We start from the raw sequence: 115343 nt of genomic DNA on the forward strand, positions 1-115343 counted from the left end.
CGGTGGGTCCCAGTGGTTCTGGATTCTCCGGAGCCGCGGGGCCCAGCTTTTTTCGTGGTTCCGCCCCTGCCGTTCGCCGATCACTTGAGACGATGGCGGAGAGGTGCCGTCCGTCGGCCGGCGGACGATGACGACGACCTGGAGGCGCCGCGATGGCAGTGCGGGGGCGGAGGCGGAGCCAGGGGCGGGGCGCGTTGCTCGCCGATCTGTACTTCGGGCGGGAGGACGCCGAACGGGACGTCGCCGACGGGCTGCTGCTGCGCGGCGGGTTCCTCCCCACCCACGCCACCCGGGCGGCCCTCTCCGGGCGCAAGATGCTCATCATCGGCCGCAAGGGGTCCGGCAAGAGCGCCATCTGCATGCATCTGATGGCCGACGGGGTGCACGCCGGCGGGAAGGCCCTGATCACGCCGGACGACGCCGCCGGGGACCGGATCCGGCGCTTCGAACTGCAAGGCCAGTCCGGTGACTCCGCCAAGTCACTCATCTGGCGCTACGTCTTCGCCGTGCACGCCGCCCGCCATGTGGTCGGCCACGCCAAGGACGCGCACCGCCGCAAGCCCGACTCGCTCAAGAACCTGCACCGCTTCCTGAAACAGAACGACGAACTCTCCGACGCCCGGCTCGCCCAGGGCATCGGCCGGTTCCAGACGGCGCTGTCGCTGGAGGCGTTCGGCATCAAGGCGGGCGTCGAACTCGCCCACGAGCCGTCGGAGGGCGCCCGCGCCGCACGGCAACTGGAGGTCGTGGAGAAGGGCGTGGCCCAGGCCCTCACCGACCTGGGGTGCGCCACGGCGCACGAGCCGCTGCTGCTGCTCGTGGATCAGCTGGAGCAGGTGTGGTCCGCCGACTCCGAGAGCAATTCGATGATCATCGGCCTGCTGCTGGCCGCCAAGCACGCCGCCGGGCGGTACGGGAGCGCGGTCCGTACGCTGCTGTTTCTGCGCTCCGACATCTACGACTCGCTGTCCTTCGGCGAGGGCGACAAGTTCCACGGCGATGAGCTGCGTCTCGTGTGGACGGATGACGCCCTGCGCGAGCTGGCCCTCACCCGCGCCCGGGCGTCGGCCGGTCCCGGGCTGACGGCGGAGGGGCTGTGGCAGGGGATGTTCCCCGAGACGGTGGACGGGGTGGACACCCCCCGGTTAGCCGCGTTGCAGCGGACCGCCGCGCAGCTCGGCCTCCGGTCGGGGATTCCGCCGCTCCCCGCGCAGCCGCCCCGTACCGAATGACCGTTCTCAGCGCCCGGTCGGGGCCAGGTGGGGTGGCAACTCCGCCGGGGTGAAGGCGTGTTCGACGACCATGGCCGCCGCGCCGTAGACGCCGGCGCGTTCGCCGGCCGCCGATTGGACGATGCGCAGGTCCTGGGTGGCCAGCGGCAGCGAGCGCTGGTAGACGACCTCCCGGATGCCCGCGACCAGGTGTTCGCCGGCCTGGGAGAGGGCGCCGCCGATGACGATGCCGGAGGGGTTGAAGAGGCTGACGGCCGTGGCCAGCACCTCGCCGATGTGGCGGCCGGCCTGGCGGATCAGTTTGAGGGTGGTCACCGAGCCGTTCCTGGCCTGGGCGACCACGTCCGCGCTGCTGTGGGCCGGCATGCCCAGCTCGGTCAGCCGCGCCGCCAGCGCGGCGCCGCTGGCCAGGGCCTCCAGGCAGCCGGTGTTGCCGCACCGGCACGGCACGTCCTGGTCCGGCAGCTGTACGTGGCCCATGTCGCCGGCCACGCCCTTGGCGCCCCGGTGCAGCCGCCCGTCGGCGATCAGGCCGCTGCCGATGCCGGTGGCGATCTTGACGTAGATCATGTGCTGCCACTCGGGCCACTGGGTGCGGTGTTCGCCGAGCGCCATCAGGTTGACGTCGTTGTCGACGAGCACGCTGGTGCCCAGCAGTTCGCGTACGTAGCCGGGGACGTCGAAGCCGTCCCAGCCGGGCATGATCGGCGGGTTGGTCGGCTTGCCGGAGGCGTGTTCGACCGGGCCCGGCAGGCCGATGCCGATGCCGAGCAGGTCGGTGCGGTCCCGGCCGGCCGCGCCCAGCAGCGCCTCGCCGTGTTCGCTGACCTGCTTGAGTACGGTCTCGGGCCCGGTCGCGATCTCCAGGGCCAGGTCTTCCTCGGCCAGCACCGTCCCGGACAGGTCGGTGACCGCCGTCTTGGCGTGGGTGGCCCCGACGTCGGCGGCCAGCACCACCCGGGAGGCCGCGTTGAAGACGAAGGTGGACGGTGGCCGGCCGCCCGTCGAGCGGGCGTTGTCGGTCTGGGTGAGCAGTCCGGAGGCGAGCAGGGTGTCGACCCGTTCGGCGACGGCGGAGCGGCCCATGCCGGTTTCGGCGACGAGTTCGGCCCGGGTACGGGGCCGGCCGTCCCGCATCAGCCGCAGCAGCGTGGCCGCGCCCGCCGCCTGCCCGGCCGATGGCTGGCCGTCCTCCGCCTCCGCCATGGTGTGCCCTGCCCTTCTGTCGAATGCGGACCGTAAGCGCATGCTGAACGATACAACGCAGGGGGCTTACGTCTTGTACCACCCGATCTTCCCGCACAAACTGCTGCACTTTCTATTGACTCCCGGCAAAAGCCTCCCTACGTTGACGGCCATGACAGGCCCACCGAAGGCGTCCGGCCCGTCCCCGGCACCGGACGCTGCCGAACCGCTGTTGACGATGCACGGCATCGTCAAGCACTTCCCCGGCGTACGCGCCCTCGACGGCATCGACCTCGACGTCCTGCCGGGCGAGGTGCACTGCCTCCTCGGCCAGAACGGCGCGGGCAAGTCCACGCTGATCAAGGTGCTGGCCGGGGCGCACCAGCCCGACGCCGGCCGGATTCTGTGGGAGGGCGGGGAAGTCCGCTTCCCCCGCCCCCAGGCGGCCCTGGACCGCGGCATCGCGACCATCTACCAGGAACTCGACCTGGTGGCCGGTCTGACCGTCGCCGAGAACATCTACCTCGGGCACGAGCGGGCGCAGTGGGGCTTCACCGCCCGCCGGCGGATCAACGCCGCCACCGCCGACCTGCTCAAGCGGCTCGGCCACCCCGAGATGTCGCCGACCACCGAGGTCGGCACGCTCTCCGCCGCCGGCCAGCAGATCGTCTCGATGGCGCGGGCCCTGTCCCACGACGCCCGGCTGATCATCATGGACGAGCCGTCCGCCGTCCTCGACCAGGAGGAGGTCGGCCGGCTGTTCAACGTCATCGCCGACCTCGCCGCCGAGGGCATCGCGATCATCTACATCTCGCACCGGCTTGAGGAGATCCGCCGGATCGGCGACCGCATCACCGTCCTCAAGGACGGCCGCACCGTCGCCACGGGCCTGCCGGCCGCCGACACCCCGACCGCCGAGATCATCCGGCTGATGACGGGGCGGTCCATCGAGTACGTCTTCCCCGAGCGGGCGGAGCTTCCGGCACCGGACGTGGCCGGCCCGGCCCCCGTGCTTGAGGTGCAAGGGCTCTCCCGCAAGGGGGAGTTCAGCGACATCTCCTTCAGCGTCCGACCCGGCGAGATCATCGGCCTGGCCGGGCTGGTCGGCTCCGGCCGCTCCGAGATCCTGGAGACGGTGTACGGCGCCCGCAAGTCCACCGCCGGTACGGTGCGCGTGGCCGGCGAGCGGCTGCGCCCGGGGCGGGTCGGCGCCGCGATGGCCGCCGGGATCGGGTTCTGCCCGGAGGAACGCAAGAGCCAGGCGCTCATCCTGGGCGACGCCATCTACCGCAACATCACCCTCGCCTCCCTCGCCCGGTTCCAGCGGGCCGGCTTCCTGGACAACGACGGCGAACGTACGGCGGCGGCCGAGCACACCGAGGCGCTGGACCTCCGTCCGGCCGGGGTCACCCGTCCGGTCGGCACCCTGTCCGGTGGCAACCAGCAGAAGATCGTGCTCGCCCGCTGGCTGCTGCGCGGCTGCCGTGTGCTGCTTCTCGACGAGCCGTCCCGGGGCGTGGACGTCGGCGCGCGCGCCGAGATCTACGCCCTCATCCGTGAACTCTCCGGCCAGGGCATCGCGGTGGTCCTCGTCTCCAGCGAGATCGAAGAGGTCATCGGCCTCTCCGACCGGGTGCTGGTGATCGCCGACGGGCGGATCGTCGCCGAGTCGGCGGCGGCCGAAATCGACGAGCACCACGTGCTCGACCTCGTAATGGAAGGTGATGCGGCGTGACCGCGCAGACACACGCCGAGGCCCAGGGCGGCGGCTCGGAGACCGGGGAGCAGCGGCCCGGCACCGCACCCGGCGGGAAGAGTACGGGCGGCGGCCCCGGCGGCCGGTTCGGCGCCCTGTTCGGCGGCTCCGCCGGGCAGATCCTGGGCCTGGTGATAGCCCTGCTGCTGCTCATCGTGATCGGCACGGTGACGGCCGGGGCCGACCGGTTCGCCACCTTCGACAACATGATGACGATTCTGCGGCTGGCCTCCGTCATCGGTGTGATCAGCATCGGGATGACGTTCGTCATCACCGGCGGCGGCATCGACCTGTCGGTCGGCGCGTTGGTGGCACTGGCCTCCGTGTGGGCCTCCACCCTGGCCACCCAGCAGATGGCGGCCGACTTCCACTGGATCGTGATCGTCTTCACCGCGCTGCTGGTCGGCGGGGGCGCCGGGCTGATCAACGGACTGCTGATCTCGTACGGGCGGATGGCCCCGTTCATCGCCACCCTGGCCATGATGGCGGCGGCGCGCGGCCTGGCCGAACTCATCTCGGACAAGAAGACCCAACTGGTCACCGAGCGCGGCCTGATCGACTTCTTCGGCGGCAAGGTGCTGGGCGTCCCGGTGCTGGTGATCATCTTCGCGCTGGTGGCGGCGGGCGGCTGGGTGCTGCTCAACCGCACCACCTTCGGCCGCCGCACCCTCGCCATCGGCGGCAACCCGGAGGCCGCCCGGCTGGCCGGCATCAATGTACGGCGCCACACCACCATCCTCTATGTACTGGTCGGCCTGGCCTGCGGACTTGCCGCCGTGATGCTGCTGGCCCGCACGACGTCCGGCACCGCGACCCACGGCGGGCTGTACGAACTGGACGCCATCGCCGCCGTGGTGATCGGCGGCACGCTGCTCAGCGGCGGGCGGGGCACGATCGTCGGCACCGTGTTCGGGGTGCTGATCTTCCAGACACTCACCAATGTGTTCACGCTCAACAACCTCAACAACTCCACCCAGGCAGTGGCCAAGGGTCTGATCATCGTCGCGGCCGTGCTGCTCCAGCAGCGGGTGGCCGCCCGGGGCAGTACGCCGTAACAGCCGTACGCCGTAACAGCCGTACCTCGTTCGTTCGCGCGCTCGCACTTCCTTCCGCTTCCCCCCTTACGCACCGGAGACTGTCATGCCCAGAAAGATCGCCCTGGCCGTTGCCGCCGTCGCCACTGTCGGCCTGCTCGCCTCCTGCACCAGCAACTCCACCGGCAGCAGCGGCAACGGTGACAGCAACGCCACGCCCGGCGCCGTCAGTTCCAACGACGACCCCGGCGAGAAGGTCGTCATCGGCTTCTCCGGACCCGCCGCCGGCCACGGCTGGATGGGCGCCATCAACACCTTCGCCCGGGAGACGGGCGCCCAGTACTCCGACGTCGAACTGCGGGTCGCCGAGGGCACCGACGACCCCAGCACCCAGATCAGCCACATCGAGACCTTCATCAACGACGGCGTGGACGCCATCGTGCTGCTGCCCACCGACGGCGCGGCGCTGACCCAGATCGCCATCGAGGCCATGGAAGCCGGCATCCCGGTGATCAACGTGGACCGCGAGTTCTCCGACGACGCCGCAGCCCGTACCACCCTGCTGGGTGACAACTACGGCATGGGCGTGTCCGCCGGCGCGTACGCCTGCGGTCTGGTCGCCGAGCACAACCTGGGCTCGGACGCCGTCATCGCCGAGATCGCCGGCATGGACTCGCTGCCGCTCACCCAGGAGCGCTCCCAGGGCTTCGCCGACGCGCTGGCGGCCTGCGGCCAGAACGTGGACAACCGGGTCGCCGCCGAGTTCAGCGTCGAATCCGGGGAGAGCGCCGCCTCCAACCTCCTCCAGGCGCAGAGCCACATCGACATCATCTGGAACCACGACGACGACCAGGGGGTCGGCGTCAAGGCGGCCTTCGACAACGCGGATCGCGACGAGTTCTTCTTCATCGGCGGGGCCGGCTCCGCCAACGCCATGCGCTGGATCGAGGCCGGCGAGATGGAGGCCACCGTCATCTACCCGGCCACCCAGGCCGCCGACGGCATCAAGCTGGCCCGCCTCATCGCCCAGGGCCGCGGCATGTCCGACCTGGTCCAGATCGAGGTCCCGCGCCGCATCGTGCTGGACGCCCCCGTGGTGACGGCCGACAACCTGGAGCAGTACCTCCCGATGGGCTTCGAGTCCTGACGCCCGCCGCTCACACGCGGCGTTCGACAGCGCCCAACCCGCCCCGAAGGAAGGCTCCATGAGCTCACTGAACAGCTCGCCCGGCAGCACGCCACCAGCCCGGCGCACCGTTGAAACGGTCGGCATCGGCATGATCGGCTACGGCTTCATGGGCGCGGCCCACTCCCAGGGCTGGCGCAATGCCCGAAGCTTCTTCGATCCGCCGCTGCGCCCGCGCCTCGCCGCCCTGGGCGGGCGGAACGCGCGGGCCGCCGGCGAGCTGGCCGATCGCTTCGACTGGCCCGTCGTGGAGACCGACTGGCGTGCGCTCATCGCCCGCGACGACGTCGGCATCGTCGACATCTGCACCCCGGGCGACACCCACGCGGAGATCGCGATCGCCGCCCTGGAAGCGGGCAAGCATGTGCTGTGCGAGAAGCCGCTCGCCAACACCGTCGCCGAGGCCGAGGCCATGGCGGCGGCGGCCGACGCGGCGCGGGAACGCGGTGTCCGGGCGATGCTGGGCTTCACCTACCGCCGGGTCCCGGCCCTCACCCTGGCCCGCCGGCTCGTCGCGGAGGGCCGGCTCGGGCAGCTGCGGCACGTACGGGCGCGCTACCTCCAGGACTGGCTGACGGACCCCGCCGCCCCGTACACCTGGCGGATGTCGCGCGAGCGGGCCGGGTCCGGCGCGCTGGGCGACATCGGGGCGCACGCGGTGGACCTCACCCAGTACGTCACCGGTGAGGCGATCACCGGGGTGAGCGCGCTCACCGACACCTTCGTGCCCGAGCGCCCGCTGGCCGACGGCAGCGGCGGTACGGGGCGGGTGACCGTCGATGACGCGGCCGTGTTCACCGGGCGGCTCGGCGGCGGGGCGCTGGCGTCGTTCGAGGCGACCCGGTACGCCACCGGCCGCAAGAACGCGCTGCGACTGGAGCTCAACGGCACCCTCGGGTCCCTGGCGTTCGACCTCGAAGACCTGAACGTCCTGCACTTCCACGACGCGACCGCCGGCTCCCTCACCCAGGGCTTCACCCGGATTCTCGTCACCGAGCCCGAACACCCCTATCTCGACGCCTGGTGGCCGCCCGGCCACGGCCTGGGCTACGAGCACGCGTTCGCCCACCAGTCCGTCGACCTGCTGACCGCCATCGCCGAGGGCACCGACCCGCTGCCGTCCTTCGCGGACGGGCTGCGGGTGCAGCGGCTGCTCGCTGCGGTGGAGGAGAGCGCGGAGCGGGGCGGCGTGTGGACCGCCGTCCCGGTTCCCGCCACCTGACCCCCGCGGACCACACCCCCCAACCCACAGGAGCCGTCATGTGTTACGGATTCGACGGAGACAGAACGCTCACCCAGTCACTGGCCGCGCGCGGCATGGGCCGCCGCTCGATGCTGCGCGGCGCGGCCGTGGCGCTCGGCGCCGGGGCGCTGGCCGCCGGCGGGGCGGCCACCGCGCTCGCGGCGACCCCGGCCGCCGCCGCCCAGGGCAACTCCGGTCCCGGGCTCGGCCACGGCCACGGCAACGGCCGCAAGCCGCTGGTGCCGCCGGGCCAGATCAGCATCCAGCTGTACACGATGCGCGACGCGCTCGGCGGCCAGCCCGGGTACGACGAGACGCTGCGGCAGATATCCCGCATCGGCTACACCAAGGTGGAGCAGGCGCTCGGCTACTACGGCCGTACCGCCCGCGAACTGCGCCGCTTCTACGACCGGCTCGGCATCCGGGCCACCTCCAGCCACGAAGGCATCAGCGACAGCGACGCGGCGCTGCGTACCAAGATCGACAACGCCCGCACCCTGGGCCAGAAGTACATGAACGTGCCCTACCTGGCCTCCGCCAACGCGGACGACTGGCGCCGCTGGGCCGAGCGGATGAACGTCGAGGCACGGGCCGCCTGCCGGGCCGGCCTGCGCTACGGCTATCACAACCACGCCCACGAGTGGACCACCGACCTGGGCCGGGGCCGTACCCCCTGGGACATCCTCACCGCGGAACTCGACCCGCGTTACGTCCACCTGGAGATCGACCTCTACTGGACGGCGACCGCCGCGTACGAGACCGGCGAGCGCGATCTGGAGGCTTTCTCCCTCGATGTGATCCGCGCGGCTCCGCAGTCCGTGCTCCAGTACCACGTCAAGGACCGCAGCGCGGTGGACGGGGACACCTCCGACCTGGGCACCGGGATCATCGACTTCCCGAGGATCTTCAAGGCGCACCAGGTCAAGGAGTACATCGTGGAGAACGACCGCCCCGATGTGACGCCGATCGAGACCGCGCGGGTGGGTTACGGCTACCTGCGCGGCGGCAAGTAGGCACCACCCCTTTTTGCTCCCGGCGGCGGCCGGACGACCGCCGCCGGGTGAGCCCTGCCGTCGTTCGCCGGCACGCGAACGACGGCGCGGGCTCGACCGCCGGCCAAACCGCAGAATGCACCAATTGGGGATGCAATGCGAAGAAAAAAGACCCTGACCGCCTGGGTGGCCGCCATGACGGCCGCGCTTTTGAGCCTACCCGCCGCGGCGACCGCCCACGACGGGCACCCGCACCCTGACCCGACTCCCCCCACCCCCGCCTCCGAATTCCAGAAGGTCACCCTCAACGACAGCCCCGGTGAGCCGATCGCGCTGGCCGTCCTGCCGGACGGCCGCGTGCTGCACACCACCCGGGGCGGCGAGGTCTGGCTCAACAACCCGCGCAACGGCCTCAATACGCTGGCCGGCACCCTCGACGTGTACACGCACGACGAGGAGGGCCTTCAGGCGGTGGCCATCGACCCCGGATTCAACGGGGTCACCAACCGCTGGGTTTATCTCTATTACGCGCCCCCGCTGGACACCCCGACCGATGACCCGGCGACCCCGGACATCAACGAGGGCGATGCCCCGATCACCGGTTCCCCCGAGGACTTCGAGCCGTTCGAGGGCGTCAGCCGGCTCTCCCGCTTCCAGTTGCGCGGCGACAAGCTCGATCTGAGCACCGAGCAGCAGATCATCGAGGTGGCGGCCGACCGGGGCATCTGCTGCCACGTCGGCGGCGACATCGTCTTCGACCGGGCCGGCAATCTGCTGCTGTCGACCGGCGACGACTCCAACCCGTTCGACTCGGCCGGCTACACCCCGATCGACGAGCGCCCGGAGCGCAATCCGGCGTACGACGCGCAGCGCACCTCCGCCAACACCAATGATCTGCGCGGCAAGGTGCTGCGCATCAAGGTCAATCGGGACGGCTCGTACTCCATCCCGCGCGGCAACCTCTTCAAGCCGGGGACGGCCAACGCCCGGCCGGAGATCTATCTGATGGGGCTGCGCAACCCGTTCCGGATCGAGATCGACCCGCGCGACGACACCTTGTACGTGGCGGACTACTCGCCGGACGCCCGGGTGGACGACCCGAAGCGCGGCCCGGCCGGCACCGGTAAGTGGTTCGCCGCGCGGCAGGCCGGCAACCACGGCTGGCCGTACTGTGTCTCGCCCGACATGCCGTACGTCGAGTACGACTTCGCCACCGGTGTCTCAGGCGAGCCCTTCGACTGTGCCGCCCCGGTGAACGACTCGCCGCGCAACACCGGGCTGCGCGAGCTGCCGCCGGTGGAGCCGTCGCAGCTGCTGTACGGGTACGGCGAGTCGTCGGAGTTCCCGGAGCTGGGCACCGGCGGCATCGGCCCGATGGCCGGCCCGGTGTACGAGTACGACTGGCTCACCGCCAAGCTGCCCGGCTCGCGGGCCTGGCCGAAGGAGTACGCGGGCAAGCCGCTGTTCTTCGAGTTCACCCGGGACAGGATCTGGGGCCTGACGCTGAACCGGCAGGGCGACATCAGCCATGTCGAGGACGTGTTGCCGGGGATGCCGTTCTCGTCCCTGATGGACATGGAGTTCGGCCCGGACGGCGCGCTGTACGTCCTGGAGTACGGCAAGGGCTTCTTCAGCGAGAACCCGGAGGCCCAGCTGGCCCGGATCGACTACATCGGGAAGAACGGCAACCACACCCCGGTGCCGGTGGCGTCCGCCGATGTGACCACCGGGCACGCGCCGCTGACGGTCAACTTCTCCAGCGAGGGCACGTACGACCCGGACGGTGACCGGCTGCTGTACGCCTGGGACTTCAACTCGGACGGCAAGATCGATTCGCGCAAGGCGAACCCGACCTTCACCTACAAGAAGAACGGGGTCTACACCGCCTCGCTGCGGGTGACGGACATCGGCGGGCGCGACCGGGGCCGGTCGGCGAACGCCGAGGTGAAGATCGTCATCGGGAACGACACGCCGCAGGTCAGCTTCATCAAGCCGGTCACCGGTGAGGAGTTCTGGTTCGGCGATGTCATCGAGTTCGAGGTGACGGTGACGGACGATCAGCCGGTGGACTGCGCACGGGTGACGGTCACCTACATCCTGGGCCATGACACCCACGGCCACCCGATGACCACGGCGCGCGGCTGCAAGGGCAGCATCCGCACCGGCACCGATGATTCGCACGATCCCGATCACGACGACCTCAAGGGTGTGTTCGTGGCGAGTTACACCGACCCGGGGGTGGACGGGCTGCCGCCGCTGACCGGGACCGCAGAGGTCACGCTCAATCCGGTACGTCGCTGATTGAGCTGGGAATGATCGTGACTGATCAGGACCGACCGGGATCGACCGGTGATTAGCCGGAGATTGACCGGGGATTGACCGGGTGGCCCCGGCCCACAGGACGACGGGCCGGGGCCACCCGAGCGGAACCACTGACCAGGAGGTCTGCACATGTCACCGTCACCGCTCACCCCACGCATCGGGGCGTGGTTCATCGGCGCCAGGGGATCGGTGGCGACCACCGCCACGGTCGGCACCCTCGCGCTGCGCGCCGGGCTCGGCACCCCGGACGGCTGCGTGAGCGAACTGCCCGAGGTGGCCGCGGCCAAGCTGCCCGCGCTCACCGGCATCATCACCGGCGGCCACGAGGTCGGCGAGGGCTCCCTCCCCAAACGCGCCGAGGAACTCGCCGCCGGCGGCGTCTTCCCCGACGCCCTGGCCCGCGCCCTGACCACCGAACTCGCGGCGGCGGACGCCCGGATACGCCCCGGGGCCGGACCCGGCGGCGAAACCCAGCGGGCGGCGGCCCGCCGCATCCAGGACGACATCGCCGCCTTCCGGGAGCAGCACGGCCTCGCCGAGGTGGTCGTGGTCGACGTCTCCAGCACCGAACCGCCGGTGGCCGCCGCCGACACCCCCGAACTGTCCACCCTGGAGCTGCTGGAGGCCGCCCTGGACCGGGGCGAATCCCCGCTGCCCACCAGCTCGCTGTACGTGTACGCCGCGTTCCGGGCCGGCTGCCCGGTCGTCGCCTTCACCCCCAGCCCCGGCCCGCGCCTTCCCGCGCTCGCCGAGCTCGCGCTGGCGCAGGGCCTGCCGTGGGCCGGCTCCGACGGCAAGACCGGCGAGACGCTGCTGAAATCGGCGCTCGCCCCGATGTTCGCCCACCGGGCGCTCACCGTACGGTCCTGGGCCTCCGTCAACCTGCTGGGCGGCGGCGACGGCCGCACCCTGGCCGACCCGGCGGCGGCCGAGAGCAAGCTGCGCACCAAGGGCCAGGGCCTGGAGGCGATCCTCGGCCACCGGGTCGACGGCCCGATGCACATCGACTACGTCGCCGACCTCGGAGACTGGAAGACCGCCTGGGACCACGTCTCCTTCGAGGGCTTCCTCGGCACCCGCATGTCGCTGCAATTCACCTGGAGCGGCTGCGACTCGGCGCTGGCCGCGCCGCTGGTGCTGGACCTGGTGCGGCTCACGGCGCGGGCGAAGCAGGCCGGGCAGGCAGGTCCGCTCGCGGCGCTCGGCTTCTTCTTCAAGGACCCGGCGGGCACCGGCGAACACGACCTCGGCACGCAGTGGGCGGCCCTGACCGGCTGGTGCGCGGCGCTCGGCGCCGAGGAGGACGGCGCGTGAGGCCGCGCGACGCCGCCGAACTGCTGCGGCTGCCCGCCGCGCTGACCGTCCCCGGCGACAGCCTGGCGGGCGCGGCGGCGGCCGGCCGGCCCTACGGCGGCCGGACCTGGGCGGCGCCCGCCGCCTCGGTGTGCCTGTATCTGGCGGGCATGGCGCTCAACGACTTCGCGGACGCCGACCTGGACGCGCGGGAGCGCCCCGAGCGGCCGATCCCGTCCGGGCGGGTGGACGCCTTCGAGGCGCTGGGACTGGCCACCGCGCTGACCGGCGCCGGACTGACCCTGGCCGGGGTGGCGGGCGGCCGGAAGGCGCTGCGGGTCGCGGTGCCGCTGGCCGCGACGGTCTGGACGTACGACCTGTGGGCACAGCGCACGGTGGCCGGCCCGGCCGTGATGGCGCTGGCCCGCGGCCTTGATGTGCTCCTGGGCGCGGGCGGCGACCTGCGCCGGGCGGGCCTGCCGGCCCTGGCGATCGCCACCCACACGGCGGGCGTGACGATGCTGAGCCGCGGCGAGGTCCACGGCACAACCCGCAGCACGGCGGGCGCGGCCCTGACGGCGACGGCGCTGGCGGCAACACTGGCCGCCACCCCCCGCCCGGACCGTACGGCCCGCCCGGACCGTACGGACCGTACGGACCGTACGGCACCGGGCGGCGCCGAGCCGCCCGGTGTGGCGCGTGCCGCGGCCTCCACCGCTGCGACCGCCGGGCACGGCCCGGCGGTCCGGCCGGCCGGCGGCCCGGTGGTCACCGCCCCGGGCGCGGGGCGCCGGGCCGTGGACCGCTGGGCGGTCGCCGGGGGGTTGGCCGGTTATGTCGGCACCGTGGGGCGCGCACAGCTCGGCGCGGTGCGTACGCCGGGGCATGCCGGCACCGTACGGGCCGCTACCGGGACCGGCGTACGCGGCGTCACGGCCCTGCAATCCGCGCTGCTCGCCGGGGCCGGCGCCCCCGTGCTGGCCGGGGCGCTGACCGCGTTGGGCGGGCTGGCCCGCCTCGCCTCCCGAAAGGTGTCCCCCACATGACCGACCCCGACAAGCCGCGCTTCGGCTACGGCACCAACGGCTTCGCCAACCACCGCCTCGAAGACGCCCTCGACGTGATCGCCGGCCTCGGGTACGACGGGGTGGCGCTGACCCTCGACCACCACCATCTGGACCCGTTCGCACCGGACCTCGCCGCCCGTACGGCGGCCGTGGCGCGCCGCCTGGAGCGGCTCGGCCTGGCGGTGGTGATCGAGACCGGCGCCCGATTCCTCATGGACCCGTGGCACAAGCACGAGCCCACCCTCGTTTCGCGCGAGGGCCGCGACCGCCGCGTCGCGTATCTGAACCTGGCGGTACGGGTCGCCGCCGATCTCGGCGCGCAGGCCGTCTCCTTCTGGTCCGGCATCCTGCCGCCGGACACGACGCCCGAGGAGGGCTGGGAGCGGATGACGGCGGGCGTGGCCGAGGTGCTGCGCACGGCCGAGGCGCACCAGGTGGTCTGCGCGGTGGAACCCGAACCCGGCATGTTCATCGACACGCTGGCCGGCGTCACACAGCTGCGCCGCCGGCTCGGCGAGCCGCCCGCGCTGCGCTACACGATCGACATCGGCCACACCGTGTGCAACGAGCCGGCGGCCACCGCGGACTGCGTGCGGACGGCCGGCCCGCTGCTGGCCAACGTCCAGGCGGACGACATGCTGCCCGGCGTCCACGACCATCTGGAGTTCGGCGAGGGCGACATCGACCTGGTCGCCACGCTGGGCGCCCTGCGCGAGGTCGGCTACGGCGGCCTGGTGGCCGTGGAACTCCCGCGCCACGCCCACGCCGCCCCGGTGGTGGCGGCCCGCGCCCTGGAGGCGCTGCGCGCCGCGGAGGCGAAGCTGTGACCGACTTGATCACCAGGTTCCCGGCGGTGGCCCGCGAGGTCGGCAAGGAGCGGGCGGACGCCGCCCGGGTGACCCTGCTGACGGCGGCGGCCCGGGCCGGCACGCTCACCGGCACCTTGCTGGCCGAGTTGTACGACTTCGGCGACTCGGACGAGAAGCGGGCGGTGCTGCTGGCGCTGAACGAACCGGAGCTGGCCGGGCTGGGCGCGGAACCGCTGCTGGCGGACGCCCTGCGCACGAACGACCCCCGGCTGGTGGCGGCGGCGCTCGGCCCGTACGCCGCCCGCCGGCTGACGCCCGACGCGTGGCGGCACGGCGTCCTGAAGTGCCTGTTCATGGAGATCCCGCTCGACTCGATCACCGGCTGGACCGAACGCGCCGACCCCGACCCCGAACTGGCGCGGATGACGCGCGCCTATGTGACGGAACGCCGGGCGGCGGGCCGCGACATCCCGGCAGACGCCCTTCGCCTCATCGAACGGAACGACCGCTGATGCGCATCTTCGACCCCCACATCCACATGACCTCCCGCACCACCGACGACTACCAGGCGATGTACGAGGCCGGGGTGCGCGCCGTCACCGAGCCGGCGTTCTGGCTGGGCCAGCCCCGTACGTCGGTGGGCTCCTTCCGCGACTACTTCGACACCCTGGTGGGCTGGGAACGGTTCCGCGCCGCCCAGTTCGGCATCCGGCACCACTGCACGATCGCGCTGAACCCGAAGGAGGCCAACGACCCCCGGCTGGCCGGGGTGCTGGACCTGCTGCCCCGCTATCTGGCGAAGGACGGCGTGGTCGCGGTCGGCGAGACCGGGTTCGACGCGATGACGGACGCGGAGGAGAAGATCTTCACCCGCCATCTGGATCTGGCGGTGGAGCACGGCCTGCCGGTCCTGGTGCACACCCCCCACCGCGACAAGGCGGCCGGCACCCGCCGCACCCTGGACCTGGTGGCGGCCCGCGGGCTGCCCGCCGAGCGGGTGCTGGTGGACCACCTGAACGAGGTGACGGTGGGCCTGGTGGCGAACACCGGCTGCTGGATGGGCTTCTCGATCTACCCCGACACCAAGATGGACGAGGAGCGGATGGTCCGGATCCTGACCGAGTACGGCACGGACCGGATGATCGTCAACTCGGCGGCGGACTGGGGCCGCAGTGACCCGCTCAAGACGGCGAAGACGGGCGCGGCCATGCTGGCGGCCGGCTTCTCGCCGGACGAGGTCGACCAGGTGCTGTGGCGCAACCCGGTGGAGTTCTACGCGCAGAGCGGCCGGCTGCTGCTGGACGAGCCGGCCGACGCCCCCGCCTCGACGTGGGAAGGCAACTCGATCCTGCGCGGCGAACGCAAGGACGTGGCATGAGGTTCGTACACCGGGACGGCACGACGATCCATCTCGCCTACTGCACCAACGTCCACCCGGCCGAGGACCTCGCGGGCGTGCACCGCCAGCTGGAGGTGTACGGGGCGGGCGTCCGCGCCCGCCTCGGGGCCGCCCGCCTGGGCCTCGGGCTGTGGCTCCCGGCGGAACTGGCGGCACGGCTGGCGGCGGACGAGGCCGCGGTGCGGGACCTCCGCCGCCGGCTGTCGGCCCAGGGCCTGGAGGTGGTGACGCTGAACGCCTTCCCCTACCGGGGGTTTCACGCCCCGGTGGTGAAGAGGGCGGTCTACCACCCGGACTGGACCGAGGAGGACCGGCTGACCTACACGCTCAACTGCGCGCGGGTGCTGGCGGCGCTGCTCCCGGATGACGCCACGCGCGGCAGTATTTCCACAGTCCCGCTCGCCTGGCGCGATCCGTGGGACGGGGTGCGGGCGGACCTGGCCCGTAAAAAACTGGCTCGCCTGGCCGACGGCTTGGCGAGGATCGAGGCGGAGACGGGGCGTACGATCCGGGTCGCGTTCGAGCCGGAGCCCGGCTGTGTCGTGGAGACGACGGCCGACGCGGTGCGCGAGCTGTCGGGAATCGACACCGACCGCCTCGGTGTGTGCCTGGATCTGTGTCATCTGGCGGTGGGCTGGGAGCACCCGGGGGAGGCGGTGGGCCGGCTGGCCGGGGCGGGGCTGCCGGTGGTGAAGGCGCAGGTATCGGCGGCGCTGGAGGCGGCGTCGCCGGCCGATGCCGCGACCCGGGCGGCGCTGGCCCGGTATACGGAGGAACGTTTCCTCCATCAGGTGCGCAACGCCTCGGGCGGCGCGAGCGACGATCTTCCCGAGGCGCTGAGCGGTCTGCCGGGCGGCGATGAGGGCAGTGGCTGGCGGGTGCACTTCCACGCCCCGCTGCACGAGCGGCCGGAACCGCCGCTTACCTCGACGACACCTCATCTGCGCTCCGCTCTCCACGCGTTGCTGGCCGGCCCACGGGCCCTGACCGACCACCTGGAGGTGGAGACGTACACCTGGTCCGTCCTGCCCGAACACCGCCGCCCGACGACGGCCGCGGAGTTGGCGGACGGTCTGGCGGCCGAACTGGAGTGGACCAGGAAAGCCCTGCTCGCCGTGGGTTTGCAGGAGATCTGAAGGAGCTCTGAGACAACAACCATGTCCCCCAAGCGCATCCTGCTGCTCAATGTGGTGGGTCTGACCCCGCGGCTGCTGGCCCACGCCCCGAACCTGCGCGCCGTGGCCGCGGCCGGCTGGCAGGCCGAGCTGGCCCCGGTGCTGCCGGCGGTCACCTGCTCCGTACAGTCCTCGATGCTCACCGGCCTGCCGCCGTCCGGGCACGGCATCGTCGGCAATGGCTGGTACTTCCGAGACCAGGGCGAAATCCATCTGTGGCGGCAGCACAACCGCCTGGTGGAGGGCGAGAAGGTCTGGGACGCGGCCCGCAAGGTGTACCCGGACTACAAGGTGGCGAACATCTGCTGGTGGTACGCGATGGGCGCGGACACCGACTGGACGGTGACCCCCCGCCCCGTCTACCACGCGGACGGCCGCAAGTCCCCCGACTGCTACACCCGGCCGCCCGGGCTGCACGACGAACTGGTCGCCGAACTCGGCCCGTTCCCGATGTTCCACTACTGGGGCCCGACCGCCTCGCTGCGCTCCAGCGAATGGATCGTGGCGGCCACCCGCCGGCTGCTGCCACGCGCCGACCTCACCTTGAGCTACATCCCGCATCTGGACTACGACCTGCAACGCTACGGTCCGGACAGCCCGCAGGCGATCCGCGCGGCGCGGGACGTGGACCGCGTCCTGGCCCCGCTGCTGGCGGACGCGAAGGCGTCCGGCACCACGGTCGTCGTGGTGAGCGAGTACGGCATCACGAAGGCGAGCCAACCGGTGGACGTCAACCGGGCCCTGCGCCGGGCCGGCCTGCTGGAGGTCTACACCCAGGACGGCATGGAGTACCTGGACCCCTGGGTGTCGCGGGCTTTCGCGGTGTCCGACCACCAAGTGGCCCACGTGTATGTGCCGGACGCGGACGACCTGGCGAAGGTGGCGGAGCTGTGCGCCCAACTGCCGGGCGTGGCGGAGGTGTTGACCAAGGAGGCGCAGGCGGAGTACGGCCTGGCCCACGAACGCTCCGGCGAACTGGTGCTGGTGGCCGAGCCGGAGGCGTGGTTCACGTACTACTACTGGCTGGACGACGCCCACGCCCCGGACTTCGCCCGGGGCGTGGAGATCCACCGCAAGCCCGGCTACGACCCGGCCGAGCTGTTCTTCGACCCGGCCAACCCGAGGGCCCGGTTGCAGGCGGCCACCGGCCTGGCGCGCAAGAAGCTGGGCCTGCGCTATGCGATGAACGTGGTGCCGCTCGACCCGAGCTGGGTGACCGGCACCCACGGCCGCCTTCCCGACTCCCCCGAGGACGGCCCGGTGCTGCTGTGTTCCACGGCCGACTCCGCCCGACCCCGCCTGGAGGCCGCGGAGGTCAAGTCCCTCCTGCTGACCCTGGCGGGCATCGGCGCGGAGCGGTGACTACCGCTTCTTCTTCGTCTTCCGCTTCTGCCGCGCCGACCACTCGCCGCGGTGGAGCTGGCAGCGGGAGTAGCCGATCATCGCCGGGTTCCGGCAGGGCTTTCCCGTTGTGGTGTTCGTGGATCCGCACCTGACCTGTTTGCCCATGGGTTTCCCCAGTCGTGAGGCGGCATGCCAGACATATCGTCCCAGGCGGGTTCTCCGTACGCCAGACGGCGACAGGGCCGCACCGTTCGCGGTGCGGCCCTGTCCCACGGTGCCGTTACCTGGTCGGGTCAGCCGAGGGACACCGACCGCTGGATGAGCCCGCCGCCGACACCGTTACCGCCCGGGAGGGTGGCGGAGTAGTCGCCGACCGCCCAGAACGTGCCGGTGTCGCCGACCGGTGCCAGGTCGTAGAAGGAGTAGCTGGGCCACTGGGCCTCCGGGCCGGTGGCCCAGGCGCCGAACTCCTTGGTCCAGTCGGTGCCGTCGTAGTGCCAGAACACCGGCGGGGCGTAGGCGGGCTCGCCCCGGTCCATGCCGCTGACCCACAGGCCGCCGTTGCCGTCGGTGGTGATCGCTTGCAGATACAGCTCGGTGAGCGACCCGGTGACGTCCCGCCACCGGGTCCCGTCCCAGTGGGTGACGGCCGGCACGGCCGGCGTGGCGTCGACGCCCTCGGCGTATCCCGCCACATACACATCGCCGGGTCCGGCGACGGTGATCCGGTCGATCTCGGTGCGGGCCGGGACGGGCGGCGTCGGCAGCTCGGTCCAGTCGGTGCCGTCCCAGTGGTAGGCGACCGGATGGCCGGTCTTCGCCGGGTACTTCATGCCGGTCGCGTAGGCGTCGTCGGCGCTGAGGGCGTCGAGGTCGCGGATGGTGACCAGTTCGGGCAGGGCGAGGGCCGTCCACTCGCCGTCGGCGTACGTGTGCAGGGCCTCCCCGCCCACGAAGAGCCGTCCGGGCACGGCCTTGACCGGCGCGTCCGGCCAGGAGTCCCCGATGTGCGGCGGCGCGGGTACGGTGCTCCACCGCTCGCCGTCGTAGTGGGCGAGCACCGGGTCCCGTACGAGGGTGCCGAAGGCCCACACGTCGTCCTCGGCGACGGCGCTGACCGCGGACCACTGCCCCACCCGGGGCAGCCCCGGGGCGGTGTCCTGGCGCCAGCTCGTGCCGTCCCAGCGCATGACGACGCCGCGCCCGTCCTTGCTGCCGACCGCCCAGGCGGCGTCCTCGCCGGGGGCGGAGACCGAGAACACCGATGTGATGGGGGAGTTCCCGGACAGGGATATCTCCCAGTTGGCGGTCTGCGCCGCGTCATGGTCCGCGTCGACGGCCATGGCACCACCGGCACCGAACAGTCCGGCCACCAGGGCCATCGAGACTGCGGCGGTACGCAGCAGGTTCCGTCCGTGCATGGGTCGGTGTCCCCTTCTTTCCAAGGTCAACTCTGCATCGGACAGCGTGACATGGGCGGACGGGACCGGGCCACCCCCTTATTGGGCGGGTGTTACGCGGGGCCGGTCATGTGGACCGGGAGGGTGCGGAAGGTACGGACCACGGGGGTCTGGTGGTAGCGCAACTCCGTGGCGGGGACGGCGAGGGCGGCCTGGGGGAAGCGGGTGAAGAGGGTGCGGGCGGCGACTTCGGTGATGGCTTTGGCGAGGTGGGCGCCGGAGCAGTAGTGGATGCCGGCTCCGAAACTCAGGTGGGTGGGTTTGGGGCGGGTGAGATCCAGGGTGCGGGGGCAGCCGGTGAAGCCGGGCAGGCGTTCCGCGTCGTGGTTGGCGGACATGACGCTGATGATGACGATCTCGCCCTCGGGGATGGTGACGCCGCCGATGTCGACGGGTTCGGTGGTGACCCGTTGCAGGGCGTTGTTGATGGGGCTGACGTAACGGATCAGTTCGTCGACCTCCTTGCCCCAGCGATCGGGTCCTGCCAGCAGTGCGGTGCGCTCTGCCGGATGGGTGAGGAGGGCGCCGAGGACTCCGCCGACGAGGCTGGCGGTGGTGTCGTTGCCGCCGGTCATCAGGGCGAATCCGGTGGAGAGGATCTCGGTGGGGGTGAGCCGGACCTCGGGGTCGGCATGGATCAGGTCGGACAGAAGGTCGTCGCCGGGCTCGCGCTCCTTGCGGGAGATGAGCTGGGACATGAAGGCGGAGAGTTCGGCGACGCTGTGGTGCAGTTCGCTGGAGCCGGCGCTGGGAGAGTGCGTGCGCAGGGCGTGTGACCAGCGCAGGAAGTCGGGCCAGGCGTCGGTGGGGACGCCCATGAGTTCGGCGATGGCGATGACGGGCAGCGGGTCGGCGTACCCCTCGATGAGGTCGGCGGGACCGGCGGGCGGCAGCCGGTCCAGGAGTTCGACGGCGATGTCCTCGATGCGGGGGCGCAGGGAGTCCGCGCGGCGCGGGGTGAAGGCGTAGCTGATGGCCCGGCGCAGCGGGGTGTGCCGAGGTGGTTCGAGGTTGGCGAGGTGGTTGGTCTCCTCGGGCGGCGGGGTGAGCGCCCGGCCGGCGCGCCGCGACATCAGCTGGTAGTGGAGGTGGATGTCGCGGCTCAGCCGGGGGTCGGCGAGGGCCGCCCTGGCGTCGTCGTAGCGGGTGATGACCCAGGCCCGGCCGCCGTCCGGCAGGGCGATCTCGCAGACCGGCCGCTCGGCGCGCACCTGGCTCAGCACCGGGTAGGGGTCTTGGACGAACTCGTCGGTGAAGATCCAGTACCGGGAGCGGCTGGGTGCGGCCGTCATAGGGGGTGCCCTCCGTCATCTGGCCTGCTGGGGTGGCTCGTTCCCGGAGATTAGCCGCGGCTGGGGGGCTGGGCGGGGGCCGTTTCCAAGACTTCGAATCGGGCGGGACGGCAGGGGCGGGATATCTGCCGATCGGCAGAGGCGGCACCCTGGCATCGCTCCTAGGCTCCGGGTCGACGGCGGGCGCATTCCGAAGGTGCCCGGAGTGGAACCGGTCGTGACGACGGGCCGATGTATGGGGAGAGTGAACGTGTGACCGCGACAAAGTCAGCCGCACCGGAGTTGCTGGGGACGGACACCGCCGTCCGTGCCGTGGGCCTGGAGAAGATCTACGGCACCGGGGCCGCCGAGGTCCGGGCGCTGGACGGGGTGAATCTGGAGCTGCCCCGGGGCGAGTTTACCGCCGTGATGGGTCCCTCTGGGTCGGGCAAGTCCACGTTGATGCACTGTCTGGCCGGTCTGGACACGGCGACCGCCGGGGACATCTTCATCACCGATCTCCAGGTGAACGGGATGTCGGAGAAGGAGCTGACCGGGCTGCGGCGGGAACTGCTGGGTTTTATCTTCCAGCAGTTCCATCTGCTGCCGATGCTCACGGCTGAGGAGAACATTCTGCTGCCGCTGACGATCGCCAAGCGGAAACCGTCCCCGGAGTGGTTCCGGGAGGTCATCGAGGCGGTGGGGATCGCCGACCGGCTGGCGCATCTGCCGTCGGAGATGTCGGGCGGGCAGCAGCAGCGGGTGGCGTGCGCGCGGGCGATGATGGGCCGGCCCGAGGTGATCTTCGCCGATGAGCCGACCGGCAACCTGGATTCGAGGGCCGGCACCGAGGTGCTGACGTTCCTGCGCAAGTCGGTGGACACGCTGGGGCAGACGATTCTGATGGTGACCCACGATCCGGATGCCGCGACCTACGCGGACCGGGTCGTGTTCCTGATGGACGGTCATATCGTCAATGAGTTGCGGAAGCCGACCGCCGACCAGGTGTTGGCCGCCATGAAGGCCCTGAGCAACCTGAAGCAGGGCGCGTGATGTTCACGACGACGCTGAAAAGCCTGCTGTCCCGCAAACTGAGACTGTTTCTGTCCGGCTTCGCCGTCATGCTCGGCGTGACCTTCGTGACGGGCGCGCTCGTCATGCAGGACACTCTGGGCCGGTCCTTCGACGCCCAGTTCGCCGGGGCGCACGACGATATCGATCTGCGGGTGTCGCGGGAGCCGGTTGTGGAGTCGTCGGACGGGCGGGCCGCGACGCTGCCGCCGGTGGACGACGCGGTGGTGGCGCGGGTGGCCGCCTTGCCGGAGGTTGCCGGGGCGCGCGGCATCGTCCAGGTCGAGGGGGCCCGTGCGCTGGCGGCGGACGGCACGGTGGTGGGTGACACCGGCGGTCCCCGGTACGGCCGGAGCTGGACCGGTGAGAACGAGCTGCTGAGTCTGCGTTCGGGCCGGGAGCCGCAGGCCGAGAACGAGATCGCGGTGAACGCCGGGCTGGCTGAGAAGGCCGGCTTCGAACTCGGTGACCGGGTCGGGGTGCTGACCGGCGAGCCGCGCCGGGAGTTCATCCTGGTCGGGATCTTCGGCTACTCCGGCGATCGGGATTCCATCGGCGGCGAGCAGACGGTGGCGTTCACCGAGCCGGTCGCCCAGCAGCTGATGATGGGCGCGCCGGGCACGTACTCCGGGGTGGATGTGACGGTCGCTCCGGACGCGGCGGTGGCCGGGGTGCGGCAGGCTCTGCTCGCCGAGCTGGGCGAGGAGTACGCGGTGCGGACGGCGGCGCAGGTGTCGCGGGACGAGTCGGGGCAGGCCCGGGAGATCGTCGACATGCTGGCGATGCTGCTGCTGGGCTTCGCGGGCGTATCGGTGTTCGTGTCGGTGTTCCTGATCATCAACACCTTCTCGATCCTGATCGCTCAGCGCACCAAGGAACTGGCGCTGTTGCGCGCGCTGGGGGCCAGCCGGCGCCAGCTGCGCGGATCGGTGCTGACGGAGTCCGTGGTGATCGGCGTGGTCGCGTCCGCGATCGGGCTGCTGCTGGGGATCGGCATCGGCGCCCTGGGCGCGGGTGCGGTGGCCTCGGGTTCGGAGGGGATGCGGCAAGCGTCGCTGGGGGTGCCGCCCGGTGCGGTGATCGCCGCGTTCCTGATCGGGATCGGGGCGACGATGCTGGCCTCGCTGGCTCCGGCCCGGCGGGCGGCGAAGGTGGCGCCGATCGCCGCGTTCGTGGACACCGGGGCGCCGCGCGGGCGGGGCCGTAAGCAGACCATCACCGGGGTGGTGCTGCTGGTGCCCGGCGCGCTGATGCTGGTGGCGGGGCTGCTGGACGGGTCCTCGGACGGGGCGGGGCTGATTCTGGGCGGGGCGGCGCTGGCCTTCGTGGCGGTCATGCTGCTGACGCCGCTGGTCAGCCGGCGCTCGGTGTGGGCGCTGGGGGCGGTGTTCGCCCGGTCGCTGCCCGGCCAGCTGGGCCGGCGCAACTCGGCACGCGATCCGCGGCGCACGGCGGTGACCGCCTCGGCCATGATGATCGGGGTGGCGCTGGTGACCGCGATCAGTACGGTGGCGGCGTCGGCGGAGAACAGTGTGGTCAGCCAGATCGACCGGGAGTTGCGGGCGGAGCTGGCCGCGATGGGCCAGGCGGGGTCGGCGGCCTCGGCCACGATCGATCCGGCCGCGATCGAGGAGGTGGCGGCGCTGCCGGGGGTGGCGCGGGTCGCGGCGGTGGCGGTGGGCTCCGGCAAGGTCGGGGACGATACGGCCGCGGTGATGTCGTGGCCGGACTGGAGCACGGCCCGGGAGATGCTGAGTCTGACTGCGCGGGAGGGTTCGATCGACGCGCTGCCCGAGGGCAGTCTGCTGATGAACCGGGGAACGGCGGACTCGCTGGGCCTGGCGGTGGCGGATTCGGTGACGCTGCGGCTGGAGCGAGGTGAGCCGGGGACGTTCACGGTGGCGGGTGTCTTCGAGAACTCGGCGCTGGTGGGCGGGGTCGTGGTGCCCTGGTCGCAGGCGATGGACGGGTTCCGGCATCAGCAGATGACGCAGGCGTTCTTCCAACTGGCGGACGGAACCTCGGCCGACGCGGTGCGGCCGGCAATCGAGCGGGCGCTGGCGGGCAGCCCGGAGGTCTCGGTGCTGACCAGGGACGAGGTGGCGGGTCTGTTCAGTGACGGGTTCGCCATGCTGCTGGTGATGGTGCAGGCGCTGCTGGCGGTGACGATGATCATCGCGGTGCTCGGCATCGTCAACACCCTGGCGCTGTCGGTGCTGGAGCGGACCAGGGAGATCGGCGCGCTGCGGGCGCTGGGCCTGAGCCGGGGGCAGACGGTGCGGATGGTGATGAGTGAATCGGTGGTGATCTCGCTGTTCGGCGCCGTCTTGGGCGTGGTGGTCGGTGCGCTGCTGGGTCTGGCGATCGCCCAGTCGATGAAGGGGCAGGGTGTCAGCCAGCTGTCGCTGCCGTGGTCGCAGATGGTGGTGTATCTGATCGGGTCGGTGGTGGTCGGTGCGCTGGCCGCGCTGGGTCCTGCCCGCCGTGGCAGCAGGGTCAGGGTGTTGAGCGCGGTCGGACAGGGGTAAGTAGCGCGCACCGCCGGAATTGGCGCCCTGGGAATGTGACCCAGGGCGCCATTCGGGCTGCCATGTGGCTTGCCAGGTAGCTGTTTTTGCAGGTTCCTGCATCGGCGGTTGCTCTTCCGTATCAGGTGAGTTGATATGGAGTCAGCAGCGGGGACGTTGCACCGTACGAGGTACGGTGCCGGGCGCATGGCACAGCGCGCGGCGGTAGCGCAGTGAGCCGTTGGACGACCGCAGGGGGAAGAATGCACGAACGTGAATTCCGCGCCTTTGTCTCCATTGCAGATATTGGCCGGATGGACCAAGCGGCAAAGGAGCTCGGATACTCCCAGCCCGCCATCAGCTATCAAATAAAGTGCTTGGAAAAGGTGTTGGGCGCCACGTTGTTCGTCAGAGATTCCACGGGGACGCAGTTGACCAGAGAGGGGCGCATGATCCTGCCGTCGGCGAGAGCCGTACTGGCGTTGATCGACGGAATGAAGTCATTCGGTCAGGTGTGATGACGGGGTCCGGGCGCGGCCGGCCCGGCGGGTCCGGCGCCCGGGTCAGGCCCGCCAGCCGCTGGAATGCTGGTGCTCCCACTGCCAGGCGGCGATGCCCATGCGGTTGCGGACCGCCAGTTTCCGCTGGAGATTGGCCACATGGGTCTTGACCGTGCCCGCGGAAATGAACAGGTCACGGGCGATCTCCGCATTGGTCAGTCCTTCCGCCACCAGCCGGGCGATCTCCTTCTCCCGGCTGGTGAGCGGTTCCACCGGCTCGGCCGGCCGCTCCTGGGCGGGGTCCCGCATGTGTTGCAGCAGCCGCACCGTCACCGAGGGGCTGATCAGCGCGTCCCCGGCCATCGCGGCGCGTACCGCCTCCACGAGCAGCGCGGGCCCGGACCGCTTGAGGAGAAAACCGCAGGCCCCGTGCCGCAATGCTGTATGAACATATTCATCAAGGTCGAATGTGGTGACCACGATGACCCGCACCGACGGGGATTCCTGCTCCTGGACCAGCCTCCGGGTCACCTCAAGGCCGTCCACGCGCGGCATGCGAATATCCGCCAGCAGGACATCGGGTTTTAACGAACCGGTGAGTTCGAGTGCTTCCCGGCCATCACGGGCCTCCCCCACCACCTCCATGTCGGGTTGCGACTCGAGGATGAGGCGGAAGCCGATACGCACCGCTTCCTGGTCATCGGCAAGCAGAATGCGGATCGTCACATTACCAAGATAGCCCAAGTCCCTTGGGCCTGCCACCTGTTGGCATATCGAAAGATTCTCTGCGGACTTGGCCGCCGGACCGCGGATGGGCACCATCGAAAAAACGGCAGGGCTTGGGGCCAACCGAGGAGTGATTCATGGGTAAGGCCGACAGCAGAACCCGCAGACAGACGGTCGTCGCCGCGACCGTGCTGACCCTGTGTACCCTCTCCACCCCCGCCGGCGCCTGGCCGGGGGAGCGCCCGGCGGACGCCGGCGGCAGTCCGCTGAGCGTGGCCCTGCCGGACGCGCCGTCCGGCCGGGCGGCCGAATCCGTCTGGGCGGACGGCGATTCCGGCGACTCCGGTGATCCCGGGGCCGCCCTCCGTCAGGCGGCGGGCGCCTTCACGGCGGCCGGCGACAGTACGGCCGACACCCTCGGGCCGCTGTCCGTCACGCTCGCCACCGGCGGGGTCAGCACCTCGGTCTTCACCCCGCAGACCTTCACCGGCGCCGGGCCGCTGGGCGCCACCTTCACCTATGACACCGCCGCGCTGACCGACGCCGATCCGGCCGGCGCGGTCCTGCCGCCCGGCTGGCAGGTCACCCCGGGGGCAGCGGACGCCACGGCGGACGGCACCCCCAGTCCGTTCGGCGCGCCGGCCGCCCCGCTCGCCGCCCAGGACCCGGACCCGGACCCGGATCCGGCCGAACAGTCCCAGGAAGAACTGATCGAGGCCGCCACCGAAGCCGGCCTTACCTTCCACTACAGCGGCGACGAGCGGTGCGCCGATCCCGCCACACCCGCCGGCCTGCTGTGCGCCGTCACCGTCCCGGACGCCGGCGACACCCAGCTGATCTACCGCAACGGCAAACTCGTGCGGATCGTCAACCCCGGCGAGCAGACCACCGACCTCGGTTACTCCGCCGATCACCGGCTGACCAGCGTCCGCACCCCCCTGATCATGGACTGGATCGCGGTCTCCCCCCAGCGTCGGGACACCCCCCTGGCCACGTACGCGCTCGGCTACCACCGCGACGGCCGGATCAAGGACATCACAGGACCCGCCCCCGACGGCACCCGCGCCACCGAGAACCTGCGCTCCCGGCACGACTACAGCTACCGGGGCACCACCACCGAGGTGAACGTCGCCGGCCTGACCACCACCCACGGCTATGCCCGGCGCGTCACCCACGACACGTACGGCCAGCCGCTGTCCCACACGGACGGCACCGGCCGTACCACCACCTACACCTGGGCGGCGCCCGGCGTGCCCGCCTCGGTGACCGACCCGGCCGGCCGGCTCACCACCACGGTCTACGACGAGTACGGGCTGCCCTCGGTGTACGGCCCGGGCCCGGCCCGCTGCTTCGGCCCCGATCTGCGGCCCCTCGACCCGGCACCGGCCGGCTGCGAGCGGATCCCCGCCGAGACCACCACCCTCGGCGCCGCCGGGCTGACCACCGTGCGAAAGGACTCCGACGGCGTCCCGGACCTGGTGACCGAGACCCAGCTCGACCCGTACGGCATCCCCGCCGCCACCGTGACCGACCCGGACGGGCTCGCCCTGCGCACCGGGTACGAGTTCGACGAATTCTTCCGCCCGGTACGGCAGACCTGGCCGGCCGGCACCGCGCACACCTACGCCTACTACGGCCAGGACGAGACCGTGGTCAACCCCTGCGCCCCGGACGGCGATCCGCTGCCGCAGCGCGGCATGCTCAAGTCGATCACCGGGCCCGACCCGGCCACCGGATCGCCCCGGGTGGAACGTTTCGTCTTCGGCGCCCAGGGCCAGCCGGTCGCGGTGACCTTCGGCGGCACCGACTGGACCTGCGTGAGCTACGACGAGCGGGGCCGGATGACCCGTACCCACATCCCCGGCAACGCCTCGCTGCCCGAGCGCACCGTGACCTTCGATCACGCCTACGGCGGCGACCCGCTGACCCTGCGCGCGGCGCAGGCCGACCACGCCGTGCAGGTCACCACCGACCTGCTGGGCCGCACCACGCGCTACACCGACGGACTCGGCACCCGTACCGAGACCCGCTACGACCGGGCCGACCGCGCCGTCGAGGAGCGGGTGACCCCGCCGGGGCGCGGCGAGCGCGCCCAGACCGGGCGCACCGGCTACGACGCGGCCGGCCGGGTGGTGACCGTCTCGCTGGACGGCCGGCAACTGGCCGCGGCCCGATACGACCGGGCCGGCGCCCTGGAGTCGGTGCGGTACGGCAATGGCACCGCGCTCACCATTGGCCGCGACGCGGCCGGCCGGGTGCTGGAGCGGAAGGTGAACACCACCCGGGGCGGCGCGCTGAACGCGAGCGTGCAGCGGTCCCGGTCCGGCACCATCACCGATGAGACGGTGGCCGGCGTCGACGCCCGCCCGGGCCGCCCGAACTTCTCCTACGACGCGGCCGGCCGGCTGGTCCGCGCCTGGGTGCCGGGCCACGAGTACGGCTACGACTTCACCTCCGCCGCCCCGGCCGAGTGCCCCGCCGGCACCCTCGTGGACGCCGGCGCCAACGGCAACCGGGTCGCCCGCACCGATCGCACGGCGGCCGGGGAGACCCGTACCGGCTACTGCTACGACGCCGCCGACCGGCTGCTGGCCACCACCGGCGACGACGCGCTGACCGGCTTTCAGTACGGCGGCAACGGGCATCTCACTGGATACCGGGCGGCGGACGGCAGCGAGACCACCCAGCGGCAGGACGCCGCCGAACGCTACCTCGGCGGCACGGTCACCGGCCCCGGCGCGGCCGAGGTCGGCTACACCTCCGACATCCTCGACCATCTGACCTCGCGCACCGCGACGACCGGCGGCCGGACCGAAACGGTGCGCTACGGCCACACCTCGGCCGACGACCCGGACATCGATCTGGTGCTGGACGCGGACGGCCGGACCCTGACCCGGATCGTGGCGCTGCCCGGCGGGGTGCTGCACATGGCCGCCACCCGCGCCAACCCGGCTGCCTCCAGCTGGAGCTATCCCACCGTGCGCGGCGACATCTTCGCCACGGCCGACGACCGGGGCACCAAGACCAGCGGGCCGCACTTCTACGGGCCGTTCGGCGAGCCGCTGCGCGCCGACGGCACCGTCGACCCGGCCGCGCTCCCCGACAATCTGCCCGGCGACTTCGACTACGGCTGGGCGGGCGCCTTCCAGCGCGGCACCGAGCACGCAGGCAGCCAGTACAACACCGTGCTGGACACCCGGGTGCTGAACACCGCCTTCGGCCGGTTCTCCGCCCCGATCGCCGGCGGCCCCTTCCTCAACGCCTACGAGTACGCGGCGGGCGACCCCATCAACCACGTGAGCGCCAACGGCTACGCCCTGACCGGAGACCTGGACACCACCCCCTAGGTCCTGTCTGACAAACCCGCCTGGCCCGCGTCGCCTGGCACCGGGGGCACCTCCCGGGCCCTCAAGGGCCTGGGGGAGCCTCGCCGCACTCCGCTTCGCTGCGTCTCTGCTCTGTTGAGCGACCTGGGAAGCAGAGCTGTCGAGACGCCCAAGTAGCCCCTCCCCAAGCTCTTCGAGCAGGGGATACCCCATGGCCGGGAGGTGCCCCCCGCACCAGACAACGCGGGCCCAACCGGCGCCATGTGTCAGACAGGACCTAGCCGGGCCGGCGACATCCCTTCGAGAAAGGCACTGAGAGAGGTTCCGATGGACACCGCGATCACCGACGCACAGACCGAACTGACGGAGCACAACGGCACCCGGCTGCTGCGGGTCACCCCCCACCCCGGGGCCGGCCACCGCGCCTGGTTCGAGGCCGCCGCCGAGTCCCTGCGGGCCGCCATGTACGAGCACGGCGCCGTCATGGTCAAGGGCAGCGGGCTGACCGAGCAGGCCGAGCTGGCCGGCATCGCCGAGCTGATCGGCGGCAAGACCCTGGACTACAACGAGCGCTCCACCCCGCGCAGCCGGGTCACCGGCAAGGTGTACACCTCCACCGAGTACCCGGCCGACCAGATCATCGCCCAGCACAACGAGAGCTGCTACTCCACCAGCTGGCCGCACAACGTGTTCTTCTTCTGCGCCAAGGCGGCCCGCACCGGCGGCGAGACCCCGGTGGCTGACAGCAACGCCGTGCTGCGCCGGCTGCCCGCCGACCTGGTGGCCCGGTTCGAGAAGCTCGGGGTGCTCTACACGCGCACCTACCGCACCGGGATGGGCCTGTCCTGGCAGGAGGGCTTCCAGACCGAGGACCGCGACCAGGTCGAGTCGTACTGCGCCGGGCACGGCATCGAGACCGCCTGGGACGGGGACGTGCTGCGCACCCGGCAGCACCGCCCGGCCGTCATCGCCCACCCGGTGACCGGGCGGAACGTGTGGTTCAACCAGGCGCATCTGTTCCATGTCAACGCGCTGCCCAAGGACGTCCGTGAGGGACTGCTGGAGATCTGCGGCGAGGACGGCCTGCCCCGTAACGCGTACTACGGCGACGGCAGCGCGATCGGCCAGGAGGAACTCGACGTCATCGCCGACGCGTACCACCAGACGATCCTGGCCGAGCCCTGGAACACCGGGGACCTGCTCATGATCGACAACCTGCTCACCTCGCACGGCCGCCGCTCCTTCACCGGCGAGCGCTCCGTACTGGTCTCCATGACCCAGCGGGCGGAGACTGCGGCGTGAGAGTCGCCACCCGCCCGCTCACCGGCATCGACCTCACCGCGCCCGAGACCTTCCTGGTGGACGGACTGCCCGACATGTGGCGGCGGTTCCGCGCGGAGAGCCCGGTGCACTGGCACCCCGTCGAGGGCCGCGCCGTGCCCGGCTTCTGGGTGCTGTCCCGGTACCACGACGTCATGGCCCTGTACCGGGACAACCGGCGGTTCACCTCCGAGTCCGGCAATGTGCTGGCCACCCTGCTGGCCGGCGGCGACTCGGCGGCCGGGCAGATGCTGGCGGTCACCGACGGCCCCCGGCACCGGGAGCTGCGCGCCGTGCTGCTGAGGGCTTTCGGGCCGCGGCTGCTGGACCGGGTGGTGGAAGGCGTACGGCGGCGCACTGACCGGCTGCTGGCCGAGGCCGTCGAGCGGGGCACCGGCGACTTCGCGCGGGACGTGGTGGAGCACATCCCGATGGCGACCATCGCCGATCTGCTGGGGGTGCCGGCCTCCGACCGCGACTATCTGCTGTCGCTGACGAAGCAGGCGCTCAGCGCGGACGAGGCCGGACAGAGCGCGCAGGAGGCGCTGATCGCCCGCAACGAACTGCTGCTGTACTTCTCCGAGCTCGCCGAACAGCGGGTGAGCGCCCCCACCGACGATGTGATCAGCGTGCTCGCCACCGCCACCGTGGACGGCGAGCCGCTCACCGAGCAGGAGATCGTCTTCAACTGCTACAGCCTGATCCTGGGCGGTGACGAGACGAGCCGGCTGTCGATGATCTGCGGCACCAAGAAGCTCATGGAGGAGCCGGAGCAGTGGCGCCGGCTGCTGGCGGGTGAGGTGAGCGTCGACAGCGCGGTCGAGGAGGTGCTGCGCTGGGTGACCCCCGCCATGCACTTCGGGCGGCGCGCCCTGGTGGACACCGAGATCGGCGGCCGGACGATCCGAGCCGGCGATGTGGTCACCTTGTGGAACAGCTCGGCCAATTACGACGAGGAGGTATTCGACGATCCCACCGCCTTCGATCTGGGGCGCACCCCGAACAAGCACATTTCGTTCGGGCACGGCCCGCACTTCTGTCTCGGCGCCTATCTCGGGCGGGCGGAGATAGCGGCGTTGCTCACCGCGCTGCGCGCCCAGGTCGCGCGGCTGGAGCCGGCCGGTGCGGCCCGGCCCGTGCATTCCAATTTCCTGCGCGGCTACAGCCGGCTGCCGATGACGCTGATCCCCGCCCGCTGACCCCGGAGGAACCCGGTATCACGGGCGCCCCGGCCCGGCCTTGTCGGCCGGCCGGGGCGCCTTCCCACGCCCTCCCCCGCCGTGTCGCAACGGCCCGCCCCCGGCCTCCGGTTAGAGGTTTTCGATATTCGCCCGCCGGCGCTTTGAATTCTTCGAAGAGCCGCCGGTGAGCGCCGATATCGCTCCTACTGTGGAGGCTGGCCAGGGCCGTACTTCCTGGCTCCCCCGAGCAGGCACATTCGACGCGGGTACACGAGTCAAGGGGAATGGCTTTGTCCGAGCAGAACGGAAACGAACTGTCGCTGACCGCCGCACAGTCCGGTATGTGGCTGGCTCAGCAGATGCATCCCGACAACCCGATGTACAGCATCGCCGAATGCATCGAGATCGCCGGACCGGTCGACGCCGCGCTCTTCGAGGCGGCCCTGCGCCGGGTGGTGGCGGAGGCCGAGGCACTGCGCACCCGCCTGCTGCCCGGCACCGGCACCGGCACGCCGTCCCAGCTCGTCGGGGAGCTGGGAGAGGTACGGCTGTGGCACGCCGATGTCAGCGAAGCGCCCGATCCCTCGGCCGCCGCCGACGCCTTGATGGCAGCCCGCTGCACCGAGCCGGTGGATCTGGTACGCGGCCCCGCCTGCACCTTCGGCCTCATCCGGTCCGCCGCCGACCGGTACACCTGGTTCAGCCGGGTCCATCACACGGTGGTGGACGGCTACAGCTGGTCGCTGATCGTGGAGCGGGTCGCCGCCCTGTACAGCGCGCTGGCCGCAGGCACCGAGCCGGACCCCAGCCCGTTCGGCCCGGTGCGGCTGCTCGTGGAGGGCGACGCCGCCTACCGGGCCTCCGAACAGTTCGCCGCCGACCGGGCGTTCTGGGCGGACCGGCTGACCGGCCTGCCCGAGCCGGTGTCGCTGGCCGCGCCGCCCACCGGGATCCCCGCCGACCACATCCGTCGCACCGGTCTGGTGCCGGCCGCCACCGCCGATGCGCTGCGCGAACTGGCCGCCACCGTACGGGTGTCCTGGCCGGCCGCCGTGTTCGCCGGCATCGCTGGCTATCTGCACCGGCTCACCGGTGCCGAAGACCTGGTCATCGGTCTCGCCGTGGCCGCCCGCACCGGCACCGCCCGCCAGGTGCCCGGCATGGTCTCCAACGCCCTGCCGGTACGGCTCGCGGTGCCCGCCGACCACACCGTACGGCAACTGCTGCGCACCACCAGCGACGAACTGCACCAGGTGCTGCGCCACCAGCGGTACCGGCAGGAGGACATCCACCGGGACCTGGGCCTGGTGGGCCGCCGCAAGCGGCTGTGGGGCCCGGAGGTCAACCTCATCACCTACGGCAGGCCACTGTCCTTCGCCGGGCACCCGGCCACCGTGCGCGGCTTCTCTGTCGGGCCCGAGGAGGACCTGTCGGTCGTCGTCGACAACCGCACCCCAGGGGCCGGCTTCCGGGTCGATCTGCACGCCAGCGCCGACCTGTACCCGGCCGGCGCGGTGGCCGGCCTTGGCACCGAACTCGCCGGTTTTCTGCACCGGCTGGCGCACGCCGCCCCCGACGACCCGCTGCGCGAGCTGGCGGCCGGGCGGCCGGCCGGACTGCGGCCCACCGCCCCCCGCGCCCCCTCCGCCGACGCCGGCCCGGCCACCGCCGGACCCGCCCCGTACCGCGCCCCGGCCACCGACCGTGAACGCCGGCTGTGCGAGCTGTTCGCCGACGTGCTCGGCACCGAGGCGCCGCTCGGCATGGACGACGACTTCTTCGCCCACGGCGGCTTCTCTCTCACCGCCATCCGGCTGCTCAGCCGCATCCGGGAGACCTTCGGCGCCGAACTGCCGCTGCGCACCGTCTTCGAGGCCCCCACCGCCGCCCGACTGCTGGCCCGCATCGAGGACTCGGCGCCGCGCCGCTCCGCGCTGCGCGCCATGCCGCGCCCCGCCGAACTGCCGCTCTCCCTCACCCAGCAGCGGCTGTGGCTGGTCAACCGGCTCCAGGATGCCCCCGGCGCCTACAACATGGGCCTGGCGCTGCGGCTGTCCGGACCGCTGGACCGCGAAGCGCTCGCCGCCGCCGTGCACGACGTCCTGGCCCGGCACGAGAGCCTGCGCACCGTCTTCCCGCAGAACGAGGACGGCCGCCCCCGGCAGCGGATCCTGACCCCGGCGGCGGCCCGCCGGCTGGTGTCCCTCCAGGAACAGGCCGTCACCGCCGGCGCACTGGACCGCACCGTCACCGAGGTGGTCGCCGAGGGCTTCGACCTCACCCGCCGCCCGGCGGTGCGGCCCCGGCTGCTGACGCTGGGCCGCACCGAACACGTCCTGTTGGTGGTGCTGCACCACATCGTCGGCGACGGCCTGTCGCTGGCGCCGCTGGCCGCCGACCTCGGCCGCGCCTACCGGGGCCGGGCGGTCGGCCTCGCCCCGGAGTTCCCGGAACTACCCGTGCAGTACGCCGACTACACCCTGTGGCAACAGTCCGTGTTGGGCGAGGAGAGCGACCCGGACAGCCCCCTCGCCCGGCAGCTCGGCTACTGGCGGGACCGCCTCGCCGGACTCCCCGCCGAGCTGGAACTGCCCCGCGACCGGCCCCGCCCCCGGCAGCCCAGCGGCGGCGGCGACATCGTGCGCTTCGACGTGGACGCCGAACTGCACGGCCGGCTCGCCGCGCTGGCCCGCGAGCACCGGGCCAGCCTGTTCATGGTGCTCCAGGGCGCGGTCGCGGCACTGCTCGGCCGGTACGGGGCCGGTACGGACATCGCGCTCGGCAGTGCGGTGGAGGGCCGCACCGACGCCGCGCTGGAAGAGCTGGTGGGCTGCTTCGTCAACACCGTCGTGCTGCGCACCGATCTGTCCGGCGACCCGACCTTCGGTCAACTGCTCGACCGGGTACGGGAGTCCACTTTGGCCGCGCAGGACCACCAGGATGTGCCGTTCGACCGGCTGGTGGAGATGCTCAACCCGGAGCGCTCGCTGGCCCGCAACCCGCTGTTCCAGGTGATGATCGATGTGCAGACCCCGGCCGCCGGCACCCTGGAGCTGCCGGGGCTGACCACCACCCCGCAGCAGGTCGACCCGGGCGTCACCAAGATGGACCTGCTCTTCGGCCTCGACGAGCGGCGGACGGCGGACGGCGGCCCGGCCGGCATCGGCGGACGCCTCGAATACAGCACCGACCTCTTCGACCGGGCGACCGTCGAGCGGCTCAGCGGCCATCTGCTGCGGCTGCTGCGCGAGATCACCGCCGCCCCGGACCGGCCCATCGGCGATCTCGATCTGCTGTCCGAGGCCGAACGGGCCACCGCGCTCGGCGGGTTCACCCCGGGACCGGACGGTGGCAGTGGGCTGCCGCCCGCGCTGCCGGCCCTGTTCGAGGCCCAGGTCCGCCGGACCCCCGAAGCCCCGGCACTGACGGACGGCGACCGCACGCTCAGCTACCGGGAGCTCAACTCCCGCGCCAACCGGCTCGCGCACCATCTGATCGCCGCCGGAGCCGGCCCCGAGCGGCTCATCGCCGTGCTGCTGCCGCGCTCCGCCGAACTCGTCACCGCGCTGCTCGCCGTCCTCAAGTCCGGCGCCGCCTATCTGCCGGTCGACCCCGGCTATCCGGCCGCCCGGGTCACCTTCATGCTGGATGACGCCGCGCCGGCACTGGTGCTGACCGACCGGGACGGCGCCGCCGCGCTGCCGGCCGGCACCCCCGTACAGGAACTCACCCCCGGTCTGCTGGAGTCCGGCGCCGACCCCGGCGATCCGGCCGTGCCGCTGGATCCCAGGCACCCCGCGTACGTCATCTACACCTCCGGCTCCACCGGCCGGCCCAAGGGCGTGGTCGTGCCGCACGGCCCGGTCGCCACCTACGTCCGCTACGCCCGCGAGCACTACCCGACCGTCGCCCAAAGCGCCCTGCTGCACTCCCCGGTGGCCTTCGACCTGACCGTCACCGCCCTGTACGCGCCCCTCATCAGCGGCGGTACGGTGACGGTGGCCGAGCTGGCCGGGCCCGGCAGCGGGGCCACTCCGCCCGGCTTCCTCAAGGTGACCCCCTCCCATCTGGCGCTGCTCGGTGTGCTGCCCGCCGAGTTCTCCCCCACCGGGGAGCTGGTCATCGGCGGCGAGGCGCTGCTCGCCGACGTGTTGGAGGAGTGGCGCCGGGAGCACCCCGGCGTCACGGTCATCAACGAGTACGGCCCGACCGAGGCAACCGTGGGCTGTGTGGCATACCGGCTCGCGCCCGGCGATCCGGTGGCCGCCGGGCCGGTGCCGATCGGCACCCCGATGTGGAACTCCGGCGCCTGCGTACTCGATGACCGGCTGCGGCCGGTGCCGCCCGGGGTGCCCGGCGAGCTGTACATCAGCGGCGGGCAGCTGGCCCGCGGCTATCTGGGGCGGCCCGCGCTGACGGCTGAACGGTTCGTCGCCGACCCGTGGGGCCCGGCCGGCCGCCGGATGTACCGCACCGGCGACCTCGCCCGGCGCCGGCCGGATGGCCGGCTCGACTATCTGGGGCGGGTGGACGATCAGCTGAAGCTGAACGGGTTCCGCATCGAGCCCGGCGAGATCGAGGCGGCCCTGGCGACCGCCCCCGAGGTGGCTCGGGCCGCCGTGACCCTCCACACCGACCCGCTGGGACATCGCCGGCTGATCGGCTACGTGGTGCCGGCGAAGGACGCCGCCCCCGACCCCGGCGCGCTGCTGGCCGCGCTGGGCGCCCGGCTGCCGGCCCATCTGGTGCCGGCCGCCGTCGTCACCGTGCCCGCGCTGCCGCTCACCCCCAACGGCAAACTCGACCGGGCCGCCCTGCCCGCCCCCGAAACGCCCGCCACCACAGGCGGGTCCGCCGGGTCCGGCGCCGCCGCGCGCTCCCCTCAGGAGGCCACGCTCGCCGAGCTGTTCGCCGAAGTCCTCGGCGTGGCCGAGGTCGGCCCGCACGACAGCTTCTTCGAACTGGGCGGCGACAGCATCATCTCCATCCAGCTGGTGGCCAGGGCCCGCCGCCGCGGCCTGGAGCTGAGCCCCAAGGACGTCTTCGAACGCAAGACGGTGGCCGCCATCGCCGCCACCCTCGCCGGCCCTGCCGACGCGGCCCCGCTGCCCCGGCCCGCCCCGGCCGGCACCGGCCCGGTGCCCGCCTGGCCGCTGGCCCGCTGGCTGGAGCGGCGCGGCGGAACCGCCGCCGGTTTCCATCAGTCGGCGCTGCTCACAGTCGGGCCCGGGCTCGGCGAGGAGCGGCTGACCGCCGCGCTGCGCACCCTGCTCGACCATCACGACGCGCTGCGGATGCGGCTCGACCCGGACGGGCCGGGCGGCCGGTGGGCGTTCGAGATCACCGGGCGCAGCACGGTGGAGGCCGCCGCGCTGGTGCGCCGGGTGGACATCGCCGCGCTCAGCGAGCCGGAACTGGGGCAGGTCATCGCCTCGGCGGCGGCCACCGCCCGCGACCAACTGGACCCGGCGGCCGGTCACATGGTGGCGCTGGTCTGGTTCGACGCCGGTCCCGGCCGGCCCGGGCGGCTGCTGTTCACCGCCCACCATCTGGTGACCGACGGGGTGTCCTGGCAGCTGCTGCTGCCCGGGCTGCGCGCCGCCTGGGAGGCGCACTCCGCCGGGAAGGAGCCACAGCTTCCCCCGGTGGGCACCCCGTTCCGGCAGTGGGCGCAGCGGCTGACGCAGCGGGCGGCAAGCGTCGGCGCGCAGGCCGAACTGCCGCGGTGGACCGAGACGCTGCGGCTGCCCGCCCCCCAACTGACCACCGAGCCGCTCGACCCGGCCCGGGACACGGCGGAGCACGCCGCCCGGCTGACCTGTGAGCTGCCCGCCGAGGACACCGTGCGGCTGCTGAGCCGCACGCCCACGGTGCTGCACGCGAGCGTGCACGAACTGCTGGTGACCGCCTTCACGCTGGCCGTCGCCGACTGGCGGCACCGCCGGGGCCTTCCGGAGGTCGGCGCCCTGCTCGACGTGGAGCGGCACGGCCGGCAGGAGACCGCCGAGGGCGTCGATCTGTCGGCCACCGTCGGCTGGTTCACCACGCTGCACCCGGCCCGGCTGGATCCCGGGGTACGGGACTGGGCCGAGCTGTGGGCGGCGGGCCCGGCGGCGGGCGCCGCCGTACGTGCCGTCAAGGAGCAGCTGCGGGCGCTCCCCGACGACGGCCAGGGCTACGGTCCGCTGCGCGAACTGTCCCCGGCCACCGGCGAAACGCTGGCCCGGCTGGCCGTACCGCAGCTGCTGTTCAACTATCTGGGCCGGCGGCCCGCCCCGCCACGCCCCGCACTGGCCGCCGTCCCGGACGCGCCGTGGGATCCGGCCCCCGAGAGTGAGCGGCTGACCGCGCTGCCGGCCCCCGGGTTGCCGCTGTCCCATCTGCTGGAGGTCGACGCGGTGACGCTCGACCGCCCCGGCGGGCCCCGGCTGACCACGGTGTTCAGCTGGCCGGCCCGGCTGCTGCCGCAGGCCGCCGTACGCGAACTCGCGGACGGCTGGCTGCGGGCGCTCGGCGTACTGGCCGACCACGCCGACCGGCCGGACGCCGGCGGCCACACCCCCTCGGACCTGTCGCTGGTGCGGCTGTCCCAGGACGAGATCGACGGGCTTGAGGCCGACTGGAGGAACCTTTGAACCCTCCCCCGGCCGCAGCGGAGGGATTCCCGGCTCAGGCGGCCGGCCCGCTCTGCGAACGCACCTGTCTTACGCCCTCACCACCGGCCGGGCCGGAACCCGCCCGGTGTGGCACCGCAAGCAGTGGAGTTGCTGTGCCGGCCCGGTTCTCGCTCAGCACGGTGTGCGCGCTCGGCTCTCGCAGCGCACGCCGCGGATGTCACCCGACCGTCCGAGCGGTCATCCGCCCCGAAGGCGGGGCCGCGTTTCCCGCCCCGCCGCGCAGCATCCCGATTCCTCCCCGGCGCGATGGCCGGGGCATCCTTGGAGGTTCCCGGTGAAAACGACGTCAGGCCCCGAGGACATTCTGCCGCTGTCCCCGCTCCAGGAGGGGCTGCTCTTTCACGCGCTGTACGACGAGGGCGGCGCCGATGTGTACACCGTGCAGGTGGTGCTCGAACTGCGCGGTCCGCTGGACGCCGGGACGCTGCGGGCCGCCGCCGGGGTGCTGCTGCGGCGGCACGCCAATCTGCGGGTCGGGGTGCTGCACCCGAAGGACAGCGCGCCGGTCCAGGTGGTGGCCCGGGCGGTCGAACTGCCGTGGCAGGAGGCCGATCTGCGGGAGCTGCCGGAGCCGGAGCGGGCGGCGGAGGCCGACCGGCTACAGGCGGTGGAGCGGGGGCGGCGCTTCGATCTGGCGCGTCCGCCGCTGATGCGGATGCTGCTCGTCAGGACGAGCGACGACGGCTGGCGGCTGCTGTGGAGCTTCCACCACATCCTGCTGGACGGCTGGTCCACCTCGGTGCTGCTGGGCGAGCTGTTCGAGCTGTACGGGGCAGGCGCGGAGCCGGCCGGGCTGCCGGCGGTCACCCCGTTCCGGGAGCATCTGGCGCTGCTGGCCAGCCTGGACCGGCCGGCCGCCGAGGGCGCCTGGCGTGCGGCGCTGGACGGGATCGATGGCGCGACCCGGCTGGCGTCGCCCGCCAGGGACCGGGAGATCATCCCGCCCCGGCAGTTGGCCCTTGAGCTGTCGGAGTCGGCGACCGAGGCGCTGGCGAAGACCTTGCGCGGCCACGATGTCACGTTCAGCAACGCGGTGCACGGCTGCTGGGGACTGCTGCTGTCGGCGCTGACCGGCCGGGACGATGTCACGTTCGGCACCGTGGTCTCGGGCCGGCATCCGCGGCTGCCCGGGGTGGAGCGGATGGTCGGGATGCTGATCAACACCGTGCCGGTACGGGTACGGTGCCGACCGGGGGATTCCCTGATCGAGGTGGTCGGCCGGGTCCAGTCCGAGCAGCTGGCCATGACGGACCACCAGTTCACCGGGATGCGGGAGCTGCACCGGCTGGCCGGTCACGACGAACTGTTCGACACCTATGTGGCGTTCGAGAACTTCCCGTTCGATCTGGAGAGCCTGCGGAAGCTGGCCGGCGATCTGACGATCGAGCACTTCGATGTGCTGGACGCCAACCACTACCCGATGTGCCTGGTCTCCCACGTACTGGAGGGCCGGCTGCGGCTGGTGCTCAACTACCGTCCCGATCTGTTCGACGAGGACGCGGTGGCGGCGCTCGGCGGGCGGCTGACCCGGCTGCTGGAGGCGCTGGCCGAGGACCCGGGGCGGTCACTGGCCGCCGTCGATCTGCGGTCGGACGGCGAGCGGCACCACCGGGAGCCGGGGCAGCCGGGGGAGTGGGGGGAGCCCGGGGACATCGCCCCGTGCCCGTTCCCGGCGCTGTTCGCCGCCCAGGTGGCCCGTACCCCCGACGCGCCGGCCGTGGAGTCGGCCGGGGAGACCCTGAGCTACGCGGAACTCGCCGACCGCTCCGGTCGGCTGGCCGCCGAGCTGGCCGCGCTGGGGGTAGGGCCCGAGCGGACCGTGGCGCTGCTGCTGCCCCGCTCGGTGGAGTCGGTGGTCGCCCGGCTGGCGGTCATGCGCACCGGCGCCGCCTTCCTCCCCGTTGACCCGGAGTATCCGGCGGAGCGGATCGCGTTCATGCTGGCCGACGCCGCCCCGGCGGCCGTCGTCGTGGCCGGAGCAGCGGACGGCATACCGCTGCCGGCCGGCTGCCCGGTGCTGCGGTACGGGGCGGCGCCGCTGCCCGAAGCCGCCCCGCCCGCCCTGGACATCCCGGTGGACGCCCCCGCCTATCTGATCTACACCTCGGGCTCCACCGGCATCCCCAAGGGCGTGCTGGTCACCCACCGCGGCCTGGCCGCCCTCGCCGCCACCGAACGCGAACGCTTCGCGGTCCGCGCCGGCGACCGGGTGCTCCAGTTCTCCAGCCCCAGCTTCGACGCCTCCGTGCTGGAGCTGACCATGACGCTGACCGCCGGCGCCGCCCTGGTGGTGCCGGAGCCGGGCCCGCTGGCCGGCGAACCGCTGGCCGATGTCATCCGCGAGCGCCGGGTGACGCACGCCCTCATCCCGCCGGCCGCGCTGGCCGGAGTGCCCGCCCAGGGGCTGCCGGACTTCGGGTGCCTGATCGTCGGCGGCGACGCCTGCCCGCCGGAGCTGGTGACCCAGTGGGCCGCCGGCCGGCGGATGGTCAACGCGTACGGCCCGACCGAGGCCACCGTGGCGGTGACCATCTCCGGGCCGCTCACCCCGGACCCGGAGGGCGGCCCGCCGCCGATCGGCCGGCCGGTCGCCGGGACCCGCTGTGACGTGCTGGACCCGCTGCTGCGCCCGGTGCCACCGGGAGCGGTCGGCGAACTGTACGTGGCGGGCCCTGGCCTGGCCCGCGGCTATCTGGGCCGGCCGGCGCTGACCGCCGAGCGGTTCACCGCCGACCCGAACGGGGCGCCGGGGGACCGGATGTACCGCACCGGCGATCTGGTGCGCCGCCGCCCGGACGGCCACCTGGAGTTCGTCGGCCGCGCCGATGACCAGCTCAAGATCCGTGGCTTCCGGGTCGAACCCGGCGAGATCGAGAGCGCGCTGACCCGGCATCCGGACGTGGCCCGGGCCGCCGTACTCCCGCACCGGCCGCGCGGCGGCGGCGCCCAGCTTGTCGGCTACATCGTGCCGCCGCCCGGCCGCACCGCGCCGGACGCCGCCGAACTGACCGCGCACGCCGCCCGGCTGCTGCCTGAGCACATGGTGCCCTCGGTGTTCATGGCGCTGCCCGAGCTGCCGCTCATGGTCAGCGGCAAGCTCGACCGGGCCGCGCTGCCCAAGCCGGTCACGGCCGTCACCGGCCGCGCACCCGCCACCGACCGGGAGAAGCTGCTGGCCCGGCTGTTCGCCGAGGTGCTGGGCCTGGCGGCGGTCGGCGCCGAGCAGAGCTTCTTCGAACTGGGCGGCGACAGCATCGGCTCCATCCAGCTGATCAGCCGGGCCCGCAAGGCCGGGCTGCGGCTCACCCCCCGCGATGTGTTCACCCACCGCACCGTGGCGGCGCTGGCCGAGGCCGCCCGCGACACCGGTACGACGGGCCCCGGCACGGCCCCGGCGCCCAACCCGGCCGCCGCCGAGGACGACGCGGTCGGCGCGGTGCCGCTGACCCCGATCATGCACTGGTTCAGCACCCATGGCGGGCCGGTGGACCACTTCCACCAGGCCATGCCGGTTCCGGTGCCCGCTGGGCTCGGCCTGGACCGGATCACCGAGGTCCTCCAGGGGCTGCTCGACCGGCACGACGTGCTGCGGCTGCGGCTGCGCCGGGTTGAGGAGATAGGCGAATGGACCCTGGAGATCCCGCCCCGGGGCACCGTCCCCGCGAGCGGCTGCCTGCACCGGGTGCCCGTCGCCGGGCTGCTCCCCGAGCGCCGCGCCGAACTCGCCGCCCGTGAGGAGAGCGCCGCCGGCACCCGGCTGGTGCCCGAGGACGGCCGCATGGTGCAGGCCGTGTGGTACGACGCCGGTCCCGGCGAGCCCGGCCGGCTGTGGCTGGCCATCCATCACCTCGCCGTGGACGGCGTGTCCTGGCGCATCCTGCTGCCCGAACTCACCGCCGCCCTCGACGCCGCCGCCCAGCACCGGCCGTACCAGCCCGAGCCGGCCGGCACTTCCTTCCGTACCTGGGCCCGGCAGCTGACCGCCGCCGCCGCCGAGCCCGACCGGCTGCGCGAACTCGCCCGGTGGCAGCGGATGCTTGCCGCCCCCGACCCGCTGCTCACCGGCCGCCCGCTGGACCCGGAGCGGGACACCCTGGCCACCGCCGGACAGCTCACCCTGGAACTGCCCACCGACGTCACCGGGCCGCTGCTGGGCGCGGTGCCCGCCGCGTTCCGCGCCGAGATCAATGATGTGCTGCTGGCCGCGCTCGCGGTGGCCGTCGACGACTGGCGGCGGCGGCGCGGCGTGGGCGGCGGCGAGGGTGTGCTGGTCGGCCTGGAGGGGCACGGCCGCGAGGACATCGTGCCCGGCGCCGACCTGTCCCGTACGGTCGGCTGGTTCACCAGCCTGTACCCCGTACGGCTCGACCCGGGACCGGCGACCGGGGCGGGCCGGCCGCTGGCCGCGCTCAAGCGGGTCAAGGAGACCCTGCGGTCCGTCCCCGACCACGGCATCGGCTACGGCATGCTGCGCCATCTGCACCCCCGGGGCGCGGTGGCACTGTCCCGGTTCGCCGAGCCGCAGATCGGCTTCAACTACCTCGGCCGGCTCGGCGCGGCCGACGAGGGTACGGGCCCGGGCGCCGGCGCCGCGCTGCTGGGCGGCGGCGCCGATCCGGCGACCCCGCTGCCGTACACCCTCACCGTCAACGCCATCACCGAGACCCATCACGACGGGCCCCGGCTCAGCGTCACCTGGACCTGGCCGCAGGGGCTGCTGGCCCGCGCCGACGTCGAGCCGCTGGCCGCCGCCTGGTTCGGCGCGCTGCGCGAGCTGGTCACCGAGGCCGGCGCGCACCGCCCCGGCGCCGCCCCGGCCGGCGGCCTGGTGCCCTCCGATCTGCCGCTGGTCGCCCTCGGCCAGGACGAGATCGAGGAACTCGAACGCCGCCGACCCGGGCTGACCGATGTGTGGCCGCTCTCCCCGCTCCAGGAGGGTCTGCTCTTCCACACCGACTACGACCAGCGGGCCGACGAGGACGTCTACATCACCCGGATGGCGCTCGACGTACGCGGCACCCTGGACGTGCCGGCGCTGCGTGCGGCGGTCGCCGCGCTCCCCGCCCGGCACGCCGTGCTGCGCGGCTGTTTCCACCGGCTGCCGGACGGCCGCCCGGTGCAACTGGTGCCGGACCGCGTCGAGGTGCCCTGGACCGAGCGTGACCTGAGTGCCCTGGACGGCGCGGCGCGGGCGGCCGAACTCGACCGGCTGCTGGCCGCCGAACGCGCCCACCGCTTCGACCCGGCCACCGCGCCGCTGCTGCGCTTCACCCTCATCAAGCTGGGCGCCGACCGGCACCGGCTGCTGTTCGCCGCCCACCATCTGCTGCTGGACGGCTGGTCGGCATCCGTGCTGGCCGAGGAGTTGTTCGAGCTGTACGGGCGGGCCGGGGACGCCGCCGGCCTGCCGCCGGCCCGCCCGTACCGCGACTATCTCGGCTGGCTGGCCCGCCAGGACCGCACCGCCGCCCGGGACGCCTGGCGCACCGCGCTGGCCGGGGTCGACGGGCCGACGCTGATCGCCACCGGCGCGCCCGGCCACCGGGCCGCCCTGCCGGAGCGGATCACCGACGAGCTGCCGGCCGGGCTGACCGCCGCGCTCGGCGAGGCCGCCCGGCGGCACGGGCTGACCATGAACGCCGTGGTGCAGGGCGCCTGGGGCATTGTGCTGGCTGGGCTGACCGGCCGCCGCGATGTGCTGTTCGGCGAGACGGTCTCGGGCCGGCCCCCCGAGCTGCCCGGGGTGGAGTCCATGGTGGGGCTGTTCACCAATCAGCTTCCGGTACGGGTACGGGTGGACCCGGACCGGTCCCTGATCGACACGCTCACCCTGACGCAGCGGCGGCGGGTGGAGCTGCTGGCGCACCACGCGCTGGGGCTCACCGAACTCCAGGAGCTGGCCGGGCTGCCCACCCTGTTCGACACGGCGATTGTCTTCGAGAACTTTCCGGCCGGAACGGACGGGGCCGCCCCCGTGCACGGCCTCACGCTGTCCGAGGTCGATACCAAGGGCGACAACCACTACCCGCTGGGTATGGTCGTCACCCACGACGCCACCCGGACCGTCCTCAACTGGTACTACCGCCCCGATCTGGTCGATCCGGCGCTGGCCGGCGCGGCCGTCCGGCAGCTTCGCCGGGTGCTGGAGGCCGTGGTGGCCACCCCCGAACGCCCGCTGGGCCGGCTCGATCTGCTGGGCGAGGCCGAGCGGGAGCGGCTCACCGCGCTGGCCGCCGGCCCGGTACGGCCGGTCGCCGAGGCCGTACTTCCGCGGCTGATCGAGGAGCGGGCCGCCCGCCACCCCGACGCCGTCGCGGTGAGCTGCGCCGGCGAGGAACTGACCTACCGGGAGCTGAACACCCGGGCCAACCGGCTGGCCCGCGCCCTGATCGCGCGCGGCGCCGCCCCGGAGCGGCTGGTGGCGGTTGCGCTGGAGCGGTCCGCCGAGCTGGTGGTGGCGCTGCTGGCGGTCCTCAAGTCGGGCGCCGGCTATCTGCCGGTCGACGCGACCCACCCCGCCGAGCGGGTGCGGCAGGTCCTGACGGACGCCGCGCCCGGCCTGGTCCTCACCACCGGCGCCGTGGCGGCCGGGCTGCCCTGCCCCGGCATCCCCCGGGTCGAGCTGGACGACCCGGCGCTGCGTGCCGAACTGGCGCAATCCGCCGGCCAGGACATCACCGACGCCGAGCGTGCCGCGCCGCTGCGCCCCGGCCACCCGGCCTATGTCATCTACACCTCCGGATCGACCGGCCGCCCCAAGGGCGTACTGGTCACCCATCGTTCGGTGGTGGACTATCTGTCCTGGACGGCCGGCGCCTACCCGGGCGCGGCCGGGACGGCGCTGCTGCACTCGCCGGTGACCTTCGATCTGACGGTGACCGCGATGTTCACCCCGCTGGCGGCGGGCGGCACCGTGGAGCTGGCCCCGCTCGCGGAGGACCCGGCGCTGTCGGCGCGGCTGGCCCGGCGGCCGTGCACCTTTCTGAAAGCCACCCCCAGCCATCTGCCGCTGCTGGAGGCGCTGCCGCCGGAGTTCTCCCCCGGCGAGCTGCTGCTCGGCGGCGAGCCACTGCTGGGCGAGGCGGTGGCCCGCTGGCGGGAGCGGCACCCCGACGCGGTGCTGTGGAATGTGTACGGGCCGACCGAGGCCACCGTGAATGTCACCGAGCACCGGATCGCCCCGGGCGAGGAACTGCCCGCCGGGCCGGTGCCCATCGGCCGCCCGCAGGGCAATGTCCGCGCCTATGTGCTGGACGCCCACCTGGGGCACGCCGCGGACGGTACCCCCGGCGAGCTGTATCTGGCCGGCCCCTGCCTGGCCCGCGGCTATCTGGGCCTGCCGGCCCGCACGGCGGAACGCTTCGTCGCCGACCCCTGGGGGCCGCCGGGGGAGCGGATGTACCGCACGGGTGATGTGGTGTGCCGGCTGCCGGACGGCGTACTGGTCTTCGCCGGCCGCGCCGATGACCAGCTCAGCGTCCGGGGGCACCGGGTGGAGCCCGCCGAGATCGTGGCGGCCATCGCCGCCCTGCCGGGGGTCGCCGCCCAGGCGGTGGCACCGCGCGCGGGCCATGTGGTGGCCTATGTGGTGCCGGACCGCACCACCGACGAGGGCGGCGCGCTCACCGGGGGTGCCGTACGGGATGGGCTGGCCGCTGTGCTGCCCGGCTATCTGGTACCGGACGCGGTCATGCTGCTGGACGCGCTGCCGCTGACGGTGAACGGCAAGCTGGACCGTACGGCCCTGCCCGAGCCCGAGTTCGGCACCGCCACGTCCACCGCCGCCGGCCCGCGCGCCCCGCGTACGCCCGGCGAGGAGATGCTGTGCACGCTCTTCGCCCAGCTGCTGGACCGCCCCCGGGTCGGCCCCGACGAGGACTTCTTCCGGCTCGGCGGCAACTCGCTCAGCGCGGTGCGGCTGCTCAGCCGCGCCCGGGCGCTGTTCGGCGTCCAGGCCGATGTCCGCGCGGTGTTCGAGGCCCCGACCCCGGCGCTGCTCGCCGCCCGGCTGACCGCCGCCGAGGACCGGGGGGACGTCCCCGAGCTGACCGCCAGGGCACGCCCCGCCCGTCCGCCGCTGTCCTTCGCGCAGCTGCGCCTGTGGTACCTGGGCCGGCTGGGCCAGGGCGACCCGGGCGCGTACCACCTGCCGATCGCGGTACGGCTCAGCGGCGACCTCGACCCGGCCGCGCTCGGCGCCGCGCTGGGTGATGTGGTCGCCCGGCACGAGAGCCTGCGCACCGTCTTCCCCGACCGGGATGGCAAGCCCTGGCAGCGGGTGCTGCCGCCCGCCGAGGCCGGCGTGCCGCTGCCGGTGGCCACCCTGGGAGAGGAGGAGCTGCCGGTCGCCCTGCGCGAGGCCGCCGGGCAGCCCTTCGACCTGGCCACCGAACTACCGGTACGGGCCACCCTGTTCCGCACCGGACCCGCCGCGCACGTCCTGCTGCTGGTGGTGCACCACATCGCCACCGACGGCTGGTCCAACGCGCCGTTCGCCGCCGATCTGTCCGCCGCGTACACCGCGCGCCTGGCCGGCCGGGACCCCGGGCTGCCGCCGCTGCCCGTCCAGTACGCCGACTACACCCCCTGGCAGCGCGAGCTGCTCGGCGAGGAGAGTGACCCCGACAGCCTGGCGGCCCGTCAGCTCGCCTACTGGACGGAGGCTTTGGCCGGGGCGCCGGCCGAACTCGACCTGCCGGCCGACCGGCCGCGCCCGGCGGAGTTCAACCCGGCGGGCGACAGCGTCGCCTTCGAGCTGGACGCCGCCCTGCACGCCCGGCTCACCGAGCTGGCCCGCGACCACCAGGTCACCCTGTTCATGGTGGCCCAGGCCGCGCTCGCCACCCTCCTCACCCGCCTCGGCGCCGGCACGGACATCCCCATCGGCACCGCCGTGGCCGGCCGCACCGACCCGGCACTCGACGACCTCATCGGCTTCTTCGTCAACACCCTGGTGCTGCGCACCGACACCTCCGGCAACCCGGCCTTCGCCGAACTGCTGGGCCGGGTCCGCGCCACCGACCTGGCCGCCTACGCCCACCAGGAGCTGCCCTTCGAGCGCCTCGTGGACCGGCTCGGCGGCGCCCGCACGATGGCGCACACTCCGCTGTTCCAGGTCTTCCTGGCCCTCCAGAACAACACCGCAGGACGCCTGGAACTCCCCGGCCTGACGGCGAGCCCCGAACCCGCCCCCATCGACACCGCCAAGACCGACCTGGGCATCGAACTCACCGAGGAGTACGCGGCGGACGGCACCCCGGCCGGGATCCGTGGCCTGGCCACCTTCCGTACCGATCTCTTCGACCGGGCCACCGTGGCATCGCTGGCCGAGCGGTACGCCGTCCTGCTGGCGGCGGCCGTCGCCGACCCCGGGCAGCCGGTCGGCGCCATCGACCTGCTGCGGCGGCCCGAGCGGCAACGGGTGCTCACCGACTGGAACGCCACTGCCCGGCCGGTGGCCGACACCACCTTCCCCGAACTGTTCGCCGCCCAGGCCGCCCGCACCCCCGAGCACACCGCCGTGCTCGCGGATGGGCAGCGGCTGACGTACCAGCAGCTCAACGCCCGCGCCAACCAGTGGGCGCACCAGCTGCGCGCGCTCGGCGCCGGGCCCGAGCGGCGGATCGCGGTCGCGCTGCCCCGGTCCGCCGAATGGCTGGCCGTCACCCTGGGCGTCCTCAAGTGCGGCGCGGTCCATCTGCCCATCGACCCCGACCACCCGGCCGAGCGGATCCGCCGGCTGCTCCACGACGCCCGACCCGCGCTGCTGCTCACCGACGGCGCCGCACCGGTGGACGCCCCGGACGGCGCGGTACGGGTCGTGGTGGACGACCCCGGGGTACGCGCCGCACTGGCCGCCCGCCCGGCCACCGACCCCGCCGGGGTGCCACCGCACCCCGACCACGCCGCGTACATCATCCACACCTCGGGCTCCACCGGCCGCCCCAAGGGCGTGGTGGTCACCCACCAGGGCATCCCCGCGATGGCCGGCGCCCATGTCGCGAACTTGGGCATCGACGCCGACAGCCGGATCCTTCAGGCGGTCTCGCCGGCCTTCGACGTCTCCATGGCCGACCTGGCCATGACCCTGACCGCCGGCGCCACCTTGGTCCTGCCCGGCAGCCACCAGCAGCCGGCCGGCGACGAACTGGCCCGGCTGATCCGTACCCACCGGGTCACCCATCTCCAGATCACCGCCGGGGTGCTGGCCACCCTCCCCGACGGCGAGCTGCCCACCCTGCGCACCTTGGCCGTGGGCGGCGAGCCCTGCCCGCCCGCCCAGGTCGCCCGCTGGTCGGCGGGCCGCCGGCTGGTCAATGTGTACGGGCCGAGCGAGACCACGGTCTGCTCCACCATGAGCGGGCCGCAGTCGGGCGAGGTCAGCCCGCCGATCGGCCGCCCGTTGTGGAACACCACCGTGTACGTACTGGACGCCTGCCTGCGCCCGGTGCCGCCCGGGGTGGCCGGCGAGCTGTACATCGCCGGCAGCGGGCTGGCGCGCGGTTATCTGGGCCGGCCGGGGCTGACCGCCGAGCGGTTCGTGGCCCATCCGCTGGGCGCGCCCGGCGAACGCCTGTACCGCACCGGCGACCTTGTGCGCTGGACCTCGGACGGCGAGCTGGTGTTCACCGGCCGGGCCGATGACCAGGTGAAGGTCCGGGGCTTCCGGATCGAGCCGGGCGAGATCGAGACCGTGCTGGCCACCCACCCGAAGGTCGACCAGGCGCTGGTGACGGTGCACGAGGACGGCTCCGGGCACCGGCGGCTGGCGGCGTGGGTGACGGTGAAGGGGCCGCGAGCCGCCTCGGCGGAGGCGCTGCGCGGCCATCTCGCGGAGCGGCTGCCGGCCCACATGGTACCGGCGGTGTGCACCACGCTGGACTCGCTGCCGCTCTCCCCGAACGGCAAGATCGACCGGCGGGCGCTGCCGGCCCCGGACTTCGCCACCCGGCCGGCCGGGCGCGAGCCGCGCGACGCGGCGGAGCGCACCCTGTGCCGGCTGGTCGGCGAACTGCTGGAGCTGGAGCGGGTCAGCCCCGATGACGGCTTCTTCGACCTGGGCGGGGACAGCATCGTCTCCATCCAGCTGGTGAGCCGGGCGCAGGCGGCCGGGCTCGACTTCACCCCGGCCGATGTGCTGCGATACCGGACGCTGGCCGACCTGGCCGCCGCGGCCCGGAAGACCGCCTTGCCCGTACCGGCCTCCGAGTCGGAGGGGGAGCCGGTGGTGCCCGCACTGGTACGGCTGGAGCCGCGCGAGCTGGCGCTGCTGTCCACCGGCGGCACCGCCCCCGACGAGGTGCTGCCGCTGGCCCCGCTCCAGGAGGGGCTGCTCTTCCACGCGCTGTACGCCGAACGGGAACTCGACTTCTACACCGTCCAGTTCGGCCTCGACCTGGAGGGCGGCGCCGACCCGGACCGGCTGCGCGCCGCCGTCGCCGCGCTGCTGGTACGCCATGCCAATCTGCGGGCCGGCTTCGCCCACCACGGACTGTCCCAGCCGGTGCAGTTCATCCCCGCCACCGTGGAACTTCCCTGGTCCCAGCTGGACCTGAGCACGCGCCCGGCGGCCGGGCGGGACGCCGAGCTGGACCGGATCATGGCGTACGAGCGCCGCGAGCCGTTCGACGCGGCCCGGCCCCCGCTGCTGCGCTGCGTCCTGGTGGACCGGGGCGCGGGCCGCAGCCGACTGGTGTTGACGTTCCATCACCTGCTGCTGGACGGCTGGTCGGCGCCCGTTCTGCTGGATGAACTCATGCGGCTGTACAACAGCGCGGGGGACGCCTCGGTGCTGCCGCCGGTCACCCCCTACCGGGGCTATCTGGCCTGGCTGGCCGGCCAGGACCAGGACGCCGCCGGGCACGCCTGGCAGACGGCGCTGGCCGGCCTGGACGGCCCGACCTTGGTCGCCGCGCCCGGCGAGACGGCCGGGGCCGTACCCGCCGAGCGGGTCACGGCCACCTTCGGCTCCGCCCTGGTGACCGCCCTCAAGGTGCTGGCGGGCCGGCACGGCAGCACGGTGAGCACCGTCGTGCAGGCGGCCTGGGGGCTGTTGCTCGGCGGGCTCACCGGCCGCACCGATGTCACCTTCGGCACCACCGTCGCGGGCCGCCCGGCGCAGCTGGGCGGGATCGAGCGGATGGTCGGCCTGTTCATCAACACGGTGCCGGTAAGGGTCGGGTTCGATGCCGGGCTGACCGTGGACGAGATGCTGGCCGAGCTGTGGCGGCGGCAGTCTGAGCTGCTGCCGCACCAGCACACCCGGCTGGTGGACATCCAGCGGCGGGCCGGGCACGGCGATCTGTTCGACACGCTGTTGGTGTTCCAGAACGTGCCGGCGGACGGCGCCGGGTTCGGCGGCGAGGGCGACCGGGTGCGCGCCGTGGACCTGGTGATGAACGACGCCACCCACTATCCGCTCACCCTGGACGCCGGTCTGGACGGCAGCCGGCTGCACTGCCGGCTCGCCTTCCGGCCCGAGGTGTGCGACGCGGGGCAGGCCCAGGCGCTGCTGACGGCGCTGGGCGAGGTGCTGGCCGGCATGGCCGCCGATCCCGGGCGGCCGGCGGCCGGTCTTGCGCTGCGGCCGGCCGGCTGGCCCACGACACAGGCCATCGTGACCTCGCCGGCCTTGGCACCCGACGTGGCCGTGGATGACGACGGGATGGACGAGGCGGCCGTCGCAGACCGGGCGCGGGTACTGACGGTGCTGGTCACCGAGCTGCTCCGGACCGAAGAGGTCGGCCTCGACGACGACTTCTTCCAGCTGGGCGGCGACAGCATCGTCGCCATCCAGCTGGCCGGCCGGGCCCGCAAGGAGGGCCTGCTGATCGGGCTGCGGGACATCTTTCGGCAGCGGACCGTGGCCGGGCTGGCCCGCGTCGCCCGCCCGGTGGACGCCGGCGAGGCGGCCCCCGACGTATCCATCCGGGATCTGTCACCGGAGGACATCGATGCATTCGAGTAAGCACCCCAAGCCGATGAAAGGACCCAGTGGCATGCCCGACCGCGAGTTCGTCGATGTCTGGCCGCTCTCCCCGCTCCAGCAGGGGCTCCTGTTCCACTCGCTGTACGAGACGGACCGCTCGGACCCGTACGTCATCCAGATGACGCTCGACCTGCGCGGCACGGTCGACGCCGGCCTGCTGCGGGAGGCCGTACGCACCGTCCTCGACCGGCACCACAATCTGCGGGCCGGGTTCCGCAACCGCACCTCCGGCGAGCCCGTCCAGGTGATCCTGGCGACCGTCGACCCGGACTGGGCGGAGGCGGACCTCGGCGGGCTGCCGGCCGCCGGGCGGGATGCGGAGCTGGAGCGGCTGCTGGCCGCCGACCGGGCCCGGCGGTTCGACCTGAGCCGGCCGCCGGTGCGGTTCTCGCTGATCCGGCTGGCGGAGCGGGAGTACCGGTTTGTCTTCTCCGCCCACCACATCCTGCTGGACGGCTGGTCCATGCCGCTGGTGCTGGGCGAGCTGATGGCCCTGTACCAGGGCACCGCGCCGGACGAACTGCCGCCGGTAGTCCCGTACAAGGACTATCTGGGCTGGCTGGCCGGCCAGGACCGGGACGCCGCCCGGCTCGCCTGGGGCGAGACGCTGCGCGGGGTGGCCGGGCCCACGCTGGTGGCCCCGGCCGATCCGTCCCGCACCGCCGTGCTGCCCCGGACGCTGATCGAGCGGATGCCGGCGGACGAGGTGCGGGCGCTGACCGAACGGGCCCGCTCGCTGGGGCTGACCCTCAACAGCGTGGTGCAGGCCGGCTGGGGTCTGGTGCTGGCCGGGCTGACCGGCGGCGACGACGTGGTCTTCGGCGCCACCGTGTCCGGCCGGCCGCCCGAGCTGCCGGATGTGGAGCGGATGGTCGGGCTCTTCATCAACACGCTGCCGGTACGGCTGCGGGTGGACCCGGCGCGGTCGCTGGCCGAGCACGCCCGCGCGCTCCAGGAGCAGCAGGGTGAGCTGCTGCCGCATCAGCACCTCGGGCTGATCGAGGTGCAGCGGCTGACCGGGGTCGGCGAACTGTTCGACACCACCACCAACTTCGCCAACTATCCGATCGATGCCGACACATTGAGCGGCTCGGCCGAGCGGATGGGCGCGGTCGGCGCCAAGACGGTGGACGCCACCCACTACGCGCTCAATCTGGAGGCGGGCCTCGCCGGGGACGAGCTGACCATCCGGATGGATCACCGGCCCGATCTGTTCCAGGAGAGCACCGGACTTGAGGTGCTGGACTGCTTCCTGGCGGTGCTGGGCGCCTTCGCCACCGCGCCCGACCGGCCGGTGCGCGAACTGCCGCTGCTCACCCCCGCCGACCGGGAGCGGCTGACCCGGGCGGCGGAGCCGGCCGCCGTGGTCCCCGCGCGGGCCGAGGCCACAGCGGTTGGCGGCGATGAGCGGGAGGCCCGGCTGGCCCAGCTGTTCGCCGAGGTGCTGAAACTGCCGGCGGCCGGCCCGCACGACAGCTTCTTCGAACTGGGCGGCGACAGCATCAGCTCCATCCAGCTGGCGCACCGGGCCCGCAAGGAAGGCATCAAGCTGACCCTGCGGCAGATCTTCGAACACCGCACGGCCGCCCGGCTCGCCGCCCTGGAACCGGCGGTGGAGCAGGGCTTCGCCCGGGGCGCCGACGACGGCGTCGGGCCGGTCGCGCTCAGCCCGATGGCGCACGCGCTGCGCGCACGCGGCGGCGAGGTGGCGGCGTTCCACCAGAGCGCCATCGTGCCGGTGCCCGCCGGGCTCGGCCTGGCCGCCGTGCGCGGTGGCGTGCAGGCGGTGCTCGACCACCACGGCGCGCTGCGGCTGCGGCTGACCATCGGCCCGGACGGCGGCTGGTCGCTGGAGACCCGGCCGGTCGGCACCGTATCCGCCGCCGACTGCGTACAGCCGGTGTCGCCGGACGGCGCGTACGACGACGAGCGGTACGCGGCCGAGGCCGCCGCCCGGCTCGACCCGGAAGCCGGCGTCATGGTCCAGGCCGGCTGGTCCGAGGCGGGCAGCGAGGCCGGCCGGCTGCTGCTGGTGATCCACCATCTGGCGGTGGACGCCGCCTCCTGGGGCATCATCCAGCACGATCTCACCGCCGCCTGGACCGCCCTGGCGGCCGGCGAGACTCCCCGGCTCGACCCGGTCGGCACCTCCTACCGCACCTGGTCCGCCCGGCTCGCTGAACGGGCCACCGATCCGGAGCGCGGCGCCGAACTCGACCACTGGCGCGGCGTCCTGAACACCCCCGACCCGGCGCTGGGCGACCGGCCGCTGGACCCGGCCCGGGACACCGTGGCAACTGCCGGGCGGCTGCGGGTCACCCTGCCGGCCGCGACCTCCGAGCGGCTGCTGGACCTCGCCCCGCGCACCCTGCACGCCGGGGTGGACGAACTGCTGCTGACCGGCCTCGCGCTGGCCGTGGACCGCTGGCGCGCGCGCCGTGGCACCGGCTCCAGCGCCGTACTCATCAGCCTGGAGAGCCAGGGCCGGGCCGAGGACGGGCCCGACACCGAGCTCTCCCGTACGGTCGGCTGGTTCACCAGCGCCCACCCGGTCGCGCTGGACGCCGGCCGTGGCACGGCGGGGGCCGCGCTGCGCGCCGTCAAGGAACAGCTGCGTGCCGTCCCCGGCCAGGGCCTCGGCTACGGCCTGCTGCGCCACCTCCACCCGACCGCCTCCCAGGAACTCGCGTCGGCGGCGGAACCCCAGATCGGCTTCAACTACCTGGGCCGGATCGAGCAGCACGAGCCGGCCGGCGAGCACGGCGGAACCATCGAGGCCGTCACCGGCCCCGGCACCGGGTTGCCACTGGAGTACACCCTGGAGATCGACGCGGCCACCGCCGTCCACCCGGACGGCAAACGGCTCATCGCCTCCTGGACCTGGGCCGGCGCCCTGCTGACCGGCGAAGCCGCCCAGGAACTCGCCGCACTGTGGACCCAGGCGCTCACCGAACTGGCCGCGTACGCCACCGGCTCCGGCACCCAGGCGCTCGCCCCCTCCGACTTCCCGCTGGTGACCCTCGACCAGGCCGGCCTGGACCGGCTGGCGGCCGGCCCCGGCGGCCTCGCCGATGTGCTGCCGCTCTCACCGCTCCAGCGCGGACTGCTCTTCCACTCGATGTACGACACCTCCGCCGGCGAGGTGTACACCGTCCAGGCCGAGCTGCGGCTGCGCGGCGATGTCGACGCCCCCGCGCTGCGCGCCGCCGCCGAGGCGCTGCTGCGCCGGCACGACAACCTCCGCTCCTGCTTCCGCGCCGACGGCGGCCGGGACGGCCACCTCCAGGTGGTGCCGCGCGAGGTGACACTGCCCTGGCAGGAGACCGACCTCGCCGCCCTGGACCCGGCCACCCGGGAAGCGGACCTCGACCGGCTGCTGACCGCCGACCGCACCGGCCGCTTCGACCTCGGCACCCCGCCGCTGCTGCGCTGCTCGCTGATCCGGCTGGCACCGGGGGAGTACCGGTTCCTGTTCACCACCCACCATGTCGCGGTCGACGGCTGGTCCATGCCGTTGCTGATCGCCGAACTCTTCGAGATGTACGAGCACGGCGGCGAGGACACCGCGCTGCCGCCGGTGATCCCGTACAAGAACTACCTGGCCTGGCTGGCCGGCCAGAACCAGCGGGCGTCGCTCGACGCCTGGCGCGGGGCGCTGGCCGCGCTCCCCGGGCCGACGCTGCTGGCCCCCACCACCCCCGGGCGGGCCACCGCCCCGCCCCGGAAGCACCCCCTGGCGCTGCCCGACGAGCTGACCACGGGTCTGGTCCGGCTGGCCAAGGAACACGGGCTGACCGTCAACACCCTGCTCCAGGGCGCCTGGGGGCTGGCGCTGGGCTGGCTGACCGGCAGCGACGACGTCGTCTTCGGCGCCACCGTCTCCGGTCGGCCGCCGGAGCTGCCCGGTGTGGAGCGGATGATCGGGCTGTTCATCAACACCGTGCCGGTACGGGTGTCGGCCGCGCCCGGCGACACGCTGCTGGAGGTGCTGAACCGGCTCCAGGAGCGCCAGTCGGAGCTGCTGGCCCACCAATACCTGGGCCTCACCGACCTCCAGCGGATCGCGGGCGGCGGCGAACTCTTCGACACGCTGCTGGTGTTCGAGAACTACCCGGTGGACGCCGAAAGCCTGGAGAGCGTCGCCGACCGCTCCGGGGTGGTCGACGCCGAGGTCAAGGACGCCCCGCACTACCCGCTGGCCATCATCGCCACCCAGAACGGCGACCGGCTGACCGCGCACTGGTCCTACCGGACCGAACTGTTCGACGAGGCGACGGTGACGGCCCTGCACCACTGCCTGGTACGGATCCTGACGGCGTTCACCACCGACGCGGGGCAGCGGGTGGCGCGCCTCGACCCGGGCGCGGAGCTGCCCGTCGGCTTCGAACTCGCCCCGCCCGGGGCCGCGCCGGCCCCGGTGGCCCCGCCGGTCGCCCTGGACGGCCCGCTGCCCGGACCCCGGCTGTTCGCCCAGCTGTTCGCCGACCAGGTCGCCGCCGCCCCCGACGCGCTCGCCGTCGACGCGCCCGGCGAGCTGCTCACATACGCCGGACTCGACGCCCGCGCCGACCGCCTGGCCACCACGCTCGCCGCCCTCGGGGTCGGCCCCGAACATACGGTCGCGCTGCTGCTCGACCGCTCGGTGGCGGCCGTGGTGGCACAGCTGGCCGTCGCGAAGGCCGGCGCGGCCTTCCTCCCCATCGACCCCCAACACCCGTCCGACCGCATCACCTTCACCCTGACCGACGCCCACCCCACCGCTGTCCTGACCACTCACGCCCTGGCCGGGACGGCGAACCTCCCCTCGAACACCACCGTGGTGACACTGGACGCTACCGGCACCCCGATCACCACGCCGACAGCAGCCACGTTGGCGGCTGCGCCGGTGGAGCCCACCGCCCCGGCGGTATCGGCGGCCCCGGCGGGACGGACCGTGCCGGCCGCACCTGCCTCCTCGGCGGCATCAGCCGCGCATTCCGCGCCCGCCGCTCCGGCGGCCTCGGCCGTCTTCGGGGCGTCGCCGTACAGCCCGGCCTATGTGATTTACACGTCCGGATCGACCGGGGTGCCCAAGGGGGTGGTGGTGACTCATACGGGGTTGACCTGTCTGCTTCTCGCGTTGCGGGATCGGCTTGAGCTCAGTGCGGAGAGCCGGGTCATGCAGTACGCCTCGCTGAGCTTTGACGCCTCCGTGCTGGAGATCTGCATGTCGCTGCTGTCCGGCGGGACCCTCGTGGTCACCGGGTCGGCCGCGCTGGCGGGGGAGCCGCTGGAGCGGGTGGTGCGGGAGCGGCGGGTGACGCACATGGAGATCACCCCGTCCGCGCTGGCCACCATGGACCCGGCCGCCCTCCCCGGCCTGCGGACCGTGTCGATGGGCGGCGAGACCGTGCCGCCCGATCTCGCGCACGCCTGGTCGGCCGGTGGCCGCCGGCTGGTGACGGTGTACGGGCCGACCGAGGCGTCCATGGTCACCACGCTCACCGAGCCGCTGACCCACGAGGTGACCACCACCCGGATCGGCACCGCCGTCCCGGGCACCGGCATCCGGGTGCTGGATCACGCGCTGCGCCGGGTCCCGCCCGGCGCCACCGGCGAGCTGTACTTGTCCGGGCCCGCGCTCGCCCGCGGCTATCTGCGCCGCTCCCGGCTGACCGCTGAGCGGTTCGTGGCCGACCCGTACGGCGCCACGCCCGGCACCCGCATGTACCGCACCGGTGACCTGGTGCGGCTGCGGGCCGGCGGTGAGCTGGACTTCGTGGGCCGTACCGACCACCAGGTGAAGATCCGCGGGCTGCGGATCGAACTCGGCGAGATCGAGTCCGCGCTGACCGCGCAGCCCGGCGTCGCCCAGTCGGTGGTGGTCGTCCACGAGTCGAGGACCGGCGCCAAGAGCCTGGTCGCCTATGTCATGCCGGCCGGCGACGGCTCCGTCGCCGGGGAGCGGCTCGCTCCCGAGACGCTGCGCGCCGCGCTCGCCGGGGTGCTGCCCGACTACATGGTGCCCTCCGTGTTCCACGTCCTGCCCGAACTGCCGCTCACCGTCAACGGCAAGGTGGACCGCCGGGCGCTGCCCGACCCGGAGCAGAGCGCCGCGCCCACCGTCTCCCGGCCGCCGCGCGACGCCCGCGAGACGACCCTGCTGCGGCTGTTCGCCGAGGCCCTGAACGCCCCGGACGCCGGGGTGGAGGACGACTTCTTCGAACTCGGCGGCGACAGCATCATCTCCATCCAGTTGGTGGCCCGCGCCCGCCAGGAGGGACTCACGTTCACTCCGCGTGACCTGTTCACGCACCGTACGGTCGCCGAGCTGGCCGCCCAGCTCTCGGACGAGCGACCCGCCTCCGCCTCCGCCCCCGCGCCCGCGCCCGCCGCCTCCGACGCGGTCGGCGAGGTACCGCTGCTCCCGGTGATGCACTGGGTGCGCGAACGCGGCGGGGACATCGACGGCTTCAACCAGACCATGACGTTGCCGGTCCCCGCCGGGCTCGACCCCGGCACCGTACACACCGCGCTCCAGGCCGTCCTTGACCACCACGACGCTCTGCGGATGACGCTGTCCAAGGTCGGCCCCGACATCGGCTGGTCGCTGGAGATCGCCCCGCCCGGCAGCGTACGGGCCGACGCCCTCGTCCACCGGGTGGACGCCGCCGCGCTGATCGCGGCCGGTACGGACGAGGCCGCCCTGGACGCGCGCGCTGCGGCGGAGATGGCCGCCGCGCAGTCCGCGCTGCGGCCCGAGGACGGCGTGATGGTGCGCTGCGTCTGGTTCGACGCCGGTCCTGACGCGCCCGGCCAGCTGGCGATCGCCGCACACCACCTCGTGGTGGACGGGGTGTCGTGGCGCATTCTGCTGCCGGACCTGGAGGCGGCGCTGGCGGCGGCCGGGGCCGGCCGCGCCATCCGGCTGGACCCGGTCGGCACCTCCTTCCGCTCCTGGGCGCGCCGGCTGACCGAACTGGCCGCCGAGCCAGGCCGGATGGCCGAGCTGGCCCGGTGGCGGGAGATCCTGGCCGCCCCCGACCCGCTGCTGACCGCCCGGCCCCTGAACCCGGCGACCGACACCATGGGCCGGGCCGGGCAGGTCCAGCTGACGCTGCCGGCCGAGCTGACCGAGCCGCTGCTGGGCCCGGTCCCGGCCGCGCTGCGCGCCGGGATCAACGATGTGCTGCTCACCGCGCTGGCGCTGGCCGTGGCCGGCTGGCGCGAGCGCACCGGGCGGGGCGCCGAGCGGGAGGTGCTGGTCGATCTGGAGGGCCACGGCCGCCAGGAGATCGGCGACGACGTGGAACTGTCCCGCACGGTGGGCTGGTTCACCAGCGTGCATCCGGTACGGCTCGACCCGGGGTCGGCCCCGGCCGACGGGCGGCGCTGGGACGGGGCGACCGTGGCCGCGGCGCTCAAGCGGGTCAAGGAGCAATTGCGGGCCATCCCGGACCACGGGCTCGGCTTCGGGCTGCTGCGCCATCTCAACCCGCAGACGGCCGGGGTGCTGGGCCGCTGCCCCGATCCGCAGATCGGCTTCAACTACCTGGGCCGGCTGGGTGCGTCGGGTGCGGACACATCGGAGACGGAAGCGGGGGACGTCGATCTGTCGCGGGTCGCCGACGCCGGTATGCCGCTGGCGCACGCCGTCGAGCTGTCGGCCAGCGCCGTGACGTACCCGGACGGCCCCCGGCTGGTGGCCACCTGGCTGTTTCCGGCGGAGCTGTTCGACGCGGCGGAGATCCGCGAGCTGGCCGAGGACTGGTTCGCCGTACTGCGGGCGCTGATCGACCGGCACGGCGCGGCCACCGGCGGCGGGCTCACCCCCTCCGATGTGCCGCTGGCCGGGCTGAGCCAGCCGGAACTCGACCGGTTTGAGGCCGAGTTGCCCGGACTGGCCGACGTACTGCCGCTGACGCCGCTCCAGGAGGGGCTGCTGTTCCACACCCGCTACGACGAGCGGGGCACCGACGTCTACACGACCCAGTTCGCCATCGATCTCGCCGGCCCGGTGGACGCCGAAGCCCTGCGCGCCGCCGCCGGGGCGATGCTGCGCCGGCACAGCAATCTGCGGGCCGCGTTCCGGCCCACCGCCGGCGGGCGGACCCTCCAGCTGATCCCCGCCGAGGTCGACGTGCCCTGGCGGCAGGCCGATCTGAGCGGGCTGCCGGAGCCGGAGCGGGCCGCCGCTCTCGACCGTCTGACGGCGGAGGGGCTGGCCGTACGGTTCCGGCCGGAGCACCCGCCGCTGCTGCGGTTCACCCTGATCCGGCTGGGTGAGACCTCCCACCGGCTGCTGCTGACCAGCCATCACGCCCTGTTCGACGGCTGGTCGGGGCCGATCGTGCTTCAGGAGCTGTTCGAGCTGTACAAGCGGCGCGGTGACGCCGCCACGCTGCCGCCGGTCACCCCGTACCGGAACTATCTGGCCTGGCTGGCGGCCCAGGACCGGCCGGCCGCCGAGCACGCCTGGCGGGCCGCGCTGGCGGGGCTGAGCGAGCCGACGCTGGTCGCGCCGCCCGACCCGTCCCGGGAGCCGATGCGTCCCGGCTCGGTGGTGGTGAGGCTGTCGCCGGAGGCCACCGAGGCGTTCGCGCTGCGGGTCCGGCGGGCCGGGCTGACCAAGAACAGTGTGGTGCAGGCCGCCTGGGGGCTGACGCTGTCGGTGCTCACCGGCCGGGACGACGTGGTCTTCGGCGAGGTTGTCAACGGCCGGCCGGCCGAGCTGCCGGGTGTGGAGTCCATGGTCGGGCTGTTCATCAACACGGTGCCGGTGCGGGTGCGGACGGCGGCCGGGGACTCCCTGACCGCGATCGTCCGGCGGCTCCAGGAGTGGCAGTTCGAGCTGCTGTCGCACAAGTATCTGGGGCAGACGGACATTCAGCGGGTGGCCGGGGTGGGGCAGCTCTTCGACACCCTGACCGCGTTCGACAACTTCCCGGTGGATGGGGAGGGGATGGAGCGCGCCGCCGATGAGATCGGGGTGGTGGACGGTGGCATCGAGGACGGCGGCCACTATCCGCTGTCCCTGTCGGCCGCCGACAACGGCCGCACTCTGAGCCTCAAGATCGAGTACCGGCCGGACCTGTTCGACGTCGGTACGGTGCGGGCGCTGGGCGATGGACTCGCTCTTGCCCTGGAGGAGTTCACCCGTGACCCGGACCGGCCGGTGTCCCGGCTGCCGCTGCTGCCCGCGCCCGAGCGGCATCGGCTGCTGACCGAGTGGAACGACACGGCGGCCGAGGTGCCGGCGGGCGGCATCCCCGAGGTGTTCCGGGCGCTGGCCGCCCGCACCCCGGACGCCGAGGCCGTACGCTGCGGCGAGCGGCGGCTGAGCTACCGCGAACTGGACGAGCGCTCCGACCGGCTGGCGGGCGCGCTGGCCGCCGCCGGCATCGGCCCGGGCGCGCTCGTGGCCGTGCTGATGGAGCGTTCGGAGCTGCTGCCGGTAGCCGTGCTGGGCATCGTGAAGGCCGGCGCCGGCTACGTGCCGCTGCGGGCGGACGATCCGCCGGCCCGTAACGCCATGGTGGTACGGGACACCGCCGCCCCGCTGGTGCTCGCCGACCCGGCGAACCGCCGTACGGCCGCCGCGCTGGGCATCAAGGTGCTGCCGGTCACCGCCAAGCTGTGGTCCGGGGCCGGCCGCCCGGAGCCGGCGGCCCCGTTCGCCGACCCCCGCGGCTGCGCCTGCGTGATGTACACCTCCGGCACCACCGGCACCCCCAAGGGCGTGCGCATCACCCACCGCGGCCTGGTCGAGCTGGCCCACGAGCAGACGTGGCGACTCGACCCCCCCAAGCGCATGCTGCTGCACTCCTCGCTGTCCTTCGACGCGTCGATGTTCGAACTGTGGCTGCCGCTGCTGTCCGGCGGCTGCTCGGTGATCGCCCCGCCCGGGGAGCTGACCCCGGCCCGGCTGGCGACGCTCATCGGCGACCACGACGTGACCGCGCTGTTCCTCACCAAGGGGCTGTTCGACCTGGTCGCCGAGGAGGACCCGGGACTGCTCGCCCCGCTGCGGTTCCTCGGCACCGGGGGCGAGGCGGCGTCCGCGCCGATGATGCGACGCGTGCTGGACGCGCACCCGGGGCTGCCTGTGGCCAACCTGTACGGGCCCACCGAGGTCACCGCCTGCGCCACCGGGCGCCGGGTCGCGCCCGGGGATGTGGCGGCCGACGGCGCCACGGTGCCGATCGGCCGGCCGCTGGACAACGCCCGGGTTTATGTCCTGGACCGGCTGCTGCGGCCGGTGCCGCCCGGCGTGCCGGGGGAGGTGTACGTAGCGGGGTCCGGCATCGCGGACGGCTATCTGCATCGGTCGCGGCTGACCGCCGAGCGGTTTGTGGCCTGCCCGTTTGTGCCCGGGGAGCGGATGTACCGGACCGGGGACCTCGGTCGGCTGCGCGCGGACGGCGAGCTGGAGTTCGCCGGGCGGGCCGATGGCCAGGTGAAGCTGCGCGGCTTCCGGATCGAGCCGGGGGAGATCGAGGCGACCCTGCTCGGTCACCCGGCGGTCGGCCAGGCCGTCGTGGTGCTGCGCGAGGACCGGCCCGGCGACCGCCGGCTGGTCGGCTACGCCGCCGTACCCGACGACAGCGTGGACGGCGGCGCGGAGGGGGATACACTGCGCGACTGGCTGGCCGACCGGCTGCCCGCCCACCTGGTGCCGTCCGCCGTCGTCCCGCTGCCGGCGCTGCCGCTCACCGGCAACGGGAAGATCGACCGCCGGGCGCTGCCCGCCCCCGAGTACCCGGTCGGGACCGGCCGCACCCCGCGCGATCCGCGCGAGCAACTCCTGTGCGAGCTCTACCAGGAGCTGCTCGGCGTTCCCGAAGTCGGCATCGACGACGATTTCTTCCGGCTCGGCGGCCACTCGCTGCTCGCCACCCGGCTCGTCAACCGGATCCGTACCGCACTCGGAGCCGAACTCCCGGTCCGTACCGTCTTCGAGACGCCCACGGTCGCCGCGCTGGCCGGCCGCCTCGACGTGGCCGGGGCCGCGCGCGGCGCCATGACCGCCATGCCTCGGCCGGAGCGGATCCCGCTGTCGTACGCGCAGCGCCGGCTGTGGTTCATCGACGCGGTGGAGGAGACGGACGACGGCTCGTACAACATCCAGCTGGCCGTACGGCTGCGCGGGCGGCTGGACGAGGTGGCGCTGGGTGCCGCGCTCACCGATGTGGTGGTGCGGCACGAGAGCCTGCGGACCGTCTTCCCGGCCGTCGGCGGCGTGCCGAGCCAGCACATTATGGCGCCGGGCGAGCTGCCCGGCGGCGGCGTCCGGCCGCGCGCCAGGATGGTGACCGAGGACGGACTCCCCGCCGAACTCGCCCGGCTGGCCGCCCAGCCGTTCCGGCTGACGTCCGAACTGCCACTGCGCGCCGACGTGCTGCGGCTGGCCGCCGACGACCATGTGCTGGTGCTGGTGCTGCACCACATCGCCGGGGACGGCGCCTCGCTGGAGCCGCTGGCCCGGGACCTGGGCACCGCCTACACGGCCCGGGTGGCCGGGGCGGCACCGGAGTTCACGCCATTGCCGCTCCAGTACGCCGACTACGCGCTGTGGCAGCGGGACCGGCTCGGTGACGAGGACGACCCGGACAGCCCGGTCGCCCGGCAACTCGCCCACTGGCGGCGGGAGCTGGCCGGGCTGCCGGAGGAGATCGAGCTGCCGGTGGACCGGCCCCGCGCCCCGGACACATCGGCGGTCGCCGGTGAGGTGACGCTCGCCATCCCGGAGTCGGTCACCGAGGCCGCCCGGCGGCTGGCGGCGGCCTCCGGCAGCAGCCTGTTCATGGTGCTGCACGCGGCGGTGGCCGCGCTGCTGCGGCGGCTGGGCGCCGGCCCGGACATTCCACTGGGCACCGTGGTGGCCGGCCGGGACGATACGGCGGTCGAGGATCTGGTGGGGTTCTTCGTCAACACGCTGGTGCTGCGCACCGATGTGTCCGGCGACCCGGCGTTCGACGAACTGCTGTCCCGGGTACGGGGCACCGATCTGACCGCGTTCGGGCAGCAGGACGTGCCGTTCGAGCGGCTGGTGGAGGAGCTGAACCCGGCGCGTTCGCTGGACCGAAACCCGTTGTTCCAGGTGGCGATCTCGCTCCAGAACCCCACGGCGGCGGCCGACGCGGAGCTGCCGGGGCTGGCCCTGAGCCCGCAGCCCACGTACGCGGCGGGCGCCAAGTTCGACCTGTCGTTCCTGTTCGCGCTGGAGCGCACCGGGGACGGGGCGGACGGCGGGGACGGGGTGGAGCGGCTGGGCGGCGGCATCCAGTACAACGCGGCGCTGTTCGACGAGGCCACGGTGCGGTCGCTGGCGGAGCGGCTGGTGCGGCTGCTGAGCGCGGTCACCGCCGAGCCGGGGCGGCCGATCGGCTCGGTGGAGCTTCGCTCCGCGGCCGAACTGCGGCTGCTGGCGGCGGTCAACGACACCGCCGCCGAACTGGCGGCCGGCGATCTGACGGAACTGTTTGCCGCGCGGGTGGCCCGTACCCCCGAGGCCCTCGCCGTCACGGACGGGGACCGCTCGTACAGCTACCGCGAACTGGCCGACCGCTCCGACCGGCTGGCCCGCCGGCTGGCCGGCGCGGGGGTGGCACCGGGCGACCGGGTGGCGATCCTCCAGGAGCGCTCGGCGCTGGTGGTGGTGAGCACGCTCGCCGTCCTCAAGGCGGGCGCGGCCTATGTGCCGCTGGACACCCGCTACCCAGCGGAGCGGCTCGCGCTGATCGCGGACGCGACCGGGTGCGCGGCGCTGCTCACCGACCGGGCCTCGGCCGGGGTCGGCTACCCGCACGAGGCGCCGGTGATCGTGGTGGACGAGGAACCGGCGGAGTCTTCGCCGGTGCTCCCACTGCCCGGCCCCGCGCACCCCGACCGGGCCGCGTATCTCATGTACACCTCGGGCTCCACCGGCCGGCCCAAGGGCATCGTGATCACCCACCGCAATGTGGCGGCGCTGGCCGCCGACCGGCGCTGGCGGAGCGGCCATCAGCGGGTGCTGGCGCACTCCCCGCACGCCTTCGACGCCTCCACGTACGAGATGTGGGCGCCGCTGCTGGGCGGCGGCACCGTGGTGGTGGCGCCGCCCGGCGACCTGGACGCGGCGGCGCTGCGCGCGCTGACCGGCGGGGAGCAGGGCCTGACGGCGGTGTTCCTGACCACCGCGCTGTTCAATCTGATCGCCGGCGCCGACCCCGGCTGCTTCGCGCCGCTGGCCCAGGTGTGGACGGGTGGCGAGCAGGTGTCGCCCGACGCGTTCCGGCGGGTGCTCGACGCCTGCCCGGACACCGAACTCGTCCATGTGTACGGGCCCACCGAGACCACCACGTTCGCCACCTGCCATCCGCTGCGCGGCCCGCAGGACCTCGGGACGACCGTGCCGATCGGGCGGCCGATGGACAACACCGGCGCCCACGTACTGGACGACCGGCTGGCGCCGGTGCCGCCGGGGGTGCGGGGCGAGTTGTATCTGTCCGGCGCCGGGGTGGCCCGCGGCTACACCGGGGCGCCCGGGCTCAGCGCGGAGCGGTTTGTCGCCGACCCGTACGGGCCGGCCGGCACCCGGATGTACCGCACCGGCGATGTGGTGCGCCAACGCGCTGACGGCGGCCTGGAGTTCCTCGGCCGGGCCGACCACCAGGTGAAGATCCGGGGGCTGCGGATCGAACTGGGCGAGATCGAGAGCGCCCTGGACGACCGCCCGGAGGTGGACCGTACGGTGGTGCTGGTCCGCGAGGACGAGCCCGGCGGCAAGCGGCTGGTGGCGTACGTCGTACCGGCGGCCGGCCACCACGTCGACCCCGGCGAGCTGCGGCGCCTGCTGGGCACCACCCTGCCCGGCTACATGGTGCCCGCGGCCCTCGTCGTGCTGGACGCGCTGCCGCTGACCGCCAACGGCAAGGTGGACCGCCGGGCGCTGCCCGCCCCTGACTTCGGCGCGGCGGCCGGCCGGCGGGCGCCCCGTACCCCGCGCGAGGAGCTGCTGGGCCGGCTGTTCGCCGAACTGCTGCGGTTGGAACGGGTCGGCATCGACGACAACTTCTTCGAGCTGGGCGGGGACAGCATCGTCTCGCTCCAGCTGGTGAGCCGGATCCGCTCGGTGTTCGGGGTGGACATCTCCAACCGGGCTGTCTTCCTCACCCCCACGGTGAGCGGCCTGATGGAGACCATCGACGCGGCGGACGGCGGCGGCATCACCGGTGAGCGGGAGGCCGGCGGGTTCGAGGTGCTGCTGCCGCTGCGGAAGGCGGGGGATCAGCCGCCGCTGTTCTGTCTGCACCCGGTGGGCGGTATCAGCTGGATGTACGCCGCGCTGCTGCCCCAGCTGCCGGCCGGGCGGCCGGTGTGGGCGCTCCAGGCCCGTGGTCTGTCAGGACCGGACGAACTGCCGGGCAGTCTGCACGACATGGCGGCCGACTATGTGACGCGGCTGCGCACCGTACAGCCGTCCGGGCCGTACCACCTGCTGGGCTGGTCGATGGGCGCGCTGCTGGCGCACGAGGCGGCGGTGCAGCTCCAGGAAGCGGGCGAGGAGGTCGCCCTCCTGGTGAATCTCGATCAGATCCCCATGAGCGAGGCGGAGTTCGGCGGAGAGTTCCGGGCCGCCGACGAACAGAAGGTGCTGGCCGTGCTGCTGGACTTCGCCGGCCATGACCCGGGGATGTTCGGTACCGGCCCGCTGGAGCACGACAAGGTCATGCGGGTGCTGCGGGACGAGGGCAGCGCGCTGGCCTCCTTCGACGAGGCGGACATCCTGCGGATCGGGGCGGTCAACCAGAACAACTGGCAGCTGACCCTCGGCCACCGGCCCCGGCTGTTCCGGGGCGATCTGCTGCTGGTGGAGGCCACCGCGGACGCGGAGGGGCAGCTGGACAAGGCCGCCAGGCTGCGGCCGTACGTCACCGGCCGGGTGATCACCGAGCGGATCGACTGCGCGCACCGGCAGCTGCTCCAGCCGGGCCCGGCGGCCGAGATCGGCCGGATGGTGGATGCCGCCCTGCGTGCGGCGCACGGCGGAAACCCGGGTCCGGAGACGGCGGACCCGGCCTGATCCGGCGCACACGGGGGGCCGGGCGCACCTTGCCCGGCCCCCCGTACCCGTCCCGGGGCGGCCGGCCAAATCTGCCGATCGGCAGATGTCCCCGGCCGGCCGCACGGCGATGCTGAGAGTGCGCACAGGTGGCGCACGGTGCCCGCCGGCTACTCCCCCGGGCCGGCGGGCCCAACCGGCCGAGGCCAGCAGGAAGCAGGAAGCAGGAAGCACGATGACAGCGACAGCGACAGCACAGCTCAGCCCCGCACCCTCATCCCCGCGCTGGTGGCGCCGCTGGCCGTCCTGGATCGGCTACGCCGCCTTCGCGGCGCTGCTGCTGTGCTGCCTCGCCCACACCTACTGGGCGCTGGGCGGCGACGGCTTCCCGTACGGCGCCCAGGACGCCAACCCGGAGTACTCGGCGTTCGAACACGTCGAGGCCCGCGCTCTGGCCCCCTGGCTGGCGGCCGGCTTCCTGCTCAGCGCCGTGACCGCGCTGCTGCTGGCGCTGCCCGGGAAGCCCTTGGTGCCGTTCCCGGTGCTGCTCGCCGCGACCGGGCTGACCGCCGCGGCCGTGCTGGGCACCATCGCCGACTTCCGGCTGCTCGGCAACATCGCCTACGCCCTGCTGCTGCAATTCGGCGCGATCAACTGGACCGTACTCAACCAGACGTTCACCGTGGCGGCGGCGGTGCTGCTGGTGCTGGCCGCCCTCGCCCGGCACCGCAGGATCAACGGAACCTGCGCCCACTGCGGACGCGCCGAGCACCCCGGCGGATGGAGCGACCCGGCCGCCACCGCCCGCTGGGGCCGGATCGCCGTGTACACGGCCGTCGTCGTGCCGCTGTGCTACGCCACGACCCGCTGGGCGTGGGTGGTGGGCATCCCGCTGGGCATCTCCGACGAGCTGTGGCAGGAGGGCCAGGAGAACCACTACTGGATCGCGGGCGCGTCGCTGGCGACGCTCGGCGCGCTCGGGTCGCTGCTGACGCTGGGTCTGATCCGGCCGTGGGGGGAGGTCTTCCCGCGCTGGACGCTGTGGCTGAAGGGCCGCCGGGTGCCGCCGATGCTGGCGATCGTGCCCGCGTCACTGGTCTCGCTGCTGGTGACCATCGCCGGAATCATGTACATCCGGCTGCATTTCCAGGGCTCCTTCGACAATCCCCGGGAGGACTGGGGGGCCACCCTGCCGGAGACCATCTGGCCGGTCTGGGGCATCGCCCTGGCGGTGGCCACGGCGGCCTACTACCTCCGCCGCCGCCCCCGCTGCCGGCACTGCGGCCGACAGCACTGAACACGAGCCGACGTACCCCTACCAACGGGGCATTCAGGTGCGGATCCTCCCGGAAGGACATCCGTACATGAGCAAGCTCGCCCTCGTCACCGGCGCGACCTCCGGCATCGGCAAGGCGTTCGCCGCCCACCACCCCGAGGTCGGGGTCCGCACCGTCGCCGCCGACCTCGCCACCCGGACGGCATCGACACGCTCGCGCGGATCTGCGCCGACGAGCCGCTGGACATGCTGGTCAACAACGCCGGCGTCGCCCACTACATGCCGCCGGCCGACCTGCCCGCCGACAAGCCGGCCGAACTCGTCAGCGTCAAGGTCCTCGCCCCCACCCGGCTGACGCGCGCCGCCGTCGGCCCCATGCGGCGGCGCGGCAGCGGCACCATCCTCAACGTCGCCGGGATGATCGCCTTCTCCGGCCCCGCCGGCACAAGCGTCATGCCGCGCCGCGCCGCCTGCGCCGGCACCCTGGCCTACCTCGTCGCCATGACCCAGGCCCTGGCCGCCGAGGTCGCGGACTCCGGGGTCACGGTGGGCATGGTCTGCCCCGGGATCGTGGCCACCGAGTTCCACTCCGCCCAGGGGCTGGACATGAGCGCTGTGCCCCGGATGTCCGCCGCCGACCTCGTCACCGGCGCCCTGCGCGGCCTGAAACTCGGCGGAACCGTCAGTGCTCCCGGCGTCGAGGACCACCAGCTCCTCCGGAATGTGTTCGCCGCTGACCCGGCGGCTCGGCGAGATCCGGTTGCCGCATCTCCTGGCCCCCGAGGATCTTGATCCGCTGTCCGGTGGAGTAGTCAGACCACTGCGGCATCATGGCACCTCGGTTCTGAACACGACATTCAGACGGTATCCCCAGGCAGATACCGGGGAACAGCGAACAGCCCCGGTCCGTTGACGGGGGCTGTCGTGCTCTTCGTGCCCTGGAAATGGCGAATCGCCTCGCTCAACGGCCTGACACCGGAGGGGTCGCTCTCAGCGGGCGCGGCGGAAGCTGGCGATGGCCACGGGGGCCATCACGGTGACCAGGATGGCGCAGATGGCCGGGGGGATCAGGAGGGCGCCGGGTTGGGCGGTGCCCAGGGCCATGTCGCGGGCGGCGGTGATGGCGTGGGACATCGGGTTGACCTCGGCGAAGGCGCGCAGCCAGCCGGGCATGCTCTCCGGCGGGACGAACGCGTTGGAGGCGAAGAGCAGCACCATGTTGATGATGCCGCCCACCGGCTGCATGGCCTCGGGCTTGCGCAGCCACGCGGACAGTGCCATGAACACCCAGCCCAGGGACCAGCCGAGCACCACGGCGATCAGCAGCGCGCCGAGCGCGCCCAGGATGCCGCCGGCCGGGCGGAAGCCGAAGACCAGGGCGCCGAGCAGCAGCATCGCCAGCATGTTGACGACGCACAGCGCCGTGTCGGCGACGCTGCGGCCGATGAGGATGGAGCCGGTGTGGACGGGCATGGCCCGGAAGCGGCCGATGATGCCGTTGTTCAGCTCGGTGGTGAGCGCGACCCCGGACTTGAGGCCCGCGTTGACCGCGCCGGTGACCAGGAAGGCCGGCAGCAGATAGTCGATGTAGCCGACGCCGGCCGGGAATCCTGAGCTTTGCGAGACTCCGTTGAACACCTGGCTGAACACCGTCAGCATCAGCAGGGGTTCCAGGATACCGGGCAGCACCATGCCGGGTTCGCGCAGCACCCGCAGCGACCGGCCGGACAGCACCAGCACCTGCTGGAGCAGGCCGGTGCCGTGCAACGCCGGCCGCCCGGGGCCGGGGCCGGGGCCCGGGTCGGGGTCGGTGGCGGGTTGAAACGGGGCGTGGGTGGTCATGACACCGCCTGAGCAGGGCTGTTGAGGGTCAGATACACGTCGTCGAGGGTCGGTTCGCTGTACGCCAGGCCGGCGATGTCCACCCGCGCCTCGTCGGCGGCGCGCACTACGTCGATGAGCGCGGTGGAGTCGCGCACCGCGATCGTCAGCACCAGCCCGGAGGCGTCGGCCACGGCCGGCAGCCCGGCCCGGCGCAGCGCCGCCATGACCGGCGGCTGGTCCGCCTCGGCGGCCAGGGTGACGCTGACGCTGTGCCGGCCGATGCGGGACTTGAGTTCGCCGGCGGTGCCCGCGGCGATGATCTTGCCGCCCGCCAGTACGGTGATGGAGTCGGCGAGGACATCGGCCTCGTCCAGGTACTGGGTGGTCAGCAGTACGGTGGCGCCGTCCTTCACCACCCGCTGCACGATCTCCCACAGGCCGCGCCGGGCGACCGGGTCGAGCCCGGTGGTCGGCTCGTCGAGGAAGATCACCTCGGGCCGGCCGACGAGGGAGGCGGCGAGGTCCAGGCGGCGGCGCATGCCGCCCGAGTAGTGCCTGGCCTGCCGGGTGGCGGCGTCCGCCAGGCCGAAGAGGTCGAGGAGTTCATCGGCGCGGGCGGCGGCCTCCTTGCGGGTGGCGCCCAGCAGCCTGGCGAGCAGGATCAGATTGCTACGGCCCGGCAGCGTCTCGTCCACCGCCGCGTACTGGCCGGTGAGCCCGATCCGGCGGCGGATCTCCTCCGGTTGCCGCACCACGTCGATGCCGGCCACGGCGACCCGGCCGGCGGTGGGGCGTTGCAGGGTGCTGAGAATATTGACGAGGGTGGTCTTTCCGGCACCGTTGTGTCCCAGCAGCCCCATGACCGTTCCCCGGGGGACATTGATGCTGACATCGTCCAGTGCTCTGGTCTCTTTGTAGGACTTGCTGAGACCGGCGACTTCGATCATCGGTGTGTCCACGTGATCCATGTCCTTCGTCCGCGGCGGCCGGGAAGTCTGCCGCGAACCGTACCCGCGTATCCGGGCGGGTGGGCGGTGAGTTCAGATAACTCGATATGCGCTTGCCCGGGGAATTCCGGAGTGGTAGCAAACACCTCATGAAGGCATCCGGGGCTCCGCGCTGGGCGGTTGTCGCAGCGCATGTCGTGCCACTGACCGTGCTGCCGTCCGGCCTGTGGCGGGTTGCCATGGGCCTGGGCATTCCGCTGGGCTTCACCGAGGAGTCGGATCTCAGCGAGCTGAACTTTCCCGGACCGCTGACCTTTTATGTCTTCGCGCTCAGCGCCGCCGCCGAGGGAGTGGCCTTGCTGACGATCGGTCTGGTGCGCCCCTGGGGCGAGGTGGTGCCGCGCTGGATTCCATTGCTCGGGGGCCGCCGCATTCCGCCGCTCGCCGCAGCCGGGCCGGCGCTGCTCGGCGCCGCCGTGGTCACCGCCGGCACGGTGTACGGAATGCTGCACTGGAATTCACCGGAGAATCTGGCGGAGCTCAAGAATCCCGAGGGGACGGCCTATTGGATTCAGACGCTGTGCTACCTTCCGCTGCTCGGCTGGGGGCCGCTGCTCGGTGCGGTGGCCGTCGCGTACTGGCTGCGCCGCCACCGCCGTCATCGGGGGCGGCGGCGTCCGGTGCCGTCCAGGGCAGCCGGGCCCGCACCTGCCAGCCGCCGTCCTCGCGCGGGCCGGCGCTGAACCGGCCGCCCAGCGCGGCCACCCGTTCGGTCAGCCCGGCAAGCCCCGTGCCGCCGGCCCGTCGCCGTTCGCCGAATGGCGCCGCGGAGCTGACGGCCGGGCGGCTGTTGCCGACGAGGACTGTCAGCGCCGGGCCGGGCGCTTCGTCCGCCACCCGGACCCGCACGGTGACATCGGCGGCCGAGTGGGCGTGCCGCCGTACATTGGTCAGCGCCTCCACCACGATCCGGTGTGCGGTGGCGGCCACTTCACGGGGCACCACGGCCGCCGGGCCGGTGTCGATCTCCACCCGGCTGCTGCCGGTGGCGGCGAACCGCTGGGCCACCTCAACCAGTTCGTCGAGCCCGTGCGGGCCCGGCTGCCGCTCCGCGCCGCCGCTGTCGGCGCTGCCGACGGTGTCGTCCAGCATGTGCACGGTACGGTCCATGGAGTGCAGCGCCTGCCGGCCGGCGGTCTCGATCTGTTCCAGCAGCGACGGCAGCCGCTGCGGCTGTGCCTCGGCGATCACCTGGGCCGCCTGCGCCAGCACCACGATGCCCGACACATCATGTGCCACGAAGTCGTGCAGATCGCGGGCCAGTTGCATCCGCTGGTGCTGCCGGGCCCGGCGTACCGACTCGGCCCGTACCAGGTCAAGCAGCCGCAGATAGCCGCCGGTGGCGCCGGCCACCGCGGCCCCGGCCAGAAAGAACGCGCAGCTGGCGAGAGTCTCACCGGGGGAGACGGGGACGAAAAGCCGCAGTACGGCGGTGGCGCTGGCGGTGGCCAGCAGCAGCCCCACCAGCACGGCGCGCCGGGGCGGAGTGAACCGGGCGGTCAACAGCAGCAGCAGATACAGCGCGCTGATCTCGGCCAGCACCAGCAGCCCGAGCGGCCGGGAGGCGCCGTCCCCCGGATCGCTCAGGACGGTCCCCGCCCCGGAGGCGACGGCGGCCAGCACCGCCAGTACGGTGCCCGGTAATCCGTGCGGCCCGGCGAGGGGCCAGCGCAGCAGGACGACGGCGGTCGCGGCGAAGGCGACGGCCGGCGAGGCGACGGCGGCCCAGCCCAGCCAGGGACCGCTCACAGCGCCGGCCAGCGCGACGGCGGCGGCCACCGCCCCGCAGCCTCTCCGGATGGAGCGTCCCCAGCCGCGCCGGTGCTGATGTCCGATCACCCTGCGGAGTGTAGGGGGCGACAACGGCCCTTGTCTGGCAGGCGGTTGCCGTCCGTCGGCCGGGGCGGCGCCGGCGGCGACAGGTTGCGGACATCTCCCGGCCGCTGGCGTGTACGGCGGGCCGGCCGCCCGCAGGATGGCCGCATGACCGTCGACGCGCGGCCCTCCGGGCTCGATCTGCTGTTGCCCCGCTGGCACTTCCGTGAGGTGCACCGGCTCGCTGTGCCGGGCACCCAGGAGGAGGTCATGCGGGCGGTGCACGCGATCACCTGGCCGGAGGCCCCCGTGGCGCGCGCCCTGATGCGGGTGACCGGCGCCGAGGTGGGGCCCGGCCGGCGGATCGTCGCCGATTTCCTCGGCGGTTCGGGGGAGGTGGTGCCGGCCGGCTCGGCGGAGTTTCTGTTCGCGGGCGCGCAGTCGCCGTCGGACGTGCCCCGGCCCGAGGGCGGCACCGCGCGGATCGTACGGGAGTCCACCGAGCCCGGCATCCTGAAGGTGGGCATGAACATCCGGTTCCACGACGGGGTGTTGAGCACCGAGACTCGGATCCTGGCCACCGACCGGCGGACCCGGCGGCGGTTTCAGGCGTACTGGCTGCTGATCCGGGCGGGCAGCGGGCTGACCCGGCGTTCGATGCTGCGCGCCGTCCGCCGCCGGGTGCGCCGCAGCCGTAATGACACCCCCCAGTAGGGCTTTGTTGGGTGGTGTCGTAGGGCTGCCATGGGGTGGATTGTCGGCATGTGGGGCAGGCTCCGGTCCAGGTGGCGAGGAGATGTTGGAGGCGAGCCAGGGTCTGGTGGAGCGTCAGGCCCTGGCACGGGCTTTTGGGTGGAATCGCTGTTCGGTCAGGAACAGATGGGCGGCGGTGACGGGGGTGACGTGGTGGTCGCGTTCCAGGAGCGCGGTCATCACCTCTCGCTCGCCCAGTTTCGGATTCGCCGGGCACCAGGTGACGGGCATGCCCTCGGCCGTGGTGAGCAGGCAGAGGCGTAAGCCCCGGAAGAACCGGGAGTGGGAGCGGCAGTAGCCGTATCCGGCGTGTCCGGCCAGTGCGGAGCGTTTGACGGTCTCCCTCGATGCGGCGCAGGGCAGTGGTGTGGAGTCGATCAGCCGCAGGTCGTCGTGCCGGGTGGGGACCTGCCGGGCCAGGGCCTCGATCACCTGGGAGATCAGCGGACCCGCGGTGTTGAGCCGCTTGTTGTGGCCGGACTGCTGGGGCAGGTAGCGGAACAGGTGCGGGAGCCGGGCATGGGCGAAGCGGATCCAGTGCCGGGTGGAGTGGAAACCGGGCAGGACCTGGGCGACTGCCAGGCACAGCAGTTCGGCGTCCGTCAGTTTGGGAGGTCGCCCGATCCGGCGAACAGGAGCCACAAGGTCATCGATGAACACGTACAGTGCCGCCAGAAGGGCGTCCAGGCCAGGAGTCACACCCAAGCCGACGGACGCCCTTCGCCATGGTCGCGGCCAGCACAAACATCGGACTCACTCATCTAGTCCTTGAGGCCGCTGATCCAGCGGGGCAGCTCCGCCCACACCTCGGGGGTGTAGAAGTGGCCGCCCGGCAGGCGGTCCACCGTCGTTGCGGCGTCGGTCAGTCCGGCCCAGGCCGCCGCGGCGTCCGGGCCGATGTCGTCCCCCTCGCCGTACAGCACCTGGAGCGGCGCCCGGAGCCGGTCGCCGTACCGGTAGCGGTAGGTCTCCATGACCCGCAGATCGGCCCGGAACAGCTCAAGCGCCATCGCGTGCAGCTCGGGGTCGGCCAGTACCGGGGCCGGCAGCTGCCCTGATCCGCCCAGCCAGGCGGCCAGTTCGGCGTCGCTGTTCCCGGTGTGCGGGGTCGCGCCGCGCCGCTCGTACTCCTGGGTGGGCGCGACCGCCGCCGAGACCACCAGCGACTGGGGTGCCGGCTCCCCGGACCAGGACAGCCGGCAGGCCAGATCGAAGGCGACCAGGGCGCCCATGCTGTGGCCGAACAGCAGATAGGGCCGCCGGGTCAGCGGTGCGATCGCCGTCATGGCGTCCGCCAGCAACTCCTCCCAGGAGGTGGCCGGCGGGGTGGTGAACCGGGCCTCCCGGCCGGGGTAGCAGTAGAGCACCAGCTCGGTGTCGGCGGGCAGCGCGGCAGCCCAGGGCCGGAAGAGCGCGGTGCCCCCTCCGCAGCAGCTCACACAGATCAGCGTTCTCGTGCTCTCCGGGCGGGGCACCGGACGCATCAGTGATCGGGACACCCTGAACTCCCTGTGGTGACGGTACGCGGCGGATGCGGCGCACCGGACGGTACGCGCCCGGCGCCGCCCGCACCCGGCGGGCCGAGAATTCTTCGATGTCTCACGGTGACGCCAAGTGACCGTTCATTGCGGTGCAGGTGACGGGCGGCGGCCCCGAACCGGGCGCCGGCCGCCGCGATCCGGACCGGCCCGCGCGGCCGGTCGGTCCGCGAGCCCGGCACCGATCCCGGGCAATGCCATATCGAATTTTCCTCATGAGAATTCTCCGAGCGGCTGGTGATGCCGGTATCCCGTAAGCCCTTGAGACCGGCAATTCCAGCTGCTTGAGTCGGTCAGCGACAACGGGAGTTCGCAACGGAAGAGGGCACCGATGGCCAATCCCTTCGAGGACGACCAGGCCGAGTACTACGCACTGGTGAATGACGAGGGTCAGTACTCCCTGTGGCCGGCGTTCGCCGATGTGCCCGACGGCTGGCGGATCGTGCACGGAAAGGCGCCCCGGCAGAGCTGCCTCGATCACATTGAGGAGAACTGGACCGACATGCGCCCGCTCAGCCTGGTGCGGGCCATGGAAGCCTCCGCCTGACCGCCTGACCGCCTGACCGCCTGACCGCCTGACCGCCTGACCACAGCAGCACACCTTCGCGCGACGAATGTCGCGCCCCGGACTGGGAGAACGCGCACATGGACACCACGACCACCGAGGTCCGTACCACCATCAAGGACATCGTCTGCGAAATCCTCGAACTCGAACTCGACGAAGTGACCGATGAGAGTCTCTTCATCGAGGACCACGGGGCGGACTCGCTGCGCGCCATCGAGATTCTCGCCTCCCTGGAAAAGGAACTCGGCATCACCATCGACCAGTCCGAGCTGAGCCGGATGGTCAACCTGGACAAGGTGTACGAGGTCGTCGCGGCGGCTCCGAAGCAGTAGCGGCGCCCGCACGGCGACGGGGCCGGCCGACGCCGGTGCCCGCCCGGAACGGATCAGATGGGGAGTGAGCATGTCCGCAGCACGGCCCGGGGGCAGTCCGGGAAGGCGCCGGGTGGTCCTCACCGGTTTCGGCGTCGTGTCCAGCATCGGCATCGGCGCACCGGAGTTCACCCGCAGTCTGCGCGAAGGGCGCGGTGGGGTCAGCCCGATCACCGTGTTCGACGTCGAGGGGTTCGAGAACGTCAACGGGTGCGAGGTCAAGGGGTTCGTCCCCGAGGAGTGGATCACCGAGACCCCGCTCCAGGAACTGGGCCGGGCCTCCCGGTTCGCCGTCGCCGCGGCCCGGATGGCGGTCGCCGACGCCGGGCTGAGCACCGAAACCCTCGCGCGGGGCCCGGTGCTGGTCTCCGTCGGCACCACCGACGGCGAGTCCTTCGAACTCGACCAGCTGGTCGCCGCCGAGATCGCGTACGGCCCCGAGCGGCTCGACCCGCGCATCGTGCGGCGGGTGCCCGCCGCACGGCTGTCCACCTCCATCGCCAGGGAACTGGGCCTCACCGACGTGGAGGCGCCCACCATCGCCACCGCCTGCTCGGCAGGCAACTACGCGATCGGCTACGGCTTCGACGCGGTCAGCTCCGGCGATGTGGACTTCGCGCTGTGCGGCGGCGCCGACGCGATGTGCCGCAAGACGTTTACCGGCTTCTACCGGCTGGGCACCATCGCCCCCGACCTGTGCCGGCCCTTCGACGTGGACCGCAAGGGCATCCTCACCGGCGAGGGCGCCGGCATCCTGGTGCTGGAGAGCCTGGACTCCGCGCTCGCCCGGGGCGCCACCATCTATGCCGAGGTTCTCGGGTACGGCCTCAACTGCGACGCCTACCACCCGGTCGCCCCCAACGGTGCCAGCGTGGCCCGCTGCATGGAGATCGCCCTCGCCAACGCCGGCGTCAAACCGTCCGAGGTCGACCTGATCTCCGCGCACGGCACCGGCACCAAGGCCAACGACATCACCGAGGCGGCGGCGATCCGCCAGGTGTACGGGCCCACCCCGCCCCGTACCGTCTCCCTCAAGTCCATGCTGGGGCACACCATGGGCGCCGCTAGCGCGCTGGGCGCCATCGCCTGCGGACTGGCCATCACCCACGGCTTCATCCCGCCCACCATCAACCACACCACCACCGACCCCGAGTGCGCCATCGACTGCGTGCCCAACCACGCAGTGGAGGCCGACCTGCGGATCGTGCAGAACAACGGCCTCGCGTTCGGCGGCAACAACGCGATGGTGCTGCTCGGCCGGTACGCGGGTGATGACGCGTGACCGCCCACGACCCGGGAGGGTACGGACCGGTGCCGATCGTCGGCATCGGCGCGGTGGCGAGCATCGGCGACACCCCCGAGGCCATCTTCACCGCCCTGTGCGAACAGCGCGGCGGCATCGGACCGCTGCGCGGCTTCGTACGGTCCCGCTACCGCGCCGGCCAGCTCTTCGAGATTGACGACCGCCCGGCGGACGGCGCCGACGAGCCGGGCCGGGCCACCCGCTTTCTTCTGGAGGCCGTCGCCCAGGCGGCCGAGGACGCCGCACTGCCGGCCGACCTCGGCGACATCCCCGTCCTGGTGGGCACCGGACTGCGCGAGACCCGCTCGCTGGAACTGTGGTGGCGCGACGGCGTGCCGTTCGGCGCGTCCGGGCTGCACTTCGGCCCCGCCCTGCGGCAGCGTTTCGGCGCCACCGACACCCACACCTTCGCCGGCGCCTGCTCCGCCTCGCTGTACGCTCTGGCGCTGGGCCAGGACCTGCTGTGCGCCGGAGCCTGCGACACGGTGATCGTGGCCGGAGCCGACGTCGTCACCGAGAGCATGTTCGGCCAGGCCGACCGGGTGCAGTTCGATCCGCCGCCCGAGGTACGGCCGTTCGACCGCGACCGGCAGGGCACCATCCTCGGCGAGGGGGCCGCCGCCGTGGTGCTGCGCCGCCCCGGCCCCGGCCCGGCCGCCGCTGCCGCCGGCGCCCGTGGCCTGTTGCGGTCGGTGGCCGTCAACTGCGACGCCCACCACCCCACCGCCCCCGACCCGGACGGGGTACGGGAGTGCGTGACCGAGGCGCTGTCGCTGGCCGGGGTCACCCCGGCCGAGATCGATCTGCTGGTGCTGCACGCCACCGGCACCCCACTCAACGACCGTACGGAGGCGGCGGTGACCGCCGAACTCTTCGCCGGCGCCTCCCCGGCGCTGACCGCCATCAAGGCGCTGACCGGACACACCTCGGGATCGGCCGGGCTGCTCAGCCTGGTGGTCGCCCTGCACGCCCTGGAGTCGGGTGTGGTGCCGCCGATCGCCCAACTGCGCGACCCGCTGCCGGAGGCCGCCGGGCTGCGGCTGGTACGCGACCGGCCGCTGGTGGCGGCCGGGCTGCGGCTGGCCCAGATCAATGGGTTCGGCTTCGGCGGCGTCAACGCGGCGGCCGTCGTGGAGCGTGCGCCCGGGGAGCGTGCCGCGTGAACTGTGCCGTCACCGCCGTGGCCGTGGCCGTCCCCGGCGCCACCACCCCCGCCGAGCTGCTGCGCCCGCCCGCCACCCCGGCCGGCCAGGCGCCGTCGCCACCGGACCCGGCCGCCGTCCTGGGCGCCAAGGGGCTGCGCTACAAGGACCGCGCCACCCGGCTCGGGCTCATGCTGGCCCACTCGGTGCTCGCCGACGCCGACGCCGCCGACGCCGCCGCCGCCGCCGGCGGCCGGACCGGAGTGGTCGTCAGCTCCAACCTGGGCAACGCCGACACCATCTGCCAGGCCGTGGCCACCATCGCCGAGGCGGGCTCCAGGGCGCTGAGCCCCATGGACACCCCCAACGCCTCCAGCAATGTCATCGCCTCCGAGATCGCCATCCGGTTCGGCCTGCGCGGACCGAATCTGACCCTGTGCAACGGCATCACCTCCGGCCTCGACGCACTGCGCTGGGCCTGGCTCGTTCTCGCCGCCGGCCGCGCCGATCACATGCTGGTCGCCGGGGTCGAGCCGGACAACGAGGTGACCCGGTCGCTGACCGGCGGTCCGGTCGTCGACGGCGGCGCCGCCGTCCTGCTGTCCAGGACCGGGCCGGCCGCGCGGGCGCTGCTCACCGCGCCGGTACGGGCCGCCGATCCGTCGGCGGCCATCGCCCGGCTGACCGGGCTCACCGGCGGCCGGCCTGGCGGGCGCTGGCTCACCGGCCCGCACCCCGCCGCCGCCGGCCTGCCCCCGGACGCCGAGCCCCGGACGCTGACCGGCTGGGGCAACTGCTCCGGAGCGCTCGGGGTCCTGCAATGCGCCGCCGCCGTGGCCTGGCTCACCCAGACGGCGGACAACGACCGCCGGCCCGTGCACATCCTGCTCGGCGACGGTACGGACGGCGCGGCAGCGGTCACCCTCACCGCCCCGGACCCGGAGGCCGCGCGGTGAACCGGCTCACCCTGCTGCACGGCCTCGGCAACAACGCCGCTGTCTGGTCCGCGCTCGACCCGTACTGGCCCACAGAGCTGGAGATCGCCGCGCCCGAACTGCCCTGGCACGGCAACGCCGTCAACTACTGGCAGCACGACCGCGACGCCGCCGCGCAGCTCGGCGACATACTCGACGCACCATCCGGCGGTCCCGGTTCCGGCCCGGGCGTCGTCGTCGCGCACTCCTACAGCTCCGTCGTCCTGCTCGACCTGCTGTGCCGCCGGGCGCTGGCCGGCGATCCGTTGCCGGTACCCGCCGTCGTGCTCGTCAACCCCTTCTACCGCCGCTCCCCGGACGACTTCCACTGGGAGATGATCGCCCCGACCCTGGGGAGCTGGCCGGAGACGATGGGCGAGTCCATCAGGCTGCGCACCCTGGACCGGCCCCTGGACCCGGCGATCCGCGCCGACATGGCCCGCCGGATGTGCGAGTGGATCGGCCCGTACGGCTGGCTGCGGTTCTTCGACGCGTATCTGCGGACCCCACGGCTGCGCGTCGACCGGATCGGCGTCCCGGCCCTGGTGATCGGCGGCGAGCGGGACCCGTCCGCCCGCCCGGCCGACACCCGGGCGCTGGCCGCCGCACTGCCGGCTGCCGAACCCGTGATCGCGGCCGGCGGCGGGCACTTCCCGATGCTGGAGCGTCCGCGGTGGTTCACCGACACCGTACGGGCCTTTCTGGCGGGCCTGCCGGCCCGGCCGGCCGCCGCCCCCACCCCGCTCCGTAACCGACACCCGAAGGAGGCAGTGATGGACGTTCCGAAGCCCGATGCCACCGCCGGCGGGCCGCTGCACAGCCCGTCGACCGTACGACTGCGCCCCCAGTTCGAGGGCAACAACATCAGCTACGCGATCGGCTTCAAACACATCAACTACCTCGTGGAGAGCGCGCTGCTGGACCACTTCCGGCAGGCCGGACTGCCGGCCGGGCTGCTCTACCGGCGCTACGGTCTCGGCTTCGACCTCGTGGACCTGCGGACCCGGCTCGGCGCCTTGCTCGCGGTGGACGACGAGGTGACGGCCACGGTGACGCCGGTGGCCGGCCGCGACGCGCGGCCTGGGCTCGGCGCCCGGGTGGAGCTGCTGGTCGAGCGGGACGGCCGGACGGTGAAGTGCGCCACCGCGACCGTACGGGTGCTGCTGCGGATCGACGGGCACATCAAGCCGGAGGAGCCCTGGCCGGCCGGCCTGGAAGCGCTGACCGCGGACCGGCTCGGCACCGGCGAGACCCACCCCGCGCCGCTCGGCCCGGCGCTGGCCACGCTGGTCGGCGACTCCCGAGCCTTCGCCCGCCGGCAGCGGGTGCCGTACTTCTACTGCCACTTCAACGAGCGGATGCAGATGTCCGGCTTCCTGCGGCTGATGGAGGAGACCGAGGACTTCTTCCTCGCCGACCGGGGACTGCCCATCAAGCGGGTGCTGGACGAGCGCGGCTGGATCCCCGTCGTCACCCAGTCCCGTATCGAACTGCTCGACGAGACCGTGATGGAGGAGGAACTCCTCGTTCTCTACACGGTCGAGGACATCTTCAAGGACTTGTTGTACACGGCCCGCATGGACTGCTGGGTGCGGCGCGCGGACCAGCTGGTGAAGACCGCCACCGGCACCATCACCCACGGCTATCTCGCCGAACGGGCCCCCAACGTCTGGGAGATGGCGACCCTGGACGCCGCCACCCGGGACGCGCTGGCCGGGACCGGGACCGGGACCGGGAAGGGTGCCGGCAGCCGATGACCGCACCCGCACCCGCCCGCCGGGCCCCGGTGATCACCGGCTGGTCGGCGCTGTCCCCCTTCGGCCTCGCCCACGACGCCCTGGCCGAAGGGCTGCGCTCCGGACGCTCCACCGCCGCACCCCTGGACACCGACCGCTGGCGGGTACCGGCCGGCCGCGCCCATCTGGTGCCCGGCTTCGACGCCCGCACCATCCTGGGCCGCAAGGGCACCCGCTCGATGGACAGGGTGACCGGCCTGGCCGCCGCCTCCGTTGGCGCGCTGCTGGAGCAGCCGGCCGCCGACCCGGAACGGGAGACCGGTGACCGGGCCGCCATGGTGCTGGGGACCACCACCGGCAGCGCCGCCAGCATGATGGACTTCACCCGCGCCTCCTTGACCGGCGCCCGCCCCATCGACGTCGATCCGGCCGTCATGCCCAACGCCGTGATGAACTGCGCGGCCGGCCAGTGCGCCATCCGGTTCGGGCTGCGCGGCCCCAACACCACCCTGGCGGGCGGCAGGGCGGCCGGCCTGCTGGGTCTGCGGTACGCCGCCCGGATGCTCGCCGCCGGGCACACCGACTCGGTGATGTGTGCCGCCGCCGAGGAGTTCTCCGCCTCCCGCTACTGGCTGGAGCGGCACGCCCGGGGCCGCGAGGCCCCCGAGCTGCCCCTGGGCGAGGGCGCCGCCGTGCTGCTGGTCCAGCCGGCCGGCGCGCCCAGCGCCGGGCGCCGGGCGCTCGCCGAGGTTCTCGCGGTACGCACCCGGGTGGCTGTCGGCTCCCGGGTGGGGCCCGAACTGGCCGCCTGCGCGACATCCGTGCTGGACGCCGCCGGGATCCGTCCGGCGGAGCTGTGGGCTGCGGTCCCCTCCGAGGCACCGGGCCTGCTGGGCGGCGTCGAACGCGACACGCTCGCCGCGCTGGCCGGGCCCAAGGCGCTGGAACGGGTTCCGGCGCTCAGCCGGCTCGGCGATCTGTCGGCGGCCTCCGCCACCTTCCAGATCGTGCTGGCGCTGGCCACGGCGGACACCGTTCCGGAGGCCGCCGGCCGGGCCGTGCTCATCACCTCCGCCGACCGGGACGGCTTGCTGGCCTGCGCCGTACTACGGCTGGTGACCCCATGACCGCCATGACCGCCACGACCGCCTTCGCCGCCGCCGCGCCGAGCCCGGTGACCGGCGCCGTACGGATCACCGCCGGGCCGCACCCGGACCGTACCGCCACCGCCGAGGTGGACATCTCCGCGCTGGAGCCGGTGTTCGCCGGTCACTACCCAGGCTTCCCCATCTTTCCCGGGGTGTGCGTGCTGGAGTGCGCGCACCGGGCCGCGCTGGCCACCGCCCCCGCCCCGGTCGCACTGCACTCGGTGGTGTCCGCCCGGTTCACCGGCCCAGTGCGCCCCGGCGACCGGCTCACCCTCGCGCTCGCCTGGCGCCAGGACGGCGCCGGCTGGCGCTGCGCCGCCGAGGTCGGCACCGCCCGCGGCCCCTCCGCCGCCATCCGGCTGCGCTACCGGCCGCTGGAAGCCGGCGGTACGGGTGGGAGGGGCGGTACGGGATGGGGCGGTACGGGATGACCGCCCCCGTTGACCTGCTGCCGCACCGCTATCCGATGCTGCTGGTGGACCGGGTCCGGGAACTCGTCCCGGGCGAGCGGATCCACGCGGTGAAGGCCATCACCCTCAGCGAACCCTGGTACACGGCACTCACCCCCGGCGCCGACGACGCCTACCCCGTACCCCTGCTCATCGAATCCTGGGGACAGTGCGCCGGCATTCTGGCCAACGCCTCCGCGCCCGAAGCGGGCACCGGAGCACTCATGCTGTTCGGCTCCGTCTCCGACGCCCACTGCCCGCTCCCGGTTTACCCCGGCGAGGTCATCGAGCACCGGGTGCGGCTCACCCACACACTGCCCGACGCCATGGTCTTCACCGGTACCAGCCATCGCGGCTCCGAGACCGTACTGGCCGTGGGCCGGATGGTGCTGGCCTTCCGGCCGGCCGGCCAACTGACAGCCCACCAGCCGAACCAGGAGAACCCTTCATGACGGACAGCAGACCCGTGGCGCTGGTCAGCGGCGGCTCACGCGGCATCGGCCGGGCCACCGTGCTGCGGCTGGCGGCGGACGGCTACGACATCGGCTTCTGCTACCACTCCCGGGTGGACGCCGCCGAGGAACTCGCCAAGGAGGCCACCGGCCTCGGCGCCCGCACCCACCACCAGCGGGTGGACGTCGGCGACCCGGACGCCGTACGCGGCTGGGTGCGCGACACCGAGAACGCGCTCGGCCCGATCGCCACCGCCGTCACCTCGGCCGGCATCGTCCGCGACGGGGCCGTGGTGCTGATGAGCGACGACGACTGGCAGGACGTTCTGCGCACCAACCTCGACGGTGTCTTCCACGTCAGCCGGGCCGTCGCCTTCTCCATGATGAAACGGCGCGCCGGCAATCTGGTGATCCTCTCCTCCGTCGCCGGCGTCCAGGGCAACGCCACCCAGGCCAACTACGCCGCCGCCAAGGCCGGGGTAATCGGCTTCGCCCGCTCCCTCGCCAAGGAGACCGCGCGCTACGGCATCCGCGTCAACGTGGTTGCCCCCGGCCTCATCGACACCGACATGACCGGTGCCGTCGCCGAGCCGGCCCGCGCGGCGGCGCTGGCGAAGGTGCCGCTGGGCCGGATGGGCACCGCCGAGGAGGTCGCCGAGCTGATCGCGTACCTGGCGGGCGAGCGGGCCGGCTACATCACCGGCTCCGTCTTCGAGATCGACGGCGGGATCACCCTGTGAGCCGCCGCGACCCGCGCCCGCGCTGGTACTTCTCGCTGCGCAGCCCGTACTCCTGGTTCGCCTACCGCGATCTGGCCGAGCGCTTCCCCGATGTGCTGGCCGCGATCGCCTGGATCCCCTACTGGGAGCCGGACGCGGAGTCCGAGCGGCTGCTGGCGGCGGACGGCATCACGCTGCCCGTGGTGCCCATGCACCGCGCCAAGAACTTCTACATCCTCAAGGACGCCCGCCGCTGGGCCCGGGCCCGGGGCTGGGACGTCACCTGGCCGGTGGACCGGGCGCCGCACTGGGAGGTTCCGCACCTGGCCTATCTCGCCGCCGAGGAGGCGGGCCGGGGCCGGGAGTTTGTCGCGCTCGCCTACCGGGCCCGCTGGGAGCGCGGCCAGGACCTGTCGCAGCGGTCCACCATCGCCACCCTGGCGGCCGAACTCGGGCTGCCCGCCGCCCTCGCCGACTCCGTCGACTCGGCGCGGCTGCGCGCCCGGGGCGTGGAGTGCCTGGCCGCCGCCTACCGGGACGACGCCTTCGGGGTGCCGTTCTTTCTGCACGGCCGGGACGGCTACTTCGGCGCGGAGCGGGTCTCGGCGTTTGTCGCGGCGGTGCGCGGCGTCGACTGGGACGGCGCCTCGGACGCCCCGTTCACCGCCCCCACGGCAGTCAGGAGCACCGGATCATGACCCGTACCCACAGCGCATCCGCCCCGCGGCTGTTCCCGCGCCGAACCGACCGTACGGACCAGGGGGGTACGGGCGGCGAACACGCCGAACTCGTACGGCCGCTGCCCGTCCGGCTGGCCGCCCGGGTCCGGTTGCTCGGCCGGCGTACCGGAGCGGGCTGGGAGTCCGCCGCCCTGGCCGCGCACGCGGCGGTGCTGCGGGCGCTCAGCGGCGAACAGCGCGTGACCACCGGCCTCGCACCGTACGGTGCGCCCGGCGCGGCGGGAACGTGCCTGCTGCGCACCGGGGACGAGCCGACGTGGCGGGAACTGCTGCGCCGCTGTGCCCAGGCCGCGGTCACCCCGGCGCGGCCAACGGCGGGGGACGGCGGCGGAGAGCCGGTGCCCGAGCCGCTGCTCGACCTCAGCGGTACGCCGGCGGCTGTGCCGGACCCCGGAGTCGTGCTCGCGGTGGCGCCCGTGATCACCGGGCCGGCCCGGCTGGCGCTGCGGCTGACGTACCGCACTGATGTGCTGGACGCCGCCGCCGCCGGCCGGATCGCCGGGTACTACCTCACCGCGCTACGGCTGTTGACGGCCGCGCCCGACGCCGGGTTCCGGGCCGGCTCGCTGCTCGGCGAGGAGGAGCTGGCCGAGCAGCTGACCGGGCTCCAGGGCCCGGTACGTGACCTGCCGGCCCACCGGTTCCACGAACTGTTCGAGGCCCAGGCAGCCGCCCGCCCCGACCGGGTGGCGGCCGTCTGCCGGGACGAGCGGCTGACGTACCGCGAACTCAACGAGCGGGCCAACCGGGTGGCGCACGCGCTGCTCGCCCACGGGCTGCGCGCCGAGTCGGTGGTGGCGGTGGTGACCGCCCGCAATCTGGACTGGCTGGCGGCCGTCCTCGGGGTGTTCAAGGCCGGCGCCGCCTACCTCCCGCTGGACCCGGACGCCCCGGCCGACCGGATGTCCCGGATGCTGGAGCGCTCCGGCTGCCGGCTGGCGCTGACCGCGCCCGGCTGCTCCGCGCAGCTGGACCTGGCGGCCCCGCCGGAGCTGACGGTGCTCGACCTCCCGGCGGCCTGCCGGGCGGAAGTACCGGGCGCCCCGGTGACCAACCCGGGGGTCCCGGTGGCGGCCGGCCAGCTCGCGTACCTCTACTTCACCTCGGGCTCCACCGGCGAGCCCAAGGGCGTCATGTGCGAACACGACGGCTTCCTCAACCATCTGCTGGCGAAGATCGGCGACCAGGACATCGACGAGGAGACCGCCGTCGCTCAGACCGCGCCGCAGACCTTCGACATCTCGCTGTGGCAGCTGGTGGCCGCGCTGATGGTCGGCGGGCGCACGGTCGTCGTCCCGCAGGACGACATCACCGATGTGGACCGCTATCTGGACACCATGGAGCGGCACCGGGTGGCGGTGCTCCAGGCCGTGCCCTCCTACCTCGATGTGGTGCTCGGCCGGCTCGCGGACCGGCCGCGCGCGCTGCCGGCGCTGCGCCGGGTGTCGGTCACGGGGGAGGAGTTGAAGGCGGAGCTGGCCCGGCGCTGGTTCGCCCGGTTCCCGGACGTGCCCCTCATGAACGCGTACGGGCTCACCGAGACCAGCGACGACACCAATCACGAGATTCTGCTGGCGGCCCCGGCCGGTGAGTCGGTGTCGCTGGGCCGCCCGGTGGTGAATGTGACGGTGTACGTCGTCGAGGAGGCGCCGGACGGCGGGCTGCGGCCGGTGCCGCTTGGCGCGCCGGGTGAGATCGTGTTCTCCGGGGTGTGCGTCGGGCGCGGCTATGTGAACGACCCGGACCGTACGGCGGCGGCCTTCGGTACCGACCCGTTCCGTCCTGGCGGGCGACGGCTTTACCGCTCCGGCGACTTCGGGCGGTGGCGGGCGGACGGCGGGCTGGAGTTTCTGGGCCGCCGGGACAGCCAGGTGAAGATCCGGGGCTTCCGGATCGAGATCGGCGAGGTGGAGAACCAGCTGCTGCGGCTGCCCGGGGTCCGGGAGGCCGCGGTGGTGGTGGCGACCGGCGCGGACGGCGAGCGGCAGCTGATCGGCTTCCAGGCCGGCGCCGAGGAGCCGCCCGGGCTGCTGCTGGAGCGGCTCGGCCGGGTACTGCCCGGTTACATGGTGCCCGGCCGGCTGGAGCGGCTGGCGGCGCTGCCGCTGACCGGCAACGGCAAGACAGACCGGCGGGCGCTGCTCACGATGGCGGGCCGGTTCGGAACGGGCGGCGGCGGTGACGGGCAGCGTCCCCGGGAAGGGGCCGAGACGTTGCTGGCCCGGGCGTGGGCGGCGGAACTGGGGGTGAAGGAGGAGGAGATCGGCCGGGAGGACGACTTCTTCCGGCGGGGCGGCACCTCGCTGTCGGCGGTACGGTTGGTGGTACGGCTCGACCGGGCGGTGACGCTGCGGGAGCTGCACCGGTATCCGAGGCTGGCCGAGCTGGCCGCGCTGCTGGAGTCCCGGGGCCCGGTGCCGGGCATCCCGGCGGTGGTAGAGGAGGAGCAGCGCCCCGCACCAACCGGTGACCGTGACGCCACGGCCGACCCGGCGGACGGCGAGTCGGCAACCCCGTCCCGTACCCGGGTGATCCGTACCGAGGGCCGGCCCGCGATGCTCCAACTGCCCGGCGCCGCCCCGGCCGATCCGGTGGCGTGGGTGGCCGGCCACCGCGCGCTGCTGCGCGCCGCCGTGGCCGAGCACGGCGCCCTGCTGGTGCGGGGGCTCGGCCTGGCCGACGCCGGAACCATGGCCCGGCTCGCCCGGGAGGTGCTGGACGGGGTCATGACCGAACGGGAGGGGTTCGCGCCGCGCAAGCGGCTGGCCGAGGGCGTGTACTCGTCCTCGGAGTGGCCCGCCGACCAGCCCATGTGCATGCACCACGAGCTGAGTTACGCCCGCCAGGTGCCCGGCACTCTGCTGTTCGGCTGCCTGGTCGCCCCGGCCTCGGGCGGCGCGACCGCGCTGGCCGACTCCCATGAGGTGCTGGAGGCCCTCGATCCGGCGCTGGTGGCCCGCTGTGAGCGGGAGGGCTGGTCGCTGGAGCGGGTCTACACCGAGACGGTGGGGGTGGGGCTCGCCGAGTCCTTCGGCTCCGCCGACCGGGCGGCGGTGGCGGCGTACTGCGCCGAGCGCGGCATCCGGTACCGCTGGACGGGCGAGGACGATCTGCGCACCGGCCAGCGGGCGGACGCAGTGCTGACCCACCCGGTCTCCGGGCGGCGCGGCTGGTTCAACCAGATCGCCTTCCTGAACGAGTGGACGCTGGATCCGGTGGTCCGGGAGTTTCTCAAGGCCGAGTTCGGGGACGACGGGCTGCCGTTCAACACCCGGTACGGGGCGGGCGGCGACTTCGACGAGGACACCGTGCTGCACATCAACGCGGTGTACGACAAGCACACGCTGCGCGAACCGTGGCGGGACGGCGATCTGCTGATCGTCGACAACCTGCGGATGGCGCACAGCCGGGAGGTGTACGAGGGGCCCCGCGAGATCGCCGTCGTACTGGGCGACCCCGTGACGCTGCCCGGCCGCGCCTGACCGCATCACCGCGATTGTCCGTCACCAGAAGGGAAACCCATGTCCGCACACTCCGAAGTACCGCAGGTACCGCAGTTCGCCGTGATCTCCGGGCGCGATGTGTCCGAGGTGCTCACCGGCAACGAGCAGCGGGTACTGCGACTGACCGAGGAGGTCTACCGGCTGCACGGCGCGGGCGGCACGATCAACCCGCCCTCGTACTTCCTGCGGTTCCCCGACCGGCCGGACTCGCGGATCATCGCGCTGCCCGCCTCGGTCGGCGGGGAGCGGCCCACCGAGGGTCTCAAGTGGATCTCCAGCTTTCCCCGGAATGTGGCCGCCGGCCTGCCGCGGGCCTCGGCGGTCCTCATCCTCAACGACCCGGAGACCGGCTATCCGTTCGCCTGCCTGGAGAGTTCCATCATCTCGGCGACCCGGACTGCCGCTTCGGCCGCGCTGGCGGCGGCTCGGCTGACCCGTGGGGAGCGGCCCCGGCGGGTCGGCTATATCGGGACGGGGCTGATCGCCCGCTACATCCATACGTATCTGACGGCCACCGGCTGGGAGTTCGACGAGGTGGGGGTGCACGATCTGTCCGCCCGGCACGCCGAGGACTTCGCGGGCTTCGCGGCCGGCGCGGCGGGCTCCGCCGCTGGTGCCCCGGTGGTCGCGCATCCGGGGGCGAGGGAGCTGATCGAGGCCAGCGATCTGGTGGTGTTCGCGACGGTGGCGGGTGCCCCGCATGTCCACGACCCGTCGTGGTTCGCGCCGCATCAGCTGGTGCTGAACGTGTCGTTGCGCGATCTGGCGCCGGAGATCGTGCTGGGCGCGACGAACATCGTGGACGACGTCGAGCACTGTCTGAAGGCGGACACCTCCCCGCACCTCGCCGAACAGCTCACCGGAGGGAGGGATTTCCTGGCCGGCACGCTGTACGACGTCATGGCGGGCAAGGTCGAGCTGCCCGCCGACCGGCCGGTCATCTTCTCCCCGTTCGGGCTCGGGGTGCTCGACATCGCGCTGGGCCGCTGGGTCCACGACGAGCTGCTGGCGGCCGACCGGATCGGTACGGTCGACGGCTTCTTCCACGAACTGGACCGCTACGGCCGGACCGCGGGCACGGGCACGGGCACGGGCACGGGCCGGCGGGCGTAACCGCCCCTGATACGAAGCGACGGTGATGAGGTGCCGGTCATATCCGCGCCGCACGAGTTCAATGCCGATGACCTGTACGTCGATCTGGCGCCGGTCCTCGACGTTCCGCTGTATCTCAAGTGTGAGGGGCTGAATCTCGCCGGGTCCGTCAAACTCAAGGCAGCCGCCGAGATGGTGCGCGCGGCCGAGCGGGACGGGCGGCTCGTGCCGGGGTCGGTCATCGTCGAGTCGTCCTCCGGGAACCTGGGCATCGCGCTCAGCATGATCGCGGCCAGCCGGGGCTACGGCTTTGTCTGCGTCACCGACTCGCGCTGCAACCCGGCCGGCCGGCGGGCGATGGAGACGCTGGGCGCCCGGGTCCATGTGATCACCCGGCCGGACCGAGAGGGCGGTCTGCTGGGGGCCCGGATCGACTATGTACGGCGGTTGTGCGCGTACGACCCACGCTATGTCTGGCTCAACCAGTACACCAACCAGAACAACTGGCTGGCGCACTACCGGACGACGGGTCCGGCCATCGCGACCGCGTTCCCGGGGATTCAGGTGCTGTTCGTGGGAGCCGGCACGACCGGCACCCTGATGGGCTGCGCCCGTTACTTCCGGGACCGGGGCCGCCCGGTGACGGTGGTGGCGGTGGACAGTGTCGGGTCGGTGTCCTTCGGTGGCCCGGCGCTGCCGAGGGCGATCCCCGGGCTGGGGGCCGGAGTGCGGCCGGGTCTGCTGGATTCGGAGCTGGTGGACGAGGTGGTGCTGGTTCCCGAGCGGGACACGATCGCGGCCTGTCACGCGCTGGCCCGCCGGGGCTTTCTCTTCGGGGGTTCGACGGGCACGGTGATCAGCGGGGCCCGGGCCTGGCTGGCCCGGCGGCCGGCCGGGGAGCGGCTCACGGCGGTGGCGCTGGGGCCCGATCTCGGTGACCGCTATCTCGACTCGGTCTATGACCCGACCTGGGTGGCCCATCACTTCGGGGCGGCGCCGTCGTGGGAGGAGACAGCCCCGTGGCGGCCGGAACCCCGGGCCGCTGCCGCTGCCGCTGCCGCGGGGGAAGGGCGGTTGGTCAACAGCGCCGGCTGAGCGGCGGCCCCCGCAATACCGGACCGAATGTCGGAACCAGGCAATAGGCGACCGGTTCTATGGTGACCTTTGACCCACCTGTCGGGCTGAGTTATGTTGTTCCAGCGCGTGGTTGGGCACTACTGAGGTCCATGGAATCCCCACTTCCATGCTCACGCGCCGGGCGATTCGTTCAATGGTCAACATCGAATGTGTTGCATGGGGGAACGATGAAATTAGGGCCGCGTACGCAGAACTCCATGAATAGAAGGCCGACATCTGGGGAATCGGCCGATCAGGAACATATCGACGAGGTCACCCGGAAACTCGGTCTCGTACGGGAGATGGTCGCCTCCACCCTCGAACTCCACCGCCAAGCGGTGCGCGGCGACGCGCTTTTCGAGATGTCCGACGGCGATGCGGTGGAGAACGCCGTCGACGTCCTGCTCGACCGGGTACGGCACCGGGTCAGTCTGACCCTCCCGGCCGGCCCGTACCCCGCCGTCCTCGCCAGGGCGGCGCTGACCCGCCGGCATCTGACCCGGCGCAACGTCACCTCCCGGATCCTGTCCGCCTCGCTCGGCAACGGACCCTCGCTGGTGGCCCACCGCAGCGCACGGCCCACCCGGCTGGAGATCCGGATTTCCCGGGCCGAACTGCCCGAACTCCTTGTGGTGGACAGCCGGCTGGCCCTGGTCGCGGTGCGGGACGGCAGAGACGGCTCCCGCGCCCTGGTGGTCGAGAACCCCACCGTGGCCCACGGGCTGGAATCCCTCTTCGAGGGCCTGTGGCACGTGTCCACCCGCCCCGTCGACGATGCCCGGCTCAACCCCAGGCTGCGCACCCACCTCAGCCGCCGGGTGCTCCAGGACCTCTACGACGGCCGGGGGGACGAGCTGGGCGCGATGCGGCTCCAGGTCTCCCTGCGGACCTACCGGCGCCATGTCGCCACCATCATGCGGGACTTGGGCGCCCGGTCCCGATTCCAGGCCGGGGTACGGGCCGTGGAGCTGGGACTGCTCCCCGACGGCGACTGAATCGCCCACCACCCCACCGCCCACCGCCTTCGGGTCCGCACCGCACACCCATGCCCACGAAAGGCCATCACGTGCAACCTTCTCCCCGCGACCATCCGCCTGAACCGGCCCGCGTGCACGATGAGTTCGAAGCGGCCGTGCTGGAGCTGGACGCCCTCATCGTCACCGCCACCGCCCGATACCGCGTCCGGCGGCACCACAACGCCACGGTCACCGAGGTCGGGTCACCACAGCAGACGCGCGAGCTGGCCGAGCGGCTGATCGCGGGGGCCCGCGCGGACGTCGAGGTGGTGGTGAACTCCCCAGGGCCGTTGTCCGAGGCGCTGCTGCGCTCCCTCGCCGAGCTGCTGGACCGGCAGGGCCCCAGCGTCGCGGTACGTCATCTCTCCTCCCCGTCGGCCGCGCACTGGCCCTTCGTCGAGCGGTACGGCACCCAACTGCGGCTGATCGAGGCCAGGATGACCAACTCCCTGCCGACCACCCTGGTGGTGGTCGACCGCCGGCAGGCGCTCATCTGCGCGGGACCCGACGAGACAGGGCTCGTCTCGGCGATCGGTTCGGAGCTGGTGATCCAGCCGCTGCTCACCCTGTTCGAGGGTGTGTGGCGGAACTCCATGGCGCTCACCGGAAACTTCACCTTCGGCGACGCGCAGCGCACCGAGACCACGCGCAGAATTCTGGAACATCTCAGGCGCGGCGACCTCGACGAGGCGTCGGCGAAGGAAATGTCGATGTCGGTCCGGACGTATCGCCGGCATGTCGCGGAGATCCTCGCTCTGCTCGGGGCCACTTCGCGATTCCAGGCCGGGGTGCGGGTAGCCCGGCTCGGGTTGTTTCCGCATAGCCCAACACGGGTTCCGGGAACCGCCTAAGGCCATATTCAAAAATTCCATACAGGGCGGCGTGGCGCCCCGGAATCGTTGTCTTCTCGTCCCGGCATCCCTTACAAAGAAGCCGATGGAAAGAAGCCGAGCAGGCCACCTGGACCTGGGACGTGGCGGAGGATGAGCCGAAATGGCCGACGTATGACTGTGGACAATCGATGGTTCCGGCACCACCCGTCCGCGGCGGCCGTCCGCCGCCGGCTGCTTGTCCTGCCGCACGCGGGGGGATCCGCGAACTACTTCCACCGCTGGGGCGGGGCGTTCGGCCCGGACTGCGAGGTGCTGGTCGCCTGCTACCCCGGCCGCTACGAGCGGATGGGCGAGAGCGAGCCGCTGACCGCCATGGACGCGCTGGCCGACGCCACCACCAAGGCCGTGACCCCCCTGCTCGACCTGCCGCTGACGGTCTTCGGGCACAGCCTGGGCGCCTCGCTGGGGTATGAGCTGGCGCTGCGGCTGGAGCGCCGGGGCCTCGGTCTTGAGCGGCTGCATGTGTCCAGCCGCAAGCCCCCGCAGCTGCTCACCCCCAAGCCGCTCGATCTGGACGACGACGAGCAGCTGATCGCCCAGGTCGAAGGGCTCGGCGGCACCGACAGCGCGCTGCTGCGGGACCCGGACATGCTGGAGCTCATCCTCCCCGTGCTGCGCGCCGACTACGCGATCGTGGGGTCCTACGGGCCCCGGGACGCGCTGCCGCTGCGCTGCCCCGTCGACGCCCACGTCGGTGACGCGGACGCCGGGGTCAGCCGGACGGAGATGGCGGCCTGGGAGGAGGTCGCCCCGGCCGGATTCACCCTCGAAGTGCTGCCGGGGGACCACTTCTACCTCCGCGACCGGCGCCCGGAGCTGGTCCGTTCGATCAGCGCGCGGTTTGCCGCCGCCCGGTGAGCGGTGACCCGGCAGTCCTCAGCCGCAGCCGCCGGCATGCCCGAGGTCCGCGCCGGCCGGCAGCAGCAGATCGCGCGCGCCGTCCAGCACCTGCCCGGTGAGCGCGCGCAGTTCGGCGGGACCGGTGCCGCCGAGCAGCCCCCGGACGGCCAGTTCGTCGAGGGCGGTGTGCGCTTCGTCGCCGGGGGCGAGGCCCTGGAATGCCAGGTCCACGGAGGCGCCGAATGCGGAGAAGAGCGCGACGGCAGTGTCCTGGTGCCCCGCCAGAATCGCCCCGACCCGCCCGCTCGGGCCGAACAGAGGTGAATGCTTTCCGGACAGAAACTCCATGATGGGAAGGCCGCCGGTTACCGGAAGCACAGCTTGCCGGGCTGGCCCCGCCAGCTCCGCGCCGAGCCGGTGGGCCAATTCCGCACCGCCGCCGTCCGGATCCTCCCGGTCGGTCAGCGATTCCAGTACGGCCAGCGCCAGGGTCGCCTGATCGGAGACCGGGGAACCGTTGTGCCGCGCGTACCAGGGGACCAGGATCAGGGCCGCGCGCAGTCGCCGTTCCCCGTCCATTCTTTCCCATTGCAAATATCTTTGCCGTTCCGGCATTTCGCTCAAATGGCGGGCGGCACGGAGTATGTCATGCCGAATCGGATCGTCCGGGAAAAGGTCGGATTCACTTATGTCGATCACGGGGCGAGCGTAACGACGGGGCCCGGCGGTCGCCATGGCGGCGGAAAAGAGAAATCAATAAACCCATGTCAGGACCACGTGAACGGGCCGAAGACAGACCCCACGACAGAAGGAGATGGGCGTGATCTCGCTCACGGCACCCGCTGAGGCCAGGGCCCTCCTGGACTCCCTGTTCCGCGCCGGGTCCGCCGGTGGGTCCCCGGCCGGGGACCCGGCGGACCCGGCGGGCGACGCGGCCCGGGAGCGGCTCACCGCCCGGCTGTCGCAGGTTGAGGACCGGCTCATCCGGCTCACCACGGACCGGGCCGGTCCGTTCGCCGAGCTGACCGGCCATGTGGTAGCGGCGGGCGGCAAGCGGCTGCGGCCCCTGCTCGGCCTGCTGGGCGCGGAGTTCGGTGAGCCGACCCGGCCGGGGGTGGTGGACGCCGCCGTGCTGGCCGAACTGACCCATGCGGCCTCCCTCTACCACGACGACGTGGTGGACGGAGCGCTGCACCGGCGCGGGGCGCCGAGCGCCAACTCCCGCTGGGGCAACCGGTTCGCGGTGCTCGGCGGCAACTGGCTGCTCTCCCGGGCCGCCCAACTCGCCGCCGCCCTCGGCCCGGAGATGATCCGGCTCAGTACCACCGCGATGGACCGGCTGATCGACGGCCAGGCCAGGGAACTCGGCGGCCTGCCGCCCGGCGGTGACCCGCTGGCCCACTACGAGGCGGTCGCCGCCGGCAAGACCGCGTCGCTGCTGTCCCTGTCTCTGGCGGCCGGGGCGACCCGGGCGGGCGCCGGGCGGCGGATCACCGACCGGCTCATCTCGTACGGCCACCATGCCGGGATCGCCTTCCAGATATCCGACGACCTGCTGGACATCGGGGCCGACCGGGGCCGCACCGGCAAGGACCACGGCCAGGATCTCGGTCACGACCCCGGCGCCGGCCCGGCCGGGCTGCCCCTGCTGCTCGCTCGCACCCGCGAGTACCCGGCGGACCGTACTCTGCGCCGGCTGTTGCACGAGGAACCCGCCGCCCGCGATCGGATCCTGGGCCTGATCCCGGGCTCCGCCGCGACGGCCGAGGCCCGTTCGGTCATGCGCGGGCATCTCGGCCATGCCCGGGAGGCATTGACCCACCTCCCCGCCTGCCCGGCCCGACGGGCGCTCCACGCGCTCACCGAGCTGATCCCCACCCGCGACAGCTGATGACACGATCGTTAAATCGCACAGAAATGCTGGAGGTGAACGCGGGCCAACTCCCGCCTCCACACGCCGGGGAACGGCCACACTGCGGCTGTGACGACTGAACGAGCCGACGGCACGGCGCCGACCGCCACGTCGCCGGTGCCGCGGCACGTCGCGTGTGTCATGGACGGCAACGGCCGGTGGGCCCGGCAGCGGGCGCTGCCGCGCACGTCCGGCCACCAGGCCGCCGAGACCACGGTGATCGACGTCATCGAGGCCGCCCGGCAGGCCGGGGTGGAGTGGCTGAGCCTCTACGCGTTCTCCACCGAGAACTGGCGCCGCCCGGGCGGCGAGGTCGACTTCCTCATGCGGCTGGTGCGCCGGGTGGTCCGCAAACACGCGCCGCTGCTGCATGTGCGCGGCATCCGCTGCCGGTTCCTCGGGGTGAACGATCCACGCATCCCCGCCCCGCTGACCCGGGACTTCGCCGATCTGATGACCCTCACCCGCACCAACCGGGGCATGACCCTGACCGTGGCGTTCGACCACGGCGGGCGCGGGGACATCGTCGAGGCGGCGCGGTCCCTCATCCGTGGCGGGGTGCCGGCCGACGCCGTCGACGAGCGGAGCTTCGCCGCCCACCTGCCCTTCCCCGACACCCCCGACGTCGATCTTGTCATCCGGACCTCAGGTGAACAGCGGCTGTCCAACTTCATGCTCTGGCAGGTGGCCTACGCCGAACTGGCGTTCCCGCCCGTGCTGTGGCCCGACTTCCGCGCCCCGCACTTCCTGGAGTGCCTGCACACCTACCGGCAACGCGACCGCCGCTTCGGCGGCAGCAGCAGCCCGCATCCGAACGGAGAACCCCAGCCATGACGCACTTCAACCGGTTCTTCAACGATCCGCGCTGGGGCCTGGCCGTCGTCCGGGCCACCGTGCTGGAGGCCGCGCACCCGCAGATCGGCGCGGCGCTCCTGGACAACTCCACCTTCGTGGCCCACCCCTGGCGCCGGCTGCGCAACACCCTGGTGAGCCTGCAACGGATGTTCGGCGCCGACGAGCAGCAGCGCGCCAGAGAAGCGGCCCGACTGAACCGCATGCACGCCCGGCTGCGCGGCACCGGCACCGGCACCGACGGCCACGACCAGTCGTACGACGCGATGGACCCCCAGGTGCGCGCCTGGGTGGTCGCCACCCTCTTCGAGAGCTCCGTCACCATGTGCCGGCTGAGCGGCCAGCCGCTCGACCCGGCCACCACCGAAGAGCTCTACGACGAATACCGGTCGTTCCTCACCGCCCTGGGCGACGGGGACGGCCATCTCCCGCCCACCGTACGGGAGTTCTGGCCGTACTACGACCGCGTCGTCGAGGCGGAGCTGGAGAACACCGAAGCGCTGCGCATCATCCTCTACCGGCTCTTCGACCATCTCCCCGCGCCGCCCCTGCTGGCCGGCCTGCCCACCGTCTGGGCGGCCGGCCGCGCGCTGGCCGGCCCCGCCCTCGGCGCGATCACGGTGGCCTCCCTCCCCGAGCCCTTCCGCCGCCGGGCCGGGCTGCCCGAGATCCCGGGCGCCCAGACCCTCATGCAGAGCGCCTATCTGACCGCCGGACTCGCCCGCTTCCTGCCCGAGGACTGGATCCGCACCGAGCAGCTCACCAACCTGCTGTATCTGCGGGACGACCGGATCAAACAGGCCGGCGCGCTGCTCCGCCTGATGACACCGTTCGCCGCGCGGGACACCCCCACCGGAGAACCCGGCCCGCGGCGCAGCGCCGCCGAGTTCTTCACCGACGTCCTCGACCAGACCGGCGACGGCTTCCTGGACTGGCCCGACCTCGCCGCCATGGCACGGGAGCTGGCCACCCGCCTGGACCTGGAGGAGCCCGCCGAGACCAAGCTCTACAACGCGTTCGCCGACTGGTGGCGCGAACTCCAGACAGCCCTCGACGCAAACGGCGACGGCCGCATCAGCAAGGACGAGTACACCGCCGGCACCCCCTCCCTCGCCGGCCCGGCACTGATCAGGGTCGCCGAAGTCCTCTTCGAGGTCACCGACGCCGACGGCAACGGCTTCATCGACGAGCACGAGTACCGCACCCTGTTCCGCACCGCCTTCCACCGCACCCCCGACACCCCCGACAAGGCCGGCTACTCCCGCCCCGCCTTCGTCAGAGACTTCCTGGCCTTCATGTCCACCCACCACCGCTCCACCCCCTACGACCCGCTGCTCGCCGAGGCGTAGCCCCGCCGGGCCACGACGAAGGCCCGGTGAAGGCGGTGCGGAGGACACGAGACGCGAACTCGTGAGGGCGCCGGATGGGTTCGCCGGGCTGCCCGACCCGCTGGGCGCGAGCGACCGGAACAGTGCGAGGGCCGTGCCCATCGGCACGGCCCTCGCCCCGGGGTGTGGGGTGCCCCGTTCCCGCCCTCGTCGTCCCGGATCTGCACATGGTGGTGAACCGTGCGGTGTGCACTGTCACTTGTGCGCGGTGCTGAGCTGCACTGTTGGTGGGGAATCGAACCCCCGCGTTGCTCTTCACGCGCCATGGGCCGGATAAACCGCCGACCCGCGGTGTGTGCACGCCTCCGTGGCGACTACCTGCTCCCACACCTGGCTCGTCGGGTCAGTCCTCGATCAGGTCGATCTCCCAGTTGGTGCGCTGGATCAGGGTGTCCACCTCGCGGATCTCCTTGGCCAGGCCGTCGGCCCGGGCGTGGAGCTCGGAGACCGGCAGGGCCGAGAGGATCTTCAGTTCGGAGCGCAGTTGCCGGACGGCACCGCGCTGGTCGCGTCCGGAGGCGGCGTCGGCGGCTGCGGTGATCAGCGAGTGGCGCAGCCGCAGGACGTCCCGGTGGGCGAGGGCATCGGTGAGGGTGCCGCCACCTTCGAGGACCGCGCTGGAGTTGGTCCGGTTGATCCGGCGGATCAGCCGCTCCAACTCGTCCAGCTCCTCCCCGGCCTGGGCCAGTACCTCGGCCGCGTTCTCGGCCGGTTCCTCACCCTCCTGGTAGCGGGCGCTGCCGACGACGCGCGCCCGCAACTGCTCCACCCGGCGCACCGCAGCCGCCCGCTGCGCGAGCGCTTCAGCCAGTTTCACCGCGTCATCACCTCCGCGTCCTGATGACCGTCCGGCAAGTATGCACGCCGGTGGCGGCTCGGCCTGTGGAGCGGAGGCCGAAGGGCATCCATGGAACCCGCCTCGGCTCAGTGACACCGGACGAGCGGGACCGGAGCACATGAAACCAGAACCGCGACCACGGAACGACGAAGGCCCCGGCCGGTTTCCCGGTCGGGGCCTTCGTGTACAGCCCGGTGAAGGCTGGGCGGAGGATACGAGATTCGAACTCGTGAGGGGGTGAACCCAACACGCTTTCCAAGCGTGCGCCCTAGGCCACTAGGCGAATCCTCCGCCGGACACGATACAAGACGTTGGGGGGTGGTTGCGAACTCGTCGGAGGGGGGCCGAGGGGGGCCGGGGCGGGGGTTCGGATCGGGTAGGGTGGCGGTAGCCCCTCACGTGGCGCTATCTCGCTGAACTCCCCCAGGGCCGGAAGGCAGCAAGGGTAGGCGGGCTCTGGTGGGTGCGTGGGGGGCCCTTGTCAGTGGTGGCCGATATCGTCGGGGTTGTGTCGTCTCTCGCGCTGTACCGCCGCTATCGTCCCGAGACCTTCGCCGAGGTCATCGGGCAGGAGCATGTCACCGACCCGTTGCAGCAGGCGCTGCGCAACAACCGGGTCAATCACGCGTACCTCTTCAGCGGCCCGCGCGGCTGCGGCAAGACGACCAGTGCGCGGATCCTCGCCCGCTGTCTCAACTGTGAGCAGGGCCCCACGCCCACCCCGTGCGGGGAGTGCCAGTCCTGCCGCGATCTCGCCCGCAACGGCCCCGGGTCCATCGATGTGATCGAGATCGACGCCGCCTCGCACGGTGGCGTCGACGACGCGCGGGAGCTGCGGGAGAAGGCGTTCTTCGGGCCCGCGTCCAGCCGGTACAAGATCTACATCGTCGACGAGGCGCACATGGTCACCCCGGCCGGGTTCAACGCCCTGCTGAAGGTGGTCGAAGAGCCGCCCGAGCATCTGAAGTTCATCTTCGCGACCACCGAGCCCGAGAAGGTCATCGGCACCATCCGGTCGCGCACCCACCACTATCCGTTCCGGCTCGTGCCGCCCGGCACCCTGCGGGAGTATCTGGCGCAGGTCTGCGAGCAGGAGGCCATCCCCGTCGAGGGCACGGTGCTGCCGCTGGTGGTCCGGGCCGGGGCCGGGTCGGTACGCGACTCCATGTCCGTGATGGACCAGCTGCTCGCCGGGGCGGGGGAGGGCGGTGTGACGTACGACATGGCCACCGCTCTGCTCGGCTACACGGACGGGGCACTGCTGGACTCCGTGGTCGAGGCGTTCTCGCGGGGGGACGGGGCCGCCGCCTTCGATGTGGTCGACCGGGTCATCGAGGGCGGGCACGATCCGCGGCGGTTCGTCGCCGATCTGCTGGAGCGGCTGCGGGACCTGCTGATTCTGGCGGCGGTGCCGGACGCCGCCGACAAGGGGCTCATCGACGCGCCCGCCGATGTGCTGGAGCGGCTGCTGGCGCAGGCCACCTCCCTGGGTGCCGCCGAGCTGAGCCGGGCCGCCGATCTTGTCAATACCGGGTTGACGGAGATGCGGGGGGCCACCTCGCCCCGGTTGCAGCTGGAGCTGATCTGCGCCCGGGTGCTGCTGCCGGCCGCCTATGCGCACGATGAGCGGGCGTTGCAGTCCCGGGTGGAGCGGCTGGAGCGGCTCGGGCCGCCGGCCGGACCGGCTTCGGCGGCCGTTCCGCCGGAGGCGGCGGCTCGTCCGGCCGCGGCCCCCCAGGCCGCGCCCCCCGCCCAGGCGCCTCCCGTCCACCATCAGGCGGCCCGGACGCCGCCTCCGCCGCCGCCGGTGGCTCAGGCGCCCCAGGCCGCTCCTCCGGCGGCCTCCGGGCCTCGGCCCGGGGCCTGGCCCACCGCCGCTCCCACCGCCGCTCCGGCTGCCGCCCCCGCCGCTGCTCCGGCGCCCGCCCAGGCGCCCGCCCCCGCCCCGGCCGCAGCCCACGCCCCCGCCGGCGGTGGGGTGGACCTCGGCCGGGTCCAGAGCATGTGGGGCGACATCCTCGACGCCGTGAAGGGCAAGCGGCGGTTCAGCTGGATCCTGCTCAGCCAGAACGCCCACGTCGCCGGGTTCGACGGCACCACCCTTCAGCTCGGGTTCGCCACCGTCGGCGCCCGGGACAGCTTCCTGGGCAGCGGCAGCGAAGCCGTGCTGCGGGAGACCCTCAGCGAGGTCTTCCACATGCAGTGGAAGGTGGACACCGTCATCGACGGCGGCATCGGCGGTACGCCGGCCCCCGCCGTGACCCGCCCGCTGCCGCCGACCCCGGTGCCGCAGGCGCCCCCGGCGCCCGCGCCGACGGCCCCGCCCCGCCCCGCGCCCGCGCCCCACACACCCGAGCCCGCTCCGCAGCCCCGGCCCGGCCCCGTACCCCCCACGCCCGAGCCGACGCCCCCGCCGCCCCCGCCCGAGGAGGACCTGCCCTCCCCCGAGGACCGCGATCTGGGCAGCTCCGCCCTCTCCGGCCACGAGCTGATCATGCGCGAGCTGGGCGCGACGGTCATCGAGGAGTTCCACCACGAATGAGACCCCGGCGGCGTAAGCCCGTAGGCTCGGAGGAGACAGCGAAGAAAGAATTGTTGCCGACGAGCCAGGAGTGATCGCCCGTGTTTCCCGGTGGTGGCGGAGCCGACATGCAGCAGCTGCTGCAGCAGGCCCAGAAGATGCAGCAGGATCTCGCGGCGGCCCAGGAGGAGTTGGCCGGCACTCCGGTGGAGGGCAGCGCGGGCGGCGGACTGGTCAAGGCCACCGTCACCGGCGCCGGCGAGCTGAAGAGCCTGGAGATCGACCCGAAGGCGGTCGACCCGGAGGACACCGAGACCCTCGCCGATCTCGTGGTCGCCGCCATCCGCGACGCCAATAACTCCGCGCAGGCGCTGGCCCAGGCCAAGCTCGGCCCGCTCGCCCAGAGCCTCGGCGGTGGCGGCGGTATCCCCGGACTGCCGTTCTAGCACCCCAGAACTCCGGTTTCTCTAGCCCTGCGGCGGCCCGGCAACTAGCCTCATCCGCAGGAACCAGCGGAAGGCATAAGGCATCTCGTGTACGAAGGCGTGGTCCAGGACCTGATCGACGAGCTGGGCAGGCTGCCCGGCGTCGGTCCCAAGAGCGCCCAGCGGATCGCCTTCCACATCCTCCAGGCCGAGCCCACCGACGTACGCCGGCTCGCGCACGCGCTCACCGAGGTGAAGGAGAAGGTCCGCTTCTGCGCGGTGTGCGGCAATGTCGCGCAGCAGGAGCACTGCCGGGTCTGCCAGGACCCGCGCCGCGATCTCGCCGTCATCTGTGTGGTGGAGGAGGCCAAGGATGTGGTGGCCATTGAGCGCACCCGCGAGTTCCGGGGCCGCTATCACGTCCTGGGCGGCGCCATCAGCCCCATCGAGGGCGTCGGCCCCGATGACCTGCGGATCAGGGAACTGCTGGCCCGCCTCGCCGACGGTACGGTCACGGAGCTGATCCTGGCCACCGACCCCAATCTGGAGGGCGAGGCGACCGCCACCTACCTGGCCCGGATGGTCAGCACGCTGGGTCTCAGAGTCACCCGGCTGGCCAGCGGGCTGCCGGTGGGGGGAGACTTGGAGTACGCCGATGAGGTCACTTTGGGGCGGGCCTTCGAGGGAAGGCGGTTGCTCGATGTGTAACGCCAGGGGAATCGCTGGGGAGGCGATCGCATGACGTCCACCGTCCACGCCCGAGCCCTGTCCCGTACGCAGGCCAACACCCTCAGTAGCGGCGGCGGCCCCGACGCCTTCGCCGTGCAGATCGCCGACCAGATCGAGAGCTTCACGGTCGCGGTGGCGGAGGTCGCCAAGGGGGACGACCCGGACGCCGCCGTACCGCATCTGCTGCTCCAGATCTCCCAGCTGCTGCTGGCCGGCGGCCGGCTGGGCGCGCACGAGGACATCGTGCCCGAGGAGCGGTACGAGCCGGACACCGGTCCCGAGCCCGACATGGACGAGTTGCGCGAGCGCCTTGCCCGGCTGCTGGAGCCCGTCGATGTCTACTCGGAGGTCTTCGACCCGTACGTGCCGCGCAGCACGCCGGTGCCGAGCCGGATCTCCGACGATCTGGCCGACATCCTGACGGACCTGCGGCACGGCATGGCCCACTACCGCGCCGGGCGGGTCAGCGAGGCGCTGTGGTGGTGGCAGTTCTCCTACCTCTCCAACTGGGGCCCGACCGCGAGCGCCGCACTGCGCGCGCTCCAGTCGCTGGTGGCGCACGTACGGCTGGACACGCCGCTCGCCGAGCTGAACGGCCTCGACACCGACAGTGAGGCGGCGGAGACGGCGGAAGGCGATCTGGAACGGCAGGCGGGCCGTGTCATGGCCGCCGAGATCGCCGCGCCGCTGGGGCTCCGGCCGCAGTAGTCGTCCGGTCAGGCGGTGCCGGTTCTGGTTTCCTCGGCCGCTGCCTCCGGGGCCGGCTCCGCCGTGTCCGGAAAGCAGAACTCGACCCCGCCGTGGATCAGGCCGTACGCCCCGATCCCGATCGCGAATCTCAGGTACCGCATGCTGCCCGACCAGTCGGTCGGCGACCCGAAGAAGAGCCAGAACGCCAGCCCGACCCCGAGCAGTACCCCGGCTACACCGATCATCTTCCGCAGCGAGTGATGCATGCGGAAAAGCTTTTCATACGAGGATCCGCTCGTGGCGCACGCCTCGATCGCCCCGCGATCATGCCGGCCCGACCGACAGCTTCCTGCCGATGTGGCGAGCGTCCTTTGCCATCAGTTGCGCAGGGAAGCTGCGCAGTAACGCCGCGGCGCCCCGCCGGAGAGATCCGACGGGGCGCCGTCCGGGCCGGGAGGAGCGGTGCGGCCTCGCTCAGTAGGAGCGCTCGACGTAACCGCCGGTGATCCGCGTGGTGTAGGCGGGGCAGAACACGATGGACTTCCCGGTCTGCCGCCACTCGGGCGCGTTGATGTGGACGTCCAGGCCGCCGTCGAAGGGACGGCAGATGACGCTCGCCTTGTAGTGGCCGCCGTTGTGGCTGGTGCAGCTGACCTGCCAGCCGATCTGCGAGGCGTACTGGCCCTTGTAGGGGCCGTTGGTGCAACCGGTCGGCCAGCCCATGGTGGAGACCTCACCGGAGTTGGCCGCCGTGGCGGTGCCCTGGAGGCCGAGGGTGGCGATCGCAGCCCCCGCCAGCAGCACTGAGCTCAGCTTCTTCTTCATTGTCTGTGATCCTCTCTGATCGATACGGCTGGACGCTCAGTTGTTGTTGGGGCTGCTCTCGTAGCCTTCCCACAGGGGCGTCCGGTAGGAGCCCTGGCAGTAGGCCATCGAGTAGCCGGACTGCCGCCATCCACCGGCGAAGTCCTTGGTGGCACCGGTGGACGGGTCCTTGCACACCACCAGGGCGCGGTACTTGCCGCCGTTGTGGCTCGAACAGGAGGCGACGGCACCGAAGTCCGTCTTCTCGGCCTTGCAGCCGGACGGGTGCGCCATGGTGCCGATCTCGGCGGCGTTCGCGCTCGCCCCCGCGGCGAGCGTGAACCCGGCGGTCAGCGCGAGCCCGAGCGCCGGTACGACGACGGAGCGCCGCACACGGGTACTGATACTCATCTTCCTTCACACCTTCCCCGATGTGTTCAGTGGTGAAGCGATCGGAACGCTAACAGGGCGAGGCGAGGATCAACAGGCTTTCTGTGGCTCTTTATTGAAACTCCATCCCTGTAATCCCTGGCGCCACATGGCGCCTCTGTCGTGGAATATCGGAACAATATGGGCTGTATCAAGACCACTTGCTCGCCGTTGGCTTCATTTCCGTTCACTAAAGAGTGAGTTGTTCGCCCGGCGGGCCGCCCTGGGGACAGCACAACGGCGCCCCGCCGGAGAGATCCGGCGGGGCGCCGTCCGAGCCGGAGGGGGCTCGCCCGTTCAGGAGGCCTTGGTGACGATGCCGCCCGAGACGCGGGTGGTGTAGGGCGGACAGAAGACGATGGACGTACCGCTCGACTTCCACGTCGGCGCGTCGATGAAGACGTTGCCGCTGCCGTCATGACGGGCGCAGATCACGCTCGCCATGTAGTGGCCGCCGTTGGCGTTGGTACAGGTGGCCTGCCAGCCCTTCTGCGACTCGTACTTGCCGTTGTACGCCTTGTTGCTGCATCCGGTCGGCCACGCCATGGTCGAAACGTCCCCGGACTCGGCCGCGGTGGCCGTGCCCTGGAGTCCGAGGGTGGCGACGGCCGCGGCGGCGAGCAGCGCCGCGCTCAGCTTCTTCATTTCCCTGCTCCTTTACTGGTGGTGGGTCCGGTCGTCGCTCAGGTGACCTTGGTTTCGAAGCCCGCGCCCAGGGGCGTCTTGTACGAGCCCTCGCAGTAGGCCATGGACCAGCCGGTGTTGCGCCACGGACCCACGAACTCCCGGATGTCCCCGTCGGACGGGTCCTTGCAGAGGATGAGGGCGCGGTAGTGGCCGCCGTTGGCGTTCTTGCAGGTGGCCACGGAGCCCCAGTCCTGCTTCTCGGCGTGGCAGTTGGTGGGTCGGGCCATGGTGCCGACCTCGGCGGCGTTCGCGCTCGCCCCCGCGGCGAGCGTGAACATCCCGGCCATGGCCAGCCCGAGCGCCGGCGCGACGACGGCGCGCCGCATACGGGTTGTGACTGTCATCTTCCTTCACTCCTTCCTCGACTTGCTCAGTGGTGAAGCGCTCGGAACGCTAACAGGGCATTGTGCGGATCAACAGGGCTTTGTTGACTCTTTACTGAAGTTCCATCTGTGAAGAAGCCGCTGCCGTGGCCGATACTCCGCCATGGAATGTCATGACAATACTGGTTAAATCAACCCTACTTGTCTGGCATGGGACCCATCTCCTTTCACTAAAGAAGGAGTTGTTTGCAGGTTGAAGAAGGGCGGGAAACGGGATTCGGGCGGCTGCCCGTTGGGGAGCCTTCAGTAATGGGACAACTGCTCACCGTTGGCGTTGAGGAAGAGTTCTTACTGGCCGACCCCACGAGTGGGGCGGCGGTGCCGGTGTCCGAGGAAGTGATCGCGACCGACCGGCGATTGAAGCCGGAGACGTCGGCGGCCGTCATCGAGACCGCGTCCGAACCGCACAGCGATCTGACACTTCTCGCCGACGATCTGCGGGCGCTGCGCTCCGCCGCCGCGACGGCCGCCGAGGGCGCCGGCTGTGCCGTACTGCCCTGTCCCACCGAACTGCTCCCGGCCCCGCCCGCGCCGCCGACCACGGGGGAGCGGTACCGGCGGATCTACGAGCGGTACGGCGCGCGGCTCTTCGGCCACATGACGTGCGGCATGCACATCCACGTCGGTGTCCCGGACCGGGAGCACGCGGTGCGGGTGAGCAATCATCTGCGGCCCTGGTTACCGGCGCTGCAAGCGCTGGCCGCCAACTCCCCCTTCTCCCTGGGGCAGGACACCGGCTACGCGAGCTTCCGTTCCATGTGGTGGGGGTACATGCCGGTGGCCGGCCCGGCCCCGGTGTTCGCGGATGCCGCCGAGTACAACGCGCTCTTGGACCAACTGGTCGCCTCGGGGGTGATTCTCGACCGCAAGATGGCGTACTGGTTCGCCCGTCCCTCCGAGTTCGTGCCCACCATCGAGGTGCGGGTCACGGACGTGTGCCCCACCACCGACACCGCCGTACTGCTGGCCGGTCTGACCCGCGCCCTGGTGGCCACCTGCCTGGAGGAGGCGGCGGCGGACGGACCGCCCCCCGCCGTCTCCGGCCAGCTGCTGGCCGCCGCGCACTGGCAGGCCGCGCGGTACGGGATGGAGGCCGACGCCGTGGATGTGTTCACCGGGCATCCGGTGCCGGCCTGGGCGTGGGCGGAGAAACTCCTGAAGCATGTGGCGCCCGCGCTCTCCGACGCCGGGGATCTCGCCCTGGTCACCGGCCTGCTGGCGGAGCTGCGTGAGCACGGCTCGTGGGCCGCCCGGCAGCGCGGAATCGTTTCTGCGGGCGGCTCGCTGGCCGATGTGGCGGCCTACCTCGGCTCCCTGCTGCTCAAGTGAGGCGAGGGGGCCGGGTGCCCGTGCCCCCCGGCCCGGGAGCGCGGCCACCCGGCCGGCTGCCCGGGGTCAGCGCGGCACCAGCACGCCGGAGCCGAACTCGAAGAGCCGGTCCTCGCCCGGGCTGACCCAGCCGATGGCTGTGCCCTTGCAGTCTTTGCTGCTGTACACCATGACCGTCACATTGGTCCGGTTGTTGACCGTCAAGGGCAGGAATTCGCCGGTGTAACACCCCTTGGCTGGGTTCTGGTACGTGCTTCCGCTGATCGTCAGGACACCCTGCGCGGCCAGCGCCGAGCCCGGCAGGGCGATCAGCATCGCTCCCGCCGCGGCCAGCGCGCCGGCACCGTTCGCGATACGCCTTCTCATGCGCATGTCACAACCTCCAGGAGGGGTGAAGCGGAGGAGGCGCCCGCGGCCCCCCGTACCGGGCATGCCCGCACCGCCCGGCGGGACGCGGGCACTCACCCGGATGGGTCCCGTCGTGCGGGAGCGCAAGTACGGCGCGCGCGGCTCCCGTCCCGCCCCATCGGACGGCGACCGTCCGTGTGAGCTGCGTTACGTTTCGGCCCGGTTTCGTGTGCGGTTTCCCCTGGCGGGCAGGGCTTTCCGCTGGATGAGCCCGGTGTCTCAGGATGTGGCACCGGATAGGCGGAAAACGCCTGCTCGGTAGACTTCAGCAGACCGTGGTCCCCGCTCGGAGCACGGCGTGAGAGATACGAGGAGCGAGCACACGTGGGCCTTGTCGTGCAGAAGTACGGCGGCTCCTCCGTTGCCGATGCCCAGGGCATCAAGCGCGTCGCCAAGCGAGTCGTCGAAGCCAAGAAGAACGGCCACCAGGTGGTCGTCGTGGTCTCGGCGATGGGTGACACGACGGATGAGCTGATCGATCTCGCGGGTGAGGTGTCCCCCGTCCCCTCCGGACGTGAGATGGACATGCTGCTGACCGCCGGCGAGCGCATCTCCATGGCGCTGCTGGCCATGGCGATCAAAGCGCTCGGGCACGAGGCGCAGTCCTTCACCGGCAGCCAGGCCGGTGTCATCACCGACTCCGTACACAACAAGGCCCGCATCATCGATGTGACCCCGGGCCGCATCCGCTCCTCCGTCGACGACGGCAACATCGCCATCGTCGCCGGTTTCCAGGGTGTCTCCCAGGACAAGAAGGACATCACCACCCTCGGCCGCGGCGGCTCCGACACCACGGCGGTCGCGCTGGCCGCCGCGCTGGACGCCGAGGTGTGCGAGATCTACACGGACGTCGACGGGGTGTTCACCGCCGACCCGCGCGTGGTGTCCAGGGCCCGCAAGATCGACTGGATCTCCTTCGAGGACATGCTGGAGCTGGCCAGCTCCGGCTCGAAGGTGCTGCTGCACCGCTGTGTGGAGTACGCGCGCCGCTACAACATCCCGATTCACGTACGGTCGTCCTTCTCGGGGCTCAAGGGCACCTGGGTCAGCAGTCAGCCGCCGCAGGACGCGTCGCGCGAGCCGGAAGGACAAGGGGAGAAGTCGATGGAACAGGCGATCATCTCGGGGGTCGCGCACGACACGTCCGAGGCCAAGGTCACGGTCGTCGGGGTGCCCGACAAGCCGGGCGAGGCGGCGAAGATCTTCCGCGCGCTGGCCGATGCGGAGCTGAACCTCGACATGGTGGTGCAGAACGTCTCGGCCGCCGCCACCGGGCTCACCGACATCTCCTTCACCCTCCCCAAGGACGAGGGGCGGTCGGCGATCACGGCGCTGGAGAAGCGCCGCCCGGACATCGGCTTCGACGCGCTGCGCTACGACGACCAGATCGCGAAGATCTCGCTCGTCGGGGCCGGCATGAAGACCAACCCGGGGGTCACCGCGCACTTCTTCGAGGCGCTGTCCAACGCGGGGGTGAACATCGAGCTGATCTCGACCTCCGAGATCCGCATCTCGGTGGTCACCCGTGAGGACGATGTGAACGCGGCGGTCCGGGCGGTGCACACCGCGTTCGGGCTCGACAGCGAGTCGGACGAGGCCGTGGTGTACGGCGGCACCGGCCGCTGACCGGTCGCCGAGGGGGGCGCCGGCCGGCCGCCCCCTCGGCGGCAGGCCCGGCCAAAGAACTACCTTTTGAACGAGATTGGCGGGATGTGAAGCTCCCGTGACCAATTCGTAGGTCCGGATCGCTTGATCCGGACCAATCCCCCGGGGGACGATTTCAACTCCCCGCACCCGCCGATGGAACCATGCGCGGTGCGGGGAGCGTCTTTCGTACCCTCCGCGAGGGCCACAGGGCGCTGCACCAATCGGACATTTCAGGGGTAGGCGGTAGGTGTGAGCCGGTGTGACTCATTCAGAAACCCACCCGCGCCGTACAACCTTCGCGGGGGAGAGAGTGTCCAACTGGCGTGGCAGAGGTCCTGGAATTCACCGCAACGGCACCTCCACGTCTCCCGCGCCCGAGGGCATCGGGCGGTGCTGGGGGGATGCCCGTGATCGCTCCGCTGCCCGCCTCGCAGCCCCTGTCGCAGGTGGCCCCACCCCCGGCCCAGGGCGCGGACGCGGACGCGGACGCCGTCATGGCTGAGGGCACCACCACCGACCAGCTGACCGAGACCTACCGCGAGCACTACCGCTCCCTGCTCGGTCTCGCCGCCCTGCTGCTCGACGACATCGCCTCCTGCGAGGACGTCGTCCAGGAGGCGTTCATCCGCGTCCACTCGGCGCGCAGCCGGGTGCGCGACCCGGAGAAGACCCTCGCGTACCTGCGGCAGACCGTCGTCAACCTCTCCCGCTCCACGCTGCGCCGCCGCATCCTGGGCATGAAGCTGCTCTCCAAGCCGATGCCGAACATGGCGAGCGCCGAGGAGGGCGCGTACGAGCAACTGGAGCGCGCCGAGCTGATCCAGGCGATGCGCGGGCTCCAGCGCCGCCAGCGCGAGGTGCTGGTGCTGCGCTATTTCGCCGACATGACGGAGGCCGAGGTCGCCAGCACGCTGGGCATCTCGGCCGGGTCGGTCAAGGCGTACGGCTCGCGGGGCATCGCCGCCCTGCGGGTCGCCATGGAGGCGGCCCGATGACCGACCGCGAACCACACGCGCGGGAGGATCGGCAACCGGAGGACGGCCGGGCGGCGGAGGACCGTGCGGACCGCCTCCCGCCCGATCCCCGCCCTGATCCCGAGGCCGATCCCGACGCCGATCTCCCCGCCCTCCCCGAGGGCATCGACATCCCCGACAGCCCGGGCCCGCTCTCCGACGAGGAGACCCTGCGCCGTCTGCTGCACGACGCGGTCGGCGCCATTCCGCTGCCCGAGGTGTCCCTGGAGGCGCTGCGGCACGGCATCGCCGCCCGGCGCCGCCGCCGGCGCCAGCTGCTGCTGAGCACCGTGGCCGCCGTCGGCGTCCTGGCGATCGGCACCCCCGCCGTGCTGGAGGCGGCCGGCAGCGGCGCCCGGCGCGGCCAGGACCAGGCCACCGGGCTGGCCGGCGAGACCAGCGCCGAGGGCGGCCCGCTCGCCTCCGGCGGCGTGGACGGCGGCCGGGAGGCGTACGACGGTGTCGGCGAACCCCCGCTGAGCGGCGAGGTGTACGGCCCCGACGACGGCCGCACCCAGCAGCCGGACGGCACGGGCGGTGCCGCCGCCGAGACCGGCTCCCCGCACGACGGGGAGATCACCGGCGCCGGCTCCCCGCGCTGCGCGGCCGGCCAGCTCGGCGCCGCCAGCGCCGTCACCGAACAGCCCGACTCCCAGGGCAAGGTGTACGGCACCATCCGGGTCGCCAATGTCTCCGCCGAGCCCTGCCGGGTCACGGCCGGCGCGGATGACCTGACCGTGCTGTCGGCCGGCGGCGCGGCGGGTGACGTGCAGATCGTGCACCGCACGGAGGGCGATCGCGCCACCGGGCTGCCCACCCCTGAGCAGACCCCCAGCGAACTGCTGCTGCCGCCGGGCCAGGCGTACGAGGTGCAGTTCGCGTGGGTGCCCAGCGCCGGCCGCGGCGGTTCGCGCTCCGTGTGCGCCGTGCAGGCCGACCCGGTGGGGCTCAGTACGAACGCGGGGGCCGACCCGGATCCGGTGTCCGAGCTGGAGGGCGGCGCGGCCGGCGCCGGTGGCTCGGACGGCGCCGGCGGGGGCGGTGGCGACGACGATCAGGGCGGCGGTGGCGAGCAGCCCAGCGCCGGCAACGGCAACGGCGGCCACGGCGACAGCGGCACTCCGGGCAACGGCAACGGAAACGGAAACGGCAACGGCAGCGGCAACTCGGGCGGCTCCGACAGCCCCAGCGGCGGCGGCACGTCCGACCCCGACCCCGACCCGGGCGGCGGCACCGACCCGTCCGACGGCACCGTCGTCCTGCGCTACACGCCACCGGCCGGCAACGCGCCCGTCGACATCCTCCTCGAAGGCACCTGCACCGGCACCGTCTACCGCACCGGCGTCCTGGAGTCCCCGAGCACCCCGGCCGGCTGACCGACCCGCCCCACCCCGTACCGTGGGGACGTGTACCGGTTTCTGCTGACTCCCCGCTGGTGGGGGATCAACGTCTTCGTCGCGCTGTCCATCCCGTTCTGTCTGGTGATGGGCTTCTGGCAGCTGGGCCGCTTCGAGGACCGGGTCGACACCCACCGCGAGCGCGAGAAGCAGGCCCAGCAGGCGGAGACCACCGAACCCCGGCCGCTGCGCGAGCTGCTGCCCGTCACCACCGAGACCGTGGGGGAGCAGGCCACCGTCACCGGCACGTACGACCCGGAGCAGGAGCTGCTGGTCCCCGAGCGCGCGCTGGACGGCGCGCGCGGCTACTACGTGCTCACCCCGCTGCTGCCCGCCGACGGCGGCGACGCGCTGCCCGTCGTCCGCGGCTGGCTGCCCGGCGACCCCGACCCGGCCGCCGTGCCCGCCGCCCCGGCCGGCGAGGTGACGGTCACCGGCGCGCTCCAGGGCGCCGAGTCGCCGCGCGATGTCGGCCCGCCGACCGGGCTGCCGCCCGGCCAGCTCGGCGTGATCGGCGCCGCCTCGCTGATCAATGTGCTGCCCTACCCCGTCGAGGACGCGTGGGTGACGGTACGGGAGGCCGCCGCGCCGCTGCTGCCGGTGCCGCCGGCCTCCGCCACCAACACCGGTCTCGACATCAAGGCGTTCCAGAACCTGGGCTACACGGCCGAGTGGTTCGCCTTCATCGCCTTCGCGCTGTTCATGTGGTACCGGTTCTTCCGCCGCGAGCTGGAGGCCCAGCACGATGCCGCGCTGGGCCTCACCGCATCCGTACCGGAACCGCTCAGCCCGGCAGATGCTTCAGCGCGAACTCGATCTCCATCCGCACCTGCTTGATCCGCTCCTCCACCACCAGAGAGCCGTGCCCGGCGTCGTACCGGTACACCTCGTGGGGGGCGCCGCGCTCCGCCAGCCGGTCGACGTAGTTCTCGATCTGCCGGATCGGGCAGCGCGGGTCGTTCACGCCCGCCGAGATGAAGACCGGCGCCGTCACCTGATCCACGTAGGTGATCGGGGACGAGGCCCGCCAGCGCTCCGGCTGCTCCTCGGGGGTGCCGCCCAGCAGCGTACGGTCCATCGCCTTGAGCGCCTCCATCTCGTCGTGGTAGGCGGTGACATAGTCGGCCACCGGCACCGCCGCGACCCCGACCGCCCACAGCGCGGGCTGCACACCCAGGCCCAGCAGCGTCAGATAGCCGCCCCACGAGCCGCCGGTGAGCACGATCCGCTCCGGGTCGGCGAGCCCGGACTGGACGCACCACTCGCGGACGGCGGCGATGTCCTCCAGCTCGATCAGCCCGATCCGGTGCCGCAGCGCGTCGGTCCACTCCCGGCCGTACCCCGTCGAGCCCCGGTAGTTGACGCGGACCACCGCGAAGCCGTGGTCCAGCCAGGCGGCGGGCCCGGCGGCGAACGAGTCGCTGTCGTGGTGGGTGGGGCCGCCGTGGATGTCGAAGACCGTGGGGAACGGGCCCTCGCCCTCCGGCCGCTGCACCAGCGCGTGCACCGAGCCGCCGGGCCCGTCCACCCACAGGTCCTGCACCGGCGAGGACGGTGGCGCGGCCGGCCCGGGCGGGTCGAGGACGGTGTCGCCGGTGCTGGACTGCACGCGCGGCGGCTCGGCGGCCGAGGACCACAGGAACTCCACCGAGCCGTCCGGGCGCGCGGTGGCCCCCGCGACGGAGCCGGCCGGGGTGTGCAGCCGGGACAGCTCGCCCATCCGGTGCACATCGACATCGGCGCGCCACAGCTCGCTGCGCGCCCGGTAGTCGTGCTCGATGAGCAGGCCCGAGCCGTCGGCGTACCACTCGGCGCCCACCTCGCCCGGCAGCTCGCAGGCCAGTTCCCGCTGCTCGCCGGTCAGTGGGTCCCAGATCAGCAGCTCCCAGCGGCCGTGCCGCTGGTGCCCGATCAGCAGCCGGCTGTCGCCGTCCACCGGGGCGAAGCCGAGCACGGACAGGCCCAGCTCCTTCGTACCGGCCTCGGTGTCGTCCAGCTCGGCGACGAGGGTGCCGTCCAGGCGTACGACCCGGACCGACGAGTGCATGGAGTCGCCGTGCTCGGTGTGCTCGATGGCCAGCAGCGTGCTGTCGTGCGACAGATCGCCGACGCCGGCCGACTCGCGGTGCCGGTAGATCTCGACGGGGGCGCCGCCGTCGCCGGGGCGCGCCACGTGGATGGTGCTGCCGTCCTCCTCGGTCATCCGGCCGACCACGACGGTGCCGTCGCGGCCGAGCGCGAGACCGGCGGAGTACGCGGGCGCCAGGCCCGGCACCGCCTCCTCGTCCGGGCCGCCCTCGAACGGCTGCCGGCGCCATACGCCGTGCTCGTCGCCGTCGGTGTCGGCGTACCACCAGATCGACTCGCCGTCGGGGCTGAGCGTGCCGTGCACGGTGCCGTTGGGGCGGTCGGTGGCCTGCCGCTGGGTGCCGGTGACGCGGTCCCAGGCGTACAGCTCGTACGTGCCGGTGGCGTTGGAGACGAACAGCGAGCGGTGCGGGGCGTCCAGCGCCCACTGGGGCAGGCTGACGCGCGGGGCGCGGAACCGCCGCTCCCAGTCCGGCACGGTGATGTCGTCGCCGTGCTCCGGGTCGTGGTCAGTCATCGTCACCCTCGATCTCGACCTGGATCTCGACCTCCACGGGGGCGTCCAGCGGCAGGACGGCGACGCCGACCGCGCTGCGGGCATGCCGGCCGGCCTCGCCCAGCACCTCGCCGAGCAGCTCGCTGGCGCCGTTGATGACGCCCGGCTGTCCGGTGAAGGAGGGGTCGGAGGCGACGAACCCCACGACCTTCACCACGCGCACGACGCGATCGAGGCTGCCCGCCACGGAGGCGACGGCGGCGAGCGCGTTGAGCGCGCAGATCCGGGCCAGCTCCTTGGCGTCCTCCGGGCTGACCTCGGCGCCCACCTTGCCGGTGCGCGGCAGCGCGCCGTCGACCAGGGGCACCTGGCCGGAGGTGTGGATGTAGCGGCCCGAGCGCAGTGCCGGTACGTACACCCCGGCCGGGGCGGGCACCGGCGGCAGGGTGATCCCCAGCTCGGCGAGCCGGTCCGCCACGCGCCCGGCGCTCACTGGGTCTTCTCGCGCTTGAAGTACGCCACCAGCTGCTCGGGGTTGGCGGGGTTCTGGAGCACCTGCACCAGCTCCCAGCCGTCCTCGCCCCAGGTGTCGAGGATCTGCTTGGTCGCGTGCACCAGCAACGGCGCGGTGGCGTATTCCCACTTGGTCAAGGTCGTCATGGCGCCCACTCTAACGACCGGGCGGGCGGCGGCCTGGCCCGTCCGCCCAGGTGAGGGCCGCCGCCCCGGGCGGGGGCGGCGAATCCGGCGGAAATCTTCACCCCGCGGGGATTGTCGATCATCGCACCGGGCAAACTGCCCTTCGGAAGCCCTCCACCGGCTACCCGGTAGCCGCGTAACCTCCGTCACTCTCGTCAGCGTTCTCGTAATCGCAGCGGGCTGTCTCCAGCAGTCTGCGCCAGGACGTGACCGTGGGGCGGCGGCGCAGCAGCGCGCGCCGTTCCCGTTCGGTCATGCCGCCCCAGACGCCGAATTCCACGCGGTTGTCGAGCGCGTCGGCGAGGCATTCGGTGCGCACCGGGCAGCCGGTGCACACCGCTTTGGCGCGATTCTGTGCCGCGCCCTGTACGAATAGTTCGTCCGGATCTGTGTCGTGGCAGGCGGCCTGCGCACTCCAGTCGATGACCCAGCTCATGGCCCGATGCCGTCCTCTCCCGATCCCGAATCGAGGCTCCCCCACGGCGGCAAGTGGCATATTCACCCTTGCCGGTTGAGGACGTTACGGAAGGCGGCGGGGGCGCAACACCCCCAGTGGGCCTAATCTTGGATGGCCCGTTCGGACTAGGGGGAATCCCTCATCACCCATGTGAGTGAAGCCCGAACAAGATCCGCATTTCGGACGAGGGTTGCTGATAGCAACGCGCAGAGGCATATGACAAGAGCGATTCCCGATTCCCACTCCGACGAGTGAAGATCATTTGACGGCTCTTGCTTTGTCCGATGTAGGGGCAGCCTAACGAACACCCGGCCCGCTGTCCGGCGTTTGACCGCTTACGCTTGCTCCCATGGGTAGAAAGCGCCCGGGAGGCGGGCTGAGCACGACTCAGCAGATGGCCAAGTTCCTCGGGGTCAGCGTGCTGTCCGGGGCCGTGCTGGCGGGGCTGGCGCTGCCGGCCGTCGGCGCCCTGGGGCTGGCCGCCAAGGGGACGGTGCAGACCTTCGACGAGATCCCGAGCGAGCTCACGCGGCCACCGCTGAGCCAGAGCACGATGATCCTCGACGTCGAGGGCAACAAGATCGCGGAGGTGTACTCCCGTTACCGCACGGTGATCGAGGCGGACGAGATGGGTCCGTACGTCCGCCGGGCACTGGTGGCGATCGAGGACGCGCGCTTCTACGAGCACGGCGCGATCGACCCCAAGGGCCTGCTGCGGGCACTGAACCGCAACGTCACCTCCGGCGGCGTCCAGGAGGGCGCCTCGACGCTCACCCAGCAGTACGTGAAGAACGTCTTCGTGGAGCAGGCGGGCGACGACGCGGAGGCGGTGGCGGAGGCCACCACGCAGAGCGGCGCGGAGGGCATGGGCCGCAAGATCCGCGAGATGAAGTACGCGATCCAGCTGGAGCAGGAGCTCACCAAGGACGAAATCCTTACCAACTACCTCAATATCACCTATTTCGGACAGCAGGCGTACGGGGTGGAGGCCGCCTCGCAGCGGTACTTCTCCAAGCCGGCCGCCGAGCTCGAACTGCACGAGGCGGCGCTGCTGGCCGGCCTCGTCCAGTCCCCGAGCGCGTACGACCCCGTCAACTCCCCGGACAAGGCGCTCAACCGGCGCAACACCGTGCTGGAGAAGATGGTCGAGTCCAAGGACATCACCCGGGCCGAGGCGGACGAGGCCAAGGAGATGGACCTCGGCCTGAACGTCTCCCGCCCCCAGAACGGCTGCATCACCGCCGTCCACGACGCCGGCTTCTTCTGCGACTACGTGCGCAAGGAGATCCTCAACAACCCCGTCTTCGGCGAGACCGAGGAGGAGCGCAGCGAGCTGTGGCGGCTCGGCGGCCTGCGGGTGCGCACCACCCTGGACCCCAAGGCCCAGGCCGCGGCGGCCCAGGCGGCGAAGGACGGCGCGTACGAGGACGACCAGGTGACGGCGGCCGTCGTCCAGGTCCAGCCCGGCACCGGGCACATCCTGTCGATGGCCCAGTCCCGCCCGTACGGCCTGGACATCTCGGCCAACGAGACCACGCTCAACCTGAACGTCTCCAGCTCCATGGGCGGTACCACGTACGGCTTCCAGCCCGGCTCGACCTTCAAGCCGATCACGGCGGCGGTGGCCCTGGAAGCCGGGATCAGCCCGGCCGAGACGTACACCTCGGAGCGGAAGATCACGCTGCCGATGAGTGACTTCCGCAACTGCGAGAACAACCCGCTGGGCTCCGCCGAGGAGCGCGAGTGGTCGGTGCAGAACGAGCGGGAGGACATGAAGGGCACCTGGGACATGA

76 protein-coding genes, 1 tRNA gene, 1 other RNA gene and 1 pseudogene (1 of these 79 running past the window's edge) are annotated in these 115343 nt (G+C 72.7%); 57 read left to right on the top strand and 22 right to left on the bottom strand.

Going from position 1 to position 115343, the window contains the following annotated elements; genetic code table 11:
• Window positions 1-194: 194 nt before the first annotated feature.
• The gene (locus AC5WRL_RS15840; RefSeq protein WP_496089169.1) at window positions 195-1232 is read left to right on the top strand and encodes a P-loop ATPase, Sll1717 family; all 1038 of its coding nucleotides are present in this window, start codon (window positions 195-197) and stop codon (window positions 1230-1232) included.
• 6 nt (window positions 1233-1238) lie between these two features.
• Here AC5WRL_RS15840 and AC5WRL_RS15845 read toward each other — a convergent pair whose 3' ends face one another.
• Window positions 1239-2438: an ROK family protein gene (locus AC5WRL_RS15845; protein ID WP_496089170.1), complete on the bottom strand. Its 1200-nt coding sequence runs from the start codon at window positions 2436-2438 to the stop codon at window positions 1239-1241.
• Between the two features lie 151 nt (window positions 2439-2589).
• Here AC5WRL_RS15845 and AC5WRL_RS15850 point away from each other — a divergent pair, with 151 nt between their 5' ends.
• From AC5WRL_RS15850 to AC5WRL_RS15910, 13 genes are all read left to right on the top strand, one after another.
• The gene (locus AC5WRL_RS15850; protein WP_496089171.1) at window positions 2590-4152 is read left to right on the top strand and encodes a sugar ABC transporter ATP-binding protein; all 1563 of its coding nucleotides are present in this window, start codon (window positions 2590-2592) and stop codon (window positions 4150-4152) included.
• Window positions 4149-5228, top strand: a complete 1080-nt coding sequence (locus AC5WRL_RS15855) for an ABC transporter permease (RefSeq protein ID WP_496089172.1) — start codon at window positions 4149-4151, stop codon at window positions 5226-5228. The genes AC5WRL_RS15850 and AC5WRL_RS15855 overlap by 4 nt, the downstream gene beginning before the upstream one ends.
• Window positions 5229-5313: 85 nt before the next feature.
• On the top strand, window positions 5314-6354 hold the full coding sequence (locus tag AC5WRL_RS15860; protein ID WP_496089173.1) for a substrate-binding domain-containing protein: 1041 nt from the start codon (window positions 5314-5316) through the stop codon (window positions 6352-6354).
• A gap of 58 nt (window positions 6355-6412) precedes the next feature.
• The gene (locus tag AC5WRL_RS15865; RefSeq protein WP_496089174.1) at window positions 6413-7615 is read left to right on the top strand and encodes a Gfo/Idh/MocA family protein; all 1203 of its coding nucleotides are present in this window, start codon (window positions 6413-6415) and stop codon (window positions 7613-7615) included.
• A 38-nt stretch (window positions 7616-7653) separates the two neighbouring features.
• A complete protein-coding gene (locus tag AC5WRL_RS15870) occupies window positions 7654-8649 on the top strand; it encodes a sugar phosphate isomerase/epimerase family protein (RefSeq protein WP_496089175.1) in 996 nt (331 codons plus the stop codon).
• Window positions 8650-8784: 135 nt separating this feature from the next.
• On the top strand, window positions 8785-10929 hold the full coding sequence (locus AC5WRL_RS15875) for a PQQ-dependent sugar dehydrogenase (protein ID WP_496089176.1): 2145 nt from the start codon (window positions 8785-8787) through the stop codon (window positions 10927-10929).
• 150 nt (window positions 10930-11079) lie between these two features.
• The gene (locus AC5WRL_RS15880; protein ID WP_496089177.1) at window positions 11080-12264 is read left to right on the top strand and encodes an inositol-3-phosphate synthase; all 1185 of its coding nucleotides are present in this window, start codon (window positions 11080-11082) and stop codon (window positions 12262-12264) included.
• Window positions 12261-13289, top strand: coding sequence for an SCO3242 family prenyltransferase (locus AC5WRL_RS15885; RefSeq protein WP_496089178.1), 1029 nt, complete (start codon window positions 12261-12263; stop codon window positions 13287-13289). The genes AC5WRL_RS15880 and AC5WRL_RS15885 overlap by 4 nt, the downstream gene beginning before the upstream one ends.
• The gene (locus AC5WRL_RS15890) at window positions 13286-14137 is read left to right on the top strand and encodes a sugar phosphate isomerase/epimerase family protein (protein ID WP_496089179.1); all 852 of its coding nucleotides are present in this window, start codon (window positions 13286-13288) and stop codon (window positions 14135-14137) included. Before AC5WRL_RS15885 ends, AC5WRL_RS15890 begins: the two co-directional genes overlap by 4 nt.
• Window positions 14134-14631 (top strand): EboA domain-containing protein, encoded by a 498-nt coding sequence (locus AC5WRL_RS15895; protein ID WP_496089180.1) that lies wholly within the window; start codon window positions 14134-14136, stop codon window positions 14629-14631. Before AC5WRL_RS15890 ends, AC5WRL_RS15895 begins: the two co-directional genes overlap by 4 nt.
• The gene (locus AC5WRL_RS15900; RefSeq protein ID WP_496089181.1) at window positions 14631-15497 is read left to right on the top strand and encodes a TatD family hydrolase; all 867 of its coding nucleotides are present in this window, start codon (window positions 14631-14633) and stop codon (window positions 15495-15497) included. The genes AC5WRL_RS15895 and AC5WRL_RS15900 overlap by 1 nt, the downstream gene beginning before the upstream one ends.
• A complete protein-coding gene (gene eboE, locus AC5WRL_RS15905; RefSeq protein WP_496089182.1) occupies window positions 15494-16654 on the top strand; it encodes a metabolite traffic protein EboE in 1161 nt (386 codons plus the stop codon). Before AC5WRL_RS15900 ends, eboE begins: the two co-directional genes overlap by 4 nt.
• A gap of 21 nt (window positions 16655-16675) precedes the next feature.
• Complete coding sequence (locus AC5WRL_RS15910) at window positions 16676-18055, top strand: alkaline phosphatase family protein (RefSeq protein ID WP_496089183.1); 1380 nt, start codon at window positions 16676-16678, stop codon at window positions 18053-18055.
• 275 nt (window positions 18056-18330) lie between these two features.
• On the opposite strand, the gene AC5WRL_RS15915 is transcribed toward AC5WRL_RS15910, so the two are convergent.
• Complete coding sequence (locus AC5WRL_RS15915) at window positions 18331-19458, bottom strand: hypothetical protein (protein WP_496089184.1); 1128 nt, start codon at window positions 19456-19458, stop codon at window positions 18331-18333.
• Window positions 19459-19550: 92 nt separating this feature from the next.
• Entirely contained in the window at window positions 19551-20789 is a 1239-nt protein-coding gene (locus AC5WRL_RS15920; RefSeq protein ID WP_496089185.1) for a cytochrome P450 family protein, read from the bottom strand.
• Window positions 20790-21020: 231 nt separating this feature from the next.
• Between AC5WRL_RS15920 and AC5WRL_RS15925 the strand changes: the two genes are divergently transcribed.
• The 3 genes from AC5WRL_RS15925 (at window position 21021) to AC5WRL_RS15935 (ending at window position 24864) form a co-directional block, all read left to right on the top strand.
• Complete coding sequence (locus AC5WRL_RS15925; RefSeq protein ID WP_496089186.1) at window positions 21021-21821, top strand: ABC transporter ATP-binding protein; 801 nt, start codon at window positions 21021-21023, stop codon at window positions 21819-21821.
• Entirely contained in the window at window positions 21821-24367 is a 2547-nt protein-coding gene (locus AC5WRL_RS15930; protein ID WP_496089187.1) for an ABC transporter permease, read from the top strand. The genes AC5WRL_RS15925 and AC5WRL_RS15930 overlap by 1 nt, the downstream gene beginning before the upstream one ends.
• Before the next feature lie 242 nt (window positions 24368-24609).
• Entirely contained in the window at window positions 24610-24864 is a 255-nt protein-coding gene (locus AC5WRL_RS15935) for a LysR family transcriptional regulator (RefSeq protein WP_496089188.1), read from the top strand.
• 45 nt (window positions 24865-24909) lie between these two features.
• Here AC5WRL_RS15935 and AC5WRL_RS15940 read toward each other — a convergent pair whose 3' ends face one another.
• On the bottom strand, window positions 24910-25572 hold the full coding sequence (locus AC5WRL_RS15940) for a response regulator (protein ID WP_496089189.1): 663 nt from the start codon (window positions 25570-25572) through the stop codon (window positions 24910-24912).
• 137 nt (window positions 25573-25709) lie between these two features.
• Here AC5WRL_RS15940 and AC5WRL_RS15945 point away from each other — a divergent pair, with 137 nt between their 5' ends.
• The 8 genes from AC5WRL_RS15945 (at window position 25710) to AC5WRL_RS15980 (ending at window position 68154) form a co-directional block, all read left to right on the top strand.
• Window positions 25710-28919: a hypothetical protein gene (locus tag AC5WRL_RS15945; protein WP_496089190.1), complete on the top strand. Its 3210-nt coding sequence runs from the start codon at window positions 25710-25712 to the stop codon at window positions 28917-28919.
• 306 nt (window positions 28920-29225) lie between these two features.
• Entirely contained in the window at window positions 29226-30200 is a 975-nt protein-coding gene (locus tag AC5WRL_RS15950; protein WP_496089191.1) for a TauD/TfdA family dioxygenase, read from the top strand.
• On the top strand, window positions 30197-31417 hold the full coding sequence (locus tag AC5WRL_RS15955) for a cytochrome P450 (protein ID WP_496089192.1): 1221 nt from the start codon (window positions 30197-30199) through the stop codon (window positions 31415-31417). Before AC5WRL_RS15950 ends, AC5WRL_RS15955 begins: the two co-directional genes overlap by 4 nt.
• 266 nt (window positions 31418-31683) lie before the next feature.
• On the top strand, window positions 31684-38034 hold the full coding sequence (locus AC5WRL_RS15960) for an amino acid adenylation domain-containing protein (protein ID WP_496089193.1): 6351 nt from the start codon (window positions 31684-31686) through the stop codon (window positions 38032-38034).
• 316 nt (window positions 38035-38350) lie between these two features.
• Window positions 38351-51043 (top strand): amino acid adenylation domain-containing protein, encoded by a 12693-nt coding sequence (locus AC5WRL_RS15965; protein WP_496089194.1) that lies wholly within the window; start codon window positions 38351-38353, stop codon window positions 51041-51043.
• A gap of 31 nt (window positions 51044-51074) precedes the next feature.
• Window positions 51075-66107 (top strand): amino acid adenylation domain-containing protein, encoded by a 15033-nt coding sequence (locus AC5WRL_RS15970; protein WP_496089195.1) that lies wholly within the window; start codon window positions 51075-51077, stop codon window positions 66105-66107.
• Between the two features lie 214 nt (window positions 66108-66321).
• On the top strand, window positions 66322-67383 hold the full coding sequence (locus AC5WRL_RS15975; RefSeq protein WP_496089196.1) for a hypothetical protein: 1062 nt from the start codon (window positions 66322-66324) through the stop codon (window positions 67381-67383).
• A 225-nt stretch (window positions 67384-67608) separates the two neighbouring features.
• Entirely contained in the window at window positions 67609-68154 is a 546-nt protein-coding gene (locus AC5WRL_RS15980; protein WP_496089197.1) for an SDR family NAD(P)-dependent oxidoreductase, read from the top strand.
• A gap of 198 nt (window positions 68155-68352) precedes the next feature.
• Here AC5WRL_RS15980 and AC5WRL_RS15985 read toward each other — a convergent pair whose 3' ends face one another.
• The 3 genes from AC5WRL_RS15985 to AC5WRL_RS15995 form a co-directional block, all read right to left on the bottom strand.
• On the bottom strand, window positions 68353-69204 hold the full coding sequence (locus AC5WRL_RS15985; protein ID WP_496089198.1) for an ABC transporter permease: 852 nt from the start codon (window positions 69202-69204) through the stop codon (window positions 68353-68355).
• Window positions 69201-70145: an ATP-binding cassette domain-containing protein gene (locus AC5WRL_RS15990; protein WP_496089199.1), complete on the bottom strand. Its 945-nt coding sequence runs from the start codon at window positions 70143-70145 to the stop codon at window positions 69201-69203. The genes AC5WRL_RS15985 and AC5WRL_RS15990 overlap by 4 nt, the downstream gene beginning before the upstream one ends.
• A gap of 528 nt (window positions 70146-70673) precedes the next feature.
• A complete protein-coding gene (locus tag AC5WRL_RS15995; protein WP_496089200.1) occupies window positions 70674-72032 on the bottom strand; it encodes a sensor histidine kinase in 1359 nt (452 codons plus the stop codon).
• A 144-nt stretch (window positions 72033-72176) separates the two neighbouring features.
• On the opposite strand from AC5WRL_RS15995, the gene AC5WRL_RS16000 reads away from it, so the two are divergent.
• Entirely contained in the window at window positions 72177-72722 is a 546-nt protein-coding gene (locus AC5WRL_RS16000) for a hypothetical protein (protein ID WP_496089201.1), read from the top strand.
• Window positions 72723-72854: 132 nt separating this feature from the next.
• Here the strand turns inward: AC5WRL_RS16000 and AC5WRL_RS16005 are convergent.
• Window positions 72855-73460 (bottom strand): annotated as a pseudogene (locus AC5WRL_RS16005) (transposase family protein); the annotation flags it as partial.
• Between the two features lie 62 nt (window positions 73461-73522).
• Window positions 73523-74245 carry a thioesterase II family protein gene (locus AC5WRL_RS16010; RefSeq protein ID WP_496089491.1) on the bottom strand — a complete coding sequence of 241 codons (723 nt, stop codon included), beginning with the start codon at window positions 74243-74245 and terminating at the stop codon, window positions 73523-73525.
• A 385-nt stretch (window positions 74246-74630) separates the two neighbouring features.
• On the opposite strand from AC5WRL_RS16010, the gene AC5WRL_RS16015 reads away from it, so the two are divergent.
• The 17 genes from AC5WRL_RS16015 to AC5WRL_RS16095 all read left to right on the top strand — a co-directional run bounded on the left by AC5WRL_RS16015 (window position 74631) and on the right by AC5WRL_RS16095 (window position 92376).
• Window positions 74631-74846: an MbtH family protein gene (locus AC5WRL_RS16015; RefSeq protein ID WP_496089202.1), complete on the top strand. Its 216-nt coding sequence runs from the start codon at window positions 74631-74633 to the stop codon at window positions 74844-74846.
• Window positions 74847-74944: 98 nt separating this feature from the next.
• Complete coding sequence (locus tag AC5WRL_RS16020; protein ID WP_496089203.1) at window positions 74945-75196, top strand: acyl carrier protein; 252 nt, start codon at window positions 74945-74947, stop codon at window positions 75194-75196.
• Between the two features lie 70 nt (window positions 75197-75266).
• The gene (locus AC5WRL_RS16025; RefSeq protein ID WP_496089204.1) at window positions 75267-76517 is read left to right on the top strand and encodes a beta-ketoacyl-[acyl-carrier-protein] synthase family protein; all 1251 of its coding nucleotides are present in this window, start codon (window positions 75267-75269) and stop codon (window positions 76515-76517) included.
• A complete protein-coding gene (locus tag AC5WRL_RS16030) occupies window positions 76514-77701 on the top strand; it encodes a beta-ketoacyl synthase N-terminal-like domain-containing protein (RefSeq protein WP_496089205.1) in 1188 nt (395 codons plus the stop codon). The genes AC5WRL_RS16025 and AC5WRL_RS16030 overlap by 4 nt, the downstream gene beginning before the upstream one ends.
• Window positions 77698-78636: a beta-ketoacyl synthase N-terminal-like domain-containing protein gene (locus tag AC5WRL_RS16035; RefSeq protein WP_496089206.1), complete on the top strand. Its 939-nt coding sequence runs from the start codon at window positions 77698-77700 to the stop codon at window positions 78634-78636. Before AC5WRL_RS16030 ends, AC5WRL_RS16035 begins: the two co-directional genes overlap by 4 nt.
• A complete protein-coding gene (locus tag AC5WRL_RS16040; protein ID WP_496089207.1) occupies window positions 78633-80411 on the top strand; it encodes an alpha/beta fold hydrolase in 1779 nt (592 codons plus the stop codon). The genes AC5WRL_RS16035 and AC5WRL_RS16040 overlap by 4 nt, the downstream gene beginning before the upstream one ends.
• Window positions 80408-81517, top strand: coding sequence for a beta-ketoacyl synthase N-terminal-like domain-containing protein (locus AC5WRL_RS16045; protein WP_496089208.1), 1110 nt, complete (start codon window positions 80408-80410; stop codon window positions 81515-81517). The genes AC5WRL_RS16040 and AC5WRL_RS16045 overlap by 4 nt, the downstream gene beginning before the upstream one ends.
• A gap of 5 nt (window positions 81518-81522) precedes the next feature.
• A complete protein-coding gene (locus AC5WRL_RS16050) occupies window positions 81523-81969 on the top strand; it encodes a 3-hydroxyacyl-ACP dehydratase FabZ family protein (protein ID WP_496089209.1) in 447 nt (148 codons plus the stop codon).
• The gene (locus AC5WRL_RS16055) at window positions 81966-82439 is read left to right on the top strand and encodes a 3-hydroxyacyl-ACP dehydratase FabZ family protein (RefSeq protein WP_496089210.1); all 474 of its coding nucleotides are present in this window, start codon (window positions 81966-81968) and stop codon (window positions 82437-82439) included. Before AC5WRL_RS16050 ends, AC5WRL_RS16055 begins: the two co-directional genes overlap by 4 nt.
• Complete coding sequence (fabG, locus tag AC5WRL_RS16060) at window positions 82436-83179, top strand: 3-oxoacyl-ACP reductase FabG (RefSeq protein WP_496089211.1); 744 nt, start codon at window positions 82436-82438, stop codon at window positions 83177-83179. Before AC5WRL_RS16055 ends, fabG begins: the two co-directional genes overlap by 4 nt.
• Window positions 83176-83856, top strand: a complete 681-nt coding sequence (locus tag AC5WRL_RS16065) for a 2-hydroxychromene-2-carboxylate isomerase (RefSeq protein WP_496089212.1) — start codon at window positions 83176-83178, stop codon at window positions 83854-83856. Before fabG ends, AC5WRL_RS16065 begins: the two co-directional genes overlap by 4 nt.
• Window positions 83853-87380 (top strand): non-ribosomal peptide synthetase, encoded by a 3528-nt coding sequence (locus AC5WRL_RS16070; RefSeq protein WP_496089213.1) that lies wholly within the window; start codon window positions 83853-83855, stop codon window positions 87378-87380. Before AC5WRL_RS16065 ends, AC5WRL_RS16070 begins: the two co-directional genes overlap by 4 nt.
• Before the next feature lie 39 nt (window positions 87381-87419).
• Window positions 87420-88514 (top strand): 2,3-diaminopropionate biosynthesis protein SbnB, encoded by a 1095-nt coding sequence (gene sbnB / locus AC5WRL_RS16075; protein WP_496089214.1) that lies wholly within the window; start codon window positions 87420-87422, stop codon window positions 88512-88514.
• 30 nt (window positions 88515-88544) lie between these two features.
• Window positions 88545-89588 carry a 2,3-diaminopropionate biosynthesis protein SbnA gene (gene sbnA / locus AC5WRL_RS16080; RefSeq protein WP_496089215.1) on the top strand — a complete coding sequence of 348 codons (1044 nt, stop codon included), beginning with the start codon at window positions 88545-88547 and terminating at the stop codon, window positions 89586-89588.
• A gap of 239 nt (window positions 89589-89827) precedes the next feature.
• On the top strand, window positions 89828-90604 hold the full coding sequence (locus AC5WRL_RS16085) for a hypothetical protein (RefSeq protein ID WP_496089216.1): 777 nt from the start codon (window positions 89828-89830) through the stop codon (window positions 90602-90604).
• 113 nt (window positions 90605-90717) lie between these two features.
• The gene (locus AC5WRL_RS16090; protein ID WP_496089217.1) at window positions 90718-91476 is read left to right on the top strand and encodes a LuxR family transcriptional regulator; all 759 of its coding nucleotides are present in this window, start codon (window positions 90718-90720) and stop codon (window positions 91474-91476) included.
• Window positions 91477-91629: 153 nt separating this feature from the next.
• On the top strand, window positions 91630-92376 hold the full coding sequence (locus AC5WRL_RS16095; RefSeq protein WP_496089218.1) for a thioesterase II family protein: 747 nt from the start codon (window positions 91630-91632) through the stop codon (window positions 92374-92376).
• Between the two features lie 18 nt (window positions 92377-92394).
• On the opposite strand, the gene AC5WRL_RS16100 is transcribed toward AC5WRL_RS16095, so the two are convergent.
• Window positions 92395-92937, bottom strand: coding sequence for a ParB N-terminal domain-containing protein (locus AC5WRL_RS16100; protein ID WP_496089219.1), 543 nt, complete (start codon window positions 92935-92937; stop codon window positions 92395-92397).
• A gap of 241 nt (window positions 92938-93178) precedes the next feature.
• Here AC5WRL_RS16100 and AC5WRL_RS16105 point away from each other — a divergent pair, with 241 nt between their 5' ends.
• From AC5WRL_RS16105 to AC5WRL_RS16115, 3 genes are all read left to right on the top strand, one after another.
• Window positions 93179-94249: a polyprenyl synthetase family protein gene (locus AC5WRL_RS16105; RefSeq protein WP_496089220.1), complete on the top strand. Its 1071-nt coding sequence runs from the start codon at window positions 93179-93181 to the stop codon at window positions 94247-94249.
• Window positions 94250-94411: 162 nt separating this feature from the next.
• Window positions 94412-95104, top strand: coding sequence for a polyprenyl diphosphate synthase (gene uppS / locus AC5WRL_RS16110; protein WP_496089492.1), 693 nt, complete (start codon window positions 94412-94414; stop codon window positions 95102-95104).
• Window positions 95101-96471, top strand: a complete 1371-nt coding sequence (locus tag AC5WRL_RS16115; RefSeq protein ID WP_496089221.1) for an oxygenase MpaB family protein — start codon at window positions 95101-95103, stop codon at window positions 96469-96471. The genes uppS and AC5WRL_RS16115 overlap by 4 nt, the downstream gene beginning before the upstream one ends.
• Before the next feature lie 382 nt (window positions 96472-96853).
• On the opposite strand, the gene AC5WRL_RS16120 is transcribed toward AC5WRL_RS16115, so the two are convergent.
• Together AC5WRL_RS16120 and AC5WRL_RS16125 are read right to left on the bottom strand one after the other, a co-directional pair.
• Entirely contained in the window at window positions 96854-97327 is a 474-nt protein-coding gene (locus AC5WRL_RS16120; RefSeq protein WP_496089222.1) for a DIP1984 family protein, read from the bottom strand.
• A gap of 227 nt (window positions 97328-97554) precedes the next feature.
• Window positions 97555-97639, bottom strand: a tRNA-Ser gene (locus AC5WRL_RS16125).
• Window positions 97640-97734: 95 nt separating this feature from the next.
• Between AC5WRL_RS16125 and ffs the strand changes: the two genes are divergently transcribed.
• The 5 genes from ffs (at window position 97735) to AC5WRL_RS16150 (ending at window position 101731) form a co-directional block, all read left to right on the top strand.
• Window positions 97735-97831: signal recognition particle sRNA small type (gene ffs, locus AC5WRL_RS16130), an RNA gene on the top strand.
• Window positions 97832-97856: 25 nt separating this feature from the next.
• Window positions 97857-99890 (top strand): DNA polymerase III subunit gamma and tau, encoded by a 2034-nt coding sequence (locus AC5WRL_RS16135; protein ID WP_496089223.1) that lies wholly within the window; start codon window positions 97857-97859, stop codon window positions 99888-99890.
• An 80-nt stretch (window positions 99891-99970) separates the two neighbouring features.
• The gene (locus AC5WRL_RS16140) at window positions 99971-100315 is read left to right on the top strand and encodes a YbaB/EbfC family nucleoid-associated protein (protein ID WP_496089224.1); all 345 of its coding nucleotides are present in this window, start codon (window positions 99971-99973) and stop codon (window positions 100313-100315) included.
• Window positions 100316-100402: 87 nt separating this feature from the next.
• Window positions 100403-101002 carry a recombination mediator RecR gene (recR, locus tag AC5WRL_RS16145; RefSeq protein WP_496089225.1) on the top strand — a complete coding sequence of 200 codons (600 nt, stop codon included), beginning with the start codon at window positions 100403-100405 and terminating at the stop codon, window positions 101000-101002.
• Window positions 101003-101032: 30 nt separating this feature from the next.
• Window positions 101033-101731: a DUF5063 domain-containing protein gene (locus tag AC5WRL_RS16150; RefSeq protein ID WP_496089226.1), complete on the top strand. Its 699-nt coding sequence runs from the start codon at window positions 101033-101035 to the stop codon at window positions 101729-101731.
• An 8-nt stretch (window positions 101732-101739) separates the two neighbouring features.
• Here AC5WRL_RS16150 and AC5WRL_RS16155 read toward each other — a convergent pair whose 3' ends face one another.
• The 5 genes from AC5WRL_RS16155 to AC5WRL_RS16175 form a co-directional block, all read right to left on the bottom strand.
• A complete protein-coding gene (locus tag AC5WRL_RS16155) occupies window positions 101740-101979 on the bottom strand; it encodes a hypothetical protein (protein WP_496089227.1) in 240 nt (79 codons plus the stop codon).
• 208 nt (window positions 101980-102187) lie between these two features.
• Entirely contained in the window at window positions 102188-102538 is a 351-nt protein-coding gene (locus AC5WRL_RS16160) for a hypothetical protein (protein WP_496089228.1), read from the bottom strand.
• 36 nt (window positions 102539-102574) lie between these two features.
• Entirely contained in the window at window positions 102575-102928 is a 354-nt protein-coding gene (locus AC5WRL_RS16165) for a hypothetical protein (protein WP_496089229.1), read from the bottom strand.
• A gap of 315 nt (window positions 102929-103243) precedes the next feature.
• Entirely contained in the window at window positions 103244-103591 is a 348-nt protein-coding gene (locus AC5WRL_RS16170) for a hypothetical protein (RefSeq protein ID WP_496089230.1), read from the bottom strand.
• A 38-nt stretch (window positions 103592-103629) separates the two neighbouring features.
• Window positions 103630-103977 carry a hypothetical protein gene (locus AC5WRL_RS16175; protein ID WP_496089231.1) on the bottom strand — a complete coding sequence of 116 codons (348 nt, stop codon included), beginning with the start codon at window positions 103975-103977 and terminating at the stop codon, window positions 103630-103632.
• 288 nt (window positions 103978-104265) lie between these two features.
• Between AC5WRL_RS16175 and AC5WRL_RS16180 the strand changes: the two genes are divergently transcribed.
• Window positions 104266-105345, top strand: a complete 1080-nt coding sequence (locus AC5WRL_RS16180) for a carboxylate-amine ligase (RefSeq protein ID WP_496089232.1) — start codon at window positions 104266-104268, stop codon at window positions 105343-105345.
• A gap of 66 nt (window positions 105346-105411) precedes the next feature.
• On the opposite strand, the gene AC5WRL_RS16185 is transcribed toward AC5WRL_RS16180, so the two are convergent.
• Window positions 105412-105711, bottom strand: a complete 300-nt coding sequence (locus AC5WRL_RS16185; protein WP_496089233.1) for a hypothetical protein — start codon at window positions 105709-105711, stop codon at window positions 105412-105414.
• Window positions 105712-106077: 366 nt separating this feature from the next.
• Here AC5WRL_RS16185 and AC5WRL_RS16190 point away from each other — a divergent pair, with 366 nt between their 5' ends.
• The 4 genes from AC5WRL_RS16190 to AC5WRL_RS16205 all read left to right on the top strand — a co-directional run bounded on the left by AC5WRL_RS16190 (window position 106078) and on the right by AC5WRL_RS16205 (window position 110647).
• Window positions 106078-107379, top strand: a complete 1302-nt coding sequence (locus AC5WRL_RS16190; protein WP_496089234.1) for an aspartate kinase — start codon at window positions 106078-106080, stop codon at window positions 107377-107379.
• 422 nt (window positions 107380-107801) lie between these two features.
• Window positions 107802-108395 carry a SigE family RNA polymerase sigma factor gene (locus AC5WRL_RS16195; protein ID WP_496089235.1) on the top strand — a complete coding sequence of 198 codons (594 nt, stop codon included), beginning with the start codon at window positions 107802-107804 and terminating at the stop codon, window positions 108393-108395.
• Entirely contained in the window at window positions 108392-109789 is a 1398-nt protein-coding gene (locus AC5WRL_RS16200; protein WP_496089236.1) for a hypothetical protein, read from the top strand. Before AC5WRL_RS16195 ends, AC5WRL_RS16200 begins: the two co-directional genes overlap by 4 nt.
• A gap of 30 nt (window positions 109790-109819) precedes the next feature.
• A complete protein-coding gene (locus AC5WRL_RS16205; RefSeq protein WP_496089237.1) occupies window positions 109820-110647 on the top strand; it encodes an SURF1 family protein in 828 nt (275 codons plus the stop codon).
• Here the strand turns inward: AC5WRL_RS16205 and AC5WRL_RS16210 are convergent.
• The 4 genes from AC5WRL_RS16210 to AC5WRL_RS16225 all read right to left on the bottom strand — a co-directional run bounded on the left by AC5WRL_RS16210 (window position 110595) and on the right by AC5WRL_RS16225 (window position 113529).
• A complete protein-coding gene (locus AC5WRL_RS16210) occupies window positions 110595-112415 on the bottom strand; it encodes a S9 family peptidase (protein WP_496089238.1) in 1821 nt (606 codons plus the stop codon). The two genes, AC5WRL_RS16205 and AC5WRL_RS16210, sit on opposite strands and share 53 nt — an antisense overlap.
• Window positions 112408-112887: a RidA family protein gene (locus tag AC5WRL_RS16215; protein ID WP_496089239.1), complete on the bottom strand. Its 480-nt coding sequence runs from the start codon at window positions 112885-112887 to the stop codon at window positions 112408-112410. Before AC5WRL_RS16215 ends, AC5WRL_RS16210 begins: the two co-directional genes overlap by 8 nt.
• Entirely contained in the window at window positions 112884-113045 is a 162-nt protein-coding gene (gene sp36, locus AC5WRL_RS16220) for a Sp36 family protein (protein ID WP_106438433.1), read from the bottom strand. Before sp36 ends, AC5WRL_RS16215 begins: the two co-directional genes overlap by 4 nt.
• Window positions 113046-113214: 169 nt before the next feature.
• Complete coding sequence (locus AC5WRL_RS16225; protein WP_496089240.1) at window positions 113215-113529, bottom strand: WhiB family transcriptional regulator; 315 nt, start codon at window positions 113527-113529, stop codon at window positions 113215-113217.
• 370 nt (window positions 113530-113899) lie between these two features.
• Here AC5WRL_RS16225 and AC5WRL_RS16230 point away from each other — a divergent pair, with 370 nt between their 5' ends.
• Window positions 113900-115343, top strand: partial view of a transglycosylase domain-containing protein gene (locus AC5WRL_RS16230; RefSeq protein WP_496089241.1) — the 5' portion only. It continues 842 nt past the right edge of the window; the window shows 1444 of its 2286 coding nt (coding positions 1-1444); the start codon lies at window positions 113900-113902; its stop codon lies beyond the right edge, outside the window.

This window comes from Streptomyces sp. NTD107, assembly GCF_059510435.1.

Bases quoted from the DNA above. Each gene is read 5' to 3' on its own strand.
- AC5WRL_RS15845 (WP_496089170.1), bottom strand. From the start codon at position 2,438: ATGGCGGAGGCGGAGGACGGCCAGCCATCGGCCGGGCAGGCGGCGGGC.
- AC5WRL_RS15850 (WP_496089171.1), top strand. From the start codon at position 2,590: ATGACAGGCCCACCGAAGGCGTCCGGCCCGTCCCCGGCACCGGACGCT.
- AC5WRL_RS15860 (WP_496089173.1), top strand. From the start codon at position 5,314: ATGCCCAGAAAGATCGCCCTGGCCGTTGCCGCCGTCGCCACTGTCGGC.
- AC5WRL_RS15865 (WP_496089174.1), top strand. From the start codon at position 6,413: ATGAGCTCACTGAACAGCTCGCCCGGCAGCACGCCACCAGCCCGGCGC.
- AC5WRL_RS15870 (WP_496089175.1), top strand. From the start codon at position 7,654: ATGTGTTACGGATTCGACGGAGACAGAACGCTCACCCAGTCACTGGCC.
- AC5WRL_RS15875 (WP_496089176.1), top strand. From the start codon at position 8,785: ATGCGAAGAAAAAAGACCCTGACCGCCTGGGTGGCCGCCATGACGGCC.
- AC5WRL_RS15880 (WP_496089177.1), top strand. From the start codon at position 11,080: ATGTCACCGTCACCGCTCACCCCACGCATCGGGGCGTGGTTCATCGGC.
- AC5WRL_RS15890 (WP_496089179.1), top strand. From the start codon at position 13,286: ATGACCGACCCCGACAAGCCGCGCTTCGGCTACGGCACCAACGGCTTC.
- AC5WRL_RS15900 (WP_496089181.1), top strand. From the start codon at position 14,631: ATGCGCATCTTCGACCCCCACATCCACATGACCTCCCGCACCACCGAC.
- eboE (WP_496089182.1), top strand. From the start codon at position 15,494: ATGAGGTTCGTACACCGGGACGGCACGACGATCCATCTCGCCTACTGC.
- AC5WRL_RS15910 (WP_496089183.1), top strand. From the start codon at position 16,676: ATGTCCCCCAAGCGCATCCTGCTGCTCAATGTGGTGGGTCTGACCCCG.
- AC5WRL_RS15915 (WP_496089184.1), bottom strand. From the start codon at position 19,458: ATGCACGGACGGAACCTGCTGCGTACCGCCGCAGTCTCGATGGCCCTG.
- AC5WRL_RS15920 (WP_496089185.1), bottom strand. From the start codon at position 20,789: ATGACGGCCGCACCCAGCCGCTCCCGGTACTGGATCTTCACCGACGAG.
- AC5WRL_RS15925 (WP_496089186.1), top strand. From the start codon at position 21,021: ATGTATGGGGAGAGTGAACGTGTGACCGCGACAAAGTCAGCCGCACCG.
- AC5WRL_RS15930 (WP_496089187.1), top strand. From the start codon at position 21,821: ATGTTCACGACGACGCTGAAAAGCCTGCTGTCCCGCAAACTGAGACTG.
- AC5WRL_RS15935 (WP_496089188.1), top strand. From the start codon at position 24,610: ATGCACGAACGTGAATTCCGCGCCTTTGTCTCCATTGCAGATATTGGC.
- AC5WRL_RS15945 (WP_496089190.1), top strand. From the start codon at position 25,710: ATGGGTAAGGCCGACAGCAGAACCCGCAGACAGACGGTCGTCGCCGCG.
- AC5WRL_RS15950 (WP_496089191.1), top strand. From the start codon at position 29,226: ATGGACACCGCGATCACCGACGCACAGACCGAACTGACGGAGCACAAC.
- AC5WRL_RS15960 (WP_496089193.1), top strand. From the start codon at position 31,684: ATGGCTTTGTCCGAGCAGAACGGAAACGAACTGTCGCTGACCGCCGCA.
- AC5WRL_RS15970 (WP_496089195.1), top strand. From the start codon at position 51,075: ATGCCCGACCGCGAGTTCGTCGATGTCTGGCCGCTCTCCCCGCTCCAG.
- AC5WRL_RS15975 (WP_496089196.1), top strand. From the start codon at position 66,322: ATGACAGCGACAGCGACAGCACAGCTCAGCCCCGCACCCTCATCCCCG.
- AC5WRL_RS15980 (WP_496089197.1), top strand. From the start codon at position 67,609: ATGCTGGTCAACAACGCCGGCGTCGCCCACTACATGCCGCCGGCCGAC.
- AC5WRL_RS15985 (WP_496089198.1), bottom strand. From the start codon at position 69,204: ATGACCACCCACGCCCCGTTTCAACCCGCCACCGACCCCGACCCGGGC.
- AC5WRL_RS16000 (WP_496089201.1), top strand. From the start codon at position 72,177: ATGACCGTCGACGCGCGGCCCTCCGGGCTCGATCTGCTGTTGCCCCGC.
- AC5WRL_RS16010 (WP_496089491.1), bottom strand. From the start codon at position 74,245: ATGCGTCCGGTGCCCCGCCCGGAGAGCACGAGAACGCTGATCTGTGTG.
- AC5WRL_RS16015 (WP_496089202.1), top strand. From the start codon at position 74,631: ATGGCCAATCCCTTCGAGGACGACCAGGCCGAGTACTACGCACTGGTG.
- AC5WRL_RS16020 (WP_496089203.1), top strand. From the start codon at position 74,945: ATGGACACCACGACCACCGAGGTCCGTACCACCATCAAGGACATCGTC.
- AC5WRL_RS16025 (WP_496089204.1), top strand. From the start codon at position 75,267: ATGTCCGCAGCACGGCCCGGGGGCAGTCCGGGAAGGCGCCGGGTGGTC.
- AC5WRL_RS16045 (WP_496089208.1), top strand. From the start codon at position 80,408: ATGACCGCACCCGCACCCGCCCGCCGGGCCCCGGTGATCACCGGCTGG.
- AC5WRL_RS16050 (WP_496089209.1), top strand. From the start codon at position 81,523: ATGACCGCCACGACCGCCTTCGCCGCCGCCGCGCCGAGCCCGGTGACC.
- AC5WRL_RS16055 (WP_496089210.1), top strand. From the start codon at position 81,966: ATGACCGCCCCCGTTGACCTGCTGCCGCACCGCTATCCGATGCTGCTG.
- fabG (WP_496089211.1), top strand. From the start codon at position 82,436: ATGACGGACAGCAGACCCGTGGCGCTGGTCAGCGGCGGCTCACGCGGC.
- AC5WRL_RS16070 (WP_496089213.1), top strand. From the start codon at position 83,853: ATGACCCGTACCCACAGCGCATCCGCCCCGCGGCTGTTCCCGCGCCGA.
- sbnB (WP_496089214.1), top strand. From the start codon at position 87,420: ATGTCCGCACACTCCGAAGTACCGCAGGTACCGCAGTTCGCCGTGATC.
- AC5WRL_RS16085 (WP_496089216.1), top strand. From the start codon at position 89,828: ATGAATAGAAGGCCGACATCTGGGGAATCGGCCGATCAGGAACATATC.
- AC5WRL_RS16095 (WP_496089218.1), top strand. From the start codon at position 91,630: ATGACTGTGGACAATCGATGGTTCCGGCACCACCCGTCCGCGGCGGCC.
- AC5WRL_RS16100 (WP_496089219.1), bottom strand. From the start codon at position 92,937: ATGGACGGGGAACGGCGACTGCGCGCGGCCCTGATCCTGGTCCCCTGG.
- uppS (WP_496089492.1), top strand. From the start codon at position 94,412: ATGGACGGCAACGGCCGGTGGGCCCGGCAGCGGGCGCTGCCGCGCACG.
- AC5WRL_RS16115 (WP_496089221.1), top strand. From the start codon at position 95,101: ATGACGCACTTCAACCGGTTCTTCAACGATCCGCGCTGGGGCCTGGCC.
- AC5WRL_RS16150 (WP_496089226.1), top strand. From the start codon at position 101,033: ATGACGTCCACCGTCCACGCCCGAGCCCTGTCCCGTACGCAGGCCAAC.
- AC5WRL_RS16155 (WP_496089227.1), bottom strand. From the start codon at position 101,979: ATGCATCACTCGCTGCGGAAGATGATCGGTGTAGCCGGGGTACTGCTC.
- AC5WRL_RS16160 (WP_496089228.1), bottom strand. From the start codon at position 102,538: ATGAAGAAGAAGCTGAGCTCAGTGCTGCTGGCGGGGGCTGCGATCGCC.
- AC5WRL_RS16165 (WP_496089229.1), bottom strand. From the start codon at position 102,928: ATGAGTATCAGTACCCGTGTGCGGCGCTCCGTCGTCGTACCGGCGCTC.
- AC5WRL_RS16170 (WP_496089230.1), bottom strand. From the start codon at position 103,591: ATGAAGAAGCTGAGCGCGGCGCTGCTCGCCGCCGCGGCCGTCGCCACC.
- AC5WRL_RS16175 (WP_496089231.1), bottom strand. From the start codon at position 103,977: ATGACAGTCACAACCCGTATGCGGCGCGCCGTCGTCGCGCCGGCGCTC.
- AC5WRL_RS16180 (WP_496089232.1), top strand. From the start codon at position 104,266: ATGGGACAACTGCTCACCGTTGGCGTTGAGGAAGAGTTCTTACTGGCC.
- AC5WRL_RS16185 (WP_496089233.1), bottom strand. From the start codon at position 105,711: ATGAGAAGGCGTATCGCGAACGGTGCCGGCGCGCTGGCCGCGGCGGGA.
- AC5WRL_RS16195 (WP_496089235.1), top strand. From the start codon at position 107,802: ATGCCCGTGATCGCTCCGCTGCCCGCCTCGCAGCCCCTGTCGCAGGTG.
- AC5WRL_RS16200 (WP_496089236.1), top strand. From the start codon at position 108,392: ATGACCGACCGCGAACCACACGCGCGGGAGGATCGGCAACCGGAGGAC.
- AC5WRL_RS16210 (WP_496089238.1), bottom strand. From the start codon at position 112,415: ATGACTGACCACGACCCGGAGCACGGCGACGACATCACCGTGCCGGAC.
- AC5WRL_RS16225 (WP_496089240.1), bottom strand. From the start codon at position 113,529: ATGAGCTGGGTCATCGACTGGAGTGCGCAGGCCGCCTGCCACGACACA.